At 49.5% G+C, this 112,669-nt stretch carries 112 protein-coding genes, 2 tRNA genes and 5 pseudogenes (1 of these 119 running past the window's edge); 67 read left to right on the plus strand and 52 right to left on the minus strand.

Annotation, left to right across the window (positions count from 1 at the left end):
• The first annotated feature begins 64 nt into the window (after positions 1–64).
• A complete protein-coding gene (locus tag HJG54_RS23415) occupies positions 65–1,828 on the plus strand; it encodes a ribonuclease J (protein ID WP_316431659.1) in 1,764 nt (587 codons plus the stop codon).
• Positions 1,829–2,357: 529 nt separating this feature from the next.
• A complete protein-coding gene (locus HJG54_RS23420) occupies positions 2,358–2,735 on the plus strand; it encodes a Mo-dependent nitrogenase C-terminal domain-containing protein (RefSeq protein WP_316431660.1) in 378 nt (125 codons plus the stop codon).
• Between the two features lie 36 nt (positions 2,736–2,771).
• Here the strand turns inward: HJG54_RS23420 and HJG54_RS23425 are convergent, their stop codons facing one another.
• The 3 genes from HJG54_RS23425 to HJG54_RS23435 all read right to left on the minus strand — a co-directional run bounded on the left by HJG54_RS23425 (position 2,772) and on the right by HJG54_RS23435 (position 4,812).
• On the minus strand, positions 2,772–3,074 hold the full coding sequence (locus HJG54_RS23425) for a TMEM14 family protein (protein ID WP_316431661.1): 303 nt from the start codon (positions 3,072–3,074) through the stop codon (positions 2,772–2,774).
• 147 nt (positions 3,075–3,221) lie between these two features.
• A complete protein-coding gene (locus HJG54_RS23430) occupies positions 3,222–3,890 on the minus strand; it encodes a Fe2+-dependent dioxygenase (protein WP_316431662.1) in 669 nt (222 codons plus the stop codon).
• 247 nt (positions 3,891–4,137) lie between these two features.
• Complete coding sequence (locus HJG54_RS23435) at positions 4,138–4,812, minus strand: hypothetical protein (protein WP_316431663.1); 675 nt, start codon at positions 4,810–4,812, stop codon at positions 4,138–4,140.
• Between the two features lie 251 nt (positions 4,813–5,063).
• Here HJG54_RS23435 and HJG54_RS23440 point away from each other — a divergent pair, with 251 nt between their 5' ends.
• Entirely contained in the window at positions 5,064–6,461 is a 1,398-nt protein-coding gene (locus HJG54_RS23440) for an ATP-binding protein (RefSeq protein ID WP_316431664.1), read from the plus strand.
• 16 nt (positions 6,462–6,477) lie between these two features.
• Here HJG54_RS23440 and HJG54_RS23445 read toward each other — a convergent pair whose 3' ends face one another.
• Positions 6,478–7,557, minus strand: a complete 1,080-nt coding sequence (locus HJG54_RS23445; RefSeq protein ID WP_420717282.1) for a Gfo/Idh/MocA family oxidoreductase — start codon at positions 7,555–7,557, stop codon at positions 6,478–6,480.
• A 372-nt stretch (positions 7,558–7,929) separates the two neighbouring features.
• On the opposite strand from HJG54_RS23445, the gene HJG54_RS23450 reads away from it, so the two are divergent.
• The 4 genes from HJG54_RS23450 to HJG54_RS23465 all read left to right on the plus strand — a co-directional run bounded on the left by HJG54_RS23450 (position 7,930) and on the right by HJG54_RS23465 (position 12,584).
• Positions 7,930–8,619, plus strand: coding sequence for a response regulator transcription factor (locus tag HJG54_RS23450; protein WP_316431665.1), 690 nt, complete (start codon positions 7,930–7,932; stop codon positions 8,617–8,619).
• A 206-nt stretch (positions 8,620–8,825) separates the two neighbouring features.
• Complete coding sequence (locus HJG54_RS23455) at positions 8,826–8,948, plus strand: hypothetical protein (protein WP_036000008.1); 123 nt, start codon at positions 8,826–8,828, stop codon at positions 8,946–8,948.
• Between the two features lie 166 nt (positions 8,949–9,114).
• On the plus strand, positions 9,115–10,773 hold the full coding sequence (locus HJG54_RS23460; protein WP_316431666.1) for an MBL fold metallo-hydrolase: 1,659 nt from the start codon (positions 9,115–9,117) through the stop codon (positions 10,771–10,773).
• A gap of 275 nt (positions 10,774–11,048) precedes the next feature.
• The gene (locus HJG54_RS23465) at positions 11,049–12,584 is read left to right on the plus strand and encodes a hypothetical protein (protein ID WP_316431667.1); all 1,536 of its coding nucleotides are present in this window, start codon (positions 11,049–11,051) and stop codon (positions 12,582–12,584) included.
• Between the two features lie 89 nt (positions 12,585–12,673).
• Here HJG54_RS23465 and HJG54_RS23470 read toward each other — a convergent pair whose 3' ends face one another.
• Positions 12,674–13,657 (minus strand): Ig-like domain-containing protein, encoded by a 984-nt coding sequence (locus tag HJG54_RS23470; protein WP_316431668.1) that lies wholly within the window; start codon positions 13,655–13,657, stop codon positions 12,674–12,676.
• Positions 13,658–14,601: 944 nt separating this feature from the next.
• Between HJG54_RS23470 and HJG54_RS23475 the strand changes: the two genes are divergently transcribed.
• The 4 genes from HJG54_RS23475 (at position 14,602) to cofG (ending at position 18,715) form a co-directional block, all read left to right on the plus strand.
• A complete protein-coding gene (locus tag HJG54_RS23475) occupies positions 14,602–15,513 on the plus strand; it encodes a glycine betaine ABC transporter substrate-binding protein (protein ID WP_316431669.1) in 912 nt (303 codons plus the stop codon).
• 58 nt (positions 15,514–15,571) lie between these two features.
• The gene (locus tag HJG54_RS23480; RefSeq protein ID WP_316431670.1) at positions 15,572–16,534 is read left to right on the plus strand and encodes an ABC transporter ATP-binding protein; all 963 of its coding nucleotides are present in this window, start codon (positions 15,572–15,574) and stop codon (positions 16,532–16,534) included.
• A 79-nt stretch (positions 16,535–16,613) separates the two neighbouring features.
• Complete coding sequence (locus HJG54_RS23485; protein WP_316431671.1) at positions 16,614–17,357, plus strand: DUF561 domain-containing protein; 744 nt, start codon at positions 16,614–16,616, stop codon at positions 17,355–17,357.
• A 368-nt stretch (positions 17,358–17,725) separates the two neighbouring features.
• Complete coding sequence (gene cofG / locus HJG54_RS23490; protein ID WP_316431672.1) at positions 17,726–18,715, plus strand: 7,8-didemethyl-8-hydroxy-5-deazariboflavin synthase subunit CofG; 990 nt, start codon at positions 17,726–17,728, stop codon at positions 18,713–18,715.
• Here the strand turns inward: cofG and cpdA are convergent.
• Positions 18,672–19,469, minus strand: coding sequence for a 3',5'-cyclic-AMP phosphodiesterase (gene cpdA, locus HJG54_RS23495; protein WP_316435665.1), 798 nt, complete (start codon positions 19,467–19,469; stop codon positions 18,672–18,674). The genes cofG and cpdA overlap by 44 nt on opposite strands.
• A gap of 572 nt (positions 19,470–20,041) precedes the next feature.
• On the opposite strand from cpdA, the gene HJG54_RS23500 reads away from it, so the two are divergent.
• A tRNA-Ser gene (locus HJG54_RS23500) sits at positions 20,042–20,128 on the plus strand.
• Positions 20,129–20,246: 118 nt separating this feature from the next.
• Here the strand turns inward: HJG54_RS23500 and purM are convergent.
• Together purM and HJG54_RS23510 are read right to left on the minus strand one after the other, a co-directional pair.
• Positions 20,247–21,275 carry a phosphoribosylformylglycinamidine cyclo-ligase gene (gene purM / locus HJG54_RS23505; RefSeq protein WP_316431673.1) on the minus strand — a complete coding sequence of 343 codons (1,029 nt, stop codon included), beginning with the start codon at positions 21,273–21,275 and terminating at the stop codon, positions 20,247–20,249.
• Positions 21,276–21,498: 223 nt separating this feature from the next.
• Positions 21,499–22,047: a DUF4168 domain-containing protein gene (locus tag HJG54_RS23510; protein ID WP_316431674.1), complete on the minus strand. Its 549-nt coding sequence runs from the start codon at positions 22,045–22,047 to the stop codon at positions 21,499–21,501.
• Positions 22,048–22,305: 258 nt separating this feature from the next.
• On the opposite strand from HJG54_RS23510, the gene HJG54_RS23515 reads away from it, so the two are divergent.
• Complete coding sequence (locus HJG54_RS23515) at positions 22,306–22,791, plus strand: hypothetical protein (RefSeq protein WP_316431675.1); 486 nt, start codon at positions 22,306–22,308, stop codon at positions 22,789–22,791.
• Between the two features lie 64 nt (positions 22,792–22,855).
• Entirely contained in the window at positions 22,856–26,383 is a 3,528-nt protein-coding gene (locus HJG54_RS23520; protein ID WP_316431676.1) for a DHH family phosphoesterase, read from the plus strand.
• On the opposite strand, the pseudogene HJG54_RS23525 reads toward HJG54_RS23520, so the two are convergent.
• From HJG54_RS23525 to HJG54_RS23545, 5 genes and pseudogenes are all read right to left on the minus strand, one after another.
• Positions 26,384–26,653, minus strand: a pseudogene (locus HJG54_RS23525) (Uma2 family endonuclease); the annotation flags it as partial.
• A gap of 32 nt (positions 26,654–26,685) precedes the next feature.
• On the minus strand, positions 26,686–27,021 hold the full coding sequence (locus tag HJG54_RS23530; protein WP_316431677.1) for a Uma2 family endonuclease: 336 nt from the start codon (positions 27,019–27,021) through the stop codon (positions 26,686–26,688).
• Between the two features lie 150 nt (positions 27,022–27,171).
• The gene (locus HJG54_RS23535) at positions 27,172–28,143 is read right to left on the minus strand and encodes an ABC transporter substrate-binding protein (RefSeq protein ID WP_316431678.1); all 972 of its coding nucleotides are present in this window, start codon (positions 28,141–28,143) and stop codon (positions 27,172–27,174) included.
• Between the two features lie 86 nt (positions 28,144–28,229).
• Positions 28,230–30,764, minus strand: coding sequence for a TonB-dependent siderophore receptor (locus HJG54_RS23540; RefSeq protein ID WP_316431679.1), 2,535 nt, complete (start codon positions 30,762–30,764; stop codon positions 28,230–28,232).
• Between the two features lie 116 nt (positions 30,765–30,880).
• Complete coding sequence (locus tag HJG54_RS23545; RefSeq protein WP_316431680.1) at positions 30,881–31,876, minus strand: helix-turn-helix transcriptional regulator; 996 nt, start codon at positions 31,874–31,876, stop codon at positions 30,881–30,883.
• Positions 31,877–32,239: 363 nt separating this feature from the next.
• Between HJG54_RS23545 and HJG54_RS23550 the strand changes: the two genes are divergently transcribed.
• Together HJG54_RS23550 and HJG54_RS23555 are read left to right on the plus strand one after the other, a co-directional pair.
• A complete protein-coding gene (locus tag HJG54_RS23550; protein WP_316431681.1) occupies positions 32,240–33,124 on the plus strand; it encodes a zinc metalloprotease HtpX in 885 nt (294 codons plus the stop codon).
• A gap of 91 nt (positions 33,125–33,215) precedes the next feature.
• Positions 33,216–33,449: a hypothetical protein gene (locus tag HJG54_RS23555; protein WP_316431682.1), complete on the plus strand. Its 234-nt coding sequence runs from the start codon at positions 33,216–33,218 to the stop codon at positions 33,447–33,449.
• A gap of 60 nt (positions 33,450–33,509) precedes the next feature.
• On the opposite strand, the gene HJG54_RS23560 is transcribed toward HJG54_RS23555, so the two are convergent.
• Complete coding sequence (locus HJG54_RS23560; protein ID WP_316429998.1) at positions 33,510–34,388, minus strand: IS982 family transposase; 879 nt, start codon at positions 34,386–34,388, stop codon at positions 33,510–33,512.
• 82 nt (positions 34,389–34,470) lie between these two features.
• Between HJG54_RS23560 and HJG54_RS23565 the strand changes: the two genes are divergently transcribed.
• Positions 34,471–35,034: an AraC family transcriptional regulator gene (locus tag HJG54_RS23565; RefSeq protein WP_316431683.1), complete on the plus strand. Its 564-nt coding sequence runs from the start codon at positions 34,471–34,473 to the stop codon at positions 35,032–35,034.
• A gap of 128 nt (positions 35,035–35,162) precedes the next feature.
• Here the strand turns inward: HJG54_RS23565 and HJG54_RS23570 are convergent, their stop codons facing one another.
• Positions 35,163–35,957: a peroxiredoxin-like family protein gene (locus HJG54_RS23570; protein WP_316431684.1), complete on the minus strand. Its 795-nt coding sequence runs from the start codon at positions 35,955–35,957 to the stop codon at positions 35,163–35,165.
• Between the two features lie 197 nt (positions 35,958–36,154).
• Here HJG54_RS23570 and HJG54_RS23575 point away from each other — a divergent pair, with 197 nt between their 5' ends.
• Both HJG54_RS23575 and HJG54_RS23580 read left to right on the plus strand, forming a co-directional pair.
• Positions 36,155–36,529, plus strand: coding sequence for a hypothetical protein (locus HJG54_RS23575; RefSeq protein WP_316431685.1), 375 nt, complete (start codon positions 36,155–36,157; stop codon positions 36,527–36,529).
• Positions 36,526–37,077, plus strand: coding sequence for a TetR/AcrR family transcriptional regulator (locus HJG54_RS23580; protein WP_316431686.1), 552 nt, complete (start codon positions 36,526–36,528; stop codon positions 37,075–37,077). Before HJG54_RS23575 ends, HJG54_RS23580 begins: the two co-directional genes overlap by 4 nt.
• 75 nt (positions 37,078–37,152) lie before the next feature.
• Here HJG54_RS23580 and HJG54_RS23585 read toward each other — a convergent pair whose 3' ends face one another.
• From HJG54_RS23585 to HJG54_RS23595, 3 genes are all read right to left on the minus strand, one after another.
• Positions 37,153–37,788, minus strand: a complete 636-nt coding sequence (locus HJG54_RS23585) for a DedA family protein (protein WP_316431687.1) — start codon at positions 37,786–37,788, stop codon at positions 37,153–37,155.
• A 188-nt stretch (positions 37,789–37,976) separates the two neighbouring features.
• Entirely contained in the window at positions 37,977–38,537 is a 561-nt protein-coding gene (locus HJG54_RS23590; RefSeq protein WP_316431688.1) for an Npun_F5560 family protein, read from the minus strand.
• Positions 38,534–39,532 carry an NAD(P)/FAD-dependent oxidoreductase gene (locus HJG54_RS23595; RefSeq protein ID WP_316431689.1) on the minus strand — a complete coding sequence of 333 codons (999 nt, stop codon included), beginning with the start codon at positions 39,530–39,532 and terminating at the stop codon, positions 38,534–38,536. The genes HJG54_RS23590 and HJG54_RS23595 overlap by 4 nt, the downstream gene beginning before the upstream one ends.
• Positions 39,533–39,657: 125 nt before the next feature.
• Between HJG54_RS23595 and HJG54_RS23600 the strand changes: the two genes are divergently transcribed.
• Positions 39,658–40,416 (plus strand): 2-phosphosulfolactate phosphatase, encoded by a 759-nt coding sequence (locus tag HJG54_RS23600; RefSeq protein WP_316431690.1) that lies wholly within the window; start codon positions 39,658–39,660, stop codon positions 40,414–40,416.
• A 27-nt stretch (positions 40,417–40,443) separates the two neighbouring features.
• Here HJG54_RS23600 and rpsF read toward each other — a convergent pair whose 3' ends face one another.
• The gene (gene rpsF / locus HJG54_RS23605) at positions 40,444–40,761 is read right to left on the minus strand and encodes a 30S ribosomal protein S6 (protein WP_316431691.1); all 318 of its coding nucleotides are present in this window, start codon (positions 40,759–40,761) and stop codon (positions 40,444–40,446) included.
• Positions 40,762–40,972: 211 nt separating this feature from the next.
• Between rpsF and HJG54_RS23610 the strand changes: the two genes are divergently transcribed.
• On the plus strand, positions 40,973–41,767 hold the full coding sequence (locus tag HJG54_RS23610) for a fumarylacetoacetate hydrolase family protein (RefSeq protein ID WP_316431692.1): 795 nt from the start codon (positions 40,973–40,975) through the stop codon (positions 41,765–41,767).
• Positions 41,768–41,826: 59 nt separating this feature from the next.
• Here the strand turns inward: HJG54_RS23610 and HJG54_RS23615 are convergent, their stop codons facing one another.
• The 4 genes from HJG54_RS23615 to HJG54_RS23630 form a co-directional block, all read right to left on the minus strand.
• Entirely contained in the window at positions 41,827–42,303 is a 477-nt protein-coding gene (locus HJG54_RS23615) for a Tic20 family protein (RefSeq protein ID WP_036000065.1), read from the minus strand.
• A gap of 267 nt (positions 42,304–42,570) precedes the next feature.
• Entirely contained in the window at positions 42,571–42,768 is a 198-nt protein-coding gene (locus HJG54_RS23620; protein ID WP_036000068.1) for a hypothetical protein, read from the minus strand.
• Positions 42,769–42,971: 203 nt separating this feature from the next.
• Entirely contained in the window at positions 42,972–43,310 is a 339-nt protein-coding gene (locus tag HJG54_RS23625; protein ID WP_316431693.1) for a four helix bundle protein, read from the minus strand.
• A 70-nt stretch (positions 43,311–43,380) separates the two neighbouring features.
• On the minus strand, positions 43,381–44,298 hold the full coding sequence (locus HJG54_RS23630; protein ID WP_316431694.1) for a branched-chain amino acid transaminase: 918 nt from the start codon (positions 44,296–44,298) through the stop codon (positions 43,381–43,383).
• Positions 44,299–44,502: 204 nt separating this feature from the next.
• Here HJG54_RS23630 and HJG54_RS23635 point away from each other — a divergent pair, with 204 nt between their 5' ends.
• Both HJG54_RS23635 and HJG54_RS23640 read left to right on the plus strand, forming a co-directional pair.
• The gene (locus HJG54_RS23635) at positions 44,503–46,263 is read left to right on the plus strand and encodes a SpoIIE family protein phosphatase (RefSeq protein ID WP_316431695.1); all 1,761 of its coding nucleotides are present in this window, start codon (positions 44,503–44,505) and stop codon (positions 46,261–46,263) included.
• A 4-nt stretch (positions 46,264–46,267) separates the two neighbouring features.
• A complete protein-coding gene (locus HJG54_RS23640) occupies positions 46,268–46,705 on the plus strand; it encodes an ATP-binding protein (RefSeq protein WP_036000082.1) in 438 nt (145 codons plus the stop codon).
• Between the two features lie 72 nt (positions 46,706–46,777).
• Here the strand turns inward: HJG54_RS23640 and HJG54_RS23645 are convergent, their stop codons facing one another.
• Positions 46,778–46,984, minus strand: coding sequence for a hypothetical protein (locus HJG54_RS23645; protein WP_316431696.1), 207 nt, complete (start codon positions 46,982–46,984; stop codon positions 46,778–46,780).
• 411 nt (positions 46,985–47,395) lie between these two features.
• Between HJG54_RS23645 and HJG54_RS23650 the strand changes: the two genes are divergently transcribed.
• Positions 47,396–48,106 carry a hypothetical protein gene (locus HJG54_RS23650; protein WP_316431697.1) on the plus strand — a complete coding sequence of 237 codons (711 nt, stop codon included), beginning with the start codon at positions 47,396–47,398 and terminating at the stop codon, positions 48,104–48,106.
• Positions 48,107–48,180: 74 nt separating this feature from the next.
• On the opposite strand, the gene HJG54_RS23655 is transcribed toward HJG54_RS23650, so the two are convergent.
• The 3 genes from HJG54_RS23655 to remA all read right to left on the minus strand — a co-directional run bounded on the left by HJG54_RS23655 (position 48,181) and on the right by remA (position 51,185).
• Positions 48,181–49,791 carry a peptide ligase PGM1-related protein gene (locus HJG54_RS23655; protein WP_316431698.1) on the minus strand — a complete coding sequence of 537 codons (1,611 nt, stop codon included), beginning with the start codon at positions 49,789–49,791 and terminating at the stop codon, positions 48,181–48,183.
• A gap of 410 nt (positions 49,792–50,201) precedes the next feature.
• Positions 50,202–50,786, minus strand: coding sequence for a guanylate kinase (gene gmk / locus HJG54_RS23660; RefSeq protein ID WP_051925036.1), 585 nt, complete (start codon positions 50,784–50,786; stop codon positions 50,202–50,204).
• A gap of 135 nt (positions 50,787–50,921) precedes the next feature.
• Positions 50,922–51,185 (minus strand): extracellular matrix/biofilm regulator RemA, encoded by a 264-nt coding sequence (gene remA, locus HJG54_RS23665; RefSeq protein WP_036000088.1) that lies wholly within the window; start codon positions 51,183–51,185, stop codon positions 50,922–50,924.
• Positions 51,186–51,324: 139 nt separating this feature from the next.
• Between remA and HJG54_RS23670 the strand changes: the two genes are divergently transcribed.
• From HJG54_RS23670 to HJG54_RS23680, 3 genes and pseudogenes are all read left to right on the plus strand, one after another.
• Positions 51,325–53,085, plus strand: coding sequence for an Rqc2 family fibronectin-binding protein (locus HJG54_RS23670; RefSeq protein ID WP_316431699.1), 1,761 nt, complete (start codon positions 51,325–51,327; stop codon positions 53,083–53,085).
• Between the two features lie 164 nt (positions 53,086–53,249).
• Positions 53,250–53,378, plus strand: a pseudogene (locus tag HJG54_RS23675) (IS481 family transposase); the annotation flags it as partial.
• A gap of 36 nt (positions 53,379–53,414) precedes the next feature.
• Positions 53,415–53,552, plus strand: a pseudogene (locus HJG54_RS23680) (IS110 family transposase); the annotation flags it as partial.
• A gap of 201 nt (positions 53,553–53,753) precedes the next feature.
• On the opposite strand, the gene HJG54_RS23685 reads toward HJG54_RS23680, so the two are convergent.
• From HJG54_RS23685 to HJG54_RS23695, 3 genes are all read right to left on the minus strand, one after another.
• Entirely contained in the window at positions 53,754–55,019 is a 1,266-nt protein-coding gene (locus HJG54_RS23685; protein WP_316431700.1) for a serine hydrolase domain-containing protein, read from the minus strand.
• A 181-nt stretch (positions 55,020–55,200) separates the two neighbouring features.
• Positions 55,201–55,539, minus strand: a complete 339-nt coding sequence (locus tag HJG54_RS23690) for a type II toxin-antitoxin system PemK/MazF family toxin (protein WP_316431701.1) — start codon at positions 55,537–55,539, stop codon at positions 55,201–55,203.
• A complete protein-coding gene (locus HJG54_RS23695) occupies positions 55,539–55,775 on the minus strand; it encodes a hypothetical protein (RefSeq protein WP_316431702.1) in 237 nt (78 codons plus the stop codon). The genes HJG54_RS23690 and HJG54_RS23695 overlap by 1 nt, the downstream gene beginning before the upstream one ends.
• A 262-nt stretch (positions 55,776–56,037) precedes the next feature.
• Between HJG54_RS23695 and HJG54_RS23700 the strand changes: the two genes are divergently transcribed.
• Positions 56,038–56,595 carry a transposase gene (locus HJG54_RS23700; RefSeq protein WP_316431703.1) on the plus strand — a complete coding sequence of 186 codons (558 nt, stop codon included), beginning with the start codon at positions 56,038–56,040 and terminating at the stop codon, positions 56,593–56,595.
• Positions 56,596–56,848: 253 nt separating this feature from the next.
• Here the strand turns inward: HJG54_RS23700 and HJG54_RS23705 are convergent, their stop codons facing one another.
• On the minus strand, positions 56,849–57,760 hold the full coding sequence (locus HJG54_RS23705) for a M14 family zinc carboxypeptidase (RefSeq protein WP_420717284.1): 912 nt from the start codon (positions 57,758–57,760) through the stop codon (positions 56,849–56,851).
• Positions 57,761–57,964: 204 nt separating this feature from the next.
• Here HJG54_RS23705 and HJG54_RS23710 point away from each other — a divergent pair, with 204 nt between their 5' ends.
• A complete protein-coding gene (locus tag HJG54_RS23710) occupies positions 57,965–59,023 on the plus strand; it encodes an IS110 family transposase (RefSeq protein WP_316431578.1) in 1,059 nt (352 codons plus the stop codon).
• Positions 59,024–59,741: 718 nt separating this feature from the next.
• On the opposite strand, the gene HJG54_RS23715 is transcribed toward HJG54_RS23710, so the two are convergent.
• Positions 59,742–59,963: a hypothetical protein gene (locus tag HJG54_RS23715; RefSeq protein ID WP_316431705.1), complete on the minus strand. Its 222-nt coding sequence runs from the start codon at positions 59,961–59,963 to the stop codon at positions 59,742–59,744.
• 838 nt (positions 59,964–60,801) lie between these two features.
• Between HJG54_RS23715 and HJG54_RS23720 the strand changes: the two genes are divergently transcribed.
• From HJG54_RS23720 to HJG54_RS23730, 3 genes are read left to right on the plus strand one after another with little or no spacing between them, the layout of a single operon-like run.
• Positions 60,802–61,029 (plus strand): phage integrase N-terminal SAM-like domain-containing protein, encoded by a 228-nt coding sequence (locus tag HJG54_RS23720; RefSeq protein ID WP_316431706.1) that lies wholly within the window; start codon positions 60,802–60,804, stop codon positions 61,027–61,029.
• Positions 61,026–61,391 (plus strand): tyrosine-type recombinase/integrase, encoded by a 366-nt coding sequence (locus HJG54_RS23725; protein ID WP_316431707.1) that lies wholly within the window; start codon positions 61,026–61,028, stop codon positions 61,389–61,391. The genes HJG54_RS23720 and HJG54_RS23725 overlap by 4 nt, the downstream gene beginning before the upstream one ends.
• 43 nt (positions 61,392–61,434) lie before the next feature.
• A complete protein-coding gene (locus tag HJG54_RS23730; RefSeq protein ID WP_316431708.1) occupies positions 61,435–62,613 on the plus strand; it encodes an IS3 family transposase in 1,179 nt (392 codons plus the stop codon).
• 207 nt (positions 62,614–62,820) lie between these two features.
• Here the strand turns inward: HJG54_RS23730 and HJG54_RS23735 are convergent, their stop codons facing one another.
• Both HJG54_RS23735 and HJG54_RS23740 read right to left on the minus strand, forming a co-directional pair.
• Entirely contained in the window at positions 62,821–63,447 is a 627-nt protein-coding gene (locus HJG54_RS23735) for an LptA/OstA family protein (protein WP_316431709.1), read from the minus strand.
• A 5-nt stretch (positions 63,448–63,452) separates the two neighbouring features.
• Positions 63,453–64,037, minus strand: a complete 585-nt coding sequence (locus tag HJG54_RS23740; protein ID WP_316431710.1) for an RNA polymerase sigma factor — start codon at positions 64,035–64,037, stop codon at positions 63,453–63,455.
• 294 nt (positions 64,038–64,331) lie between these two features.
• Here HJG54_RS23740 and HJG54_RS23745 point away from each other — a divergent pair, with 294 nt between their 5' ends.
• Both HJG54_RS23745 and HJG54_RS23750 read left to right on the plus strand, forming a co-directional pair.
• On the plus strand, positions 64,332–65,177 hold the full coding sequence (locus HJG54_RS23745) for an AraC family transcriptional regulator (protein ID WP_316431711.1): 846 nt from the start codon (positions 64,332–64,334) through the stop codon (positions 65,175–65,177).
• Between the two features lie 60 nt (positions 65,178–65,237).
• Complete coding sequence (locus HJG54_RS23750) at positions 65,238–66,113, plus strand: NmrA/HSCARG family protein (protein WP_316431712.1); 876 nt, start codon at positions 65,238–65,240, stop codon at positions 66,111–66,113.
• A 341-nt stretch (positions 66,114–66,454) separates the two neighbouring features.
• Here the strand turns inward: HJG54_RS23750 and HJG54_RS23755 are convergent, their stop codons facing one another.
• The 3 genes from HJG54_RS23755 to HJG54_RS23765 form a co-directional block, all read right to left on the minus strand.
• Positions 66,455–67,312 carry a transposase gene (locus tag HJG54_RS23755; protein ID WP_420717285.1) on the minus strand — a complete coding sequence of 286 codons (858 nt, stop codon included), beginning with the start codon at positions 67,310–67,312 and terminating at the stop codon, positions 66,455–66,457.
• A 78-nt stretch (positions 67,313–67,390) separates the two neighbouring features.
• Entirely contained in the window at positions 67,391–67,702 is a 312-nt protein-coding gene (locus HJG54_RS35535) for an IS110 family transposase (protein ID WP_420717286.1), read from the minus strand.
• Between the two features lie 615 nt (positions 67,703–68,317).
• The gene (locus tag HJG54_RS23765; RefSeq protein ID WP_316431575.1) at positions 68,318–69,382 is read right to left on the minus strand and encodes an IS110 family transposase; all 1,065 of its coding nucleotides are present in this window, start codon (positions 69,380–69,382) and stop codon (positions 68,318–68,320) included.
• A 299-nt stretch (positions 69,383–69,681) separates the two neighbouring features.
• Between HJG54_RS23765 and HJG54_RS23770 the strand changes: the two genes are divergently transcribed.
• The 3 genes from HJG54_RS23770 (at position 69,682) to vapC (ending at position 70,863) form a co-directional block, all read left to right on the plus strand.
• Complete coding sequence (locus tag HJG54_RS23770; protein ID WP_316431713.1) at positions 69,682–70,191, plus strand: DUF697 domain-containing protein; 510 nt, start codon at positions 69,682–69,684, stop codon at positions 70,189–70,191.
• 74 nt (positions 70,192–70,265) lie between these two features.
• On the plus strand, positions 70,266–70,478 hold the full coding sequence (locus HJG54_RS23775) for a type II toxin-antitoxin system VapB family antitoxin (protein WP_316431714.1): 213 nt from the start codon (positions 70,266–70,268) through the stop codon (positions 70,476–70,478).
• Entirely contained in the window at positions 70,465–70,863 is a 399-nt protein-coding gene (gene vapC, locus HJG54_RS23780) for a PIN domain nuclease (RefSeq protein ID WP_316431715.1), read from the plus strand. The genes HJG54_RS23775 and vapC overlap by 14 nt, the downstream gene beginning before the upstream one ends.
• A gap of 223 nt (positions 70,864–71,086) precedes the next feature.
• On the opposite strand, the gene HJG54_RS23785 is transcribed toward vapC, so the two are convergent.
• Positions 71,087–71,692: a TetR/AcrR family transcriptional regulator gene (locus HJG54_RS23785; protein WP_316431716.1), complete on the minus strand. Its 606-nt coding sequence runs from the start codon at positions 71,690–71,692 to the stop codon at positions 71,087–71,089.
• Between the two features lie 225 nt (positions 71,693–71,917).
• On the opposite strand from HJG54_RS23785, the gene HJG54_RS23790 reads away from it, so the two are divergent.
• The 8 genes and pseudogenes from HJG54_RS23790 (at position 71,918) to HJG54_RS23825 (ending at position 77,557) form a co-directional block, all read left to right on the plus strand.
• A complete protein-coding gene (locus HJG54_RS23790; protein WP_316431717.1) occupies positions 71,918–72,148 on the plus strand; it encodes a hypothetical protein in 231 nt (76 codons plus the stop codon).
• A 302-nt stretch (positions 72,149–72,450) separates the two neighbouring features.
• Positions 72,451–72,897, plus strand: coding sequence for a VOC family protein (locus HJG54_RS23795; protein ID WP_316431718.1), 447 nt, complete (start codon positions 72,451–72,453; stop codon positions 72,895–72,897).
• 86 nt (positions 72,898–72,983) lie between these two features.
• Positions 72,984–73,664: pseudogene (locus HJG54_RS23800) on the plus strand (alpha/beta fold hydrolase); the annotation flags it as partial.
• Between the two features lie 2 nt (positions 73,665–73,666).
• A complete protein-coding gene (locus HJG54_RS23805) occupies positions 73,667–74,548 on the plus strand; it encodes an aldo/keto reductase (protein ID WP_316431719.1) in 882 nt (293 codons plus the stop codon).
• 206 nt (positions 74,549–74,754) lie between these two features.
• Positions 74,755–75,708 carry a hypothetical protein gene (locus tag HJG54_RS23810; protein WP_316431720.1) on the plus strand — a complete coding sequence of 318 codons (954 nt, stop codon included), beginning with the start codon at positions 74,755–74,757 and terminating at the stop codon, positions 75,706–75,708.
• A 262-nt stretch (positions 75,709–75,970) separates the two neighbouring features.
• Positions 75,971–76,960, plus strand: coding sequence for a pentapeptide repeat-containing protein (locus HJG54_RS23815; protein ID WP_316431721.1), 990 nt, complete (start codon positions 75,971–75,973; stop codon positions 76,958–76,960).
• Positions 76,957–77,199, plus strand: a complete 243-nt coding sequence (locus HJG54_RS23820) for a DUF433 domain-containing protein (protein WP_316431722.1) — start codon at positions 76,957–76,959, stop codon at positions 77,197–77,199. The genes HJG54_RS23815 and HJG54_RS23820 overlap by 4 nt, the downstream gene beginning before the upstream one ends.
• Positions 77,183–77,557, plus strand: a complete 375-nt coding sequence (locus HJG54_RS23825) for a DUF5615 family PIN-like protein (RefSeq protein ID WP_316431723.1) — start codon at positions 77,183–77,185, stop codon at positions 77,555–77,557. Before HJG54_RS23820 ends, HJG54_RS23825 begins: the two co-directional genes overlap by 17 nt.
• A gap of 280 nt (positions 77,558–77,837) precedes the next feature.
• Here HJG54_RS23825 and HJG54_RS23830 read toward each other — a convergent pair whose 3' ends face one another.
• A complete protein-coding gene (locus HJG54_RS23830; RefSeq protein ID WP_316431724.1) occupies positions 77,838–78,737 on the minus strand; it encodes an IS110 family transposase in 900 nt (299 codons plus the stop codon).
• A gap of 349 nt (positions 78,738–79,086) precedes the next feature.
• Here HJG54_RS23830 and HJG54_RS23835 point away from each other — a divergent pair, with 349 nt between their 5' ends.
• The 3 genes from HJG54_RS23835 (at position 79,087) to HJG54_RS23845 (ending at position 80,357) form a co-directional block, all read left to right on the plus strand.
• Positions 79,087–79,344 (plus strand): hypothetical protein, encoded by a 258-nt coding sequence (locus tag HJG54_RS23835; RefSeq protein WP_316431725.1) that lies wholly within the window; start codon positions 79,087–79,089, stop codon positions 79,342–79,344.
• A 481-nt stretch (positions 79,345–79,825) separates the two neighbouring features.
• Entirely contained in the window at positions 79,826–80,050 is a 225-nt protein-coding gene (locus HJG54_RS23840) for a DUF433 domain-containing protein (protein ID WP_316431726.1), read from the plus strand.
• The gene (locus HJG54_RS23845; RefSeq protein WP_316431727.1) at positions 80,034–80,357 is read left to right on the plus strand and encodes a DUF5615 family PIN-like protein; all 324 of its coding nucleotides are present in this window, start codon (positions 80,034–80,036) and stop codon (positions 80,355–80,357) included. The genes HJG54_RS23840 and HJG54_RS23845 overlap by 17 nt, the downstream gene beginning before the upstream one ends.
• Before the next feature lie 294 nt (positions 80,358–80,651).
• Here the strand turns inward: HJG54_RS23845 and HJG54_RS23850 are convergent, their stop codons facing one another.
• From HJG54_RS23850 to HJG54_RS23860, 3 genes are all read right to left on the minus strand, one after another.
• Positions 80,652–81,509, minus strand: a complete 858-nt coding sequence (locus HJG54_RS23850; protein ID WP_420717285.1) for a transposase — start codon at positions 81,507–81,509, stop codon at positions 80,652–80,654.
• 78 nt (positions 81,510–81,587) lie between these two features.
• The gene (locus HJG54_RS35540; protein ID WP_420717286.1) at positions 81,588–81,899 is read right to left on the minus strand and encodes an IS110 family transposase; all 312 of its coding nucleotides are present in this window, start codon (positions 81,897–81,899) and stop codon (positions 81,588–81,590) included.
• Between the two features lie 740 nt (positions 81,900–82,639).
• The gene (locus tag HJG54_RS23860; RefSeq protein WP_316431728.1) at positions 82,640–83,719 is read right to left on the minus strand and encodes an IS110 family transposase; all 1,080 of its coding nucleotides are present in this window, start codon (positions 83,717–83,719) and stop codon (positions 82,640–82,642) included.
• Between the two features lie 144 nt (positions 83,720–83,863).
• Here HJG54_RS23860 and HJG54_RS23865 point away from each other — a divergent pair, with 144 nt between their 5' ends.
• The 4 genes from HJG54_RS23865 to HJG54_RS23880 all read left to right on the plus strand — a co-directional run bounded on the left by HJG54_RS23865 (position 83,864) and on the right by HJG54_RS23880 (position 85,915).
• On the plus strand, positions 83,864–84,349 hold the full coding sequence (locus tag HJG54_RS23865; protein WP_316430114.1) for a helix-turn-helix domain-containing protein: 486 nt from the start codon (positions 83,864–83,866) through the stop codon (positions 84,347–84,349).
• Positions 84,331–84,894: an IS630 family transposase gene (locus HJG54_RS23870; protein WP_316435628.1), complete on the plus strand. Its 564-nt coding sequence runs from the start codon at positions 84,331–84,333 to the stop codon at positions 84,892–84,894. Before HJG54_RS23865 ends, HJG54_RS23870 begins: the two co-directional genes overlap by 19 nt.
• A 65-nt stretch (positions 84,895–84,959) precedes the next feature.
• Complete coding sequence (locus HJG54_RS23875) at positions 84,960–85,589, plus strand: P-loop NTPase fold protein (protein ID WP_316431729.1); 630 nt, start codon at positions 84,960–84,962, stop codon at positions 85,587–85,589.
• Between the two features lie 68 nt (positions 85,590–85,657).
• Complete coding sequence (locus tag HJG54_RS23880) at positions 85,658–85,915, plus strand: hypothetical protein (RefSeq protein ID WP_316431730.1); 258 nt, start codon at positions 85,658–85,660, stop codon at positions 85,913–85,915.
• A gap of 366 nt (positions 85,916–86,281) precedes the next feature.
• On the opposite strand, the gene HJG54_RS23885 is transcribed toward HJG54_RS23880, so the two are convergent.
• Complete coding sequence (locus tag HJG54_RS23885; RefSeq protein WP_316431731.1) at positions 86,282–86,743, minus strand: LysR family transcriptional regulator; 462 nt, start codon at positions 86,741–86,743, stop codon at positions 86,282–86,284.
• Positions 86,744–86,867: 124 nt separating this feature from the next.
• Here HJG54_RS23885 and HJG54_RS23890 point away from each other — a divergent pair, with 124 nt between their 5' ends.
• The 4 genes from HJG54_RS23890 to HJG54_RS23905 all read left to right on the plus strand — a co-directional run bounded on the left by HJG54_RS23890 (position 86,868) and on the right by HJG54_RS23905 (position 90,706).
• A complete protein-coding gene (locus HJG54_RS23890) occupies positions 86,868–87,512 on the plus strand; it encodes a DsbA family oxidoreductase (RefSeq protein WP_316431732.1) in 645 nt (214 codons plus the stop codon).
• Between the two features lie 54 nt (positions 87,513–87,566).
• The gene (locus HJG54_RS23895) at positions 87,567–88,868 is read left to right on the plus strand and encodes an NAD(P)/FAD-dependent oxidoreductase (RefSeq protein WP_316431733.1); all 1,302 of its coding nucleotides are present in this window, start codon (positions 87,567–87,569) and stop codon (positions 88,866–88,868) included.
• The gene (locus HJG54_RS23900; RefSeq protein WP_316431734.1) at positions 88,865–90,046 is read left to right on the plus strand and encodes an FAD binding domain-containing protein; all 1,182 of its coding nucleotides are present in this window, start codon (positions 88,865–88,867) and stop codon (positions 90,044–90,046) included. Before HJG54_RS23895 ends, HJG54_RS23900 begins: the two co-directional genes overlap by 4 nt.
• 90 nt (positions 90,047–90,136) lie before the next feature.
• Positions 90,137–90,706 (plus strand): TMEM175 family protein, encoded by a 570-nt coding sequence (locus tag HJG54_RS23905; protein ID WP_316431735.1) that lies wholly within the window; start codon positions 90,137–90,139, stop codon positions 90,704–90,706.
• Between the two features lie 476 nt (positions 90,707–91,182).
• On the opposite strand, the gene HJG54_RS23910 is transcribed toward HJG54_RS23905, so the two are convergent.
• On the minus strand, positions 91,183–92,241 hold the full coding sequence (locus tag HJG54_RS23910) for an IS110 family transposase (protein ID WP_316431578.1): 1,059 nt from the start codon (positions 92,239–92,241) through the stop codon (positions 91,183–91,185).
• A gap of 167 nt (positions 92,242–92,408) precedes the next feature.
• Here HJG54_RS23910 and HJG54_RS23915 point away from each other — a divergent pair, with 167 nt between their 5' ends.
• From HJG54_RS23915 to HJG54_RS23935, 6 genes are all read left to right on the plus strand, one after another.
• Positions 92,409–92,960, plus strand: coding sequence for a histidine phosphatase family protein (locus HJG54_RS23915; protein WP_316431736.1), 552 nt, complete (start codon positions 92,409–92,411; stop codon positions 92,958–92,960).
• Positions 92,961–92,969: 9 nt separating this feature from the next.
• A complete protein-coding gene (locus HJG54_RS23920) occupies positions 92,970–93,236 on the plus strand; it encodes a hypothetical protein (RefSeq protein ID WP_316431737.1) in 267 nt (88 codons plus the stop codon).
• Between the two features lie 394 nt (positions 93,237–93,630).
• Complete coding sequence (locus HJG54_RS23925) at positions 93,631–93,816, plus strand: type II toxin-antitoxin system HicA family toxin (protein ID WP_316431738.1); 186 nt, start codon at positions 93,631–93,633, stop codon at positions 93,814–93,816.
• A 22-nt stretch (positions 93,817–93,838) separates the two neighbouring features.
• Complete coding sequence (locus tag HJG54_RS35545) at positions 93,839–94,066, plus strand: type II toxin-antitoxin system HicB family antitoxin (RefSeq protein ID WP_420717398.1); 228 nt, start codon at positions 93,839–93,841, stop codon at positions 94,064–94,066.
• Between the two features lie 250 nt (positions 94,067–94,316).
• Entirely contained in the window at positions 94,317–94,478 is a 162-nt protein-coding gene (locus tag HJG54_RS35550) for a hypothetical protein (protein WP_420717287.1), read from the plus strand.
• A 167-nt stretch (positions 94,479–94,645) separates the two neighbouring features.
• The gene (locus tag HJG54_RS23935) at positions 94,646–95,155 is read left to right on the plus strand and encodes a GNAT family N-acetyltransferase (RefSeq protein ID WP_316431740.1); all 510 of its coding nucleotides are present in this window, start codon (positions 94,646–94,648) and stop codon (positions 95,153–95,155) included.
• A gap of 446 nt (positions 95,156–95,601) precedes the next feature.
• On the opposite strand, the gene HJG54_RS23940 is transcribed toward HJG54_RS23935, so the two are convergent.
• Positions 95,602–95,674 (minus strand) — tRNA-Ala (locus HJG54_RS23940).
• A 15-nt stretch (positions 95,675–95,689) separates the two neighbouring features.
• Positions 95,690–96,622 carry an alpha/beta fold hydrolase gene (locus HJG54_RS23945; protein WP_316431741.1) on the minus strand — a complete coding sequence of 311 codons (933 nt, stop codon included), beginning with the start codon at positions 96,620–96,622 and terminating at the stop codon, positions 95,690–95,692.
• A gap of 1,184 nt (positions 96,623–97,806) precedes the next feature.
• On the opposite strand from HJG54_RS23945, the gene HJG54_RS23950 reads away from it, so the two are divergent.
• A complete protein-coding gene (locus tag HJG54_RS23950; RefSeq protein WP_051925321.1) occupies positions 97,807–98,385 on the plus strand; it encodes a hypothetical protein in 579 nt (192 codons plus the stop codon).
• Positions 98,386–98,720: 335 nt separating this feature from the next.
• Here the strand turns inward: HJG54_RS23950 and HJG54_RS23955 are convergent, their stop codons facing one another.
• Entirely contained in the window at positions 98,721–99,602 is an 882-nt protein-coding gene (locus tag HJG54_RS23955) for a Cof-type HAD-IIB family hydrolase (protein WP_316431742.1), read from the minus strand.
• An 88-nt stretch (positions 99,603–99,690) separates the two neighbouring features.
• Positions 99,691–100,245 (minus strand): universal stress protein, encoded by a 555-nt coding sequence (locus HJG54_RS23960; RefSeq protein ID WP_063834741.1) that lies wholly within the window; start codon positions 100,243–100,245, stop codon positions 99,691–99,693.
• Positions 100,246–100,443: 198 nt separating this feature from the next.
• Here HJG54_RS23960 and glmS point away from each other — a divergent pair, with 198 nt between their 5' ends.
• Positions 100,444–102,351, plus strand: coding sequence for a glutamine--fructose-6-phosphate transaminase (isomerizing) (glmS, locus tag HJG54_RS23965; RefSeq protein WP_316431743.1), 1,908 nt, complete (start codon positions 100,444–100,446; stop codon positions 102,349–102,351).
• A gap of 426 nt (positions 102,352–102,777) precedes the next feature.
• Here the strand turns inward: glmS and HJG54_RS23970 are convergent.
• Positions 102,778–102,864: pseudogene (locus HJG54_RS23970) on the minus strand (IS1 family transposase); the annotation flags it as partial.
• Positions 102,865–103,209: 345 nt separating this feature from the next.
• Between HJG54_RS23970 and HJG54_RS23975 the strand changes: the two are divergent.
• Together HJG54_RS23975 and HJG54_RS23980 are read left to right on the plus strand one after the other, a co-directional pair.
• Positions 103,210–104,394, plus strand: a complete 1,185-nt coding sequence (locus HJG54_RS23975; RefSeq protein ID WP_316431744.1) for a transaldolase — start codon at positions 103,210–103,212, stop codon at positions 104,392–104,394.
• Between the two features lie 210 nt (positions 104,395–104,604).
• On the plus strand, positions 104,605–108,666 hold the full coding sequence (locus tag HJG54_RS23980; protein WP_316431745.1) for a PAS domain-containing protein: 4,062 nt from the start codon (positions 104,605–104,607) through the stop codon (positions 108,664–108,666).
• Here the strand turns inward: HJG54_RS23980 and HJG54_RS23985 are convergent.
• From HJG54_RS23985 to HJG54_RS23995, 3 genes are all read right to left on the minus strand, one after another.
• Complete coding sequence (locus HJG54_RS23985) at positions 108,663–109,403, minus strand: NUDIX hydrolase (RefSeq protein WP_035999828.1); 741 nt, start codon at positions 109,401–109,403, stop codon at positions 108,663–108,665. The two genes, HJG54_RS23980 and HJG54_RS23985, sit on opposite strands and share 4 nt — an antisense overlap.
• Complete coding sequence (locus HJG54_RS23990; RefSeq protein ID WP_316431746.1) at positions 109,352–109,963, minus strand: nicotinate-nucleotide adenylyltransferase; 612 nt, start codon at positions 109,961–109,963, stop codon at positions 109,352–109,354. The genes HJG54_RS23985 and HJG54_RS23990 overlap by 52 nt, the downstream gene beginning before the upstream one ends.
• Positions 109,964–110,150: 187 nt before the next feature.
• Positions 110,151–111,506 carry a nicotinate phosphoribosyltransferase gene (locus tag HJG54_RS23995; protein WP_316431747.1) on the minus strand — a complete coding sequence of 452 codons (1,356 nt, stop codon included), beginning with the start codon at positions 111,504–111,506 and terminating at the stop codon, positions 110,151–110,153.
• Between the two features lie 716 nt (positions 111,507–112,222).
• Between HJG54_RS23995 and HJG54_RS24000 the strand changes: the two genes are divergently transcribed.
• Positions 112,223–112,669, plus strand: partial view of a caspase family protein gene (locus HJG54_RS24000; protein ID WP_316431748.1) — the beginning only. 1,290 nt of this gene lie beyond the right edge of the window; the window shows 447 of its 1,737 coding nt (coding positions 1–447); it begins with the start codon at positions 112,223–112,225; its stop codon lies off the right edge, out of view.

Here is a 112,669-nt window from a genome sequence, read left to right on the forward strand (position 1 = left end):
CGATTTTCTCAAAACCAGCTTAAACCTGTTAGACACCTTAGATACCGTTAAACCAAGGATAAACATGAGTCAAATCGATTCTGCTAATACTCTCAAAATTATTCCCCTCGGCGGACTCCATGAGATTGGCAAGAACACCTGCGTATTCGAGTACAACGACGAAATTGTGCTGCTGGATGCAGGGTTAGCATTTCCCACGGATGGCATGCACGGCATCAACATTGTGTTGCCCGACATGACCTATTTGCGCGAAAATCGCCACAAAATTCGCGGCATGATCGTCACCCACGGACATGAAGACCACATTGGCGGGATTCCGTTTCATCTCAAGCAGTTCGACATTCCCGTCATCTATGGCCCTCGATTAGCAATGGCGCTGTTGCAGGACAAACTCGAAGAAGCAGGCGTGGCCGACCGCACCAAGCTTCAGACAGTGACACCTCGAGAGATGGTGCGCGTCAGCCCGTCGTTTTTGGTGGAATATATTCGCAACACTCATTCAATTGCTGACAGCTTTTCAGTCGCCATCCACACGCCGGTCGGGGTGATCATTCACACAGGCGATTTCAAGTTTGACCATACGCCAGTAGACGGCGAGCGGTTCGACCTCCAGCGATTAGCTGAGCATGGCGAACAAGGCGTGCTTTGTCTGATCAGCGACTCCACCAACTCGGAAGTTCCCGGTTTCACACCCTCCGAGCGAGCCGTTTTCCCCAATCTGGATCGGGTGTTTGCCCAAGCCAGCGGCAGATTGATTGTCACGACCTTTGCCTCCTCGGTGCATCGGGTCAACATGATTTTGGAACTGGCGAAAAAGCATGGCCGAGTGGTGTCGGTGCTGGGTCGCTCAATGCTGAACGTGATTGCCCATGCTCGTCAGTTGGGCTACATCAAGTGCGAAGATGACCTATTTGTACCGCTGAACCTACTCAACAAAATTCCCGACGAAAACGTGCTGATTCTGACCACAGGGTCGCAAGGGGAGCCAATGGCCGCCCTAACCCGGATTGCGAATCAGGAGCATCGGCAGGTGCGGATTCGCGAGGGCGACACGGTTGTATTCTCCGCCAACCCAATTCCTGGCAACACCATCGCTGTGGTGAACACGATCGATAAGCTGATGATGCTGGGGGCTAAGGTGGTCTACGGACGCGAGAAGGGCATTCACGTATCTGGGCACGGCGCTCAGGAAGATCAGAAGCTGATGCTGGCCCTCACCCGTCCCAAATTTTTCTTGCCAGTGCATGGTGAGCATCGCATGCTAGTGAAGCATGCCGAAACGGCTCAAAGTATGGGCGTTCCAGCCGAAAATATGGTGATCATCAACAACGGCGATGTGGTAGGTCTGACAACCGATAGTATTCGGATCGTGGACAAAGTGCCGTCTGGAATTGAACTGGTTGATTCGTCGCGGGCTGGAGTGGTACATGAGCGCGTTCTGAAGGAACGGCAGCAGTTGGCCGAAGACGGCATTGTGACTGTAGCAGCGGCAATTGGCTGGGGCGGTGAATGGATTGCCAAACCGGAAGTGCATCTGCGTGGTGTGGTCACTGTGGTGGAGAAAGCTAGACTCACTCAGCTCGTGGTGCAAACCATTGAGTCGCTCGTGCGCGATCGCTGGGCCGACTACACCCAACCGATTGGCAATGTGATCGAAGTCGATTGGGAGCGCCTGCAAACTGATATTGAAATGGAACTGCGGCGTTTGCTGCGTCGTGAACTGCAAACGAATCCGACAGTGGTCTTTCTGCTGCAACCGCCCGTCGAGCCACCCGCTGCGGTCACCACTTCTCGACGGCAACGTTCAACTGCTAAAGTCGCGTCGTAACGGTTACGGTTATTCGTCATTCAGTTCAACGAATTCAATTTAGCAAGGTGAGTTATGGCTAAGCCTGACTCACTTTTTTGATCTTGCTTTATACTGCTTCTCCGTAACTTCTTTGAGGCCGGCTGAAATAGGAGCCAGATTTAGGTGATTCTACCTCCGTTCAACCTCTACAAATAGGGCACGCTATGACTTGAGGTCGAGCACTGTATCTAACCATCCCAATTCATGCAGGAGTAAGGTTTAGGGGGGCAAATCCCCGTTCTAAAGGCGGCATTCCACCCATTTTGCAGCCCTAATTGTCCGATTGGTTTTTAGAGAATTGAATAGGGAGAGCAATTCTTCCCAATCTTATGGAGTAGGAAGATCTGGCGCTTCCCATTCTTTATGAATAGATAGTTAGTAGAGAAATTTAATTCTTCCGAATCTTGTCGTTGAACCTCTGTAGAACCTAAATGGGAACTAGAGCATTCGTTAACCACAATGCGATTGCGCCACTCCCTTCCCACCCAATTGGAATCGAGGACATCTTATGACCACTTCCCACCCAAACTCTGAAAAATTAGCCTTAGTTAGCTGGGACTGGATCCAACCATCTGATCTAGCCATCCGGTCGAATCCCGCCTCAGATCATCGCACCAGCCAATCTACCTTTGACCCCTTCCTGCCGATTCGCAATTGGCTAGATGATATTCAAGTTGACAATTCCGAATTCGCGCATCGCATCTGTCGGTTAATTCCGGCTCAATGCCCCTTCGAGCGGACCGTGAAGCTGTTTGGCCGCACAGTGTTGCGCATTCCACCGCTCTGCAAGCTGAATCCGGTTTACGACCAAGTAGTCGCACTGCGCTTCCGGGCACTCTGCTATTTAGCCGATGTGTGTGGAGAAGATATTAGCCAGTACTGCTAATCGTTAAATTTGTAATCGTTAAATCAACCGAAGCGTCTAAACTGCCATTGCAACCAAGGCCAGAATACCAGCGATCACCATTAGCCCTGCGGGCATAAACTTCCGCGTTTTGGCAAAGCGAACGGCAAAGACAGCGATCAGGGCAATTGTCACCCCAATGGCTAAAGGCAATCCCCAACTCAAGTTTTGTTGATGGGCAAGACCGCTAATCATCAACAAAACACCGCTAATCACACCCGAAATTAAAGAGGTTTGGCTGTTGGCTTTGGTGTAACCCAAAATGCCGCCCACAAAAGCCAAAATGCCGTATGCAATTGCTGCTACCGTTACTAAATCCATGTTATCTCCTAAAGTAGATCAACATAATAATTTAAGGATCCGTAGTGCAAGCGAGACGCTTGCGCGGGCAAGATGCCCGCACTATATCTACCATTTAATTTGGTTGGCCTACTTAGAAATTAACTAGCAACCAAATTCAGAGACTAACTAGAGATCAACCCATTTACGCAGCAAGTTAGCATGGCTTTTGGAAATTAGATCAAATTCGGGGGTTTTGCCATATTTGTCAAAAATTGCCTGCCGTGCCGTATCGAGATCAAACAAAATTTCCCGCTCGTGAGCATCGCGCACTAAACTTTGAATCCAAGTGACGGCAACCAATCGGGTGCCGCGAGTCACCGGCTCAACCCGGTGCAGCGTAGAGGAAGGGTAGACGGCCATTGCACCCGCATCAAGCTTGATTTCTTCTTCACCTTGGGGAGTTTCCAGCACCAATTCACCGCCGTCGTAAGTATCGCTCGGGCTGAGAAATAAGGTAAGGGAGACATCCGAGCGCATAAGCGGATCTCCCATCAGCGCATTGTCTACATGGCTACCGTAAGACATACCTACCTGATAGCGGCTAAACAGCGGTGGTCGAATCAGCTTAGGCCGAACTGCCATTTGAAACAACGCATTGCGCTGCAAAGCCGACATCACCAAGTTTTTGACTTCTGACCCCACTGGAGCACTCGCATCCATCTGCGTGTTGTGCTTGACGAGACGGGCATGCCAGCCAGCAGTGATTTTGCCATCAACAAATTCTGCTGTTGCCAGTTTAGAGACAATGAGATTCAGTTCATCCGGCGTTAACACATTGGCGATACAGAGGAGCATTAGAAAAATCAACCTAAAATCAGCCCTAAAAATCAGCCTTACAAATCAACAGTTTAGGCATTCAAGATTCATTGAACCAGAAGAGCGCCACAAGAACAGCAACAGCGCTGCAATTGGCGGCATACCATCACAACGCTGTTTAGTTGAGCAACTATTAGCTAATTGCACTATTAGCTAATTGCACTCTAATGAATAGGCAGCTTGAGGATGCCAAGGACTACAGATCTTGAGTCGCTGCCCATTATCTTCACTGTCCACTGCCGCCATTGGTACCAGAAGAAGGAGTGGACGGCGTCGGAGACGTTGGAGACGTTGGAGATGTTGTGCTGGCACCGCCTTCACCACCTGCTTCAGGAAGAACTGGCGGAGTGCTGCCTTCGCCCCCCTCACCGCCTTCACCACCTTCGCTACCAGCATCGGGCAGTGGGGTAGTTGGAGTGGTTGGGGTAGTTGGTGAAATCGTGCTGCCACTGCCTTCACTGCCTGTACCACTACCGGGGAGCGGAGTAGCTGGAGTAGCTGGAGTGGTTGGGATAGTTGGAATAGTTGGGGTAGTTGGAGTGGTTGGAATAGTTGGAGTAGTTGGTGAAATCGTGCTGCCACTGCCCTCACCGCCTTCACCACCAGCTTCCGGGAGGACTGGCGGAGTGCTACCTTCCCCCCCCTCACCGCCTTCGCCCCCTGAGCTGGAAGGAGCAGCAGGCGTTGGAGTTGGTTCTGGGAGGACTGGCGGAGTACTGCCTTCACCTCCTTCGCCTCCTTCACCGCCTCCTTCACCGCCCTGAGCCAAGCGGGATTCGGCACTCGGAGCCTCTAGGTTTGAGCCGATTGAATCATTGCTGGCCGCCGCGAATGCTCCATAGCCTGCGGTGGTTAAAACATAAGCTCCGATGCCAATCCAAAGTTTCATTTTGGTCTTCATCACACACCCTCCATCAACACAAAATGAGAAGTCTACGTGCAAATTTATGTGCCCTGATAAACACATTGGGTCCGTGACGCATACCGCTTGGCCTGGTTCCCCGTTTTTTTGACTAGTTCTGATTGCCAATACTTATGAGAAGGCTTCGAACTTACTGCCAAAGATGGCAAGAACCGCAACGCTTGAAACTGTAAGCTAGCAGCAGCAGTAAACTTGAGCGATAGAGCAGTTCCATATCATGAGCTACCATCATGAGCCACAGTCACGAGCTACACAGTCACGAGCTACACAGTCACGAGCTACACAGTCACGAGCTACACAGTCACGAGCCTCACGTTGTCAGCCAGTTTATTAGTCAGTTCAATGGTTCGATTCGATTTTTGCAGCGCCAAGCCGTATCGTTATTGCTTTACCGGTCAGTGATGCAAGGAACCATTGCCCAAGCGTTTCTCTCTCTGCTGCAAACCTTGCGGCAACCGGAGGCTGACGATTTGGCAGTGCTGCCAGCCTATGGCCACTGGTTTGAGAGCTTAGCCATCGCCGGAGTAAGCTGGCAGGATTATCTGCTGCTGCAACTGTTGCGGGCCAATAATTGCTTTACGCGCAAAGTGCAGCACAGAGCGATTGATGCCCTTCCTGAAGCAATGATTGCAGCGGTGCAGCATGACCTACGAGCATTGCAGCAAATTTACACCTGGGATAGCAGGCAGATCAGTGAATGGGTTCAGGTCAAATCAGGGTTAGAAACGCCGCTAGTCGCCTGGAAGACTGACTTCTTGCATCCAGAGATCCAGTCCCTTTCGCAACACCCCCTTTGGTCCAAACTAGAGACCTCTGCCGATTGGGCCGCCCTACTGCCAGAGCTAGCCGAATTTTATCGCCAGTTTGGCACCGGATTGTTTGCGACCTACCGAGCGTTTCGCTGGCAGGGTAAATTAGTCGGAATTGTCCACCCCGATCCAATTCAGCTTGACGAACTCGTAGGCTACGATGCACCCAAGCAGCGATTGATCCAAAACACCGAGGCTTTGTTAGCCGGTTACCCTGCTTTGCATGTATTGCTGTACGGCAGTCGGGGCAGCGGCAAGTCTTCCTTGGTCAAGGCTTTGCTGTCGGCCTATAGCGGCCAAGGGCTGCGGCTGATCGAGGTGAGTAAAGCCGACCTGCGCGATTTGCCGACCATCGTCGATGCAGTGCGAGACGTGCCGCAGAAGTTTATTATTTTTGTCGATGATTTGTCCTTTGAAGAGGATGACGACGCCTACAAAGCCTTAAAAGTTGTTTTGGAAGGCAGTGTTACAGCCCGTCCGCAGAATCTAGTTGTCTATGCTACGTCTAACCGTCGCCATTTAATTCGAGAATTTTTTGCCGACCGGCCCCGCCCCAGCGATGCTGATGAAGTGCACGCTTGGGACACAATGCAGGAAAAGCTGTCCTTCAGCGATCGGTTTGGTTTAACCTTGACATTTGAGCCTGCCAACCAAGACACCTATCTCACCATCGTGCGACATCTAGCTGAGTGGTTTGGGATTGATCTAGACCCGCAGACGCTGGAATTCCGTGCCCTGCAATGGGCAACCCGACACAATGGCCGCTCAGGACGCACAGCTCGCCAGTTTATTGACTTTCTGCGGGCAGAACAGGCGTAGGTTTAGAACTTTCCCTTCAAATCACCATCGCTGAAGTATCGGGGTAAATTGCAGCCAGATCCGGCTGGTGCCATGCCTGTCCATCTAGCGCCATTTGTTCGATTAGGCTCGCTAATCGCAGGGCTTTTAGAGCCTGTTCTCCTCCGACTGAGGGCTGGTTTCCGCCGCGCACACAGGAGACAAAATGCTCAAGTTCGGCATGGAGCGGTTCGATGTTGCTGGTGTAGACCTTTTCAATCAAACTATCCTGGCGATAGAGCACCTGACCATAGTCCGTGAGGTAATTGGCGGTGGTTTGACGGTGAATCAGGATTTCGTTATTGAGAAAATCGGCTTCGGTGAGGGAGTTTTTACAATGGGCCGCAATTCGGCGAATTTTACGGTGCGTTACTTTGCTAGCCGTGAGAGTGGCCACAATGCCATTTGCAAACCCCAGCACAGCAGTCACGTAGTCTAGGTAACCGGAACCAGAGGCGCGGCTGCCACTAGCGGTTAGCTTCACGACCGGCGAGCTGGCTAGTTCCAAGAGCAGGTCAATGTCATGGATCATCAGATCCAGCACAACCGAGACATCGTTGGCGCGATCCGAGTAGGGACTCATCCGGTGAGCCTCCAGCGCTAGCATCTCCTCGGTTTTGAGTACCTTGTGCAGCTCTTGAAAGGCTGGATTAAACCGTTCGATGTGACCGACCTGGAGAATCCGATGGGATTCAGCCGCAGCATTGACCAAGGTTTCTGCCTCAGTGATGCTTGCTGCAATTGGCTTCTCGATCAGCACATGTTTACCCGACTGCAAACAGGCCATGCCAACGGCATAGTGCAACCGCGTAGGCACCGCAATACAGACCGCATCCACATAGGGCAGCAGATCCTGATAATGCTCAAAAAACTTGACTCGATATTTGCTAGCCGTGTCTAACCCACGCTCCACATTCACATCGGCAATCCCAACCAACTCTACATCCTTGAGGAGGCTGAGGACGCGCGTGTGATGCTGCCCCATGTTGCCCACGCCAATGACGCCAATCCGGATTGGCTCTAGATGATGGCGCTGTCCCGACCCATTTGGTTGTCCATTCGACGAGTTGATTTGCACTCCTGCTGTCTCCTACACCACCACAATAAAAAGCACACCACTCACAACCAACTAGATACTACCATTTAGTAATTTGTATAAAGAATTCTAAATTTTTGTTTGACCTCGGCTAGCTAAACGCTCTTATTTTCACGGTTGGGTCGATCTGGCTCCAAAACCAGTGTGTCAGTTCTTATCCCGTCCATTTAGCTGTAACTTAGCTGTAACCGCGAGATTAGGAGATTTGCTGCCGATGAATTGGCCGTTATGCTGAAAAACAGCTGTAAATTCAAACCCAGCAACCTTGTAACAGCTGATTACCCAGCTTTAGGTTTAGCAATCAAGCAACCAGAAGTTGAGCGACAATAGGGTAAGTAGGACTGATGAATTTCCATGCCCCTAACGATTCTTGTGGCTGACGATGATTTAGGCACACGCCTCTCCGTCAGTGACTACCTCACGATATTGGGCTATGCGGTGATTACGGCTGAAAATGGGCAAAAAGCTCTGGAAATGGTCGGCCAGTATCAACCGCATCTGATTGTGACGGACATTATGATGCCGTTACTGGATGGGTATGAGTTTATTCGGCAGGTACGCTGTCAGCCTGCATTTCGCTTGCTGCCAGTGATCTTCTTGACGGCTCGCACCAACACCGAAGAACGGATTCGGGGCTATCAATTGGGCTGCGATGCCTATTTGCCCAAACCATTTGAATTGGCAGAACTGGGTGCAGTTGTACGGAATTTGCTGGAGCGCTCGCAAATGATTGAATCCGAGTGGCGGCTGCGGCTGCGTTCGGTTGAGTCGGTTGGCCCTGAAACTCATGAAACTGAACCATTGACAACGTTTGAGAAAAAGATAGCGGCTATGGCGACGGTGACGCTAGAACTGACAACTCGTGAGCAGGAAGTGTTGGCAGTCTTAGTCGAATGCCTATCAAACGTGCAGATTGCCGATCGGCTCCACCTCAGCCCTCGCACGGTCGAAAAATATGTCAGCAGCCTTCTGCGCAAAACTCAGACCAATAACCGAGCCGAGCTAGTGCGCTTTGCGATTGAGCATCATCTAGTGAATTCATAGGTAAAGCTCGATATCGAAAGTTAGATCCAGCGATTTTTCTGCCGGATTCCCTTGCTAAATTCAGCCGAATTCTAAAGAATGTTAGTACACAAGCCAATTCGGTCGGTTTGTGGTTCAAAATCGAATTGAATTTGGACGATGGGACTGAACTTAGCCCACTCGCTTAACTAAAACTGAACACCCAATCTTAAAAATTTCTCGAAATCATGGATGTAAAACTGATTTTGTTGGCCCTAACTCCCGTTTTCATCATTGCTTGTTTGTTCTTTGGCACCCGTAACGGCTTCTACGATACGGATAACTATCATGGCAACGGCTCTGCCCACTAGAACTTGCTTTTAGAGTTTTTAGTTTCTAGAGTTTTTAGTTCTGAGTTCTCAGGTGCATTGGCCCGTTCTTGGGGCACTCGTTGGAGATGGCAATCATTTCACCCAACTCTTGAAACTTAACCCTCGAAACTCACCTCTGTTTGAGTTCTGTTAGAAATCCATTGTTGTGGTTGAACTTGAATGTTTGCCCTATGGTGTGGGCCATGCAGATGAGGGGATTTGTCTGCTTCTGCGCATGGGACCCCATCGGATTCTGCTAGATTGTGGCTTAGAAAATATTGCACCTCTCTTGGCTGAGCGGGATGCACCCTTGCCGGCTGATTTAGTCTTGTGTACCCATGCCCACCCAGATCACGCAAAGGGGCTGCTGTCGCTTCATTATGCCTTTCCTCAATTGCCAATTTATGCTAGCGAGGTTACGACCGAACTGTTGCCGCTCAACTGGCCCAAGGAAGTTAAAGTCCCTCAGTTTTGCCAAGCATTGCCCTGGCGTTCGCCGGTGGAATTTCGAGAGGGGCTTAGCGCTGAACTGATTCCGGCTGGTCACCTACCGGGGGCTGCGGCTCTGCTCCTGACCTACACCACCAAAAAACGCGCCTATACAGTGTTCTACACAGGTGATTTTCTGCTGTCCAACTCTCGATTGGTGGATGGACTGCCCCTGGAAGACCTGCGGGGTTTGAAACCCGATGTGCTGATTGTAGAAGGCAGCTATGGTACGGCTCGCTTCTCTCATCGCCGCCAGCAGGAAAATCTGTTAGCCGAGCGAATCTACCGCGCCATTGCTGAGGGGCAATCGGTGCTGCTACCCACGCCGACCCTGGGACTGGGTCAGGAACTGTTAATGCTGCTGCGCAGCCATCACCATTTCACCGGACGAGATTTGGATATCTGGGTAGATGGGACAGTTGCCTCGGGGTGTGACATCTACCTTTCGATGCTGTCCCATTTCCCTAGCGCGGTGCAGAATTTTGCTCGCCACCAGCCGTTATTTTGGGATGAACGAATTCGCCCCCGAGTCCGGCGGTTTATTAGTCTTGCACCGGCCGAAATTTCTAACCACTTGGGTCGTTCTGCCTCGATTGTGATTACGAACCAAGATGCGGACCTCAGCCAATACTGTTGTTCTGATGCTGCGTCGTGGCTTTTATTGCTACCGCAGCAGCCCGGACGATTAGGCTCTGTTGAACGAGCAGTGATGCAGATGCTAGAGTCTACGCCAGCGCTGCAAACCCAAATTCAGGCAGGACGCCTTACGGTTGAAAATTACCTGCTCAGCGATCACTGCGATGGCGCTGGCACAACCCAACTGATTCATAACCTGCGTCCGCAACATGTGGTGTTTATCCACGGCTCTTTGGCTTATTTGAATGACCTCACCAGCCTGGAGGAACTGCAAAATCGCTACCATTTGCATACCCCATCGCTGGGAGCACAGGTTGCCTTGCCAATTGGGGAGACCTTCCTTCAGCCCGCTGCTCCCGAAGCTCGCTATGAAGGCGAGATTATTGAAATGGATACGGCAGTACTGATTAGCTTGCCAGATGCGATTGTGACCGATCCACGCTGGCAGGAGATTGCAGATACGGGTCTAGTAGAAGCCCGCTGGCAAGGCGAAGAACTGGTGTTACGCGGCATTAGCCAACGCGAACTGCTGAGCCAAAGTGCCGAAACACCCCTGCCCACCAATGTAGAATGCTGCCAAAATTGTATTCACTGTCGGGGTCAACGCTGCTGGAATCAAGCCTCGCCGATGTTTGGGTTTAGAGTCAGCCTAGATGGCTACTGTCCAGTATTTGAGGGCATTCCCAACAGCGAAAACTAGGCGAACCTCCGCTTCTAAAGATGCAATGCCAAAGTTGGCAAAAAATTGGCAAAATTCATAAAGCTATTCACCTGATGCAGAGTACTATTCTGTAATTGATTTTCTAGATTAGATTTTTTGAATCTTCTGGATTGAACTAGGCTAATCAAATCCAATACTGTTGATCGTTTCCGTCTAACTAAGCGAACGCAAGTCAAGCAAATAATCCGATAATCGCGCAGGCCCAAACCTCAAAATTTTTCTAACTCCCCTGCTGTTCCTCCTCCTATCGATCTATGGCGAATCTGACTGCAACTCCCAAATCTCGATTTTTTCAGCCCTTAGACCGGACAGCAATTGTGCTGATCCTAATTTTGAGTTTGTTGATTGGTGGCTTGCTGCTGAAGGGAGATCGAACTGCGGCCAAAGTGCGTTCATTTAGTTGGCAGGACCGACAGGTTGGGGCAGAAGATACCGCCTTTATTCTGGCCTTCAACCGTCCGATGGATCACGAGAGCGTTGAGCAAAATCTTCAGATCAATCCACCGCTGCCAGGAAAAATTAGCTGGGCTGGACGCCGCATGGCCTATACGCTAACCGCACCGGCTCCCTACGGTAAATCCTTTGAGCTAACGCTAGATACAGCTAGAGATCGGTTTAGCCAGGCTGACGACCCCAGGACGCAAATGCAGGCCTTTAGCGGCCAATTTCGCACTCGCGACCGGGCTTTTGTCTATCTAGGCGTGAGTGGGGAAGAAGCTGGGCGGCTAATTCTAGCAAACCTGACTCGGCAGGAACAGCGAATTTTAACGCCCAAAAACCTGGTAGTGATGGATTTCCAGCCTTACCCAAACGGCGACCGCATTCTATTTTCTGCGACTGACCGCAGTAGTCAGACTAAGGGATTGCTCGATCAACAGCTCTATACAGTTACGACTGGGATTGAGGTGCAGGCACCGGCGGCCAATGGGTTTGGACTAGCACCAGACTCTACTCAGCCGATTGAGAACCGTCCTGCTGGCGAAATGACGCTCGTCTTGGACAGCAAAGAATACCAAAACCTGAAGTTTGATCTCTCACCCGATGGGCAAACCATTGCGATTCAGCGAGTTAAGCGCAACGATCCGGGAGATTATGGCCTATGGCTGCTCAAAACAGGAGCCAAGCCGGAAAAAGTGAATGCCGATCCGGGCGGTAATTTCTTGATTACACCCGATAGCCAGACTCTCGCCATGTCTCAGGGGCAGGGAATGGCCATCTTGCCGTTAGCGAAAGAAGCTCCAACGCTGGACTTTCTACCCAAATACGGCGTGGTACTAAATTTTGCCAAGGATGGCTCCGCCGCCGCTATGGTGAAGTTCAATGTCGATCCTACGAATCCCACCCGCTCGCTGTTTTTGGTGACTAACCAGGGTGTCGAGAAGGAAATCCTTAATACCGATGGCTCGATCCTGGAAGCCGCATTTGATCCCACCAAAACCAATCTCTACTGCCTTTACACCAAACGCTTGCCCGGTGATGTGTACGAAGAGGAACCCTACATTGCTGCAATTAATCTCAAAACCTATCAGGTGACTGATTTGCTGCAATTGCCAATTCAACGTGATATTCAGCTCAGCCTTGCTCCCGATGGCGTCGGGATTCTCTTCGACCAAGTCGTGACCGACGGCAGTAAAAATCCCAGCGGTGCTATTCGCAGCAGAGAGGGCAAAGCTATTACAAACGGTCAGCTCTGGCTTTTACCGCTGCTGCAAGATGACCAAGGTAAAGTAATTCCTGCCGATCCCCAACCGCTACAGTTAGCCGGACTCCGACCCCGCTGGCTACCGTAAAGGAGTGTAAGAAGTTAAGAAGTGTAAGAAGTGAGCACGAGCTGCTGTTCCTGAGACCGGGGCTAGGATGACTTGGGCTAAGAAACAGACTAATTGGGCTGAGCTATTGGAAAAGCAGCGGTAAGCCCATCGGCTCCCGCTCCCAATACCGGACTAGATTCGGTGGAGTTTCCGCTGCCGAACAGTCCTGCTACCAACGAAGCAACCTCAGGGATAGGATTTGTTATGATTTCCAGCTTAGATCCCCCAGTCTCAGGTGTTTGAGTTGCAGAAGCTGAGCCACCACCAGATCCGGATTGCAGCCCGCCTGTAAGCAAATCGTCGCCCTTGCCAGTAGCAGGACTAGTCCCAGTGCCTTTGTTTGAGCCGGTTAGGGTATCACTGCTCTGAGCAGTCGAAGCCTCATCAAGGCCGGTAATAGTCAGCGTCACCGTTGCTGTCGAAGAGCGCCCGCTCGCCCTCAGCGTGTATTGAAAACTAGTGGAGGCCGTTTGTCCAGCCGTTAGGGCCTGAAAGGCAGAACCGGGGTTGTAGGTAAAGCTGCCGTTGCCGTTGTTGGTCAATTTGCCCTGTAGACCATTGGTATTAACGCTGATCGTAGGTGAACCACTGAGCAAAAACGTGTCGTTCTTGCGGACGTTAAAGGTGATGGGAGCGTCTTCGGTGGTTGTAAATGTATCGGCTTTTGCTACTAAAACTGGAACTGGGGTAAAACTCAATGAGCCGATCCGGGCGCTTTCAAGCTGCGTCAGACGGAAGCGAGAGATCAACTGCCCGTCAAAGGCGACGGAGATATTGCTGATTGGATCAAAGGCAGAGACGCTCAAGGGCACAATACCGAGACTCTTGCCATTGACATCAAAGGCTTCTAGCTCAGCTTCTGCATATAGATCATCTCCATCTGAAGTGGAGGCAGAGTCCAGCATGTAGGAGATTTTAGAAGCTGCGCCTTGATTAAAGGACACAAAAATCGACTCTCCTTCATCAATGGTGGCATCGTCTACCCCCAAGCCCAAGAAGTCACTATCCTGATTAATCACAAGTTTGCGGTCTGGATCCGTCCTGATGGTCACGCCATTTCTTTGGAAGGATGGGGCCGAGGAAGGGGGTAATTGAGTGAAGTCAATGGTAGGCATAGAATAGACTTTGAGCGGTAGATTATTGAACGAGCTATCCAAGAATTCGGGCAAAAATTAAGCCATCAGCCAAATTACGCAGCCAAATGATAAATTTTTTGGGCCGCAACCCGTAAAATCCGGTCAGTAAAATCCGGTCAGTAAAATCCGGTCAGTGCAATCCACTATCAGCAATTCATTCCTTGTGATCCGGCAGAAATCAGGAACTCAAATCGCGGGGCTGGATCGCAAGCCAGGAAAGGAACACTAGCTAATGTGTCAGATGGCACAGCAAAACACAAGAGATTTCGGTAAAGACTGGACAAAGTTTTGCAAAATCTTTTCTACGGGGCCTTCTCTACAGGACCTTTTCTACGGGGCCTTCTACAGGAGCTTTGACCAGCGATTCAGGTTAATTGCGCCAGAAAGTGACAGTGCCATCTCTGATGGTTTTAGCAAAAACTACTATCAGCTAGAAACCAGCGAGAAGCGTGGTGCGACACCGATATCCAAGCCGGCTGAGCGCTAAATTCCACATAACTAAACCAACAGAGTTGATGTTCAACTTGACATCCAAAGAATGTCATTTTGATTGTCTTTATCCTATTCACTGGCAGTCAGCCTGATTCTGTTGTCCAAAGATCAGGGCTTTCAGCCTAGAATGAAGGCGAAAATAGCAAAGAAACAACGCGATCTTGCCTCTATCTCAGAGTTCGGTATTATGGTCAGCATGAGTGCTTGTGTACTCTCGTCCACGCTCAAGCTGATCTAGCCTCTGCCAGATGGGGTTTTATTCAAGCTGTTGTTTTGTTGAATTGATGCCACAAAATGATTGGGTTGGCCGTAGCTCGAATCGACCCAAACGCCAACTCTCATAGAATCTCTGGGATATGAATCTAGCCATGAAAAAATTGCATCGCTTATTGGTTTTGCCCCTGCTGGCTCTGTTGACTGCTGGAATTTTGATTGCCTGCGCTAGCAGTGGAGGGACGGGTAGTGCCAATGCTCCGATTAAAGTTGGCTCCAAAGACTTTACAGAGGCGTTCATTATCGGTGAGATGTATGCCTTGGCGTTAGAAAAAGCCGGATTCCAGGTAGAGCGCAAACTCAACTTGGGTGGAACTCCTGTAGCACAAGCGGCGTTGCAAAGTGGCGAAATTGACCTATACCCGGAGTATACTGGCACCGGGCTGCTGACGATTTTGAAAGAACCTGCTATCAGCGACCGGCAGCAGGTATTCGATAAGGTTTCGGCTGGTTACAAAGAAAAATACAGCCTGGTCTGGCTTGAACCGGCTCCGATGAACAATACCCAGGCTCTAGCCATGACCCAAGAAAAGGCCAACCAGTTCGATATTAAAACAATTTCCGATATGGCCGCCAAAGCGGGGGATTTAGTCATGGTAGGGCCACCAGAATTTGAAGTTCGAGAAGACGGGCTGCCCGGCATTAAAGCCAAGTACGGCAATTTTGAGCTGAAGGAGTACAAGGCCGTCGATCCAGGATTGCGCTATAAGGCGCTAACTGATGGCGAAGCTGATGTAACCGTTGCCTTTGGCACCGATGGTGAGATTGCCGCCTTCAAGCTTGTGGTCCTGGAAGATGATAAGCAGCTCTTCCCGCCTTATCAAGTTGCTCCGGTTGTGCGGCAGCAAACCCTAGAGGCCAATCCCAAGATTGCCGATGCCTTAAATGCAATTGCCCCCAAATTAACCGATGCTACGATGCAAAAACTCAACTATGAGGTGAGCGGCAACAAGCGAGAGCCAGCTGAGGTTGCCAAGGAATTTCTGACTCAAGAGGGGCTGATATAGACCCAAAGAAATTGCAGAGGGACAGATCATAGAGGGATAGGTCGTAGAGAGAGAACTTGTGAGCACAATTCGGTTTGACCAAGTTTCGCTTCAGTTTCCCGGTGCTGCTCGTCCGGCAGTTGATCGCTGTAGCTGTGAAATTGCCTCGGGCAAGCTAGTCGTTATTTTGGGTCCTTCTGGCTGTGGCAAAACCACGCTGCTGAAGATGGTGAACCGCCTCTACGAACCCACTGCCGGTCAGATCTCCATCGATGGTCAAGACATTCGCCAGCTGCAGGTGACCCGGTTGCGGCAGCAGATTGGCTATGTGATTCAGCAATCCGGTCTGTTCCCCCACATGACCGTAGCCCAAAACATTGCTGTGGTGCCTAAACTGTTGGGCTGGCCTCGTGCCAAAATTCAAGCGCGGATCGATGAATTGTTAACACTCGTGGAATTGTCGCCGCAGGAATACCGCAACCGCTACCCGGCCCAGCTCTCTGGGGGGCAACAGCAGCGGATTGGTTTAGCTAGAGCTTTGGCTGGTGATCCGCAAATCATGCTGATGGACGAGCCGTTTGGGGCGATTGATGCCATTACTCGCACCACTTTGCAAGACGAAATTCTGCGGCTGCAGCGGCAGCTCCAGAAAACAATTCTGTTTGTTTCCCACGATGTAGAAGAAGCCCTGCGGCTAGCAGATTATCTGCTGATCATGCAAAAGGGGCAAATTATCCAGTACGACACACCTTTTCACGTCCTCACCAAACCCGCTAGCGAATTTGTCTATAACCTGGTAGGCGCAGATGATATGGTGCGGCAACTCGGCCTGCTGCGGGTCGAAACGGCTATGATGGCTCTGCCTCCCGACTACAGCCAAAACGGCACCCCCACCGTTGATCGCAGTGAAAGCCTGCGCCATGCCCTATCATTGATTCTCAAGACCGGAGCCTCGAGGCTGACGGTCTTGGATAACGGTGCCCCCATCGGCGAACTCACGCTAGAGCATATTCGCGATTCGGCTAGCTTGGCGAGTGCGTAAATCAGCTTTGAACTTCACTCCCCCCATGTCAAAATGATTCAATTGACTTCGTTCACACTTTGGCGAGCATAGAACTATCATGACGATTCATCCCTCTCTTCATCGGGCTTTGGCGCAACGCAATGCGTTGAAGGTGATTAGCGGATTGACCAATTTTGATGCAGTGCGAGTTGCAGCAGTGGTGCGGGCTGCCGACCGGGGTGGTGCCACTTTTGTCGATATTGCTGCCGATCCAGACTTGGTACGCCTGAGCAAGCAGTTGACCCAGCTGCCGGTTTGTGTGTCTGCCGTAGAGCCACAGCAATTTGTGGCAGCAGCGGCGGCGGGTGCGGATTTAATTGAAATCGGGAACTTTGATGCCTTTTATGCCCAGGGCAAGCGGTTTGAAGCAGCAGAAGTTTTGGAACTCACCCGCCAGACGCGAGCACTGTTGCCCAACATCATGCTTTCGGTCACCGTGCCCCATATTCTCGAACTTGACCAGCAGGTCCAACTGGCAGAAGAGTTGGTACAGGCTGGAGCTGACCTGATCCAGACCGAAGGCGGTACCAGCAGCCAACCCACCCACGCTGGCACACTAGGACTGATTGAAAAAGCCGCACCCACCCTAGCCGCTGCCCACGCGATTTCGCGAGCTGTATCTGTGCCGGTTCTGTGTGCTTCTGGCCTATCAGATGTGACGGCTCCCATGGCAATTGCCGCCGGGGCCGCCGGGATTGGCGTTGGTTCTGCGATTAACCGACTCAACGATGAGCTGGCCATGGTGGCAGTGGTGCGCAGCTTGGTTGAAGCATTGGCTATCAGTGTGAAAACTGCACTGTAAGGTTAGCGCTGCTACTACATATCCCCCTAACCTCCTAGGGTTGGGCTACCGTGAACACACAACTCTAACCTGTGACCAATTGAGAGGTTACTGCCCCCTAAGTCCCCCACAGGTAGGGGACTTTGAACCCACTTGTTCTCCCGTTCCACCAGCACCGCCTGTGGTTTGTAGGACGACTCGCCTGTTTGATGGACAGAGATTCGAAAGTCCCTCATATATGGGGGACTTAGGGAGCGGCAAGGACGAGAACACCGACAGAATCAACTTGTGTGTATACTGTGGACACCTTAGCAACGTCGGGGGCACTAACCTGCTCGCGGTTCTGACTTGACGATTGAGGATTAGACCTCTTCTATAAGGGCAGATGCATGGACCGGATTGTCACCTACAGCCCTGCCTATACGATCGTTCCTACCTACGAGTGCTTCAATCGCTGCACCTACTGCAACTTTCGCGTGGAACCAGGCCAGGACACCTGGATGACGCTAGAACAGGCAGAAAGCATTTTGCGGCAAGTCCGGCAGCAGGGCGTGATCGAAATTTTGATGCTGAGCGGTGAGGTGCATCCGCAGCATCCGCGTCGGGCCGCTTGGTTTCAGCGAATTTATCACCTGTGCGCTCTGGCATTAGAGCTGGGCTGTTTGCCCCATACCAACGCTGGCATTCTCACCCGTGCCGAAATGGCGCAACTACGGCTAGTGAATGTATCGATGGGGCTGATGCTAGAGCAAATGACGCCGGCACTGCTGCAGACAGTACACCGCCACGCGCCTAGCAAAGTGCCTGCTCTGAGGCAGCAACAGCTAGAGTGGGCCGGTGAGTTGGGGATTCCCTTTACTACTGGGTTACTGCTTGGCATTGGCGAAACGGCAGTAGACCGGATTGAAACCCTCCAGACAATTGCTGCAATTCACCAACGCTGGGGCCACATTCAGGAAGTGATTTTGCAGCCCCACAGCCCCGGCAGTCAGCAATGCTGGCAGGGTGAGCTATTTGACGGCGAGCAACTCATTGAAACAGTGAGACTAGCTCGGCAAATTTTGCCTGCTACAATCACACTGCAAATTCCCCCTAACCTAATGACGGCTGAGCAGATTTTGGCTTGTTTGGCCGCAGGCGCAAGGGATTTGGGCGGCATTGGTCCCAGAGATGAGGTGAATCCCGACTATCCCCACCCCACCGACGCGGTGCTGAATCAAATCCTGCTCCAGCACGACTGGCACCTTCGACCACGGTTGCCCGTCTATCCCCAATACGACACCTGGCTGACACCAGAATTACAAGCGGCTGTAACCCAGTGGCGACACCAGTTGCTCAGTATCCCGTCGCCGCCAGATCGGGCAGGGGTTGATAGTTAACGCGCTTGACTGTCGTTGTGAATTCGCCGCCTGGATAGAGCGACAGCAGGCGAAAACCGGGCCGCTGATCGTCGATGGCGAAATTTGTTTGTTGGGGCTTGAATTGCACGCAGGTTGAAGGGCAACCCAAATACTGTACACCCGCCCGCGTAGCGGTAAACTCCTGATGGACATGGCCAAAGAGCACTAACTTAACCTGCTCATAGCGATCAAGCACGGCGAACAGCGCTTCTGGATGGCGGAGGCCAATTTGATCCATCCAGTTAGATCCAACCGGGCAGGGCGGGTGATGCAAGGCAATTAGCGTGGGCTGGACAGGGCATTGCTGCAGTTGCTGCTCTAACCAGTCGAGAGAAGCGGCTGACAGCTCACCGTAGACCTTGCCTGCGGCCATCGAGTTGAGCAGAATAAAGTTCCAACCGCCGCTCTGAAACACCTTGTCGGTGGCAATAAACGGTGCGATCAAGATTTGCGCCATCAGCGGTGGGTAGTCATGGTTTCCTGGTAGCCAGTAGGCCGGAATCTGAAGTGGCTCTAATAAATCACGTAGGCGTTCATAGGATTTGGCAGATTCGTCTTGAGACAGGTCGCCAGTCAGCAGCAGCAGATCGGGCTTGGGCTGGATTTGGCGAACTGAATCCAATACGGTTTTGAGCGAATCTGCTGTTGATAGGCCCAACAGTTCTCGATTGGGGTCGGCAAACAGATGAGTATCGGAAAGTTGAACGACCTGAAGGGGAGATAAAAGAGGCATATTCACCGGTGAATACTAAACATGAAGATTTTTTGAAGATGCGCTGATTCACGGCACTGGCAACTGCCACCTCAGTCCAGAATCTAGGAACCAAAATTCAGGGATTCGGCTCAAGTTGCTGCATTCATACTTCATTCAGTCTGGGCTTAACTCCGTTGGATGTACGACGGTCGGCGGTCTAGCGAGATCCGTTGCCCAAAGGGCAGGGAAGAACTGAGGGCTGGTTGGATGTAGAATCACCCCTGGTTGGGAGCAGTCGCTCTTCAATTCCCGTTACATGCGACCGCTTTTACACCATACTTGTTTCCTGATCCAGCAACAGGAATCCAACTCAAGCTTTAATGTGATCAAAATCACATTATTGATGTGCGTTTCGCCAGGTTAGTTGTGTGAATTATTGCGTGGTCTTGAATTATGTAATCGTAATCTAAGATTACATAACGTTAAGCTGGTGAAGGCAATGGCTCGCATCTTTGGGTAGATCATCGAGTCGCAGTTACCTCTTTGCGAACGCTGCTTTTTTTGCTATGATGGCAGACCTGTGGCAAAATAAGCCATAGCTCAAATCCCCTGGAGAGATGGCCGAGTGGTTGAAGGCGCAGCACTGGAAATGCTGTTTAGGGGTAACTCTAACGAGGGTTCGAATCCCTCTCTCTCCGTTCTTCGCCAGGCACTTACTTAAGCATCAGCTAACCTGACTTTCTGTGACGAAAAAGCACAAATCTGGATTATTGGCACCAGAGACCAAGCGCTGCACCAAATCAACAGATTAGCAAGCTACAATCCGCTAAACACCAGTTCACCCGCGCCGGCAATCACTTCACCGATGACATAGGCCGGCAGTTCTTGAGCGGTGAACCACTGAATGGTGGATTCAACCTGATTCGACGGCACCAACAGCACATAGCCAATGCCCATGTTGAAGGTATTAAACATTTCTAACGGCGCAACTGCACCGCGAGACGCCAGCCACTCAAAGACCGGCGGTATTTCCCAACGACCCACCTCAATCCGAATCGACTGATCTGCTGTCAAACAGCGCGGCAGATTCTCTGGTAGGCCACCACCCGTGATATGGGCCATCCCGTGAATTTTCAATCCCGCCCGAAGTGCTGACAGGACCGGCTTGACATAAATCTGCGTCGGCATCAGCAGTTCCTCAGCCAGAGTTCTGCCACCCAATTCATTGGGCCGATCCATCAACTGATGCCCAGTGAGTTCAATAATTTTGCGCACCAGGCTGTAGCCATTGCTGTGCAGCCCCGCACTCGCCAACCCGACCGCTACATCCCCTATCTGTACCGCTGAACCGTCCAAAATTTGGCTTTTTTCCACAATCCCGACACAAAAGCCCGCCAGGTCATATTCACCAGGTTGATAAAATCCAGGCATTTCTGCCGTTTCGCCCCCGACTAAGGCACAGCCTGCTAGACGACAGCCGCTCGAAATTCCGGCCACGACCTGCGTCAATTGCTCTGGCGCTAGTTTGCCGGTAGCTAAATAATCTAAGAAAAACAGCGGCTCCGCTCCACAGGTCAGCACATCGTTGACGCACATCGCCACCAGATCAATTCCGACCGTATCGTGCCGATTGGCCTGTTGCGCCAGCTTCAGTTTAGTACCAACGCCATCTGTACCCGAAACAAGGACAGGCTCTCGGTAACCCGTAGGCAGCTCGACAAAGCCACTGAACCCGCCCAGCTTGCCCAGTACCTCTGGACGGTAAGTGCTTTCTACCAAACTGCGAATTTGCTGAACGAAAGCCCGCCCCGCTTCTACATCTACCCCCGCTTGCCGATAGTCCATGACACGTCCTTTTTGCCGGTTTTGCCGAATCTGTAACCTGTTCTGTACCTGTTCTGTACCTGTTTGTCAGCTGTCTGTAAACTGCCAACGAGCCTTCAATTAAGCCTGATGCTGATTGAGCATCGCGGCTAAACAGGACGTATTGTACTGGGTATTGGACCACGGCAGCGGGCGGAGTAGGGCGATTAATTTTCTAGTCTTAACTATTCAGGCCCGCCCAGTCCTACTGTTGCTGCTCACTGCCGTTCAGCTCTTGCTGAATCCGTTCCCGCAGGCTAGCGTCCTGTTGGGCCAGGGTCAGAATTTGGGCAAACCGTTCGCGCGGGAGCTGCTCAGCCTGGAACACCTGGTCAAACCGTTGTCGTGTGCTTTGGCGCAATTCCTCGAGCTGGGTAGAAACGCGCTCAAACTGCTGCTGCTCCTCCTCGGATACTTCTGGAGTGGGCTGAGTCTGCGGGTTGCGCTGACTTTGCAAAATTTGACTGAACCGTTCGCCACTCAACTGTTCGGCCTCAAAAATTTCGCTCGCTTGTCGCTCCGCATCTTCCTGGATAGTGCGCAATTGCTTGATGGTGCTAGCAAACTTTTCCACCTCAGATTCACTCACTTCTCGATTGGCTGGGGCTGCCGGGGCTGAATCGGGTGCTGGCTCTGCCGGAGCTGAATCCGAGGGAGCCGGACTAGCGGGGGCTGAAGATTGGGCCTGCGCTGGGGAAGCCACCATCCACAAACCTGCACAAAGTGAACTGCCGACGAGAATTTGCTTAAACATGGAAGGTTTCTCCATCGTGACAACTGCCTCGCCAAATTTCTCAATCAAAAATTTCTTAATCAAGAATTTTTTCAGCGAAGCGTCTGGTTCAAAACCATTGATATAGTCTACTGAATTAGCCCCCTAATGAAACAAATCGAAAGGAAGGAATTCTCAATTGCCCAAAGAAAGATAATCTCTTAGTAAGCTTTATTCAGCCAAATGGGCATCCTCAGCCATATCTCGAATTCATTGGTATTGGTGAAAAATCAAGCAAGCATGAGACTATTTCTGCCTAAGCGCCTGCTTCCATTTCAGAACCTCGCCAACCGCCTCACTGCTACGACCTGCCTGTTTGGCTTGGGTGTAGCAGTCCCCGCAGTTGCGCTCCTAGTAACAATGGCTCCAGCGACTCTAGCGCAGCGGTGCACCATCAATTGCAGTTCACGACAAATTCAGTTCACCCCCGGCGAGCGCATCCGGATTTTGATTGTGAATCGCACCTCTAGTCTGGTGCAGGTCGAGCAAGTCTATGGCACCAATCCCATCGCCCTATTACCCAGCCAAGAAGTCGAAGTCGATCCCAACTTTGGCACCCGCCCCAACGCTTCCCTAATCATCTGGGACGAAACTCATCTGCCGCTCCGCGCTGTCCTATTTCGCCCCGAAATCAACACCCTGCGCGTCGAAATTCTTCCCGGCGGTCGTCCGCCCGGCGATCGGTCCGTCTACATCGAAAACGACGGTAAAGTCCGCATCTTCTAATCCCCTTCCCCATCTCCCCCCACTCCCCACCCCCTACTCCCCACTCCCCACTCCCCACCCTCCCGTGCCCGCCCTTCCCCGCTTCCCTGACCAACGCTGGCAGATTGCTCGTCCCCAACCGGAGCAAACCCATCAGCTATCGCAACTCTTCCAGCTTCATCCCCTGCTAGCACAGATCCTGCTAAACCGGGGCATCGATACACCAGAAGCGACCAAGATATTTTTGGATCCAGAATTGCAGTTGTTGCCTTCCCCACTGGATGAGTTCGAGGATTTGCCGATTGCTCTGGAACTGCTGCTGCGAGCGATTGCCGAACGTCAGTTCATTGCGATTTGCGGCGACTATGATGCAGACGGCATGACCAGTACAGCCCTGCTGCTGCGGGCACTGCGGTTTCTCGGTGCGATTGTGGACTATGCAATTCCTAGCCGGATGCAGGAAGGCTACGGGATTAATCGCCGCATTGTTGAAGAATTTCACGATGAAGGAGTCGGACTGATCCTGACGGTGGATAACGGCATTGCCGCCTATGACCCAATTGCCCGCGCCAGAGAGTTAGGCATGGCAATTATTGTCACCGACCACCACGATATCCCTCCCACGCTGCCGCCTGCCAACGCCATCTTGAACCCCAAACTGATTCGAGAAACCTCACCCTATCGGGGCATCGCTGGAGTTGGGGTGGCCTACATTCTGGCGGTCTGCTTGGCCCAGAGTCTGCAAAAAACGCAGGATTTGACAACGCCGTTGATCGAGCTATTCACCTTGGGCACGATTGCTGATTTGGCTCCGTTGACGGGAGTAAACCGCCGTTGGGTGAAACGAGGGCTAAAACTCTTGCCCAAATCGCGAATTGCCGGCGTGCAGGCTCTGATTCAGGTGGCTGGGTTGAGCAACGAAACCATCCTGAAGCCGGAAGCGATTGGATTTCGTCTCGGTCCCCGCATTAACGCGATTGGCCGCATCTCGGACCCGCAGATCGTGATTGAGCTACTCACCACCGACGAGGATGGCCGCGCTTTGGAACTGGCGATGAAATGCGAGCAGGTGAACCAGTTACGGCAGCGGCTGTGTGAGCTGATCGAGCAAGAGGCGATTGCCTGGTGTGAAGAAACTGGCTTTAATCCGCAGCAATCCCGCGTTCTGGTGATTGTGCAACCCGATTGGCATCACGGCGTGATTGGCATTGTCGCCTCCCGGTTAGTCGAGCGCTATGGTGTGCCTGTGTTTATTGGCACTTACGAAGAGGAGGCAGAAATCAGCGGGGAAGTGGGGGAAGTAGAAGCAGAGAAAAGCCCAGAACCCCTAGCAGCGAATCAGAGAGTTCAGGGACCATCCGCCCGCAAGATTCGCGGTTCGGCACGAGGTATTCCAGAGTTTGATGTGTTTGAGGCGCTTTGTTTCTGCGGTGATGTCTTACAAAAATTTGGCGGTCACAAAGCGGCGGGTGGCTTTACCTTGGCGGCAGAAAATCTGGATGCCTTCCGCACCCGACTGGAACAATTTGCCCACCAATCCCTGCGCCCCGATCAGCTCAAACCCTTGGTAAATGTCGATGTTGAGGCGAATTTCCGCGACTTGACGCTAGACCTCTATCACCAGCTCGATGTGCTGCATCCCTGCGGCATTGAAAACGCCGATCCGGTCTTCTGGACCGCGAATGTGCATATTGTTGAGCAGCGCACCGTTGGCCGCGATCAGGCACACCTGAAGCTGACCCTAGCCCAGATCGAAGACCCCAGCATCAGTTTGCGGGCCGTGGCGTGGCGCTGGGGCAGTTACTATCCATTACCGGATCGGGTGGATGTGGCCTATCGCCTACGGCTGAATGAATGGAATGGTGTGCGGTCTGTAGAACTAGAGCTAATCGGCATCCGTCCGACGGCAAATTCTGGAACCGCTGAACAACCGATAGCAAGACAGCAGTTCCAACCCAACGAACGTCCTACTGCGTCCCCAGTTGCCCAATTGCAAATCCCCCAGTCCCCATCTTCCCCTAGCCAACTTCAGGCCCAAATTTTTCAGTCGGTTTCTCGGCCATCCCTTTCGCGTTCTCAACCCCAAACCTTCCAGACACCCATTTCCCATGCCCCGATCCAGCCTTGGCCTGGTTTGTCTGCTGGATTGCCTATGTCTTCTCCGTCTGTATCTTCTCCGTCTGTGGCTTCGGTATCAAGCTCTGTATCATCTACACCACAAGGGTTGCGTCACTCTCTCAATTCTGCCAGCGGACTCGCAGAAACGATTGCAGATGAACTCGCCTGTTTTGAAGTAGCGTCTTTTTTTCGTGCGGGCCAATCCTCGCTGCATCAGATCGAGTTCTACTACGATAAATGCAAATATACCGGCGGCGTTTATCAAAATGGTACGGCTAGGGAACTGCGAATCCAGAATTTAGAAGGCCAACTGCTGATCATTCAGCCTGAACAGCGACGTGGATTTTGGGGATATGAAGGTAAGATTGCCGAAGCGATTGATGTTTCCCAACCCTATTATTTCAATTTGGTGCGTTCGGCCCTCATGGCGCTAGAACTGGCCGAAAAGAACCAGTTGATTCAGGAACAGGCTGAGCAATTGGCGACCAAAGAACAGCAGATTGCTCAACTCATGCAGCGGCTGAATCAATTGCAACAGGAATTGAATACTGCTCAAAGTATAATTCAGGATACAGAACAAGGCGAGAATTGCCATACGAATAAAGATGAAAATCAGAACGAATGTATAAAGAAACCAGTCGAAACAAAGTCTATAGAACAAGCAACTCAACTAGAAACAGCAGTAGAACAATGTGCAGAAACCGAAGCTGAAGTCACTGTTGATGCGCTAGAAGCTGGTATAGAAACCAACTCAACCGATCCGCTACAGGCTATTTTTGCTGACCTGTCAGCCACTTCGCTAGCTCCCCTACCAGCGCCGCCCACCGAGCTACCCGCCGACCCAAAACAAAGAGCCAAACTGAAGCTAGGCGAGGTCTGGAACCGACTGGATTCCCGCAGCCAAAAAGATCTGACCGCTGCCTACAAAAAGCTGGCCGCGTTGCAAACCGAATCTATCGCAGAAGATATTGCTGATGGCGAGAACCCTATCGATTACTCGGATGTCGGTTTGCGGCTCTGTTCTGTGATTGAACGCGAAGTGGTGCAGCCCTGCTTCAAAACGCTGCATCAATTTCTGTTGGAGCATGATGAACCTTGCGAAATCGGTGGCGTCACGTTGCGTGCCCGCAAAAAATACACCGTCGGCATGTTGCCCCCGCTGTTGGCGGCTGAATGGCAAACTTTTCAGGAAGATGCCCTGACTGGTCGCACTCGTCTAACCGCAGACAATCTCTATACCTCGGTTACTGCCAATTCTGTCGAACCCGCTGACCGTGACACAATTCAGATTTTTCTATCTCAATGGGAGCATCCCCTAGCAATTTGGCTCCAGTCCTCCAATGCTGCCTCTGCCATAGCCCAAATCGACCGCCTGCTCACCATTGCTGCCGATGCCGAAAATCTGCTTTACGAATGGCAGTTAGAACTATTGGAAACTCTGATTCTGGGCAATGCAACTCAACTCGGCATTTTGGATCAAATCTATAGTTCGTGACTAAGCGGAATGCTGATTAGGTTGGATCCCTCTCTGGTAATAGTTAAAAGCTCTTTGAGCAATTCTAAAAATTTGGTCTGCAGTCAGCACCAAGTTGGGGAATGTAGGTGAGACAATCTGGGTACTGCCTTGAAAAAGTCCTACCTCTACATAATGATTGTGCTTGAGTTGTAAAACCATAACAGTCTGCTCTTCTGGATTGATGATCCAATATTCTGGAATGTCGCGCATGGCATACTGATCGCGTTTGCGGTGATAGTCGCGTTCATGGTTTGCCTGACCGGGACTAACAACTTCGGCAACTAACTGGGGGGTGGCATGTCGAGAGTGATGGTCAGTCGGCGTTGAGTTAGGGGAAGATGCTCTTCTCTCAGAATGACTAGATCGGGAAAGCGGTTAGCCGGATCTCTGAGTTGCAGAACAGGCACCTGAATCTCGCATTTACCAGGGTGTACTAGCCTAGCAGGAAAGTTCTGAGCCACTAAAAGAAAGTACAAATAGTTAGCAATAGACAACTTCCATTCCGACTCTGGTGGCAATTCGATTAACTCTCCATCAATCAATTCATAGCGCCCCTCCAGCCCTTCATAGACCAGATAATCCTCAAAGCTTGCAAATCTCGGTCTTGACTGAACCATCTCTCTACCTCCTCGCAGGCAAAAGAACTCTGTTGCTGACGTGACTGGCATGTCCCTCCAAACTAACACGAGTACAATTCGTTACCTTAATAAGTACCTTCGCCAATTTCTCAAGCAGGAGATCTAAAAACCACCGGGCAGTTCGGTTCCTCAAGGCGTGTTGACCAGATACTTGTAGAGGTCATCAATCACAGCATCAGCAGCGAGGGGAGTTCGCCCTCTCCAAATTGTTGGATCGACATAATAGACTCGATTCTGTTGAACTGCTTTTAGGTTCTGCCAAAGTGGCTTCTGCTGAAGTATGTTTAGGTCACGCTTACCTGTATCCTCTCCATCATAAGCAACGACAAACATCACGTCCCCATCAGCCATGTCTAAGTTTTCTTCAGAAAAGCTGATCACTCCGGCTGAATTGTATCGTTGCGAAGGCGGGCGCTGAAGTCCTGCATCGCTTAGAATAGAACCAATGAATGAATTTTCTGTTTCGCTACTCATTCCTCCACAGCAGAAGTTGACAAAAGAAATTGTTTTATTCTGATAGCGATCGCCCAAGTTCCGCTTGAGTTGATCAATGCGTTGGTTATAGTGTTGCCAAACCTGTTGTCCAATTTCCTGCCTGTTCAACACCTCAGCCATAAAGTTGAAATACTGTTTCCAGTTATTCTGCTCAGTGATGCCATTCAACCAATCGTATAAGACGGTAGAAGCAATATTTGTTAATTGAGAGTAGATTGTTTCATGATTATGCTTCCAACCCATGATGAGGTCGGGTTGAAGTAGCATGATGCGTTCTAGGCTTGGTTGTGCAGTTCCTAAGGATGGAATGTCAACAGTCTTGTCCCTTAGATAAGCAGGGAATTGATGATTGTATTCAAGAACAGTTCCGATGGGTTGAATACCGAGCGCAATCGCATTTCCCAGTGTCGCTACATTTAACGCTACAAGCCGCTGGGGATGATGGGGAACGCAGGTTTCTCCCATTGCATGATGTATAACCCGACATTCTTCTAATAGTGGCTTTGAGCCTGTAATGACTTGATCAAGATTTCTGCCACAAGCCCAAATGGCTAAGCAAACTAATACACCTAAAAACAGTAAATAAACAAATCGGCGTAAAGACATTTTACTCCTGCTCAAGCAAGATAATTGAGAAGAGGATAGAGCGCTTTTTATCCCCGCTACATCTACCTTAAACTTGCCTCAACTCATTAAAACTGCCAAGAGATAGTTCCCTGTACGGTAAAGGGTTCGCCCAGAATTACACGATTCCTGTTTCCAGCCGATTCAAAATAGGCTACGTCAAAAATATTGCGAAAGTTTAGTGCAGCACGAAATCTATCTCGTTCATAAAAAATAGCAGCATCTGTTCGTAAATAACTAGGAATTTCAAATGAATTGTCTAAATCTCCTGGGCGATCGCCAACAAAAAAAAGTCCTAAACCAACGCCTAAGCCTCGAAAATCACCCTCTTGCAGTTGATAACTTGTCCATAGATTGAATGCATGTTGAGGCACATTACTGATGCGATTACCAACATCAAAGGTATTGTCTTCGGTGATACGAGCATCGGTATAAGCATAGCCGCCTATAACATTCCATCCAGGCAGAATTTCGCCAGCAAGATTGAATTCAATTCCTTGACTGCGTTGTTCACCTGTTTGAATAGAAAAATCTGGATTTTCTAAATCCGACGTTTCAACATTGCTGCGAGTCAAATCATAAAGCGCTAAGGTTGCCGCAAGCTGATTGTTCAAGTCTGCTTTTACGCCGATTTCATACTGAGTTCCTCGTTCTGGTCGAAATAAACTACCGTCAGCCGTTCGACCAACAACCGGCAGAAAAGAACGACTGTAGCTCGCATAGAGTGAAATTGCTGGAATCGGTTGATAGACAATCCCAACACGTGGGCTAAAGGCTTCATCCTGTTGAAAGGAGCTAGTCGATTCAAGAAAATCTTCTGACTCCTGAGCGACAATATCAAAACGCCCTCCTAACAGAAGCTTCAGGTTCTCAAGCAGAGTAATTTGATCTTGAATATAAATTCCTAGAAAATCCGTTGTGGTTAAATTGTCATAACGGGCAATCACTTCTCCCAGCGGCTGGCCGTAATCTGGATCAAATAAGTCGAGTGGTGCTGCGTTGCGGTTGAACCCTGACAATCCTGATTCTCGTCTGAATAAATTTACACCTGCGACAATCTCATGTTCAATTGGACCTGTATCAAATTGTCCTACGACATAAGTGTCTAGATTGTAAACTGTTTCTTCAAAGTGTGGAGCTTGAAAGCGGCGGTTGAGCGTCCGACCGTCAGGGTCTAAATCCAGACTAAATACAGCTTCTCTAGAAATATCCAAGTCTACAAATCGAAAGGCATTGCGAATTTTCCAATTATCGCTAAAGCGATGCTGCAAATCATAACTCAACGTCAACGCTCCATACTGTCCATTATCCGTGGGTTCACTCACATAGCGATCGCGTGGAATATTGCCATTTGGATTGGGCAGTATAGTTCCCACGGCGGGCAGCCCTAAATCAAAGGGTTGAGTGGCTTGAGCATAGTTAGCCTCGAACGTAATTCTGGTCTGATCGCTGATTTGCCAGGTTAATGTCGGAGCGAGCGAGTATCGTTGAGCATCGTAGAAGTCAAAAAAGCTTTCGGTGGTTTGAGCAGCTCCAGTAAAGCGATACAACACAGTCTGGCTATCATTCAATGGACCCGAAAAATCGACGGCACCCCGATAGAAGTTAAAGCTTCCTGCCGAAAGATCTAGAGAATAGAAAGGTTCACTCAGGGGCTGCTTGGTTACTAAGTTGACGATGCCTCCAGTAGCCCCTTGACCGTAAAGCACTGAGGCTGGACCTCTCAGTACTTCAACGCTTTCAATAGTTGAAGCCTCAAAAATAGGAGCAAAACCTGTGAGTGAGTTCAATCCATCGACTACGTAATTGGCATCAAAGCCGCGAATTAATGCATCTTCAACGAAGGTAAACCGGGGTGTCGTTCCTCCTCTTGCCACCCCTGGCGCATTCCTGAGTGCCTCACTTAAACGAGTGACTTGCTGCTCTTGAAGAACCTGTTGTGGCACGACTTGAATAGAAGCAGGAACATCGCGTAGGGGCGTATCGGTTCGGGTGCCGACACTGGCATTGGGCACGCGAAATCCGGTATCCTGCTCTCCGGTCACCACCACCTGAATTGCTTCTTCTTCTTCAGCCGTTGCTGTTCCTGTAGTGACTGCGAAGGCTAATCCCTCAGCTTCGCTGCTAATTTCTGCCACAGGTGGGGCATCGGTTCCGGTAATCGCAACCCGGACTCGGTTATCTGGCAGATTGGTGACGCTAATCAATGCAATTCCTGCAATTGGGTCCGCTTGAGAAAACGCTTCTGCGATGGTTGCGTTCGGGATATCGGCAATCAGTGCATTCCCCACTACGCGAGTTTCTGGCACCTCCAGCCTCCCATCTGCCGTTTCGAGCAGCACCTGCAATCCAGCTTCTGTCGCTTCAATTCGCACATCAGTTATTTGCCCCAATGAAGCTGAAATTTGGGCAATCCAGTCTTCAACCGTTGTGGCAGGTTGATCAAGATCTGAGAGGAGTGTAGCGTCTTCCCCATGCTCTTGCCCCCAAACCGGTCCAACCCAAGCATTAGCAATACAGGTCGATAAACTTACCAGTAGCCAAAACCGCACCTGAAACGGGAATTTCTGCCCAAACCATACCGCCAACCGTCGATTGCTCATGTCCACTCCCCATCGATTCACCAACAAATCCATCTCTTTTGAGAAAGATTCCTTACAAGCTGAACGTCAGTGTAGGAGAGTGTTTGTGGCTATATCTACCCTAAAAAACGCATCGATCACCGCGAAACAGTCATTCGGCCCAAAATGCACTCGCTGGGTGTAATCCCAAACTTGCGCTTAAAGGCTGCCGCGAAATGGGCTGGGTTAGAATACCCCACCAAAGTAGCAATCTCGACAACGGTACAATTGCCTTGCCGCAGTACCTGTTCTGCTAAGTTCATTCGCTGGTCGGTTAAATATCCCACGACGGTTTGACCAAACAACTGCCGAAACTGGCGCTGAAGGGTGCTGGCGCTGACTCCAACCTGTTGGGCTAGCTCGATCACTGAGGGAGGATGCTCCAAGTTGGCTAACAAAATATCTCTAGCATGGTAAATACGGTCGATTGTCGATAGTTTGAACGGTCTGTTTGACGGTTTCTGTTGATCTGCTTCAATTAAACTGAGATAGATGGCCAGCAGTTCAAACACTTTGCCTTGAAGATACAGTCGTTTTGCTGTGCCGTGATAGGGAGGATGCCAGAGTTGTTGAGCAATGGCTTGTATCTTCGCCGTTACGGTTGGATAGAATGCAACTTTCCAGTCCTCTCCCTTAACTAGCTGCTCTAGGGTGTCAGCACCATATTGCCCACCTGTAAAAAATGTATCTAGCAGTTCTGGTTCAATCTCGATATTGACGATCAGCGCGTGTTCTTCGCCTTGATACTTTTCAATATAAGCAGGCGAGATGCCACTACCAGAGAAATAGCTGCGCATTCCACCGAGGTTAGGGTGAACGCCATCAAAGTAAATAAACCCAGATAAAAAGATTGAAATTTGAATTGGATGGTTGTGAGCAGGTACTTTGATGATTAAATCCCGATTAAATTGACGCTGCCAAAAATTTAGCCACACTCCAGGTAACAATTCCATGCCTCGACAATAGCCTTGTCCTACCTCTGGCGGCACACCCATCAGTTCTTCAAAATCATCAAGGATCAGATGATCGGGGCAGGTTACAGGCGTCTGGCAGCACGATTCATCCCACTCGGATTGGGTAACGATGAGCGTCATAGCAGGCTATAAAAGGCTAATCAGAAATATACAGCGTTTTTCACTCATGTGAGGTACAGGGGGTGTGGGGGCTTCGCCCCACGCAGGGGCACTGCCCCTGCACCCCGTTTTTCGTACTTCACTAGCCTGAAAAAGGCTGTAGATCAGTTGCAACTGATTCTCAAGAATTCTACTACCATTCGGCGAAACGCCTCTACGCGAACTCTGGCTGATCAACCGGATTTGATATCACTTCTCCCTATCGACATAGTCGCCGCTCACCCAGTTGGTAGAGACTAGACGGCAGCAAAATTCGCTATGGTTCTGAACAATCAACGCAAAACCAGATGTAGGACTACAGGCAACAGTCCGTTGGAGCAAGTTATGTTTGGAGTAAATCAACTAAAAACGACCGCACTCTTAGGGTTACTGAGTGGCTTGATTGTATTAGTCAGCTATTACCTGATTGGCAACGAGCAGGGATTAATTCTGGGATTGGTTTTTTCGGCCTTTACGTCGATTGGCTCCTGGTATTTTTCGGACCAAGCCGCCCTGATGGCCTATCGCGCCCAGCCCTTGAGCCGCGAACAAGCGCCAGACCTGTATGACATGGTGGCTCGCCTCAGCCAACGGGCCGAGATTCCGATGCCCAAGGTGTTCATTGTGCCGACTAAATCACCCAACGCCTTTGCAACAGGCCGCGATCCAGACCATGCTGCTGTAGCAGTGACCGAAGGAATTATGGAGCTGCTCTCCTCCGAAGAACTGGAAGGGGTGCTGGCACATGAACTGACCCATGTGAAAAACCGCGACACCTTGACGCAGGCTGTGGCAGGTACACTAGCAGGTGCAATTACCTTTCTGGGTCGGATTCTCAGCTTTGGTGCATTGTACGGACCCGTTACCTACGATAATCGCCGTAATCCCAATCCGTTCGGGCTGTTGTTCCTGATCATTCTGGCACCGCTGTCGGCAGGTTTGATTCAGCTTGCAATTTCCCGTACCCGCGAATATGCTGCCGATCAGGGTTCAGCTGAGATTACCGGCAATCCGTTGGCTCTCGTGAATGCCTTGCGTAAGCTAGAGCAAGTCGGACGGCAGATTCCAATGAATGGCAATCCGGCCTTTTCACCGCTGCTGATCATCAACCCCATGTCGCTGGAAGGACTGCAAACCCTGTTTCTGACTCACCCTCGCACTGAAGATCGGATTCAGCGGCTAATGGAACTGGCTCAACAGCAGCAGACCACCACGACTGCCGTTGCTTAATCTAATGCTTAACTTCAATGCAGTTTGAATACCCTTCGGTCTGCCATCCTGTTGCCATATTATTAGAGGAGTATTTCTAAACCGACGACAGATGGCAGATCAACCTTCTGTTTTCCTCAAGCAGGAGTGGCAAGATATCGCAGTTGAGTATGGCTGGCTTGAAGAAGTGGGTGATTTCGAGTTTGCCATGCCGAAGCAGGCAATTAGTGTGGCTTTTCTTCCTCACGATCGCGTTACTTGGTCAGTGGACGGAACTATGCAGACTACAGCACTTCCAGCCGGGAGTGCATTTTTGTATGGCGATCGGGAATTTGTTTGGCATTAACGGGAGAAGGCTAGCGAGTACATTACGATTTACCTGCAACCTAAATAACGTGAGTTCGGGTTAAATAGGCTCAGGCAAAAAGGTATCAGGGATGAGGGATGGTTTCTTGGGCTGATGGCAGTAGGCAATTAATCCACAGACCAGATTGACCAAGCAGTTGACGGGTGAACGATGACGAGAATGCTCAATCTGAGAAATGTTCTTCAACTGGTCAATCACCGATTCAATAATGGCTCGTCGCCGTAGGAGCAGCTTATCTGCCAATGGCATCAAGCGGTTCTTCATATTCCGTTTGAGCTTGGTAATCAGTTGAATTCCCCAATCGTGCCACAGTTGCAGGGCGAGTTTCTGGGAGACATAGCCCCGGTCGCCAAACACTTTGCCGAAAAGCTGTTGCAGCAATTGGGGAACTGGCTGACGGTCATCGACATTGCCAGGGGTGAGGATCGCGTTGAGCAACTCTCCTTGCTCGTTCATCACCAGATGCAGCTTAAAGCCGAAGAACCAGTCCACCGACGTTTTGCCTCTAGCAGCTAGAGGCTTGAATACCTTGTGAGAGGCGATGCGGCGGTTATGGCAAACCTTGATACTGGTCGAATCCATAAAGCTGATGCCCGTACAGCGTCCGAAGCAGTGGCGCAAGTAGGCGCACAGGGGAATGAGGGTCGATGGCATCCACTCCACGAAGCGTTGGTAACTGACTAATCGAGGAAAGGCTTTGCGCCAGTAACGACAGACGAACTGGGTATAAAACCACTTGAAGTTGCGATAGGCCGACTGATGGAAGGCAATCAAGATTGTCATCATCTCGCTTAAGCTGCGGCTGCGGGAGCGGGAACGACGCTGTAGTCCTTCGCCCAATAAGTGCTGCTGCCAGCGCGGTTCAAACCATCGGCAAAAATCATCGACATGGCAAAAAAGGGCTTCTAAACTAAGCATAGGGTGGTCAGATGCGTTGAGAATTAGGTACTTTCAACTGTATCTGTTCCACCCTTCCTTATCCCGAACTCACGTTAAATATTTGCAGCAAATTGCGATCGAGCATGACCTAGGGACAGAAACCAAGCTGGCTCATCGAGTGATTTTTCCAGATCCAACTATTACCCAGATTGCTCACTTGCTCAAAGGGGAACTGCTGAATCAGGGGCTGGCCGGAACATTGTTTGCCGAGTCATTGAAAAATCTGCTGGCGGTTCATCTGTTGCGCCATTACTGCGAATCGCAACCCCGGTCAAAGAAACTGCTACTTCCCGGTAATTCGCTCGATGCTGTGAAGCTGAAACAGATTCAAGATTATATCGAAGACCATTTAGCAGACGAGATTGGTCTGGAAACGATGGCTACCCTTGTGCCGATGAGTCAGTTTCATTTTGCCCGTGCCTTCAAAGCCGCTGTTGGAGAAACACCGCATCGCTATCTGACGCAACGCCGGATTGAACGAGCCAAAGTATTGCTGACCGTGACCAAACTGGCGATTGCCGAAGTAGCCTACCGGGTCGGTTTCTCGAATCAAAGTCACTTTACCGCTCATTTCCGCAAAGCGACGGGAGTTACGCCGAGGGAGTATCGCTTGCAGTGTAGTTGAGTGAGGGGGTGAGGGGTAGGGGGTGAGGGGTGAGGGGTAGAGGGCTTCGACGCGAGCGCTCAGCCGAGCGGTGAGGAGTGAGGGGTGTAGTGCGGATGGGAATATCGGCTGCAAACTGTGGCAACTGGCTAGGACATTGTGATTATGTCTGCCTGAAGCTGGGAGAGAAACGATAGCGGATTGCTTTTGTCTGCCGCGAAGCCTAGGATGCCTTGATCGCGGTGTTCGTAAAGTAAATTCCCTTCTGCATCAAACAGAAAGGTGGCTCCTCGCTGAGTCAAGTAAGCCGGATCAGGCACATAGGTTTTCCAATGGCTCAGCACTTCTGCCATATTCCGCAGCCGTAGGGTAGCTAACTCAAATGGGCGCTGAAACCCACTGCCGCCAGCCCAGCGGAAAAACGAACCCTTCAAGGGAGGCAGCGGCGGTGCTTGGACGATTTCCTCATCGGCAATTAACTGAGGTGCTTGACGATCGCCCCGATAGCCGCGAATCACTTCTTGCAGAGTGCCAGGGCTACCAATGCCAGCGCACATCAGCATCAAATTCAGCCAAGCATTTTGACCCTTCGAGAGAATCGGAAGTTGAAAGGACAAGCCTGGGTATAGGTTGAGCTGTTGATGCAGCGCTGCGGTTGGATCAACGAACAGCCAATCTGCCGGAAACCCGGTGTAGGTGCAAAATTGTTCTCCTGAAGCACGGTCGCCAATCCCAATCGCCCGAACCGCTATTCCAGCCCTATACAGCCGCTCAGCTTCTCGTTGCAGCCACCAGGCATATTCCAAACTATCGAAGTCGCCCAATTGGGACCATAGCAGCATTAGTTGGCGAGGAGCCGTTTCACAGCCGCTCAGAATTGGGACAGTGGCTCCATCACTGATGCGTTGGCGTTGAGTTTGACTAAGCAGAGTGTATATCGTCATTGCATTCCAGAAGGTCTTGTCATTCCACCGCTATATTCTCCCACTCATACCACCCCGATCAAGCCACTCGAAGCCACGATAGCGCGATCCCACAACCTCCTTTAGCGCCTCAAGCAGATATTACTGCTGTTTTTAGAACGGCATACAATACCGTATGGTATGCTAGGTTTATTCCAGTACAATCAAGGAGAAAATAAATGAATAGGTTTCTTCTAGCCGCTGCTGTTATGTCCCTCATCACTTTTTTGGCTCACCTGTTTTTGGGAGGACATGACATTGTCAATCCACTGCTCAAAGTTTCAGAGCTTCAGGATATACCGAAACTCACAGCCTATTATGGCTGGCATATTGTGACGCTTCTACTGTTCGCAATGACCTGTGCGTATGCCTATGTTGCTTTCGTGCAACCTGATGTTCCACTGACAGTGATGCTTACCAGCATGGCTGCTGCCTGTGCGCTCCTCAGCATTGGATTGATTGTGACGCGCCAATTGCAACCGCTTGATTATCCCCAGTGGGCCTTATTCCTGCCAATTGCTTTGTTTGGAGTGCTAGGGTTGACCTCCGCATGAAAACAGGAGAACGATTCACTCGCGATGCTTGGTTCGAGATCGGCTTGCAGCTTCTAGCCACCGAGGGGGAGAAGGCGCTAACTATTGATCGCCTTTGTCAAACTGCCGAGCGCACCAAAGGCTCTTTCTATCACCACTTCAAAAGCCATGATGAGTTTGTAACGGCTCTGCTTGCGTACTGGCAATTCGAGTACACCAACCGCATCATCGCAAGAGTTGAGCAACTTGAAGATCTCAGCGATCGCCGGCGGGAGTTAGATCGCCTCGCGGCAAGTGTAGACAGTCGGCTCGAACGGGCAATTCGCAGATGGTCAGGTGTGGATGAACGAGTGCAGTTCATGCTGAAGCAGGTGGATGAGCAAAGAATCCAGTACCTAGCGAAATTAATTTGTGAGCTTGGACAACCTACAGAGGAAATGGCTTATGAACTAGCCGTGATTGAATATGCGGCTTTTGTAGGGCTTCAGCAGCTATTTCCAGAGGCTGAATCGCAGTGGATAGAACGACTTATTCATCGGGTTACTCAACTGATTTCCTCAGAGAAATAGACTGTTAACCCGGCGCAGTGAACGCAATACCGGTTCTTTATTTACGGCAAAGCCTATAACCATGGAAATCAGCAGCTATTCCAGTGGCTCCACCTGCTTCGCAACATTGCGGTGTTCTAGCCAATAGGTCAAGCCAAACCAGCCGATCAGCAATGCCAGCACCACAAAGGCCGACTGAGCCACCCAGGTCACGAGTTGTTCTAATGGCACGAGCTGACCGGCAAAATAAGCGGCACTCACTGTCGCTGAGGCCCAAAGGCCAGCCCCTAAGAGGTTACAGAGCAAAAAGTTGAAGTAGGGCATGCGGACTGTACCGGCCAGAGGGCCAGCAAAGATACGCAGCAAGGCCACAAACCGCCCTAGAATCACCGCTTTGGGCGCATTCTCGGCAAACCGATCGCGCACATCGATCAATTGCTCTTCTTTGAAGCGAAACAACCGACCAATCCGCGTCAGCAGCGGCCAACCGCCGTAGTAGCCAATCCAGTAGCCAAAGTTGTCACCAATCACGGCTCCGGCCATGGCGCTAGCCAGCACCCATTTGTAATCTAGCTCGCCACTACCAGCCAAAAAACCGGCGGTCAGGGTAATGGTTTCACCTGGAATGGGGATGCCTGTATTCTCCAGCAAGATCCCGCCAAACACTGCCCAATAGCCGTATTGATGTGCAATCTCCTGGATTAGTTCAAGGGATATCAGCTCAAGAGACATGCAATACAGCCTTTACAAATTGTGACAATCACTCATAATCTTGACGCAACTGGAGCAGGTGTGTCAATGCGCCAAAAGAGTTCTCTAGGGTAGGCTGCACCGTTCTCCTAACCTTCCTGATTCTTTTAATTTTTCCAACTAGTAGCTTGAGTGAAACCGAGCGGACATCTAACGATTAGCCGTTCTACCTAAGCATTACCGAGCGTTGGAATCGGATTCGAACTAGCCCCCAAGCGCGGGAAGCTCGGTAAATCAAGCTGATTGCTTTGCCGATTGCGCACCGCTAACCGATAGCTGACACTCTTCAACTCGGCATGAAGCTGGCGATTTTCGCGCTGAATCATTGCCACCTTTTCGCGCACGGTCTGCATCCGCTGCTCAAACTTTTCGTGATAGACGCGGGGTAGTTCCTGCACGACCTGTTCCAGCATCTTGGCCCGTTCGGTTAGCTCTAACATCGACTGCCGCATCTGCTGCATTTCCAGATCGCGTTCGGCAATCTGATCTTGATAAAACGTTACCTGCTCTTCCACGCCTTGAAGCTGGTCGCGCAACATCCGCAGCTCGGCCTGCTGACGTTCTGAAAGTTCCACAGAGGGAGCACTGCTGGCATTGCCTTTGACGAGACGAAACAGCTCCTGCGACAATTGTTGAACGAGTTGGTCGCGCATATTCAACTCTTCGCGCAGGTGGGCCACTTCGGCTTGCAGTTCGGGGAGGGTAGAAGGACGATCGGTTGGGGTTGTCACGGTACTGCTCCAATCAGGTTTTCTTGCCAACGGCGAGGGGCAGAGGCCCGTCGAATGTCTCGCCAAATTGCTGTAGCAGCTAATGTACCATCTGCAACCGCAATTGACACCTGATTCAACCCTTCTTTTAGATCGCCAATGGCAAAAAGGCGCGGGTGCGAGGTACGGCACATGCTATCCGTCACCAGATTGCCACCTTTCCACTCCAAGTCAAGCCCTTGTAAATATTCGTTATAGTAATGCGACCCCATCGCCACTAAGCCGGTCTCTAGGTCCACCTGGGAGTCATCGGTTAGCTGTACGCCGGTCATTTCATGGTCGTGGCCTAAGAATTGCTTAATTGGCGTTTCGACGAGAGGATAGCCATGCTCGCGCAGCTTTTGCCGCATTTCAGCTCCTACTTCTACCTGACCATTGGTGAAAACCGTGATGTAGGGCGTAAACCAGTTGAGCACAAAGGCGGTGTTGATCGCTCCCTCTGAGCCAACGAACAGACCGCAGCGCTTGTCTGCAATTTCGTAGCCATCACAGATCAGGCAAACATGCAGGTTGTACCCGGCATAGTCATAGACATTCTGCATGTCTTCTAGCTGAGGCAGACGGTCGATAATGCCGCTGGCGGCGATCACATACTTGGAACGAAATACAGGATAGAGGCTCTCCTGCCGACCCACTTTCACCTTGACGGCAAAGGTTTCTCCTTCGTCGCGCACTTCTTCCACAAAGCCGCGCAGGTAGTCAGCTCCCAGTTCCAGGATGTGATTCTGCCCTTGCTTGAGTAGATCTCGTCCCGGCGTATCGGGAGGCAATCCCAAGTAATTGCGCAAATCCTGCATCCAGAACGACCGACCTCGCCCTTTTTCAATCACCAGGCAAGAGAGCCGATAGCGCTGAAGATAGATCGCGGCAGACAGTCCCCCGGCACCTCCACCTACGATAATCACGTCATAGACATGGTCCAGGCGTTGATCCAGGTTTTGTTTTGAAAGTTTCATAGCCAGGAAGTTGAATCACTCAGGGTCTCTGTCTCTATCATTATGAGGCTGTTACCTGAATCTAGGCTGGAATTGCCTGAGTTTAAGCTGAAATCTCCAGATATCAGAAATAGATTGAACGCGCTATGCCATTCGACCAAGCTGAGTTTAAGATTCGCTGCGAATGGGGCGAGCAAGGTATTCGACAGCTAGCTCCAATTAGTGAAGTAGTGGTGATCGTAGATGTTCTGTCGTTTTCGACCTGTGTGGAGATTGCAACGAGTCGAGGGGCAAAGGTATTTCCCTATCGCTGGAAGGATGAATCAGCCCTCAAATACGCCCAATCCATACAAGCCGAACTAGCTAGCTTTGAGCGCCGAACCGATTCCCCTTCTTTGGCCCCCAGTTCCCTATTGAATCTCTCACCCCAGAGTCGGTTGGTGTTGCCATCGCCTAATGGAGCTAGCTTGAGCCTGCTGACTGGCAAAACCGTCACGATTGCCGGCTGCCTGCGAAACTGTCGAGCGGTAGCTAGCTGGCTAAGCTCCTGTGAAACCGTTGCAGTGATTCCGGCTGGCGAACGTTGGCCCGATAACAGCCTACGACCTGCACTCGAAGATTGGATTGGGGCAGGGGCAATTCTGAACTATCTTCAGGGCAGCTTGTCGCCGGAAGCAGAAGCCGCAGTTGCTAGTTTTCAGCACTACCAAGGTTCGGGCCACAGGCTACACCAGTGCAGTTCTGGCAAAGAATTAATCGCCAAAGGGTTCGCCCAGGATGTTGAGCTAGTGGCTGAGCTGAATGTCAGCGACTGTGTACCCGTTCTAACCAACGCAGCCTACTACATTAAAAACAAAGTCCCCCAAGCTATAGCCCTAACGGGCATACCAGAACGGGGGATTTAGGGAACCGGCCAGTCTGATCAACGCCGATTATTCTTCGTCGCGGGCGTCGTTAGTCGCTGGGATCTCTGGCTTAATGGTCAGGTAGCGAATCACCTCATCACTCAGGCGCATTGATCGCTCTAAGGCTGCAACTGCCGTTCCAGGGGCACTGTAGTTCATTTGCACATACACCCCTTCCCGGTGCCTTTGAATCTCATAAGCCAGCCGGCGCTTCCCGCGATGTTGGGTATCTAAGTCTTGAGCACCTTGATCGCGCAACAAGCCCTGATATTTTTCGATTGCCTGATCGGTTAATTCGTCGCCCAGATCAGGGCGCAGGATGTACATCGTTTCGTATTGAGGCATAACAAATTTCTCCTTATGGACATTCGGCCTCTGAAGTGCAATCCTCTTTCTGAGTGGCTCACAAAAAGCAATGAGAGCGTTGTCTCACTCACCCCCTTCGGTTCATCAACATCACCAATGACCAATGTCACCAATGATTAGTTTGCCAGTGGGGAGGTTGCAATTAGAGGCAAGGAATTACAATCATATACCAAGTCAAGCTCAATCAACTATGGCGCAGCGCTTTGTCCGCATCCAAACCTCATCAGGCCAGCTTCATTACGGCTTGCTCCAGCTCGACCGCTGTGTGCAGATTTTAGACGCTCCTCCTTGGCTGCAGGGGCAGCCCACCGAGCAAGAGCTGCTGGCCGATGAATATCAGCTTCTAGCCCCCTGTGCGCCTTCTAAAGTTGTGGCCGTCGGCAAGAACTACATGAAACATGCTGCCGAAATGGGGGGCGAAGTACCGAAGGAACCCCTGCTGTTTATTAAACCCTCCACAGCAGTGACTGCTCCAAATGCGCCGATCTACTATCCGTCTCAATCTCAGCGAGTAGACTACGAAGGAGAATTGGCTTTGGTGATTGGCGAACGCTGTGTAGACTGTACGCCTGAGCAAGCCCGCACCAAAATTTGGGGCTACACAATTGCCAATGACGTCACTGCCCGCGATTTGCAAAAGCAGGATGGTCAATGGACCCGCGCTAAAGGATTCGATTCGTTTTGTCCGCTAGGGCCGTGGGTGGTCCGAGAAGTGGGAATAGGGGCAACCCTCCAGACCTTTCTGAATGACGACCCGACTCCAGTCCAGTCCGCCTCGATTAGCGATATGGTGTTCTCGCCCGACTCTTTGGTTTCCTACATCAGTCAGGTGATGACGCTGTTGCCTGGAGATGTAGTGCTGACCGGTACACCCGAAGGCGTGGGTGCCCTGAAAATTGGCGATCGGGTGCGAGTTGAGATTGAGGGGATTGGCTCACTAGAAAATCCGGTAGCTGCCAGACCTACGCTTAGCCCAACCATTTGATACTCGCCATTGGCTGGTAGGGGGTAAGACTGGGCCACCCTACCACATGAACCTGACCTCTAGCGGACCTGCATGTAAACCGCATCAGAAATGGTAGGAATTTCAGCGTAGCGCCCTAGGGCAGACTGCACCACGGCGTAAACCACAGCAGCGACCGTCCCCAGGAAGATGACATTAAATAGCGTCTCTAGAATCAGACCGCCCTGCAGGACTGGTTGCAAAATGAAGCTCATCACCAAACTGCACAAGCTCAGCACAATCCCCAGCAAGATCGCCTGTAGGGTATTAAAACGAACGAAATGACTGATGTTGTCGTTCCGCACGACCAGCATAAACAGCAGGATAAAAATAATAAAGGCGGCGAAGGGAAAATTGTAGAGCGCCATCAGCGGTTGAAACGGAATCAAGATGGGCAACAGAGCCGGAAACTGTTGAAAAAAAGGAGCGGCAAACCTCAGCCCATCCAGTAGGGGAAGGAGATATACAAGGCAGGCAAACAGTCGGTCTTGGGGGGTAGTAGAACCACGCCAGGTCATTTTGTGCTCTCCAGAATGAAGTGTCTGTCTTCCAGGGTTTCAATAAGCCTAGGATAACGTAATCCTTAAACGCTGATCGGCCTGGAATTGTTGATGCACAGCTAAATTAATTTCTACAGGAATTCAATGTTCTATCCATAAAACCCTGGCGCAGCTCATGCCACTGTTGAGGCTGCTTTGCATTCCTGCTGCTTGGCTGATTGGGTCTGAGATGGCTGGTTCTGGGGTGACTGGTTCTGAGATAACCTTGTATAGTTCTGGTTTAGGCTACTCAATTTGAGCAATCCGAAATCCCATTTGGCACTCATACTGAACTGGCTGATCGTCAGCCATTCTCCGCAGGGCGCGGCCACAGCGCAGCTTCCCTTCTTGCCACCGGGGTTGACCGCTTTGATCCGCCATTAGGCAACTGTGACACACCTGCTCTGGGGCAAGCAATTGGTTTTCCATCAAGACCACTAACATAGGACACCTCTGGCGCTTTAGCCAATCCTACTAATCCCATTCTATGTCAGGGTTTTCAGACATCCCTCTGTGTTAGGCATAGCTTAATATAGCCTTGCTAAAGATGAAGTATCGGCGGTGGCAATTTGGTATGAAGTTGGAAACCGCTGTTTGAGCAAGCCTGACTCAACCGATTTGCTCAACAAACCAATTTACTCAACAACTTACTCAACAACCGAGTTGAGTAGCTCTATCAGCTCGGTCAACTGGTTCAGCTCATTAGAGACGTCCACATCGACTAAGTGGGATTCCTGAAGCAGCTTTAACCAGTAGCGCGTTTCACGGGCTTCCTTAGCTGCCATCATCATAGCTTGAGTGAAATCTTGATTGTGCTGCTTTCGATCGTGATTGGCGGCTTCCTCCACATTGACGCCAATGCCGGTACCGCTGCGGAGCAATTGACTCGATAAGATGAATTCCTGCCTTGCTTGCAGTTTTTTGTAGAGCCGAACCATACTGAGGGCAAACTCAAAGCTTTTTGTCTGGATTAGGGTTTCATCCATGCTTCCTCAGCAAAAATGCAGGGGGTGTCAGCGAGGCCAAATCCTACTTAACACCCAAACAAAGGAGATTCTACTGCACCAGCGAAATCGCGCATACCCAATCTTTGTAATCTGGGTCACGGTTTTCGGTAATGGCCGCCAGCTTATCCTTCAACTTGTGCGTAATCGGACGCTCTGACGATAGATTGTAGTTTTCGATCTTCCGCACCGGTGTAATTTTGGCTGCCGTACCGCTGAGAAACACTTCATCGGCAATAAACAGCTCCGACTTGTCTACCGGACGCTCCACTACCGGAATCCCCAGATCGCGCGCCAAAGTGAGAATACTGTCTCGTGTGATGCCTTCCAGAATGTCCTGTTCTGGACCAGGAGTAATCAACTGCCCGCGCCGCACCACAAAAATGTTCATTCCCGATGCTTCGCAGACTTTACCTTGAGCATTTAGCAAAATCGCTTCATCAAAGCCCGACTCGACCGCCTCAGTTTTTGCCAACGACGAAGTAATATAAGCTCCGCTAATTTTGCCGCGTAGGGGCAGGCTGCGGTCCTCTTGCCGGTGCCAGGAGCTAATCCGACAGCTCACGCCTTCTGGTGAAAGGTAATCGCCCAGCTCTAGCCCATAGACAAAGAAATCCTTTTCGATGTTGTGCAGTCGAGGCGCAATTCCCAGATCTGAAGTGTAGACGAACGGTCTGATATAGAAAGACGAGGTAGGCTGATTCTTCTTAACAAAGTCAACAATTACCTGATAAATTTTGTCGGCAGGTAAATCGAAGTGGAGAAACTTAGCGCTATCGCTGAGACGACGACAGTGGCGATCCAGCCGAAACAGCAAAATTTGGTTCGGATTTTGGGGATCGGGGATGCCACGCAACCCCCCAAACGCACCTGTCCCGTAGTGTAGGGCATGGGTGGCAATCGAGATCTTGGCCTGATCAAACGGAACAAACTGATTTTGAAAATACGCAATCGGTAAAAAGGTGTGCATCGTAGTCGGCCTCTATAAACAGACTTTATATAGATTAAGCTTAGCTGCCAGAATTTTTAGCATTCTACAGTTTAAGTAATTTAAGCAGCTAGGAGTTAAGTTAGCCTCCAATGCATTTAGGGTATTTTGGTTGAGGGCAGTGATGCAGACGCAATGTTGATTTAGTGAATCCTGGAATGTCTCCAGCAAAGCAAGGAGCAACGCATGGCGGAACCAGAGAGCAACCGGCTCAAATTGATGGTTGTGGATGATGAGGCAGACAATTTGGATCTGTTGTACCGCACGTTTCGGCGTGACTTTGACGTGCTTAAGGCAGACAGTGGGCCAAAGGCATTACAGCTCCTAGAGCAACATGGTGAAATGGCAGTGATTATTTCCGATCAGCGCATGCCGCGTATGAACGGCACTGAATTCCTTAGTCGCACGGTAGAGCGCTTTCCCGATACCCTGCGGATTCTGCTGACTGGCTACACCGATGTGGAAGATTTGGTGGGAGCCATCAATGCTGGCAAGGTGTTTAAGTACATCACCAAGCCCTGGAATCCCAAAGACTTGAGAACAATTGTCATGCAGGCTGCCGATACCTATCGAATCGTTAAGCAGCGGACCAATGAGCTGCACCGGGCGCTGCGGCGAGAATCGATTTTTAATGCGGTGACCACAGCAGTGCGAGAATCACTGGACTATCACAGCATGTTGCAGACCGTGGTCAGGACAATTGGGCAAACATTTGCGGCAGATGGTTGCCTGTTGCGTCCGGTTGAGCGCTTGAATGGTTCCCCCCAGTGTCAGTTCGCCTCCGAAGCGTTTACCTATGCCGCGACCAACACAGCTGATCCAACCGCTATCGATGCGCCTTTTCGCGAGTCAGCTCTAGATGATTCTAAGCCACTCGATCCGATAGGCTCATCCGCGGCGGCTCTCGGCGTTCCTGAACCAGATCTGGCGCTCTTAATGACGCTGACTCAAACTTGCCAGTCCCAACTGCTGTCGATTGTAGAGCCATCTCCCTACACCCAGTTAATTGTGCCCTTGATCTGTCAGCAGGAGCCTGTGGCCGTTTTGGTGCTGCACAAGCAAGGTTCAGCCGTTTGGGCCGAGGAAGAAATCCGGTTGATCGAGAGTGTGGCCGAGCAGGCAGCTTTAGCCATTTCTCAAGCCAAACTGTATCAGCGCATCCAAGCCCAAACCGAACAAATGCGGGCTGAATTGGCAGTTGCCCGTCAGATCCAAACCAATTTGCTGCGGCAGACCTTTCCCGATCTGGAAACGGTAAAAATTCAGGCGTATTGTTTCCCGGCTCGTGAAATCGGCGGAGATTTTTTTGAAATTTATGTGCATCCTCAGGGGGATATTTGGCTGGCAGTGGGGGATGTCTCCGGTAAGGGGGTTCCAGCCGCTTTGTTTATGGCCAGTGCAATTTCGCTGCTGCGGCGGGAATTGGCCCAGGAAATCTCTCCGGCTCCCAACATCGTGATGCAAAACTTGAATCACAGCCTCTCAGATAATTTGGTCAACAGCAATTGCTTTATTACTCTGATACTGGCCCGTTACACACCCACGACCAGAGACTTGGTTTACGCCAATGCTGGTCATATCTATCCGTTGGTATGGTCACAGCGGCAGCTAGAGAAGGAACGGCAAACGGTTGAAGTAGTCAGCGTTGAACCTACTTACCTGAAGACGCGAGGCGTGCCGTTAGGAATCTTACCCGTTTGGAAAGCGGCAGCGGGTCAACTCACGCTTCAGTCAGGCGATGTGCTATTGCTAACCAGCGATGGCATCACCGAGGCAGCTTTAGAGTCCTCTACGCAAGCCCGCACGATGCTGCATCAAGCTGGGCTTTGGCACTTGATTTCCCAGCAACGCGGCAGTTTAAACCTGAAGGATTTGCTCTCAGTGATTCAAATGAAAACCCAGGTGCAGGAAGACGACCAAACCATTCTTTCGTTGGAGGTTTTGTAAATTGATGCGAACTGAGCTACATGTTCCAAGCGATTTGCAATTTCTAACGGTGGTCGAAAACTGGCTGCTGGGTTCTCTTCAGGTGGCGCTACCTGACCAGGTTGATTGGTCGCGTCAGGCCAATCGCTTACGCTTAGCGCTGGTCGAGGCTTACTCTAATGTGGTGCGGCATGCTCATAAGGATCAGCCCAACTTGCCAGTGCTGATTCGTCTAGAACTGAAGGATCGGGATCTGTATCTGGAGATTTGGGACCACGGCCAAGGCTTTGATCTGTCTACCTACATGCCCCCGTCTCCAGATCAACAGCAAGAAGGAGGGTATGGTTGGCTGATTTTGCACCGTCTGATGGATAAAGTAGAGTATCGTCTGCAAGTCAACGGACGCAATTGCTTAATGCTGGAAACTCACCTGCCGCGAGAAGACGAAGCCGCTCTTGAGTAGCTTTTACCTTGAGTAGCTTTTACATAGCGCTTGAGCAGCCCTAACCGTAGCTAACGAACTAAAGGGAACGAACTAAAGGGGCAGCTTTTGCAGGTAGGCTAGTTCCCGTGATTCCTGTTTTACCAGCCCTTCCATGGCAGCCCGCTGAAGTTGCAAGAAAGCCGTTAGCTCTTCTGGAGTATTTTTGACTTGTAATAAGGACCGCAACTGATCTTCTGCCGCCAGACTCAGGTAGCCGGTTTTGAGCGCTTGGTCCACCAAGTCACTGATGCGCCCCATTTCTTTCCTCCTTAGCTAATTCAATATCCAAGCTTGTATAGCCCTGGGATTACTGCAGTAGACCGAAATCTCGGCCAAAAGTTCCGCGCCTTCAGGAGCAAAATTATGGGCAGTGAACAGGAACTGAACGAGGGATCTGCTACGTCTTCCAAGTTTTTAGAAACCCATCCGGACATTCTCCAAACACACGGAATGAAGGAAGTAAGCGTGATTTGGCCTGAAAGCCACTCTATGGGTGGGGATCAGCCGACCAGCAGCCAGAGATGCAGCCAAGGATGCTAACTCTACTCAGGGAATGGGGGCAGGTGCTGGTGTTTCTAATCGATAACGGATCGAGATGACGAATCGGACTCTCTACTGCTTCCTATCTCACTTCCCATCACAGTTGGAATCAAGGGCGGATTTAGTTCCATGGAAATCGTTTTACTTTTACTGCTGCTAGCGGCAGTCGCAATCTGGTATCGGTTCTGGTATGCCTCTTCCCGTCGGAAAACGCAGCAGCTCAAGAGTAGCGGCTTGGTGCGCGTAGATGAAGTGCACAAACGCTATCGCCATCTGCCATTGGGCAATTTGGGAATTCTACACAAAATCAAAGACGGACAGCGGGTGCAAGTGATTTTTCCTAGCCTAACCGCTGACGAAGACGTGGATTATATTTATTCATGGCATGATTTGCGAGTAGTTCGTCCGGTGCTAGAGCGACCTAAAGATGATGATGAAGCCTGGTTACGCGCTACAGGGATTGCGGCTTTGATTGAAGAGCGATTGCAGCTTGAGCCAGAGATTACCAAACTCAAAAAGTACCACCACAAGCTAGGTGAACTGCTGGATCTAGTAGATGAATCAGAGGAACACCTAGAGCAACAGGATACTCTTGCCGTCACCCATACTCAGGTTGGCTATCTCTTAGAGCAAGCCAAGCTCCTGGAGCAGCAATATGTTGATTTGATTAAAGTCACGCTGAGAGAGGCATTGATTCGCAGTGAACTGGAAGACTTTAACCCCGATCTACGGCCTGAAGAACGGCGAGACCTCAATAACCGCTATCAAGAAATTCGGGCAGAATATCAAGTCTGGAAGCGGGTAGCTCATACCTTTCCAGAGCTGCCGTCTGTGCTGTAGTGCGGTTGCCTATTTATGTTTGCCTATTGGTTTGCCTATTGGTTTGCCTATTGGTAAGTAGCGTCCGGCTTGGTTTACTTCAGGCCATTCCAGGTATTGCGAAACGTCGGTACAGGCAATGAGAAGTTGGAGGAAAGGTCGGCTTGGGTTTCGGAGTCAAGGGCAGCAATTACGCCGTTATAGATGGCTTCGGCTTCGGCAGGCGAGTTGCCGATACTTGTGAGGCCCAATTTACCAAACTCAGACAAACAGCCAATCAGATGAAACACGGTGCCCGTTTCGGTGGTGCTGTTGAAATGCAGATGGTGTTGGGCAATGATATCCATCAAATCGCTGGGGATCAGCCCCGTATAGGACTCTTTGTGCAGGTTGTCAGTGGCAATGTAGTATTTGGGACAGCCTTGCTGGTTATAGAACAGTCCGGTTGCCAAGTCATAGCGGCCATAGGTGAGCAGCTTCAGCGTCATAAACGGATGGGTGGTACCACCTTTGCGCAGGTTGATTTCGATTGCCTGCAAATCCCATTCGCCGTTGGGTTGACGCACTGCAATAAAATCGAGGCCAAATCGTTCCAGGGCACCTTTAGCGGCCAATCTGGCTCCGACTCGCCTGCCGTACTCCTGCAGCTGCAAGCGATAGGCATCGTCAGCAGGAAACTGGCAGCCCAAAAACACCTGACCGTCTGGCCCACCTAGAATTTGATCGTGCGTGGAGAGAATTTCAACCTCGCCGGTGGGCGTCACCCGTCCCTGAACGCTGGGTGAGCGCTTTTCTTCGCCTTCCACAAAGGCTTCTACGATGGCACCAAGCTGGGGAATCCGCTGGCTGAAGTGATGCCAGGTTTCTGTGGTGGACTGAAAGCTCATGCTCTCAAACCGCTGTTGGAGGGCTGCAATCCGGGTACTAGAAGCTGCCTGCTCCGGTGCTAGCTCCTGAAGCGGGCGCAAATCGAGCAGGGCATTACCGCCGCCTGAGAACCCCTCGTTCAGCTTGACGACAATTCGCTGGAGTTGGGGTTGACGTTCCCAGAGGTCTGAAGCGGCGGCAGCCAAATCCTCTACGGTCCACATCAGCTCGCTGCCATCCGGACAGGGAATGTCTGCTTCCGCAAAAATTTGCCGACTGCCGCTTTTGGTACCCCAGTAGAGCAAATCGGGATTGACGCCCAGTAGGGGGATACCGAGTTGAATCGCCAGCTCGCGTTCCAGCCCAGTGGAGTTGAAGCAGGTCATGTAGGCTCGGTCCTGACGGATGGCTTGCCGTAACCGCGCCATTAAACGAGGCCGCTCCAGAATTTTCTGCGTTAGCGGTTTGTGAGATGTATCGTAGGTACAGAGCAGCAGTAGCCGTTCGCGGGCATGGGAAAAGGGTACACCGGGCAGCAGTTGGAGATAATAGTCGATCACGCTGGGATGGATCGGCTGCGAGGTGACGTAAATCAATCGTGTGCGGGGGTTGCGCAGCCGAATCAGGGAAAACAGCAGCCGCTCTTCGTAGTAGTGAACGCCGGTAATTTTTTGCAGCTCTTGCTGGTCAAGGCTCAGGGACGGAATTACCAGAATGTCCCAGTCGCCTTGGTCGCTGTGTTCAATTGACTGCCAGCGATCGCGGAGATGGCCTTGAAGCTGCTGAAACTGCTCTAACTGTTCGGGATGAATTGTCGAAGCCGCCGTTAAACCCTGCATATCTCCAGCCCCACTCGATTTCAATGGGAAATACCTGATTCTAGTCGGTGAATTACCTTGCTTTCTGCCTATCTAGGGACATAATCTATCGCTGCATTCAGACTGATTCCATCCGGTCTAGATATGGCTACAGACATAGCTACAATCTTGCCTGATTGCGCTCCAGAAGCGGCTTTTCTATAGAATTTCTTTCTGCCTGCCGGGTCTTTGCCTACAGCTGCCCCCTCCGACTGCGGCAGCTTCTCCTAGTTCTCTCGCTTAACTCTCTGTGCTCCTGTGGTTGAGCTGGCCTGCTCAACCTGGAATTGATATCTTCTGCTTGATGCAGGAGTTGGGGCTGTATTACCTGCAAGGCGCAAACTAGTTCACCTGGTTATTCTGCGAAACAGCGGCCCCAATCTGATCGTTGGCTAAACGGCTACCGTTTCCGGCAGCGGTTCCTTGGGCGCAAACAGCACCGCCTCAATCTGATCCAGCGCCAGCTCCAGATCGTCGTTGATGACACGAATGTCAAATTCATTGGCTGCACCCACTTCGGTTTTGGCCCGCTCCAGCCGACGCACAATCGCTTCTTCAGACTCGGAAGCCCGGTGACGCAGGCGGTGCTCTAGCTCCATCATGGAAGGGGGCAGGATAAAGATGCCGAGCGCATCGGGAAAGGATTGGAAAATTTGCCGTGCCCCTTGTAGCTCGATTTCTAGCACCACCCATTTGCCCTGGCGAATTTGGTCTTCTACCGGCTGGCGCGGCGTGCCATAACAGTTGCCCGCAAACTCAGCCCATTCCAGCAGCTGGTGATTGGCTACCATTTGATCAAACTCGGCGCGAGACACAAAATAGTAGTCGCGTCCGTGAATTTCTCCCGGGCGGGGGGTGCGCGTGGTGACCGAAATTGATAAATAGAGTTCTGGATGCCGTCGTAACAGCATTCGCATCAGAGTGCCCTTACCCACACCACTGGGTCCCGTTAGTACAATCAGCTTGCCTCGTGCCATGCTTTCACCGTCCAAGCGACGCAAATTGTAGTTTATTTTACCTAAAACAGGAGACTTCCGTTTCTGAATGGTTATGCTGAAAGTTGCAGTTCAATGTGCTGAAAATGCAACCTCCAGCACGGTAGTTCGGTTAGCTTACCCGTCGCCCTGGGCGTCTTTGCTGATCACAAAGCGGTTGGCAACCGTTTCGGGTTGGATGGCCGATAAAACCACATGACCCGAATCGGTAATGATCACTGCTCGTGTTCGACGACCATAGGTAGCGTCGATCAGTTGACCACGATCGCGAGCATCGCTGATGATGCGCTTGATCGGAGCAGACTCCGGGCTAACGATTGCAATGACTCGGTTGGCGGAAACGATGTTGCCAAATCCGATGTTAATCAGCCTAATATCCATAAATAAACTGAAAATGAACTGATCTAGCCAAATCGGGAGCCTGTGAGAATTTATTTTTCAATAGTATCGACAAAATTTGTGGACTGCCGAGTAAAACGGCTGAATTTGCTGAATTTACTGTGAGGTTTGAGGCGTAACTATGCAACCTGTTGATTTCACCACGCTCACGGCTGCTTGCGCCGAACTGCGGACCGATTGGCTGCCTGCCCGCCTAGAGCAAGTCTATCAGCGCGACCGCTACACAATTGCCTTGGCCTTGCGCACCCTCGATCAGCGCGGTTGGTTGACCCTATCCTGGCATCCTCAAGCTGCCCGCCTGTGTATTGGCGATCCGCCGCCCCGCACTCCTGATACTTTTACCTTCAGCCAGCAATTGCGGCATCAGCTCAACGGTTTGGCTCTGGTAGCAATTGTGCCGATTGCCCCCTGGGAGCGGGTGGTTGATCTCCAGTTTGCTCAACGGCCGGGAGAAGCGGCCCTCTGGCATTTGTATATGGAAATCATGGGCAACTACAGCAATGTGATTTTAGCCAATCAGGACAATCAGATTGTTACCGCTGCCTATCAGGTGAGCAGCCAACAGTCCAGCCTGCGCCCAATCCAAACCGGACAGCCCTATGAGATGCCGCCCATCCTCACCAATGCGGTACCGTCCCTGGAAGAACCGCAGAGCCGCTGGCAAGAGCGCTTGAGCCTGATTCCCGGTCCGTTGAAGCGTAATCTGCTAAAAAATTACCGAGGTCTGAGTTCAGCGTTGGTGAATTCGATGGTGCAGGCGGCGGGCCTTGGTCCGGATCAATTAACCGAGAGTTTGAAGGCCGAGGATTGGCAGAGATTGTTTCAACGCTGGCACGAATGGCTACATGCTTTAGAGCGGGAACAATTTCAGCCGGGATGGTTGGGACAGGGCTACACGGTGATGAGCTGGAGCGATTGGCAGACTCAGCGACCCGATTGGAAGCCCGAAAAAAGCATTCATCCGATTCTCAACCGCTACTACACCGATCAGTTGAACCGACAGGAGTTTGGGCAACTCCGGCACCAAATCACTCAAAAGCTGAGCCATCACCTGAAAAAGCTAGCCGCCAAAGCTGCCGATTTCCAGTCCCGATTACAGCAGTCGGATCGGGCCGATCAGTATCGGGAACAGGCTGACTTGCTGATGGCCTACTTGCACGAGTGGCAGCCTGGAATGACCGAGATTATGCTGGCAGATTTCGTTACCGGCGATCCAATCCGGATTCCCCTAGAGCCAGAGAAAAACGCGGTTCAAAATGCCCAGGCTCTTTACAAACGCCACCAAAAGCTAAAGCGCTCGCGGGCCGCGATTGAACCGTTGCTGGCAGAGGTGCAGGCCGAAAGGGATTACCTGGAACAGGTGGACGTGGCGATTGCCCAACTGGATGAATATCGCACCCCAGCCGACTTGGCATCCCTGATCGAAATTCGGGACGAGCTAATCCAGCAGGGGTATCTAGAAGACCCCGATCAGCGCTATCGCAATAACTCGAATCCAGAAACTCAATATCTGCGCTATCGCAGCCCCAGCGGCTATGAGGTCTTGATTGGCCGCAACAATCGCCAAAATGACTTACTCACATTCCGCCTAGCCAGTGACTATGACCTCTGGTTTCACACCCAGGAAATTCCTGGCAGTCATGTGTTGCTGCGGCTAGAACCGGGCGCGGCGGCAGAAGAAGTCGATCTGCAATTCACGGCGGATTTAGCAGCTTACTACAGTCGAGCGCGGCAGAGCGATCAGGCTCCGGTGATCTATACCGAACCGAAGCAGGTGTTTAAGCCCAAAGGAGCCAAGCCCGGTATGGCGATCTACAAACAAGAGCGGGTGATCTGGGGCGAACCGCAGCGGGGCAAAAGCTACGAGTTGATCGAGGGATAGGTTAGGCTCAAAAAGGAATTGGGAAAACTCATATCTTGCACCTCGATATGTGAACAGTAAACCTTGAGAATAGAGTAGGGCTTGAAGACGTGACACTTCGAGCAATAACAGCAGCACTGTAAACTGTGTGATCTGTAGAGATGGTTTCATGCTTTAGTAGGGGGATGAACCACGAAGTTAAGCAACGTCTTGGCTGGATAAAATTCTATGAGCAATTAGGCGACGCAGATATTGTTTGCCGCAAGAGTGGCATCTCTAAACCGACGCTCAGAAAATGGTGGCGTCGCTACCAGCAATAGAGCATTGCAGGACTGAAAGTCAGGGCAAGATCAATTCGAGCCTTGGCATTTAAGTGGATTCGGATTCTGTTTCGTTGCTGGCAAGACCGGGTTCCGTACGATGAAGCCAAGTATCTGCTGGCATTGCAGCAGAAGGATTCACCGTTAGCACAACAAATTGTCTCATAAGCATGAACGTGATATTTGTCATCTTGTGAATTGTGATAACAAAGCAAAATGTGATTTAGGTTTTCGATTTTAGGAATACTGAAGCAATCAGAATAGGAATCGATAGATCGCTGTGTTCGTAATCAATCTACCAATATGGCAGAAGTGCATTTTCACAGTCTGACTTGACTTAGTGAAGCTCAGGGAATATGTTATGCTGCACTATTTCATCAACGCTCGAATTACGATCGCCAGTGCCCCTAACCCAATCCCAACAAGTGCTGGCACCAAACGGTTGCCCAAAATTCGCAACTTTGCATTCATCGGTAGCTTCCCTGTTTCCCAGTAAACCCAGTCATCTCCTAACTGGCTTGCTAACTCCAAGTTTCCTGAAATCAGGAGGACGATACCATTACCCGTAGCAGGATTGACCCGCACCGTATGCCCTAGCGCAGGCAAATTCCCTCCATCATGACCTACAGCATACTCATCAATACCATTAGCAACATACAAGGTATGCCCTAAACCCCAATCTTGATGTGCCCCTGGCTGAGGCTGCATCATTTGCTTTAAAGTTTCTTGCTTTAGAACTAGATTCGTTCGGCTATAAGCTTGAACAAAGCGAGCCATATCTTGAGGCGTTGCATAAAGGGATGCCGCTGCTGTAGCTGTATATCGACGGTGAGGACTCGGTTGAAGTTCTTCATCAAAGCTGGTTGCTAGCTCATCTATACGATCAGAAGCAGCGATCGCTTCCCAGTCAAAGCTTGATTTTTCCATGCCCAAAGGCTTCAAGATAGCCTTTTCCATATAGTCCGAAAAAGACTGTTGCGTAACTTCCTCAATTAATAATTGCAGGACTGTATAACCCCCACCAGAATATAGCCAGTTTTGTCCAGGCTCTCTAGCAACTGTGACACCACGAGATTTTCCTGATGTAGAATCCTTGGTCAAAGTCAGCGATTCTTCAAGGGATTGAATCGACTCACCTGGCAGAAAACCAGCATAGCCAAAAAGATCGTCTAATCCCCCTGTATGACTTAACAGATGCCTAATGGTTACCTTATCGCTATATTGACTTACTGGAAATTTCCAGCGTTTCAGGTACTGATTTGCAGGCTTATCTAAAGCAAGTGTTCCATCTTCTACGAGCTTCATAATTCCCCAGGCGGTCACCATCTTACTCACGGATGCCATCTGGTAGAGTGTCTGATCAATCTCGACGGGAGATTTTTTTTCGGCATTTGCAATTCCAAAAGGATGGGCTGCAACAATTTCACCATTTTGAATCAGAATAAGAGTCGCACTACCCAGTTTCGGCTTACCTGGTTGGCTCAGTTTTTGGATCAAATAGTTTTCGATGGTTACCAAATCCCCGCGCGGTACTGCTGGACGGGCGATCCAAAATACTTCAACAATGACAATCGCAATGACAGCCACAGCCCAAAGTACTATCCAGCCTATCGTCGTGAAGATCTTGATACTCATGCTTTTGAAGAAAATCTGGTAAAAAAAGGAGTGAGAGCGTTCACTTCAAGCGCAGTCCAAGGTTTAATATTTATCTCCCATCCAAGAGTGAGCGGCATAATGGTGCGCTTGAGCGGCGATGAGCAAGACCGAAACGAAGCAAGTGATATTTGCCGCTCCATCGACTTGTTAGCTGGCGTTGCTAGAGATGCAAAACCGTTCGTAACCCCTCATCTATTTCCTCCTGCAAATAGTCAGGTAGAGAACCAATGCGCTCAACCAAAAATGTTTTATCAATCGTAAAAATTTGAGAGACATTTACAACGGAATCTCTCGACAAACCCGATATCCCACGAGGTAAGAGTACATTGCCTGGTGCTTCCGCCAACTGAATATTTGAAGTGATAATGACGACGATAACCGTGCTAATTCGGCTCTGGGTAAAAGTATCATCTTGAATCACTAAGACGGGACGGCGATATCCCGGTTCTGAACCAATTGGATCGGGTAAGTTCGCCCACCAAATTTCTCCTCGATACATTACCAATCCTCGCGGGGCAAAGACATAAACTGCATCTTTGCTATCACCGGATCGAGATCAGAGGATTCTTTAGCGTAAACTTGGTTCAATTTGAGCAAGATTTGATCGCGGTTGTACTTTTTCAGATATGCTTGTAACGCCTTTGTATAAAGCTCACTGCGTGACAGTCCTAACTGCTGAGCGAGTATTTCCGCCTGTTCAAAAACTGAATCTGGAAGCGAAATTGCAGTTTTCATAATGGCACTAGCTTAAAGTTTTACTCTTCGGTTATACCTCAGTTATACCAGAACTGCAAGAACCAGCACACTTAGATAACGGCAGAGAGCCTTTCTGTACATCCCAAGTCGAACAACGGAGCCAGCTAACGGTGAAGTTGTGCGGCGATCAACCAAACCTAAACACTAGGCAAAAAGACTTTGCACGTCCGCTGCAACCGAATTATGGGGGGACAGGACTAAAGCAGAGGATGTAAACTCAGCCTCAGGACTGGGAGGCAGGGTGCTTGGGCAAATTGCTACTTCTGGGATTCCCTTAACCGAAGACCCAGCGATTGTTGAACCGATGCAATGGCTAGTGCAACCCTTGATTGGTCAGTTAAAACCATTGCTGTTGCGATTAACAGAAATTACGCTCAAGATTGATGCTTGTTTTACTGCCTTGCCCGATGCTGCATTGTTTGCTGCCCTAGCGGGGGCTGGAGAGCATTTGGCTCCTCGATTGCTTGCTGCCTTTGGTGAGGATCGATTGCGCTTTGACAATGCCCAGCAGATGATGTGTTACTTTGGCATTGCCCCTGTTAGAGAGAGTAGTGGCAAGAAGAATTGGGTGCCTTGGCGATGGAGTTGTCCGATCTTCTTGCGACAGACGTTTGTAGAGTGGGCGAACCAGAGCCGACATCATTGTGCTTGGGCACAAACCTATTATCGAATGCAGCGAGCGAAGGGCAATTCTCATCCGGCGGCAATGCGGTCGTTAGCATTCAAGTGGATACGGATTCTGTTTCGATGTTGGAAGAACCGAGAGGCGTATGATGAAGCGAAGTATGTTGCATTATAACGCAAGGGTTCGCCAATTGTGAAGTTGCTTGGAACAACTTGATGAATAGTTTAGCTTTTACTGAAAATACGGCAGGGAGAGATTAACAAAACAAAAAAGTGTATGAGAATAAGAACGAACAGTTGGCTCTGAAACATACAGTGATGCACAAGTTCAGAATCAACTACGTTCGTTGGTTTAAGTTTCAACAGCCAGTAACCTAACCGAAAAAGACTCAAAAACCTACTTGACTCCATCCTCCTCAGAGGCTATGTTATGCTGCCGCCGCAATATCAACAACCGACCAAATCCAGCTTTTCATAATGTACAGTTGAGTATCTAAATCGATTTCTTGAAATGAGTAACTTGTGTGTCCTGCCTGCTTGACATCTCGGTTGCACTGGTCAATTTCAGCGAGTGAAGCCTCAGTCAAAGCGGGACAAACTGCTAGAGGCATCTCTGAAGCTCCAACGTACTGAGGCTGAAATCGTTGGGTTACAAAAGCAAGTGAGCTACCAGGAGTAACACCATTCAGTTTTTCACGCTCAGAGATCTCTAGCTCGAAAAATCCTGGCGACAAAGCCTTTTGGGAAAGCCCTGTTGGGTCATGAGATAAAAGCAAAATCCAATTCGGTGTTGTAGCAGTAATCTGACTCGCAACTTGGTTCACCCAGCCTAAATTAGACTTACTACCCACATAGAAAAACAATCCTGGGCTAATACAGTGGGCAGAGTGGAGAGAGAAATAAGCGTCAATTCGATCAAAATGCTCAAGCCATTGGCGAATGGCTACACACTCAGGATAAGTATTTGTTGTGAAATGACCCTCCAAATCTCGCTGATGATTGAGATTAAGTAGAGCTTGCAAGGTCACGTTTGTGGGTAACTCATTGGCGTTTCGAGACACAAAATCTGGATCTGCCACAGGCACAATACAAAACCGCACAGGTGGAGGCGGATTCTCTGTCAGCGTTTGAAGAATAGATATTGCAGTGAGTGGAGCGATCACTTCAGCAGCATGAAATCCAGCTACGATCACAACTGTACGAGTTGCCTGTTTATCTCCAACGCTCACTGCATAAATCGATCGCCCCTCACCCGACACACCAATCTCCTCAACATCAGCCCCTAGAACTTTTGTTTGCCGAATCAATGTATCTAGCTGTTTCAAATCAACCCATTCCATGACAGCACTCGTGATCTTCTTTTCAAGGATAGCAAGAGAACCTGACTGACTTGGAATTGTGTTCAAACCAACCCTTTCTAAAATGCTGTCCTCACCGATAACTCAGGAGAATCTATGCAAGCCGTGAGAGGTAAGAAGAAACCTCCGATACCCTTGAGGATAGGACGTTTCACTTCCACTCAACGATAAACCTCGGAGGCTGATATGAAGATTCTCGCAATTGACCTGGGAAAATTCAAGAGCGTGGCTTGCTTGTTCGATACCGAAACCAACCAAGCCGAGTATGAGACGATCGCGATGCAGCAAGTTGCGCTTGAAGACTTGCTGCAACGGAAACAGCCGCAGAAGGTGGTGATTGAAACCTGTACCAACAGCAACTGGGTTCATGATATTTGCCAGGAACACGGCTACGAAGTTTTGGTAGCTAACCCGAATCAAGAAGCATGGCAATGGCGCAACGTGAAGCGCAAAACGGACAAAGATGATGCGCTCAAACTCGCTAAACTTGCTGCGCTTGAGCAAATTAGCCCAGTGTATGTTCCAGCCGCCCAAACCCGCCAGTACCGCCGCTTGGTGAAATACCGCAAAACTCTGGTTTGGCGAATGAACCAAATCAGGAACAGCATTCGGGCACTCTTGATGGCACAAGGGTTAACCCTGCCTGCTCGTGCCAGAGCCTGGACGCTGGAAGGGTTGGCAGAGTTGAGCAAACACCGCAAACCGTTAGCCGAGTGCCAGATTGACGAGTTATGGAAAGGCGAGCTGGATGTGGAATTGACGCTGCTCGATACGTTGGAAGAGCAACACGACCAAGTTGAGAAGCAACTCAATCAACTTGCCAAACAAGAAGAACGGGTTCAACTGTTGATGACAATTCCAGGAGTGGGACGACGAACCGCAGAAGTGATTGTGACCGCGTTGGATAAACCGGAGCGCTTTGCCAATGCTCGGCAAGTTTCTGCCTACGCAGGCTTAGTGCCTGACCAGCGACAATCGGGGCAAACGAATCGATTAGGAGCGATTACGCGCAGAGGGTCCAGGTTACTACGAGGAGCATTAGTCGAGGTAGCATGGATGCTGATTCGCTTCAACTCTTGGGCACGACAGACCTTCGAACGTATCTGTGGAGGGCAGAAAACTCGCAGGAAGACGGCGATTGTGGCGCTAGCTCGAAAGCTTTTGGTGAGATGTTGGGCAATGCTGAGAGACAAACAACCTTGGAACCCAGAGCTGATAAACAATCTAAGCATTAGCAACGCATGATGAGTGTTTGGTGATTGAGCGTTGGTGGAAAGAAACTGACTGGGTAAGAAGTTGATGATTGATGGGTTAGGTGAGATTTTTGAGTGCGTGAGCTTGCAGTTATGCTTAACTTACAAGAAGTTGACTAAGCGAATAAGCCACGCACTTTGCAAAGACTCTTGAGACAATGCAGTGATTACAGCTTCAAATGTGAAAATGTAAACAGCATTGACAATTCGGATAGTCGGTTAGAAACAACCTGACACAATTAATTGTGAACTTGAAATACATTGACTGTATTCATCTTGGTAAAAGATGAGAACTTAATGCTGTCAAAAAGTTGATATTTGATTAACGACCGAAAGCTAAAATCCTGTTGACAGGCTCACGGCTTCATAGTCGTATAACGGCTAAAGTGAGCGGCGGTAGATAACCCTGAAACGAAGCGCAAAGACTTAATACCGTCCGCTCCACTGTGTTGTTAGCTGGCTTATCACAACGAGCTAGTTCAAAAAACTTTCATATTCATCGTGATCACCGATCCAGATCCAGTAATAATCATCTCCCTTCTTTTAAAGCCAATGCTCGATACCCGCCACTGATGCGAGCAGACCAAAGGTGATTACCAACTTTTTTAAAGTGCAAGGATGGATGAAGTGAGTTTTCCTGCCAAAGTCGGTAAGCTTTCTGCGCTTGCTCTTGCATCTCAGGTGAAAGTTCAGCATAGGCTTTCCAAAATTCAGCCGTCGCGAAGGACTTCATCTAGATCCCTCACCTTATTAGTCGCTATATCTGCCTCTGCTTTAGCGATCAAGTTATCTAGTTTCCCTGCTGCAAAATCCGCTTCAATCTGTCTATCCCACATTTCATCGAGATATTCCTGAAGCCAGTTGGCCAGAGCGCGAATTTCGCTCTCTGGCAGTTGCTTAATAGCTGACTCAACTTCTAAGCGATTAGTCATACGACATCCATATTTGAAGATTAAGTCCATTTTATCGCCAATTATGGCTAGGGGGTGAGTGCTGTTGGAATTCCATTAGATGGTAGTTGCTTGGCTGCTTGCTCCAGCACTTCGGGGGATGGTGTTGAGTGGGACAACCAATCAAATCCAAAAACCGCAACTTGAGTCTTGGGAATATCCTGAACAGCAATAAATCCTGTTCTCGGAATACCTGTTTGTTCACTTTACAAGAATTGAAAGTGGCGGAAGATCATTGGCCAAACAGTAAGACTGGATCGGTTCAAGCATACGCCCTAGGGCATGTCGCGGAACTCCAATTAACTTTCCAACAATGTCATAGGTGAGAATTTGGCGGTTCCGAGCAACTAGAGCGAGAACAGCCCAAATTTGTGCAGCGCGTTCGTAGATTGTCATCTTGCGTATTCAGTATTTGTGGTTGCAGAAATTACTTTCGCAGTGTTGCCTATTTCAACTTGCCAGCTAACTACTTATTAGAATGATCTGTCTCCCTCCATTCAGTCTAACTACCTAAATGAGACATGTTAGACAGATCTCGATCGGGCTAATCATCTTGTACAAGACATTAGACTGAACTTTGTCTGCCTCAATTGCCCAAACAGCAAATTAGACAGAGATGAATCTGCTTATTGCCCCGCTTCGAGGCGTTAGACAGACGGTATTCTGCATAACACTCTTCTATGGGGTGTTAGATAGATGTTACTCTGCATAGTACTCTCATCTAAGGAAATTCGCCCGTCACCTTCAGCAAATCTGCATCATCAATACTGAGGCTCGAAAGGTATTATTTAGCACATATGAACCACTGCTCTTTGTGTTGATGATGAACGCTCGCCCAAAGCAGTTGTTGGATCAGGTTCGCGATGTCATTCGACTGAAGCACTATTCCTTTCGCACTGAGGAACGCTATCTTTATTGGATTCGCCGCTACATCCTCTTTCATCACAAGCGCTATCCCAAAGACATGGGCAGTGCAGCAATCGAAGCGTTCCTGACTCATTTAGCTGTTGAAGAACGGGTACCGCTTCTACCCAGAATCAAGCCTTGAGTGCGTTGCTGTTCCTCTATCGTCAAGTTCTGCACCAATCCCTAGACTCACCCATTGACGCGCTCCGAGCTAAACCATCACGATATCTACCAACAGTGCTAACCAGAGCTGAAGTTCAAGCCCTTTTCCAGCATCTCTCAGGTGTGTATCAAATTGTGATTAAACTTCTCTACGGCAGTGGCCTTCGCTTGAATGAAGGGTTGCAGTTGCGAATCAAAGATTTGGATTTTGCTCAACGTCAAATTGTGGTGCGGGATGTTAAAGGCAATGAAAGTCGAGTCACCATGCTACCGACTAGTTTAATTGAGTCCCTCACTCAACATCTTCAGCGAGTGAAGCAATGGCTGAGCTTCCCCCAATAAAGTGGACATTCTCAAAGAGTCGAAAACCAAGGAGAATAAGTCCATGAGTAACAAACCCCGTCGTCAATTCACCCCAGAACAAAAGGCTGAAGCAGTCCGGATCGTGCTTCAGTCCGATAAACCCATTAGCCAGATTGCCAAGGAGATGGGATTGACTGAGAGTACTCTGCGCAACTGGGTCAAACAAGCTCAAATCGACCAGGCAGCAGCCCCCAACGGTGCTTTAACCACCGAGGAACGTCAAGAGTTGAACCGTCTGCGTCGGGAGGTCAAACGTTTGCAGATGGAGCGAGAGTTCTTAAAAAAAGACGGCTGCCTTCTTTGCAGCAGAAAACAGCCCTATGAGCTAATCGAAGCAGAGAAGGCAAACTTCCCCGTTACCCTGATGTGTGAGGTACTTGAGGTGTCCAAAAGTGGCTATTACGCCTGGTGCAAGCGTCCACCCTCACCCAGAAACCAGGAGAATGAACACTTGTCCCAGCAGATTGCGACCATTCACCAAGAGAGCCGACAAACCTATGGCGCTCCCAGAATTCATGCCACACTCAGGGCAAGAGGCTTCCAGGTAGGTCGTCATCGAGTCGCGCGACTGATGAGTCACCTGGACATTAGCGTTCGTCCCAAACGTCGATTCAAGCTCACAACGGATTCCAATCATCCCTTTGCGATTGCCCCAAATGTCTTGGAGAGGAACTTTACGACAACAGAGCCGGATAAAGCATGGGTAGCAGATATAACCTATATTCCAACTCTTCAGGGTTGGCTGTATTTAGCGGTAATTATTGACCTGTTTTCGCGTCGAGTGGTGGGGTGGTCAATGGCAGAGCATATGCGGGTGGACTTGGTACTTGCAGCGCTGCAAGTCGCTTTGGGGCATCGAGTTCCTGCTACATCTGGACTGTTATTTCACTCTGACCGAGGCAGCCAATACGCCAGTGGTGAATACCGAGGGGCACTGCAAGCGGCAGGGATTTCTTGTAGTATGAGTCGAAAAGGCAATTGTTGGGATAATGCAGTGACTGAAAGCTTTTTCGGAACTCTCAAAACGGAGTTTATTCATGTTCAGAGCTTTGTCACCAGAGAGGTTGCAAAAACTTCAATTGTGGAATGGATTGAAGTGTTCTGCAATCGTCAACGTATTCATTCAACATTGAATTATCTTTCCCCTGTTCAGTTTGAACAACAGTCTTGGCTGTCACTACAGCACTCTAGAGCCGCTTAATCACACTGTCCACTTTTTCAGGGCAAGATCAGCAGAGGTTGTCTGCGGCGGGTGATTGGCAACGTTGGGCTGCTTTCAATTGGCTATAGATTCAGCATTAATAAATTGATTGTAAAGCGTCTGAAGCAGTTCCTATTCCAAAAGAAAAGATGAATCTCTCAGAGATGACGTGCATTACTCTGAGAGATTCGATGGAAGATGGGCTACTTACTCTTGAGTCAAACTGCACTGCCTCTGTTCAAGTGAGCAAGTTGCTCGTGTTCCTCGCAGATTCTCTCCCCTTTGGGAAATTTGAACGTTACCCAGCAGGGTCACTTGCTGTGCTGTTGGAACGTATTGAATTTCGTCAGCACTGCCTTGGATTTGAGCGTCTGGATACACAAAAGAAACATTGCCAATGGCTCTGACTTCTTGGGTGGTTTCGTTATACTCTTGAGCATCTGAAGTCACGGTGATTTGTCCAGACTCGATCGCCTGAGCAATCGTCTGGGCGTTTGCCCTAGAAGCAATGGTTGAATTGAAAAGTGCAGCCAGCCAGCGAGTCGCCCCTGATGATGTGAGGGTTGGAATCATCAAAGCTGCGGCGATCGCAATTGCAACACAGGCAACAAGAGAGGCACGACGATTCAGACGTGGAATGGCAAAATTCATGAGAGTAGTTTCTCTGTGTGCTGTTCGAGGTGAGTTGGATGGGTGAGCTTGCAGTAATTCAGTTTCGAGGTGAGCTTTGAAATCTGGAGCAGGTTCGATTGTCTGTGCGAAAGTAGTCAAACGAATCAGCAAATCGGTATCTGACTGTGAAAAATCATCCGGTTGATCAGGTCTAGAGTTCATTGGTTTTACTCACAGGCTGTTTCTAAATGTTTGCGAAGATCCTTCAGGGCACGACAAACTAGCATTTTGACCGCAGCCTCACTTTTGTCCATGACTTGTGCAACTTCAGCTACACTCAAGCCCCCAAAAACTTGCAGTGCGATTGCCTCTGCTCGATCAGCAGACAGGTGGCTCAGGGCTTGAGCAACTTGCTCCAAAGACAATTGCTGTGCAGCAAACTCTTCGGGTGCAATTGAGTCGTCTGCAACCTCATGTGCTTCCTCTAATGGCAAGATTGACCGTTGGCGGCGGAAGTAATCGACTGTCTTTCGGGAAGCCACTCCCATTAACCAAGCCGCGAACTTACCTCGTCCTTGAAAGCTCGCGATCGCTTCTTGGGCTGCCAAAAACGTCTGAGCAGTCAAATCTTGAGCATCATGGACGTTTCCAACTCGTGAAAGATGATAGCGATAGACTGCTTTGAGATTTCGTCGGTAGAGTTCTGCAAAAGCTTCTGACCTATATCGCGCTTCCTGAGCCAATTCTTCATCCGACTGCACTATGTCTGAAAGCCTTTGGCTGTGAGGCGGATAAGGTGAAAGAAAATTCATAGGTTCCTCAGATACAAGCTTCTATCGGTATGTCGTGGAAGACCACCATTTCGTAACACCCCAGAGGTGAAAAGTTTTTGCCTACAGCATCGCACTAGCAGTCCAACAAGTTGCTGCACCGGAATCTTCAACATTATCGGCTGAGATGCAAAGGTTGTCGGTATCCGGTGAGCTTGGTCGTTATACATACGCACTTAGCTGATAGCGATCGCCAAGAGCATAAACTTCTCAATGCCAGTAACCCCCCTCACATAGACAGTATAATTTTGTGTACAGCCCACAAAACTTTGTGCTATGGCAACACAAAACATAGCAAAGGCTTGGTTCTTCCAAGACATTTTGCTGGAAGAATATTGTTACGCGGTAGGTTCAGCGGAATCGCTACCAAAACACAGTCATGAAGAATACCAGGTGTATATTGACAGTGGTTTAGCACGAGAGTTCTACTTTCGCGGAATCCATTACTCAGTTCCAATAGGCAGCCTTGCTATTCTTCATCCTGGTGAAATGCACGCTGTACGCGACTTAGAAGATCGTCAAACTCCCACAATTCTGCGATTAATGTACCTTCCCTGCATACTTGTAAAAAAGGTCGCATCAGAGATTGTAGGGCACGTAACTTCTTTGCCATTTTGGTCAGATGTAATTTTTGATGATTCTCAGCTAATTCAACTCGCTCTGAAATGCCATTTTGCTTTGAGAAGTCAGGCTTCCAGACTAGAGCAAGACACAGCTTTACTTTCGTTTCTAAGTAGCCTGATTTTGCACGACACCAAGAATTTCTCTAGCTTAAAGCCCATAAAGAGAGAACATCAAGCGATCCAAAGGGTGAGGGATTTTTTGCAAGACAACTATGCTCAGAACGTCACGATCACTGATCTGTCCCAGATAGCGAATCTTAGCCCCTATCACCTCAATCGGGCTTTCTGTGCAGAAGTTGGAATTCCACCTCATCAGTATCAAACTCAAATACGAATTACCCATGCTAGCAGGCTTCTAACTCAAGGAATAGCCATTGCGGAGGTCGCCTCTGCAACTGGATTCACCGATCAAAGCCATCTGACGAGGCACTTCAAACGCTTGATGCAGGTTACGCCTGGTAGATATCGTCAGGAAACAGCAAAAACGTACAAGAACTAGTTCTTTAAGCTGTGATTACATCATGGTAGGTCATGTATTCACAGTTTGGAGATCCCTAATATGACAGATAGCATTGCTTACAAAGGAACGATTGTTGTTTCAGGAGCAACAGGCAAGCAAGGTGGAGCAACCGCTCGTCACCTCCTCAAGCGCAGGTTTCGAGTTCGAGCCATGACGCGCAACCTAGAACAACTAGCGGCTAAACAATTAGTGTCTCTTGGTGCTGAATTGGTACATGCCGATTTAGACGATAGAAATTCATTAGAACGCGCTATTGAAGGTGCTGATGGACTCTTTTCTGTCCAAAATTTTTGGAAAGTCGGCTACGAACATGAAATTGCTCAAGGCAAGTGTCTTGCAGACCTTGCGAAATCATTTGGAGTTAGGCATCTCATTTACACAAGCGTGGCAAGCTGTTATCGGAAGACAGGGATTCCTCATTGGGAAAGCAAGTGGCAAATTGAGCAGTATATTCGAGAACTTGGTCTGCCTTACACCATTTTGCGTCCAACTTCCTTCATGGACGATTGGGTCGATATGAAATCGGAAATTTTTGCAGGAATGTTTGCTCAACCTCTCGATCCACAGCGTTCATTACAGCAGATTGCTGTTGACGATATTGGGGCTTTTGCTGCGATTGCATTTGACAATCCTAAAGAATGGTTGGGACGAGAAATTGCACTTGCAGGAGACAACTCGTCAATGGAGGAGATTACTGCTGCTTTTAGTCGTGTGATAGGGCGAGAGGTTCAATATGTTCAAACCCCTTGGGACAAGTTTCAAGAGAAGTTCGGTGATGATATGACAACGATGTATCGTTGGTTCAACGAGAACGACATGGAAGCCGACATCAATTATCTCCGCTCTATTTATCCTTCGCTAACCACTTTTGAGCAGCATCTCGTACGTGGAGGATGGTCTACGGTTAAAGAATAGGAGCTTTATCATAGCAACTGAAAGATGTCAGAATTTAAACCGCATAACAATAAGCCCTGAGGAGGACGGGGTCAAGCATAAGTAGAAATAGAATTTTCTACTTATGCTGATAGTTTAGTTTTGACACCGTAAACTAATCAATTCCACAAGCAATCGTTTTACTGACTCAGAATTGATTTTTATTCTGGTTATAAGCACTCATTCTTTGATTCTCAGTCTGTTCCTATTTTTGGTTTTTAGATCCTCCCTATTATTGATATCCTCGCTTAACAGACATTGCAATTACAGCGCTAGATTCTGTACCAACGAGGACTTCTTCTTCTTTAGCACGAGAAGATACTTCACCTCATCATACGGTTCATCATCTTGCCAACAGCGAAACAAAATCCGAATCCACTTGAACGCGAGTGCCCGCATTGCCATCGGATGAGTCTTGCCTTTTTTGCGCTGTAATTTGTAGAAGGCATCTGCCCACAACGACTGTTGGCGGGACTGGTCTGCCCACTCAACGAATGTTTGTCGCAAAAAGTCGGGCAACTCCAACGCCAATGTACCCAGCACTTGTTGCCACTGCTTTCGGTCACAGGTGCAATTCCGCTGTAACGCAATAAATCTTGTGCTTGGGGGTATCGAGTTCGGTCTTCTCCAAATGCCACCAGTAAACGCGGAGCAAGATGTGGCCCTGCACCTGGCAAGTTGGCAAAGAACTCGGCATCGGGATGGTCTGCAAACAAGGCAGCAATTTTGTCATTGATCTCATTTAGCGTTTTGAGCAGCCCTTTTAACTGGTGGGTCAAAGCTTGTACCAACCATTGCGAGGGGACGACGATGGCAGCATCTTCAGTCAAAGGACTGCCGTGAGCGATCTGCTCAATTGGCCGTGCGATGGCACGGCGTCTGACAACTTTATGGCTAGTGAAAAACTCGGTTAATTGCTCTGGTGTGGCAGCTTGCGCTGCTTTGAGTGTAGGATAGTGTTCCACAAATAGGCAGAAGACTTGCGTATCTTTATCCTCGAACCAATCCAATACTTGAGGATAGTCGTTTTTGAGAGCGGCTGTGATCCGATTGGTTAAGCGAACTCTCTCACCCACAAGCATTCTCCGCACTTCCGTCCATTGCCGCAGTGCTCGAATCTGGCTGCTCTCTGGCTGCCACGCTTTGAGCTTCTCATCATGTTTGAGCAACAACTCAACCAAAATCTGAGCATCAATCGGGTCAGACTTAGCACGGCTGAGTTTGAAGGCTTTGCGTTCGCGTAGCGGCTGCTTTGCAGCTTAGTTGGCAACGGTGCGCGGATTGACCGGATACAACACCAGAAAATCGAACTGACACAGCACATAGATTAACGGTCCGCGCTTGAGTTCGGTAGCGATAGCAATGCGTCGTCCATTGAAGCGTTGCCGTAACCTTTCGACCCAAGCCTTAATGGCATTTGGGGTATGAGCAATCACACTCGGCTGCCAAGCTCCTGTAGCAGGGTCATACAAGCAGATATCATGCTTGCGATCTGCCCAATCGATACCAACGTAAGCAGCATAGTCTACCGATGCTATCGGTGAGGAAGATGGAGTCTCAATTGAGTTCATCGTGCTACCGTTGTGGTTTGAACCAGACTCGGACGCTATCGCACGGGCGAAAAGATTATGGAATGCGTCTGAACCACGTCATCCCTGAGCGTTCGTCAGATGTGGCGATAGAGTGCGAAATCGGTGCGAGGCGGTATTGTTATAGACCTCTAAGGTCAGCGGTTGGAAAGTCGTCACCGAGTTCTGTCCGAGTCTGCTTCCTGAGTTTATCGGACAAATCTTGTCCGTCTCCCCATAACCCAGTTGGAGCGGAAGTTGAAAGTCTTTTTGTCTGTCGTTCCAGTCAATCTGCGACCGCTCAACCGGAACGACTATGAAGCCGTGTCTATGTCAAGCGGGTTTTGGGATTTGTGCGTGAGGGAGTTCTGCAATTTAGCCGAACGAAACCAATCATCCAAGGTAATAGGATGAGGTTTAGTCTTTATAACAGCTTCCTCAAGATGCGACGGATTGAGTTCTAAACGACTATCCGAGGTGTCAATGCAGTTCGTATTTCTAGTTCTAGAGGTACAACTTGAGCATTGTCTCAATTATCTCTGCAAAATTACTTGTCTTATTCGTTAGATCAACAGTGTTTCATGTTAGTTCCCAGGTTCAAGTTCAAGCTGACAGGAGCTATGAGCTGGGTGATGTTGAGGCACTCAATAGAGGCGTGCTATCTTGCCAAGGTTGTTTGTGCCTCAACATCGCCCAGCAGCGCACTAAACGCTTTCGGGCTACGGCAATAATAGCGATTTTCTTACGAGTTTTCTGTCCGCCATAAATTCGCTGATAAATACTCTCTGCCCACGGGTTGTAACGCAGCATCACCCAGGCCACCTCAACGCATGCACTGCGCAGAATGCGGGAGCCTCGACAGGTAATTCTGCCCAAGCGATTGGTTTGACCTGATTGTCTTTGGTCGGGAACCAACCCTGCATATGCCGATACCTGACGGGCATTCTTGAAACGGTGAGGATTATCCAACGCTGCAACAATGACCTCTGCCGTTCTGCGTCCCACCCCCGGTATGGTTTGCAGAAGTTGCACCTGTTCATCTTGTCTCGCCACCTTTTCAAGCTGCTCATCGACTTGTTGTAATTGTTGCCAGAGGGCATCAAGGCTCTGCAACTCCAGGTCAAGTTCACCTCGCCAAAATTCATTCAGTTGACACTCTGCCAGAGGTTTGCGGTATTGACTTAAGGTTTCAATGCCTGCGGCAGTCCAAGCTTTATGTCCACTGGGAATGCTGATGCCCTGATGGTCAAACAACGCTCGAATGTGATTCTGAATGCGGTTGATACGATTGACCAGGGTTTTACGGTACTTCACTCCTAAGCGATATTGACGACGTTCTGCCACCGGACCATGAACCGCTGACACTTGCTCAAGGGCAGTGAGTTTCGCCAGTTTGAGCGCATCATCTTTATCGGTTTTGCGTTTGACATGTTTCCATCGCCACGCCTCGGCACTGGGATTGGCGACTAAGACCTGGTACCCCAAGCTTTGGCAAAAGTCATGTACCCAGCCTGTAATTGAACTGGTCTCTATTACGATTTGGTCAGGTTTGGTTTGATTCAATAGCTGCTCCAATGCCCACCGTTGAGTGGCGATTGTCTCGAACTCACTCTGGTTTGGGGTGGTGTTGAATAAGCAGGCAACGGAATTGTATTTACCCAGGTCAATTGCCAGAATCTTCATGCTATCCTCCGGGTGTGGGAAGGTGGTTTGAGTGGTTTCTTCTACTTTCCCACGGCTTACATAGATTCTTGAGCTGGCTCCGCAAACAGTCCTTCCACTCGTTCACAAAGTCACATCGTCAAGAAGCAAAGCGCCGCGCAGTGGGCAGGTTGAGACCGTAGTATGAGGGAGTCTGTGGTGTCGCAAAGCACCCAGAGTCCGGTAGGTGAGGACGGTAGTTTTGGGATAGGTTGGGAGTGGCAAAGTCAGAGTTAGCCAAGCCCGTTGGTGCGTGCTCCAGCTAACCTGTAGATTTGACCATGCAGGTTGTACCAGAAGGATTGAAAAGGGCTTTTACGGCAGCCCAAAAAGTAGATATTGAGCTAAAAAAAACACAATCCCACGCAATCGTCGCGGGAGCAGCGGCTAGTGCAGCAGGAATTGCAGCCGTACCAATTCCGTTTTCTGATGCAGTTGGTATTGTACCAATCCAAGTTGGTATGTTGGCTGGTATTTCAGCAACTTTTGGTTTGTCGATTGATAAAAGTTTTCTTAGCACCATAGTTGGAAGCATTATTGCTGGAGCAGGCGGAACGCTTGCAGGACGCTCTATTGTATCCAGTCTGCTCAAGATGATTCCCGGTGCGGGTTCTGTTGTTGGTGGAACAATTGCGGCAGCTACGGCAGCGGCAATTACAACTGCTTTTGGTGAAGCATATATCGCTGCATTGGATATGTTATTTGTTCAAAACAATGGTGAGCCGCCCACATCTGAAGAAGTTGCAGAGGCATTCAAAGCCAAGTATCTACAACTTGCTGGCGGTAGATGAGCTAGAGAAGTTTAGGTACAGGTTAAAATTTGAGGGGTATAGGCTCGACGTTTTTTCATCTATAGGTAAACCCTATGCAAGTTACCCTTAACCTTGACGAAGCCCTTATTAATGAAGCGCTCCAACTAACAAAGCTGACTACTCAGGAGGAGTTACTGAACTTAGCCCTAAGAGAGCTTGTAAGATCGCGTCGTAAGAAAAACCTTCTCGACCTAGCGGGGCAAATTCAGTTCGCCCCAGATTTTGATTACAAAGCATTGCGCGAAACTCGTCATGTTGCTGATTGATACCTCTGTTTGGATCAGCGTCTTTCGAGATGGTAGTGGTCAAGTTCGCCAACAGCTTGAAACCCTGATTGCTGACCGGGAAGTTCTACTAACTCGCTTTACTCAGCTTGAGTTGCTGCAAGGTAGCCTAAACGAGCAAGAGTGGGATCTCCTCTCTACTTACCTTGAAACGCAGAACTATGTTGAACTCACGCCTTCTTCGTGGCAAGAGGCTGCACGTATCTACTACGAGTTGCGTCGCCAAGGACTTACCGTTCGTAGCCCAATCGATTGCTGTATTGCTCAAGCAGCACTGGAAAACAATTTGCTTCTAATTCACAACGATCGTGACTTCGAGACGATTGCTCAAGTACGCTCTCTCCAGCACTTTCGTTTTCAGCCTTGAATCTTCTAATCCTGCTTGAATGTTATCTGTGGGTTAAGCCAGCTAACACTGCGTTGGTGCGGACGGTACAGAGATTATCGGTGGGTGTTCTATATAGCCTGCCGCCGCACAACTTCACCGTTGTGCCGCTCATATTTCGGGTTGTGACGGTGGTTGGCTACTTGTCGGAGTTCAAGACTTAATGGATGAAGTGAAGGGGCAAGGAGATCGTATCCTCTAAGTCTTAAACTGCAAGTCCCTTCATCACGACATCAACTAATTCATCAACAAAATCCTGGGTGAGTGGTGCATGTCTAAGCAGCAAACGGTAAAAGAGTGGGCTGTAGAGTGCATCGATCGCTACATCTACATCTACATCCGATCGTAGTTCTCCAAGTTCAACGCCTTTTTTGAATACCTCACTAGCAGCTTTACGACGCGGCATGAGCCAGTTTTCTCGAAATGCCTCAATCAATTCAGTATCTGTCTGTCCGCCACCAATTAACATGGCAATAATTTGCCCAGGCGGACTGAGAAGTACTTTGACTAATTGCTGCATTTGCAGACGAATGTCTTCTTTAACAGAACCGCTATCCGGGAACGTCAATTCTGGATTGATCGCTGCCAGAAATGCATCCATCACCAAATGAGCTTTGCTTGACCAGCGGCGGTAGATGGTAGGCTTCCCGACTTCAGCACGAGCCGCGATCGCCTCCATCGTCAAATCATTGAATCCGGCCTGATTCATCAATTCATAGGCAGCTTCTAAGATCCGCTGGTGAGCCTCATCCGATCGGGGACGACCCGGACTTCGAGCAGCGGAAACTTTTTTCTTGATCCCCCTTGACATACTCTGCATCCTCAAGATAGTTTAGTTACGTGACGTAACGATATTAAAGCAGAGTTTACCCCAATAATCAAGTTCAAGAGTATATGCCTCGCAAAGTTGAACTTTTGGATATTGGCTGCTAATTAATTAACGTTACGTCACGTAATTACCATTCTTTTAGAGAGGCACTGGATCGTGAGTTCATTTCATCTGAGCGGAAGTTATCCAAGACAAGGCAACTCTTCTATGCGTCCAAGCCAAAGAGCTACGCCACCCCGCTACAAAATATTTTTGTTGACCTGGCTTGCCATTTATCCCTTAATTACAGCGATTCTCTGGCTGTTTGGTTCGTTCCTTGCCTTGTTTCCGCTGCCCGTGCGAACTTTGATTTTGACTGGAGCGCTGGTCTATTTGATGACTTATATTGTCATGCCAAAGCTGACAAAGCTATTCCATCGTTGGCTCAATTCCAATTAATTAGGCTGATTGGACTATCGTTTACCAGATTTGTTCAAGGTTACGCTCCCAATCACCTAATGTCTAGAGGCACCTCATCATGCACACTACCAATTGCCCCCACGATTATTTCAGATCCGGAACCTGATTTGGCTCAAATCACTTGTCCTCAAAAACCACATTGGACTACACCGCCTCCAAGCACTCATTCAGCCCTCCAGAATGCCACTTTGGATAACGACATCTGGCAACAGCTTGCACTAATTCATAGTTGGACTGGCATCTGAAACGACATCATGCAAAACGTAAACAAGGAAAAAATCATGACGACTCAAAATTCTGCACCCTCATCTAGTCTGAGTTCTCTTCAAATTGACCATGTTGCGCTCAATGTTCCCAACTATGAAGAAACCCTGGCATGGTATCGAGATAAGTTGGATGCCACGATCGAGCGAGAATGGACAGTTGATGTCTTCCCCGATCTGAAATTGGCTTATTTGCAAGTCTATGGATTTCGGATCGAAATTCTCGGCAGTACTCAGTCACTTCCTGGAATGCCCGAAACTAAAGATTTTGGTGCAGGACTGCGCACAAGTGGCATTGGACATTTCTGTTTCCGTGTTGATGATGTGGATGCGGTACTGGCTGAACTTAATCGACGCGGTGTACCAGCCTTTGTTGAACTAGGTAGCTATCCCGATGCTGGAGTGCGACTCTGTTTTGTGAAAGACAACAATAGCAACTTGATTGAATTTGTCACCCCGTTGTAAATCGATCGACGACTTAGAAAGTTGGCAATTGCGTTCTTGTATCGTTTTGTGAGGTCGCCTTATGTTGAAGCTACGAATCGAGCGCCTCATGGTCGCATTGTGTTGAGGCTTTTTCGACGAACTATCGTGCGATCGCTTTAGACATGATTGGATTCGGCAAGTCAGATAAACCATTTCTACCTTACAAGGTTTCTACACTGGTCGATTTCCTGGATGGGTTCTTTGAAGAGCTAGAGATTGAAAAAGCGATTTTAGTGGGTAATTCTTTGGGCGGATGGGCTGCGGCTCTCTTTGAATTGACGCATCCTGAGAAAGTTGAAGCACTGGTTCTAATCGCAGCGGGCTACTTATTTAGTGATGGAGCCGATCCAAAGATTTTGACGACTAAAGCCAATCCTTCAACCCTTGGGGAGTTACGGAGTCTCCTGTCACTGGCATTTCATGACAAAGATCGCTTTCTGAGCGAGACAGCAATTAAGCGGATGTTTACAGCCCGTCTTACAAACAATATTGGCTATACCGTCGAGCAATTTATTCTCTCAATTGGGCGTAAAGAAGATGCATTAGATGGTCAGTTAGCGAATATCAAGGCTAAAACATTGGCGATCGCAGGAGAGAATGATGGCATTACGCCTGTTACTTTGAGTCAGCGCATTCACCAAGAAATCCCCCATTCCAAATTTAGTTTGTTCGATCGCTGTAATCATTCTCCTCAAGTGGAATGCCCTGAGCGTCTAATTCCTGCAATTTATGAATTTATTCAGTGACTATGAACTCCACATCACTTCCAACAATGTTTTTTATCGGCAATGATTTGAATGTCAATCGTCTTGGCTACGGTGCAATGCGCTTGACCGGACAGCCCGGAAACTTTGGTCGTTATGCTGATTGGGAAGCCGGAAAACAATTGCTCCGTCGTGCTATCGAGCTAGGGGTAAATTTTATCGATACGGCTGAATCTTATGGACCTGGCGACAATGAAGAACTGATTGCATCTGCACTTTATCCTTATCCAGACGATCTCGTCATTGCAACCAAAGGTGGTGTTCTCAAAACTGCACCTGATAGCATTCGTGCTGATGGCTCATCCAAAAGTCTACGACGTAGTTGTGAAGCTAGCTTACAACGCCTCAAAATCGATCAAATTGACCTCTATCAATTGCATCGCCCCGATCCAAACGTATCTTTTGCAGAGTCTATAGAGACGCTAGCGGAACTGCAACGAGAAGGCAAGATTCGCCACATTGGATTATCGAATGTGACGATCTCTCAAATTGAAGCGGCACGTCAGATTGCCAAGATTGCTTCAGTGCAAAATCGATTGAATCTAGCAGAACGTGCTGGAGAAGAAGTCCTTGATTTTTGCACCCAACACAATATTGCATTTATTCCATACGCGCCGCTTGGCGCACATCCACTCAAGCGTGGCGCACCGCTTGCCAATACTGAAGGAACTCTAACAGAGATTGCCGCCCATCATGATATGAAACCGAATCAAATTGCATTATCTTGGATGTTACATCGTGCATCTAATATCATTGTAATTCCAGGTACTACCACAATCTCACACCTTGAAGAAAATATTGCGGCTGCATCGATTGCACTCACAGCAGATGATATTAAACTGCTAAACGAAGCTCAGGCATTTTAGCCTTAAGTTTAGTCGCAATCGCGCGGCACAACAGCGTTGTTGTGCGGCTTGGGCTTTAGGTTTTGGTGGTAGTTGAAGCGACCTGCTGGTATTTAAGGAAAATCGATTGGGAGTGATTGTTTTTTGTAACCAGGCAAAGAAACAAAATTGAGGGGAGCGCAGTCAGAACTTCTACTTGCTCAACATCAAACTTTCTCGAAAGGCTAATGTGTCAATCTGCCAAGAAATATCGGTTCACTCTCCTAACGGTTTTAACCTTGTTAGTTTGCTGGCTGGTGTTCAAAGCAGACGTTGTTGCACAGCAAGTTGCCGATCCAAATTTTAATGCCAGTGTTGCCCATCCTGCTTACACGACTACAGCTCCACCCGTTCTCTTTGACGAGGCTCACCTAAATTTCCATACTACTCAAGGACGCTACAAACCCTTCGTAGATCTCATCTCTAATGATGGTTATCAGGTAGTTCCTAATCGACAAGCTTTTCAGGCTGAAACGCTAGCCGATTACGACATTCTTGTGATTGCCAATGCCTCAAGCCAGCAAGAGGGACAACCTGCTTTTCGCGAGGACGAGTGTAATGTGGTGAGAGCCTGGGTGAGTTCTGGTGGTTCATTGCTTTTGATCGCAGACCACAAACCGTTTGGAGCAGCGGCAGAAAATTTAGCTTCTCGGTTTGGCGTTGAGATGAGCAACAAATTCACGGTGGATTTGTCTCACTACGATCAAGCCTCTGGAGTACCTAGTTTCCTGCTGTTTAGTCGTGAAAATGGACTATTAGCCGAGCATCCAATTGTGCAAGGTCGGAACTCAGTAGAGCAGATCAATCAGATAAAGACTTTTACGGGGCAATCGTTATCCGTGCCATCTGAAGGACAAGCGTTGTTGCAGTTATCGGCTTCGGCGATCGATCTAGACGATCGACTCAGGAGCGCAGCAGATTTTCGAGCCGGACAAGGGATGTCTGTGGCTCATCGTGCTCAGGGTGTAGCCTTGCCGTTTGGACAAGGACGAGTCGTTATCCTTGGAGAAGCTGCGATGATATCCGCCCAATTGATTCAATCGAGTGACGGGACATTTCTAATGGGGATGAACCATCCAGGAATAGACAATCGACAATTTGCTCTTAACTTGATGCACTGGTTATCTAGATTGTTGAGCTAGATTGGGCTGGCTCCTTTGATTCCGCAGTGGAAGCGGCACAACGACCAAGATAAGCGGCGGCAGACAACCCTTGCATCACAACCAAAATCTCTCAACCGTCCGCTTCATCGACTTGTTAGACATCAAAAAGCAGACCCTTGCAGCAGTAGAGAAAGTTTTTCTAGGCAAAAATCGAGGCAATAATGTATTTGACTGGTTTTGAATTACATCGAGTAGTATAGCAGATAAAAAACGCAACCATCGAACCCTAAGTTCCCTGCTTTTGGAAGCTGTACATGAGGAATGGGGTGTTTGGCTAGCGATCGCCATCCTGTTATCAATTACATTTTTGTTCTCCGAGCAACTTGCTTCTTGGTTAGAGAAATCAGCATTCATTAAGGTTCTTGATTCCCTCGGTAAATTTGGTTTATTGGTTGCAATTATTGCCTTTCTAAGAGAAATACCAAAATGGGAAGAAAGAGCGGTAGAAGAAGCGAAGCGAAGACAGTTTGAATACTGGAAAGCGATCGATACAGCCAGAACTACAGAAAGAATGCGGGATGGAAGACTCTTTAGCGTTGCTTTGAGAATTGCCTTAGAAGGTTTGGCGAAAGAAAAAGATTTAGAAGGAAAGCCTATCAAAATAAGTACAGTTGCTGCTAATGGAGTCAATCTTGAAGGAATTGATCTAGAGGGTGCTTATCTGCATGTTTGTGGCTTTGGAATGGCAGAATTAAGCAGAGCGAATTTTCGCAAAACTATTCTTGTTGATGTTCGCTTTGATAGAGCAAGACTTTTTGGTGCTGACTTCCGCGAAGCTCAGTTTGAGAAGGAAGTTAGGTTTATGCATGCTCTGTACGATGAAGAAGCCGAAAAGCAGTTTCCCATCGGATTTGATCTCCAAGAAGCAGGAGCTTACAAGATTGCTCCAAGGGTTTCCCTTCAGAGAGCAATGCTGGAAAATGCATCATTGTGGGATGCAGAACTAGTAGAAGCTAATCTTCAGGGTGCGAATTTAGAGAATGCCATACTGGGTGGAAGTAACTTGCAAAGAACAAATCTCCAGAATGCTAACCTCAAAAGAGCCAGGGCTAGAGGTATAGATCTTCAGGGAGCAGATCTCAAGGATGCTAATCTCAAAGAGGCTAATATAGAAGGTGCTGATCTTCGAGGAGCAAAAAACATAACAATTGAGCAAATCAAAGCTGCAAGAAATTGGAAATATGCCATTTATGATGATGATTTTTGCAAAGAACTGGGATTACTCTCATGAAACTCGATCGCATCACTAGCAACCCAAACCGCATGAATGGACAGCCTTGTATTCGTAATCTTCGCCTTACCGTTCGTCGGGTCATTGAGTTATTAGCAACTTACCCTAACCGAGAAGAATTACGTCAAGAATTTCCCGAATTAGAAGATGAAGACATTCGGCAAGCCTTGATTTTCGCATCATCATACCTGGACGATCGCATCATTGAACTACCCAATCGCTATGAAACTGTTGCTTGATCAGGGATTGCCACTCTCTGCGGCAGCATTATTACGTGATGCAGGTATTGACACCATCCATGTTGGTGAAATTGGAATGTCTGAAGCCGAAGATGCAGAAATCATCCAAAGAGCCAGAGACGAGGGGCGTATTGTTGCTACACTTGATGCAGATTTTCATACATTGCTGGCACTTGATGAAGCAGTTTCTCCCTCAGTCATGCGCATTCGGATTGAAAGACTACGTGCCCAAGCATTGATGGATCTGTTACTGATGGTAATTGCTGAGTGTGAGGAAGAGTTAGAACAAGGATCAGCCGTTACGGTTGAGCCAAGCCGTATTCGTATTCGTCGTTTGCCGTTAGTGCCTGATGTCTAACAATATGCCCTGAGTCCGACGAAGTCAAGGATATTGACCCTAAATTCTATTTTTTGGCTCTTTTCCTTGTCTTCTTCAGATTCTCTTGTTCGTTCTTATATACAGAAAATCACAGCATAAATGTTTCAGGGTCGAGGTTAACTTTTGCTCAGTCCTGTTTTCACATAAACATCATTTTCTTAATTCTTCTTGTGTTGCTTTGATTCTTATTTCGTATCTTCTGTAAGTGCTAAACTCTGCACTAATGGTGAACCTTTTCGTTTCAATGTCATCAAATACTTCACCTCATCATACGCTTCCCTGTCTTACCAACAACGGAACACAATTCGGATCCACTTGAATGCCAGCGCTCGAATTGTTCCTTGATGCGTCTGGCAATGCTCGGCAGTAAAACCTGCAACTGGGCGATCAAGGCTGCGACCAACAGTTGCAGAGGCTCAACAATCCCTGCATCTTCGGTTAACACCACGCCTTGCTCAATCTGCTCCAGACGACGGTTGATGGTCTTGGCTTGCACTACATGATGCGTCCTGAAAAACTGCTCTAGTTCTGCTTTTGGAGCTGATTGTGCAGCTTGGAGACTCGGATAGCAACTCAAAAACTCACAAAACACCTGGGTATCTTTGTCCTCAAACCATTCCAACCCTTGAGGATAATATCCTTTGAGGGCAGCCGTGATGCGATTGGTCAAGCGCACCTTCTCTGCCACGAGCATCCGTCGATTCTCCACTAATTGCTGGAGCGATCGCAGTTTGGCACTGCTCGGTTTCCAGGCTTTGAGTTTGTCAATGTGCTTAAGCAACAACTCCACTAGAATTTGAGCATCGGTGGGGTCAGCTGTAGCACCAGAGGGAGCAAAGGCTTGACGATACTTGGCAACCGTTTGAGGATTAACTGGATAAATCACGAGAAACTCGTACTTGCACAACGCATAAATCAACGGTCCCCGTTTCTGCTCGGTACAAACGGCGATTGTCTCTCGATTGAATCGTTTCCTTAATCCTTCGACCCAGGCATCGATCGCTTCGGGTTGGGAGCCGATGACGGAAAACTCAAGCTGTTGGGGTGTTGGATCATAAAGGCAAATATCATGCTTTTGGTCAGCCCAATCAATGCCAATGTAAACTGTGTAAGGAGATGGGATGGTGTCCAGAACTGGCGAAGCAGCAGTTTTTTTCATACTTACCCCTTGAAGAGCAATGGGTTCAGATGAAGCTCGAATGCTCCCAACTTCAGGCGAAAGGATGATGGCAAGGTTTGCTAACGCCAAGCCCTGAGGATTCGTTAGTTGAAGCAGGGACAAGAGGGGAGTGCGTGCGATATTGTTATGGACATCGGATGTCATCCCGTTGCAAAGTCGTCACTCACCTCCTCCGAGTTCTAAAGTTGAGGGTACTCCTCAATTTCAGCCTCGTACCCCCATAAATCGTTGCACACTGACCGTTTCAAGTCTTCTCGTTGAGTCCGAGAGGTTACTAGCGGCGGGTGAACGGGGTCGGTAGACCGCTTCAAGAGGGAGTATTTAACGGATGAAGAAAATTAAGCTTATTGCAGTAGTTGTTTTGCTAGTCGTAGGATTGAGTTTTGCAAAGGTCGTGACTGATACGAGTCCGGCGGTTGCTCAGTCTTGGCGCGTAAAGGTTTGTAGTGCAGTTGTTCCTGGCAACTGGCGTGATTCCACAATGGCTCCTGATGATTGGTACATTGATGACTGTTATGGTTGGGCGCAATCAGTAGGTGGCACTGAGACACAGCTAGGTTGTTTTTTTGATGATGGTTATTCCTAGTCAGAAGTGAATCCAGGAAGACTTCCAAGCCCTAACTGTGGTTGGTGAATCTAGAGGCATCTGTCCTAAAATCAAGGGCTATTCTAACCGATGAAAAGAATAAAGTTGATTGCTGTAATGGTTTTGCTAGCTGTAGGGCTAAATCTGACAGTAAACTTAACCGATTCGCACGTAGCAGTTGCTCAAATAAGCGAGATACAGAAGGTTTGTAGTGCAATTGTTCCTGGCAACTGGCGTGACTCAACAATTGTGCCAGCCGTCTGGAGTGCTAATACCTGTCGCAGTTGGGCAAACTCAGTAGGTGCAACTGAAACAGGGTTTGGTTGTTTTTTTGATAATGGTTATTCTTGGGTGTCTCCAGGAGAGCGTTCAAGAAGAAACTGTGGCTGGTGATCTCTCTTCGAGTCATAATGTGGGGTAGTAGCCATCATTTCAATACTCAGAACTGTGGATAAAACTTCTCACTGTGGAGTAGAAGGTCATGAAACGAGATCAAGTCATTTCATGTGATCCAGAAATCATGAGTGGAACTCTGGTTTTTGCAGGAACACGTGTGCCAGTTAAGATTCTCATACAGCATCTTATAGCAGGGGACTCTTTAGATGATTTCCTGGACGACTTTCCTAGTGTTACCCGTGAGCAGGCAGTTGCGTTTCTAGAAATGGTTCTCAAAGAGGCAGAAAACAATAATGCGTGTGCTGCTTGATGAGAACTTGCCTAGAAAGCTAAAAAGACATTTTGATGAAGGTGTGGAGGCTCTCACCGTTGGGGATTGCGGTTGGACTGGCATAAAGAATGGAGAGTTGCTTCGTATTGCTCAAGCTGAATTTGATGTCTTCATAACGACTGACAAGGGAATCCCTTACGAGCAGAATTTATCTATATTCGCTATTGCAATCATCATACTTGAAGCCAAGAGCAACCGCTTTGAAGATTTATCAGTACTACTACCACGATTAAACGAGGTACTTAAATCCGTTCGGGTAGGTGAATTGATACGTGTAGCAGTCTAACAATAAGCCCTGAGGAGGACGGGGTCAAGCATAAGTAGAAATAGAATTTTCTACTTATGCTGATAGTTTAGTTTTGACACCGTAAACTAATCAATTCCACAAGCAATCGTTTTACTGACTCAGAATTGATTTTTATTCTGGTTATAAGCACTCATTCTTTGATTCTCAGTCTGTTCCTATTTTTGGTTTTTAGATCCTCCCTATTATTGATATCCTCGCTTAACAGACATTGCAATTACAGCGCTAGATTCTGTACCAACGAGGATTTCTTCTTCTTTAGCACGAGAAGATACTTCACCTCATCATACGGTTCATCATCTTGCCAACAGCGAAACAAAATCCGAATCCACTTGAACGCGAGTGCCCGCATTGCCATCGGATGAGTCTTGCCTTTTTTGCGCTGTAATTTGTAGAAGGCATTTGCCCACAACGACTGTTGGCGGGACTGGTCTGCCCACTCAACGAATGTTTGTCGCAAAAAGTCGGGCAACTCCAACGCCAATGTACCCAGCACTTGTTGCCACTGCTTTCGGTCACAGGTGCAATTCCGCTGTAACGCAATAAATCTTGTGCTTGGGGGTATCGAGTTCGGTCTTCTCCAAATGCCACCAGTAAACGCGGAGCAAGATGTGGCCCTGCACCTGGCAAGTTGGCAAAGAACTCGGCATCGGGATGGTCTGCAAACAAGGCAGCAATTTTGTCATTGATCTCATTTAGCGTTTTGAGCAGCCCTTTTAACTGGTGGGTCAAAGCTTGTACCAACCATTGCGAGGGGACGACGATGGCAGCATCTTCAGTCAAAGGACTGCCGTGAGCGATCTGCTCAATTGGCCGTGCGATGGCACGGCGTCTGACAACTTTATGGCTAGTGAAAAACTCGGTTAATTGCTCTGGTGTGGCAGCTTGCGCTGCTTTGAGTGTAGGATAGTGTTCCACAAATAGGCAGAAGACTTGCGTATCTTTATCCTCGAACCAATCCAATACTTGAGGATAGTCGTTTTTGAGAGCGGCTGTGATCCGATTGGTTAAGCGAACTCTCTCACCCACAAGCATTCTCCGCACTTCCGTCCATTGCCGCAGTGCTCGAATCTGGCTGCTCTCTGGCTGCCACGCTTTGAGCTTCTCATCATGTTTGAGCAACAACTCAACCAAAATCTGAGCATCAATCGGGTCAGACTTAGCACGGCTGAGTTTGAAGGCTTTGCGTTCGCGTAGCGGCTGCTTTGCAGCTTAGTTGGCAACGGTGCGCGGATTGACCGGATACAACACCAGAAAATCGAACTGACACAGCACATAGATTAACGGTCCGCGCTTGAGTTCGGTAGCGATAGCAATGCGTCGTCCATTGAAGCGTTGCCGTAACCTTTCGACCCAAGCCTTAATGGCATTTGGGGTATGAGCAATCACACTCGGCTGCCAAGCTCCTGTAGCAGGGTCATACAAGCAGATATCATGCTTGCGATCTGCCCAATCGATACCAACGTAAGCAGCATAGTCTACCGATGCTATCGGTGAGGAAGATGGAGTCTCAATTGAGTTCATCGTGCTACCGTTGTGGTTTGAACCAGACTCGGACGCTATCGCACGGGCGAAAAGATTATGGAATGCGTCTGAACCACGTCATCCCTGAGCGTTCGTCAGATGTGGCGATAGAGTGCGAAATCGGTGCGAGGCGGTATTGTTATAGACCTCTAAGGTCAGCGGTTGGAAAGTCGTCACCGAGTTCTGTCCGAGTCTGCTTCCTGAGTTTATCGGACAAATCTTGTCCGTCTCCCCATAATTCGGTTGCAGCGGACGTACAAAGTTTCTTCGTCTATCGCTAAAATTGCTTGGTCGCCGCTGAACCGAGCCGCTGAAGCCGTGTCCGTGTCAAGAGGGTTTGGGGCGTTTGCGGGTCGAGGGATGCCTAATTTAAGGCGAGCGAGATTAATCCTCTAGCTGGCTAGAGGCAGGACTAGAAGGAGTGAAAGTCATATCTGAAAATGAGGCAGATTGAGTTCTAAACGACTATCCGAGGTGTCAACGCTAATTGTATTTCTATTTCTAGATTTACAACTTTCACGTTGTCTCATTTATCTGTGCAAAGGTACCTGTCTTATTCGTTAGAGCAATCATGTTTCAGATTAGTTCGCGCTTCAAGATCAGGTAAAAAAACTCATTCCGTATCATTTCAAAGGGGCTGATTTACTCAACGACGCATAGATTGACCAATTAAATAAATGCTTAAGAGCTTGTCTTATTCGTTAGAGCAACAGTGTTTCAGGTTAGTTCCGCTTTCAAGATCAAGCTGGATTAGCGATTGAGCTGGGTGATGTTGTGGTGCTGGGGAAAACGGTATCATCTTGCCAAGGCTCCTTGCGCCGCAACATTGCCCAGCACCGCACCAAGAGTTTACGCGCAAGTGCAATTATCGCTGTTTTCTTGCGAGTTTTCTGTCCTCCACAAATTCGTTGATAGACTTGAACTGCCCAAGGATTGTAGCGGAGCATCGCCCAAGCTGCCTCCACCAGAGCACTTCTCAATAACTCCGAGCCGCGACGGGTGATTTTGCCCAGTCGGTTGGTTTGTCCCGATTGGCGTTGGTCAGGCACGAGTCCGACATAGGCAGAGACTTGCCGCACATTTTGGAACCGATGCGGGTCATCAATGATTGCAACAATCACTTCAGCTGTTCTGCGTCCTACCCCAGGAATCGTTTGTAACAATTTTACCGATTCATTCTGTCGGGCAATCTTTTCGAGGTGGTCATCCACGCTTTGCAAGTGTTGCCAGAGCCCATCCAGATTCTTTAATTCCAAGTCGAGTTCTCCTTTCCAAAGTTCGTTGAGTTCGCATTCGGCTAACGGTTTGGCATGTTTAGAGAGCGTTTCCACTCCGGCGATTGTCCAAGCTCGATGCCCACCCGGAATCGAGATACCTTGTTGGTCAAACAAAGAACGGATAGTGCTTTGCACCCGATTGATGCGATGGACTAACGTTTTACGGTATTTGACCAGGCTACGATATTGCCGCTGTTCCGCGTTCGGCACATGCACGGTAGAGATTTGCTCCAGTGCTACCAACTTTGCCAGTTTAAGGGCATCATCTTTGTCCGTTTTGCGTTTAACGTTTTTCCATCGCCAAGCTTCTGCACTCGGATTGACAACGACCACTTTGTAGCCGAGCCCGTCAATCAGATCATGAACCCAACCGCTAATGGAGCTGGTTTCAATCAGCACTTGATCCGGCTGAGTTTTGTTTAAGATCCATTCCAACGCCAAATGTTGAGTGGCTAGGGTCTCAAATTCGCTTTGATTGGTGGTGGTGTCAAACAGGCAGGTGACGCTGTTGAATTTTCCTAGGTCAATCGCTAGAATTTTCATCGACAAGCCTCCGGTAATTGCTTTGTAGAGGGTTTGAATTTCTTACCTCCAAGGTACCGGAGGTATCTTTTCTATAGGCATCCTAAATAGGATGTGAACAAATGGTAGGCTGAGGACGTGCCCCAAACTTTACCCCCTCAGCCGATGGAAACGCTCGAACAGTTCATTCAAAGTAACCCACCTCCGTTGGAACTCAAGCGTGCACTCGCTGTGCAGATGAGTCAAGGCGGTCACAGCTATCGGGAGATCCGTGACATTCTGCAAGTGTCGGTTGGCTTCATCACAGCTAGCCATCAACGCTACGAATGCTCAGGTGTGGAGGGACTGCGCTCCAACTATTGGGGCACCCAAGGCTATCTCGATTGTGAGCAGAAGCAAGCGTTGTTTCGGTGGCTCGACGGGCAGGATGCTTGGACACTCCAGGAGGTAATTGACCACATTGAGGATGAGTATGGGGTGGTCTACCAATCACTCCAGAGCTACTATGCCCTGCTCAGAGACGCTGGCTTCAGTTGGAAGAAGGCACAACCGGTTCACCCTGACAAGGATGAAACTCTGGTTCAGGAAAAAAAAGAGAACTTGAAGCGCTACTGGCAACGCATCAATCTGAGATCGCCGATGGACAATTAAGAGTTTTATTTCTCGACGAATGCCACCTGTTGTGGGGCGATATCAGTGGCTATGGGTGGAGCCGCCGCAAGCAACGGGTGGATGTGGAAGTCAAGTCTACCAAGCAACGACAGACCTACTATGGGGCATTGGATTATCTCACCAAGCAGTTTGTTGTCAAAGAGTACAGCGCAGGCAACGAAGAGAATACGGTTGCCTTCCTACAGTATCTCCAGTCTTTGTATGTTGAGAACACGCGCCTGGTGATTGTCTGGGATGGGGTGAGCTACCACCGCTCAAAGGTGGTGCAGGAATTTCTGGAGCAGACCAATGGAGGCTTACCGACTGAGGCGTGGAAGATTACCTGTATTCGCTTAGCCCCTAATGCACCTGAGCAGAATCCAGTTGAGGATGTTTGGTTACAAGCGAAGCAGTTTATTCGCAAGTATGCACGAATGTGTAGAAGATTTGGGTCGGTCAAGTTTCTGTTTCAATTGGTCACGCATTGTCAAACCTTTGCTTTCGCCAAGGCGTTTATGTACGGCTACTGTTCATCTCCTATCTAGGATGGCTGTATCCCTAACGGCTTGCATAGATTCTTTAGGCTTCCAAAACTGAAGGGTATGGTGTGATGACTAACAAACGATCGCCAAGTTTTGTGGTTGCTATAAGTGGAACCTCTGGATCAGGAAAAACTTCTCTGGTTCAAAAAGTAACCAGTTTGTTAGAAGATGCTGTATCTTTCTATTTCGACGACTACGCTTCCGTATCGAAATTTCCCTCGAATTTCTCCGAGTGGATTAGAGAGGGAGCCGATCCCAATCAATGGGAAACTCCACAACTCCTTAAAGACTTGCAGATGTTGCGGCATGGAGAAGCTATTTCTTTACCCGATGACAAAGGCACGATCGGGACAGCTAGATTTATTGTTATGGAGGAGCCATTTGGTAGAGAACGAGCCGGGATGAGTGAGTTGGTCGATTTTGTTGTGTGTATTGATCTGCCGCTAGAAGTTGCTTTAGCACGTCGATTGCTTCGAGATGCTGAATGGTGTCTCAGGGAGAAAAATTCAGAATACCTGGCAATCTATCTCAAAGAATACCTAACAGGGTATCTCAGTGGTGCTACCCGCGAAATGTATCTTGAAGTGAACGCAAGGGTTTTGAAGAATTGCGATTTGATTTTAGGTGGAGTAAAACCTTTAGATGAATTAGCAGATGAGGTTGTTGCTGCGATCAAAACAAAGCTAGGGGCAGCCTAACTTGTACTCTGAGCCTGCCAGGAAAATCAAATTTATAATGGAGAAGCGTATTCTCTGGAGCAAGCAATATGTCACTCAGCGAACTGTTGCCCACGGTCAATCAGTTATCTCATCAAGATAAGCTTCGACTGATCCACTTTCTCCTCTTAGCAGTTGCCAAGGAAGAAGGATGCAGCCTAGAACCAATAGTCGAAAATTCAGAGAAGATATTGCTTCAGCAACTCGCATCCACAGGGGCAGAGGTATGGTCGCCTCAAGCCGACAAAGCAGCAGTTCAAGCATTGTCAGATCTTCTAGAGACAGCAAAGGCAGCATCCAATGCTTGATGGGCAACGTTATTTATTCACAGAACGAACAGACAGTCTTGGGCGATCAGTGATCATGCCCTATTTACCTTTGACGCTCACCCTAAAGAATCGTTCTCTAGACGTGATGGCATTTTTGGATACGGGGGCAAGTGTCAACGTTCTTCCCTACGAAATTGGTCTGCAACTCGGTGCAGTCTGGGAGAATCAAACCGTTTCTATTCCACTGAGCGGAAATCTGGCACGAAGTGATTCACGAGGTTTGGTTGTGTCTGGTACAATCGCGCAATTCTCTCCCATTCTTCTTGCGTTTGCTTGGACTGAGATGAGAGACACACCTGTAATTCTTGGACACATGAACTTTTTTGCAGAGTTCAACGTGTGTTTTTATCGACACGAGTTAGCTTTTGAAGTTTGCCGAATCACCAGATCAAGATTTTCTTCAACCAGGTTTGCTAACCCGTCGCTCAAGCGCAGATCTAGCCTGACTTGGGGATACTGAGCCAGAAACTTACTCAGGAGTGGGGCAATATGGATTCGTCCAAATGCTACGGGCAGACTTGCCCGCAAAATTCCGCGAGGAACATCGCCCTGCTCAATCACAGAAAAATTTGCGGCTTCTACGTCTTGCAGAATCTGCACCGCTTTGTCGTAGTATTTATGTCCCTGAGGAGTTAGGGTAATGTTACGGGTAGAGCGATTGAGCAACTGCGTGTTTAACATTCCTTCTAGGGCGTTTACTTGTCGCGTGACCGAAGAAACTGCCAAGTCTAGCTGACGAGCGGCTTCCGAGAAGCCCCCCGCTTCAACGACTTTGACAAACGATCGCATTGCCGCTAGCTGATCCATCTTTCTTTTCGAGTTTTGCAAAAAACGCAAAAGTGTTTAGTGCTTTTGGCATATTAACATTCTTCTTGAATGCAATTAGAGTGGAACGGTGAGTTACCCAAGCACTGCTTGCCAGGAGGCAACCATGACATTGACGATTGCCATTACTTCAGATTTCATTTGTCCCTGGTGTTTAGTGGCAGAAACGCGATTGAATCGGGCAATTGAGCAGTTAAATTCATCGGTTGAAATTCAGAAAATCTGGTTTCCATTCGAGCTAAACCCGGATATGCCTGAAGCTGGGATGGATCGCAAAACTTATCGCAGCCAGAAGTTTGGCAGTTGGGAATATTCGCAGCAATTGGATGCGACCACAGTTCAAGCCACCCAAAACGATGGCATCGGATTTCGCTACGACTTGATGACCGTTACCCCAAACACGCTGAAAGCCCACCGATTAATGTGGTTTGCGGGACAACAAGGCAAAGCAACGGCAATGGCAGAACGGATTCTAAACGCTTATTTCACAGAAGGACAGAACATTGTCGAAGTTCAAGTCTTAGCGGATCTAGCGACGGGCGTGGGTCTAGATGCAGAAGCAGCGAAGACTTTTCTGTTATCGGATGCAGGAATTCAAGAGATCCGAGACTTGGAACAACAAGCGATCGCTCAAGGAATTCATGGTGTTCCTCATATCCGCATTGGTCAAGAAGTGATCTCTGGCGCTCAACCCGTTGAGGTTTTTCTCGCTGCCCTGCAAAATGCAGCGCATGAATTGACCACTGCTTGAACCAAAAGCGAATCCGATTTGCTGAATGACAACAATAACGACGAAAACACTATCATGACAAATGATTCAGGCTCATCGTCTAATTCTCACAGAGTCAAACTCTATGGACAGCCTAGTTCCGCTTCTGCTTACGAAATTCGAGATTTTCTCAACCGCAGCGTGGTTGAATTTGACTGGATTGAACTAACGAGTGACCAGGATTGCTCTCGCGAACTGAGTCTTTCAACATTGAGCGATATTCGCTTGCCTGTGGTTGAATTTCCAGATGGCACTCAACTCTTTGCCCCAACCATTCGAGAGATTGCTCAACGGCTCGGTTGGGTAACACAACCCAAATTCAAAGAATATGATTTGTCGATTTATGGTGCGGGTCCTGCTGGCTTAAGTGCAGCCGTATATGCCGCATCTGAAGGGCTACGCACCGTTCTGATTGAACGCCACGCTGTCGGTGGACAAGCAGGCACCAGTTCCTTGATCGAGAATTACATGGGATTTCCTGAAGGCATTAGTGGCGCTGACTTAGCGGAACGCGCCCGCCAGCAGGCAGTCAAATTTGGGATTGAACTGTTGCTATTGCGCGAGGGCATAAAATCAGAATTTCGGGACAATCGCATCTACACGGACATGGCAGATGGCAGCAAAATGATTGCCCGCGCCAACATCTGCGCTACGGGAATTGAGTACCGACGGCTCAATCTTCCCAATGAAGACCAGTTTCTCAACGTCGGATTGTTTTACGGTGCGGGTGCCAGTGAAGCCCCGTTGTGTGGTGGTGAACATGTCTTTATTGTGGGTGGGGGTAACTCGGCAGGTCAGGCTGCGATGTACCTGTCGCGCTATGCCGAAAAAGTCACCATGCTGATTCGCGGCGATACGCTAGCGGCGACCTTATCGCAGTACCTCGTTGAGCGTATTACTCAGAAAAGCAACATTGAAGTTCTCTTTCAGACTCAGGTGACTGGACTAGCAGGAGATACCTCGTTACAGCAAATAGAAGTAACCAATCATCGCGATTCTCGTTCCGAGAGGCTACGCCAACGAGCGGTACAGAAAATCGATACTCGACGGCTGTTTGTTTGCATTGGTGGTGCGCCAAATACTGAATGGGCAAAGGATACCAACATCATTCGGGATCAAGCAGGCTACTTGGTGACTGGTTCAGATTTGCTCAAACAGGGTCGCCTACCGGAATGCTGGACGCTCGATCGCGATCCATTTTTTCTAGAGACCAGTGTTCCTGGTTCCTTTGCAGCGGGAGATGTGCGGCATGGTTCTGTGAAGCGGGTGGCTTCATCCGTGGGTGAAGGCGCAATGGCGGTCACGTTTGTTCATAAGTATTTAGAGGAAATCGGATGAACGCTATCGATAAACGTGCCCTTGTAATTGGTGGGTCATTGGCTGGGCTGTTTGCCGGAACTCTGTTGCGATCGATGGGTTGGCAGGTAGATATTTACGAGCGATCGCCGCACAACCTTGACAGTCGCGGCGGCGGCATTGTGCTGCAACCGGATGTCGTAGAAGCGTTTCAACGAGCCGGAATAGCCTATGAAGATCCTCTAGGTGTGGTGGCGCACGAGCGATACTATCTGAAACGCGATGGCAGCATTGCTCAAGCCATGCCAATGCGTCAAACCTTAACCTCCTGGAACTTACTGTATGGCTCAATGCGGCGGCATTTTCCGGCTGACCATTACCATCAAGGCAAACATCTGACTGAGATTCAGCAAGATGGGTTAGCGGTGACTGCGATGTTTGCCGATGGCACTCACGAGACAGGCGATCTACTCGTAGGTGCGGATGGACCAACTTCAACCATTCGCCACTTGCTCTTGCCTGACTACACGCCCCAATATGCTGGATATGTTGCCTATCGCGGCTTAGTGAATGAATCGGAACTCGATCTTGCAACAGCAAAATTGTTGACCGAACGATTTGTATTTTATCAATTTTCAAATTCTCACATTCTGCAATATGTGATTCCAGGAGAGAACGAATCGTTGATTCCGGGGGAACGTCGCTTCAACTGGGTTTGGTATGTCAACTACAACCAAACAACCGAATTGCCGGACATCCTGACCGATAAAAACGGTCAGCAACGGGAGTATTCGATCGCCCCTGGAATGATCCATCCGACTGTGGAGCAAGCGATGCGATCATATGCTGATCGCGTCTTAGCGCCTCCATTTCAAAAATTAGTGGCAGCCACCCAAGAACCCTTTGTCCAAGCCATTTTAGATCTTGGCGTACCGCAAATGGCATTCGGTCACGCCAGTGTTGCGGAGCAACCTCGCATTGCCCTGATCGGCGACGCGGCTTTTATTCCCCGTCCCCATACGGCTGCTAGTACTGCTAAAGCGGCGGCTAACGCGATCGCTCTAGTCGATGCTTTGGTTGACTCCAATCACGATGTACCTAAAGCACTAGAGGCATGGGAAGGCGATCAGCTGGCGCTAGGAATGCGGCTCTGGAAATCGGGAGAGGCTTTGGGAGAGCGATCGCAATTTATGTACGGTAAAGGGCGAACGGAGGGATAACCGATGAAATCATTCATGAACCTGAATCGATTTGAAGCATTCAGTGATGGGGTATTCGCGTTCGCATAGCGTCGGCTTTGCCGAATCGCCATGACCTTGTTGGTGATTGAAATTAAAGTGCCAGATTTGTCTCAGGCAACGGCATCGACTGCAATTGATGCACTAATTCATGCTGTGCCGCATATTTTGAGCTACATCACGAGCTTTTTGGTCATTGGTGTTTTGTGGCTCAATCATCATGCTCTATTTCATTTGCTGAGGCGGGTCGATCGGATTGTCTTGACAATCAACTTAGTATTGCTCATGTGCATTGCTTTTATCCCTTTCCCAACGGCACTGATCGGTGAATACGGCAAGCTCCAACCCATTGTGATGTTCTATGGCTTAACCCTGTCGTTCACTGGCATTGTCTACAATGTCCTTTGGTTTTATGTCGTTCGGCAGTATCTCTGGGATTATCCTCAAGCCGAACGCCGTTTCATCTATCAAGCTTCTCTTTGGAGTATTGGTTATCCGATTTTTTACCTGATTGCTTCGCTGTTGTCATTGAGCAATACAACCTTAAGCACAGTTCTTTACATCCTCATCCCATTGTTTTATCTATTTCCCAGCGTCATCGATCGGCAATTGGGTAAACTACCCAGTAGTGAAGTCTCCTAAAATAATCTGCATCCCTACCGATAGATTAAGATACAATCCCGGATCACCTCTGTACAGGTTTAGCGACCGCGTCGCGGTCGAATAAAGAGTTATGCAGACTATGAAGCCGTGAGCCTGTCAACAGGATTTTAGCTTTCGGTCGTTAATCAAATATCAACTTTTTGACAGCATTAAGTTCTCATCTTTTACCAAGATGAATACAGTCAATGTATTTCAAGTTCACAATTAATTGTGTCAGGTTGTTTCTAACCGACTATCCGAATTGTCAATGCTGTTTACATTTTCACATTTGAAGCTGTAATCACTGCATTGTCTCAAGAGTCTTTGCAAAGTGCGTGGCTTATTCGCTTAGTCAACTTCTTGTAAGTTAAGCATAACTGCAAGCTCACGCACTCAAAAATCTCACCTAACCCATCAATCATCAACTTCTTACCCAGTCAGTTTCTTTCCACCAACGCTCAATCACCAAACACTCATCATGCGTTGCTAATGCTTAGATTGTTTATCAGCTCTGGGTTCCAAGGTTGTTTGTCTCTCAGCATTGCCCAACATCTCACCAAAAGCTTTCGAGCTAGCGCCACAATCGCCGTCTTCCTGCGAGTTTTCTGCCCTCCACAGATACGTTCGAAGGTCTGTCGTGCCCAAGAGTTGAAGCGAATCAGCATCCATGCTACCTCGACTAATGCTCCTCGTAGTAACCTGGACCCTCTGCGCGTAATCGCTCCTAATCGATTCGTTTGCCCCGATTGTCGCTGGTCAGGCACTAAGCCTGCGTAGGCAGAAACTTGCCGAGCATTGGCAAAGCGCTCCGGTTTATCCAACGCGGTCACAATCACTTCTGCGGTTCGTCGTCCCACTCCTGGAATTGTCATCAACAGTTGAACCCGTTCTTCTTGTTTGGCAAGTTGATTGAGTTGCTTCTCAACTTGGTCGTGTTGCTCTTCCAACGTATCGAGCAGCGTCAATTCCACATCCAGCTCGCCTTTCCATAACTCGTCAATCTGGCACTCGGCTAACGGTTTGCGGTGTTTGCTCAACTCTGCCAACCCTTCCAGCGTCCAGGCTCTGGCACGAGCAGGCAGGGTTAACCCTTGTGCCATCAAGAGTGCCCGAATGCTGTTCCTGATTTGGTTCATTCGCCAAACCAGAGTTTTGCGGTATTTCACCAAGCGGCGGTACTGGCGGGTTTGGGCGGCTGGAACATACACTGGGCTAATTTGCTCAAGCGCAGCAAGTTTAGCGAGTTTGAGCGCATCATCTTTGTCCGTTTTGCGCTTCACGTTGCGCCATTGCCATGCTTCTTGATTCGGGTTAGCTACCAAAACTTCGTAGCCGTGTTCCTGGCAAATATCATGAACCCAGTTGCTGTTGGTACAGGTTTCAATCACCACCTTCTGCGGCTGTTTCCGTTGCAGCAAGTCTTCAAGCGCAACTTGCTGCATCGCGATCGTCTCATACTCGGCTTGGTTGGTTTCGGTATCGAACAAGCAAGCCACGCTCTTGAATTTTCCCAGGTCAATTGCGAGAATCTTCATATCAGCCTCCGAGGTTTATCGTTGAGTGGAAGTGAAACGTCCTATCCTCAAGGGTATCGGAGGTTTCTTCTTACCTCTCACGGCTTGCATAGATTCTCTTCGCTTCTGGGTTGTGGCAGTCGATAAACGTTGTCTGTTAGTGTTCTAAGCTCAATAAGCGATCGCACATGGCTCAAGTGTTGTATCTCGTCAGGCATTGTCAGGCAACAGGACAAGAACCTGATGCACCGTTGACAGAACTAGGAAGGCAACAAGCGATCGCTTTAGCAGATTGGTTAGGTGAAGCGCAAATCAGTCGCATTATTGCAAGTCCATACATCAGAGCTTATCAATCGATTGTTCCTCTAGCTCAACGTCTTGGGCTGACCATTGAAGTAGACGATCGACTGGTTGAGCGAGTCTTGAGTTCAACTCCATTGAATGACTGGCGGGAAAAGCTGGCTGAGACATTTGTGGATCTCGATCTGAACTTCGCTGGAGGTGAATCGAGTCGTGTAGCAATGAGTCGTGGCATGGCAGTCGTTAATGAGGTCATGCAACAAGCCGGGAGTTCAACCGCAATTGTCACTCATGGCAATTTAATGACACTCATCTTAAAGTTTTTTAATGAGCAGATCGGTTATGCGGATTGGGTGAACTTACGGAATCCTGATGTGTATCAGGTTCAGATTGAAAATGGGTTGGTCAATATTGACCATTTCCACAACAGGCAGAATTAGGAAATCCTGATGCCAGATGGTTATGAGAAGATAGAGGAGTCGCTCATTTCCCACAATCCTATGACCACAGCAGATCTATTCCCAGCGCTAAGAGAGTTATCTCGTTCAGAAAAATTGAAAGTTATGCAATTTCTGATTGCGGAGCTAGCGAAAGAAGAAGAGCCAACCCTCCAAGCTGGAGCAACGTATTCCCTTTGGTCGCCTCTCAATTCTCATGAAGCAGCGCACAAACTCAGCCAACTCCTAGAATCGGATCAAGCGGCACGAAATGCATAATGCCCAGCGATTCAACTTTGTGGAAGGGTTTGACACCTTTGGTGTTCCCGATGCTTTGCCTCAGTTACCACTTTCTCTGACGTATCGATGTTCGGTGTCATGATGAAATTGAAGCGATATACAACGGCATATTTCTGAAAGCCAAATATGTGCTACCTACACCTCCAATTTCTAAAGCGGAGGTAGCCATCGTTTTTAATCCTCCATCAAATGTCAGACAGTCGCCGAATGGCAATTCTCTATGTTCAATTCGAGAGCGTACGACAATTAACATTTACGGTTCGATAGGTGATTGGTATTACACTGATATCTGTGGCACGATGGGTGTAATACCCTCCAGCCAAATCACTTTTCAGCCTAATTAGGCTTTTCATCGTAATATCGAATCCCATGAATGAAAGTTAGAGAAGTGATCAAGCTTTTGGAGGAAGATGGATGGTATCAAGTGCGGATGCGAGGGAGTCATAGACAGTTTCACCATCTCAGTAAACCGGGTACAGTAACAGTATCAGGTAAGTCAAGTGTTGATATTCCTCCTGGTACATTGAACAGTATTCTCAAGCAAGCTGGATTGAAGTGAAATGAGTCAGAAATTGCGATATATGGTTGTCCTTGAGAAAGGAGAGACAAGTTACGGTGCTTATGTCCCAGACTTGCCAGGTTGTGTAGCAGTTGGCGAAACACGCGAAGAGGCTCTGGAACTTGTCAAAGAGGCAGTTGAGTTTCATCTTGAAGGCTTACGTGAAAGAGGTGAATCAATTCCTGAACCTCGTTCTTCGGGTGAGTTGGTAGATGTTGTAGCGGTAGGTCAATCCGCTGGTTCAGCATGACTAACCCTACGGTTGCTGCCAGTGGTGCAACGATTAAGCCTGCCCATCGTCGGGTAGGAGCTATTTTTGTGGCTATCAATGGGGAGTAGGTCAGGAGGGGCGAGATTGCAGCTAATCCGATTAACCAACCTAACAGGTGTAGTCCATACCAAGCCATGCGGCGGTCGCGATAGCGTTGACCTGTCAAATCGCGATAGTGACTATCATTGGATTTTCCAAATGTTGCATCGAGCCAGCGCACTGCTGCCTGATGACTACTATCACTAAACAAAATGGTGATGTGTTCAACACCTGGAATGACTACCAGTTCTCGGCCCTGTCCTGCTGCCAGATTCGTGTTTTCTCCCCCCGCCTGTGCCAGCAGTCGTTGGGCATTGCTCACAAATCGCCCCTCTCCACTCCCTGCCTGTAGTTGCAGATTTCGGGGAGATTGAGGGGTTACGTTCGCCCCCGTTGGAGAAATGGCAACGGTTGCCGCAAAACGGTCAGGGACATTGCAGTCATCGGTGAGTGTCGGAAATTGCGTTATCTTGATTGATTTCAAATATTTGTAATCCATTGCTACTAGCAAGCTAATTTATGGACATTCGAGCTGAGCGGGCAGAAGATATCAGTGCAGTTCACAACGTCAATGTGGCAGCGTTCGAGCGAGAGAATGAAGCAGATTTAGTGGATCGGTTGCGAAGTGTTGCCTCTACAGTTTCCTTTGTTGCTGTAGAATTCGAGCAAATTGTTGGACACATTTTCTATAGCCCAGTTGAAATCGAGGGGAAATGTGCTGATAATTTATTCATTCTTGGGTTAGCACCACTAGCAGTGCTACCTGAGTATCAGCGACAAGGGATTGGAGCATCGCTAATTCAGCATAGTATAGAGGAGTGCGCTCGGTTGGGATGTAAAGCTGTTGTTGTGCTGGGTCATCCAGAATACTATCCAAAATTTGGGTTTGTTCCAGCCAAAGAGAAAGGGTTGAGGTGTGAGTATGCAGTGCCAGATGAGGCATTTATGGTGTTAGAGTTGGCAAGAGGTGGATTGAAGGGGTGCAGTGGAACCGTAAAATATCGGTCAGAGTTCAGAGAATTTGAGTAGCGATTGTCGTAGAACATAAGCCCTGAAGTGACAGAGGTCAAGAGGATTGCTAGAGGGCAAGTTGCGAGTCTGTCCAGAATTGTGTTCAATCGGATCTGTAAATGTTTCTGTGTCGCTTCGTGGCCTGACCCGACCGCGAATCAATTGCGGGCTAATGAAGCAAGTCCACTATAAGTGCACTTACTAGTGCACTGAACCTCGTGCTTCGTCTACTACTCTGCGAGAAGGCTGCGCCTACAGCAGATTTTCCTGATTAGCTCGCAATTGATTCGCAACTGGAGAAGTACGAAATCAAACGCTGGATTGACCATGGATTCATTCTCCTTGGTTTTCGACTCTTTGAGAATGTCCACTATTTTGAGACAAGCTCAGTTATTACCTATGACAAATAGTGTGTCACTGTACTACTGGTGTCTATTAGTTGACTGATGACATCAAAGGACAAATGGAGAGTAGGAGATTCGAACTCCTGGCCTTCGCGGTGCGATCGCGACGCGCTACCAACTGCGCTAACTCCCCGTAGCGTCAACTATTCTAGCACTGAGTCAGTCGAGCTAGAGCATCATAAATCAGGCCAGTGGTCACGGCAGGTAGCTCTAGCTGAGGCGTCAGGCCCACATCATCAAGCAGGGTAAAGATTTGAATTGCCCGTGGGTTGAGATCAACCAGCTGTTGACCGAGTTCGGCAGAGGTAAATTGTGCTTGTTTGCCCCACAGCACAGCAGTTGGAACTGTCAGTTGGGGAATGTAGGCTGCTAGATCAAAACAAAGGTCACCCCGGACAAAGGAGATAGCGCTGTAGTCAGCACCGGGCTGTTGGGCTGAGGCGAGGTAGGCATCCACCATTTCTTGCGAAACTCGATTGGCGCGAGCAAACTGTTTAGTTTCTAGAAAATTGCGGATCCCCAATTGCGTGGCGATCATCGTATCGTAGATCAGCCGATCGAGTACAGGTAGACTGACTAGTTGGGAGAAGAAATTGCGGTAAGGCCGACCGAAATCAGCCAATCCGGCTGGGGCTACCAGAAACATGGCCTTGACCAATTCCGGACGAGCAACGGCAATCCGCACCATCAGAGCAGCGGTGAGCGAAGAAGCCACCACCATTGTTGCCGTACCGCACACTTTCTCGATGAATTCAACGATTGTAGTGACATAATCCTGAATTTGGTAACTACGGGCCAAATGCTGCGAACGCCCCCAGCCGATTAGGTCTGGTGCTACCACTCGATACTCTGGCACAAAAGCTGGATAGACATGAGACCATTCATAGGCCGAAGAACCACCGCCAAAACCATGAAGAAATACCAGCGTTGGCCGATGATCCGATAGATCTGGACCAGGTGAGGGCAGGGGAGTTGCCTCGCCATTGGTTACTTTCGCACTGGCTGCTTTCGCAGTGTAATAGACCAACGTACCAAGGCTGGTTGAGATCGAAGATTGACAGAAGCCTGCTGGCTGGAGCATACGAAACGAGCGGGGGTTGATATAGAAGATACTGGCAGCAGCATGATCTGAGCGCTAGAATTACAGCCTGAAAAACAGCCTGTATAAAAACCTGGCTTGATACTACTGCACAGTTTATGGTTGTGGTCCAGGGTTTACCGAATTGCGTCGCGGTTTGAAGCCATGAGTGGGAGGTAATCACTCTGGGCTAATCACACTATAATCTCACTCCAGAATCTCACTCCAGAATCTCACTCCAGAATCTCACTCCAGCTGAATCATGCCTTGGTGAAGGCAGCGCAGATAGGTGGTGTTTAACATTACGATAAGAACTATAAGATTGCGGATACGCCATGATACAGCCAAAGCAGTGAAGCGGATCAATTTTGATAGCCATGAATTGACTGATCTATAGCCAGAACGTAGACACACTATAGCTTAGCCTGATGTATTGCCAAGCGGTAGTTTGTTAGCCCATCTGCAATCTATCGGCAACCGCGAGTTAAAAACTGTATTATTTTTGCACTCATGATTGCAAAGATGATGATAATGGCTACATGGGCGCATTTTAAATCTCTGCATAAACACGAAAGCCTGATTGAGCTCTGCATTGCTTGCAAGATTGGGTATAAACTGCAGCTTTCCGCCAGCGGATCTGCAAACCAGGTTAGGCTGTTGTGGAGTAGCTTTCCACCAACGATGGGGAAGTTGTCTTCGAGATAGGCAGAGTAGCTGAGTGGCTGGCTAGTACGATAGCTGAGCAATACAACAGCAAACCAGTAACCCAAACGGGTACCCTAAACCGGTAACAAAGTAAACCAATTTACCCTTCTCCTGGCTATAGAATGAATGCGCAATTAGTGCGCTTCTACCAGGGTTTCATTTTTTGAGCCACCCATCGATTGCTGCATTCAGTGAGCCGCGAAGTTTTCGCATGAGAAGCTGATAAAACTACTGACCTGCGGTCAGAAAAATCAGTTGAGCCAGTTCTGTCCTAGAGCTAGATTGGGCGAATCAGGGGCTTAACCTCTCTTTACATTTTTCCATAAATCCTCTCTGATCTTAAGGTTCGACTCATGTTGTTGACTCGGTCATCCTCCGTGTGCAGACGCGCACACTGCGGGGCACCTACAGAGTTTCGCTGAGAGCCAATTTATGGTCTACGTGTTCCCTTTGCTGACCCATGACATGAACTTGGGGGTTGTATGTCAAATTCCATCAGGGTTTCCGCTCACAATCCAGCTATTGAGCTAGCGGAGCCACCGTCCGCCGTCCGCGAATGCACACGATGCCAAGCACCTCCGTTCAACCAGTTTTCTCGACTGGATCTCAACACAGAGAGCGGTGACCTCACGGTTGCCTCGATCTGTGTCCGGTTGGATCTAGAAGATCTGACCTGTTTCTCCGTTGTTGAGCGGCAGTATGAATCGTGGGGAGTGTTGTTTCAAAATGCGATTGCGATTCGTCCGTCCAATCCGGCCTTCTCGCCCCAAGCGGGCTTGATGCTGCTGTTGGGTGCGCCGGAAAGTGGGTGCATCGAAGCCACATTTTTGCGGCCTGTGCAGTATGTCAGCAGTTTCATCATCAGCTCTCGCCGCACGGTGATGAGTGCCTTTAATCGACATAATCAACTAATTGGCCAAACCGAAAGCCAAGCTAATTCCCGCTGGGGACGCTGTCTGAATCAACGCCTCAGCCTTAGCGGCAGCAACATTCACAAAGTAACTCTCTGTAGCTTCAATGGCGAATTGACGATTGATGAATTTTGCTTCTGTGCGGCGTAGGAGGGAAGGGGGGCGAGGGAGCCAGGAGTTAGGAGTCAGGAGTGGGGGCTATATCATCTGGTAGTGGGGCATTGTTTTGGTAGGGGCGGCTCACTGTTTTCCGGAGACGCAAACTAGGCACAGTCTTTGCAAAGGGCGGTTGGAGAAGGCATTGACAGAAAAGGGCGTGTGAGGAGTGAATTGGAAACCAAGCGTTGCCTGAGACAGAGAGTGTCCAAGATGAAAATAATTCAGAATGGAGACAATCCGGGATAGAGTTGGTACCTGTAGCGTGCAATGAATTGCAAATTGTGAAGAATGAGGCGAGTAACACTAACGATAAAGTTAAACAATCATTACAGGATAAACTGCTCGATTGCCGCTGCTACTCCATGAACTTCTACGTCTGGAGCTGTCCAGTTGGCGCAAGCTTTAACGGCCTCTGGTGCATTTGCCATCGCTACTCCAACTCCGGCATACTGAATCATCTCCAGATCATTGAAGTTATCGCCAATCGCCATCACATTTTCGGGCTGGAGCTGCAACAGCTCTTCGGCTAGGTATTGAACAGCTGTGCCTTTGTTGACCTGAGGATGGGTGGCTTCAAAGAAAGTAGCAACCGATTTGGTGAAATATAGCTCGGCAGGGGTGTACTCTTGCCGCAGATTCGTTAGTAACGTGTCAATCATTTGCGGCTCGTCGCTCAAGGCTAGGACTTTAGTGGGTTCGGTTGCATCTGGAGTCAACATCTGGCGTAAATCGCCGACTGGAATTGGTTTGACGCCGGTACGTTCTCCATAGGCCACCGATTCGGGCGTGAGCTGCCGCACGTATAGCTGATCGTTAACATAGAAATGAACCGAGAGCTGGTCCCGCAGATTGGGCTGTTCAAAATAGTCCAAAAGCCGCAGGGCTAACGAGCGTGGCACGGTCAGATGGCGATAGATCTGTTCGGTTGTGGGGTGTTTGATTAGCCCTCCCTGATAGGCCAGCAGCGGCAGGGTAGAGTTCATATCGCGATGAAACCGTACCGCTGACTGAAACATCCGCCCAGTGGCAATTGCAACCTGTACGCCTCTGGCCTGGGCAGCAGCAATTGCCTGTTTAACGGGTGGCTGAATCTGATTCGATAGACCGACGGTAGTGCCATCTAGATCCAGCACGAGTAGTCGAATTTGGCCGGTAGCGACACTTGAGGGTGAACGAGTTGCAGCAGGTTGAACCGACGAATCCAGCATAGACCTCACCGATTTTTCTGACCCCAGGGTCAGTGAATTTGCTCATCGCTATCTTATCGGGATTGAGGCGAATTTGGGGCAGATGGCCTTACTGCTTCATCGCCAGGTTTGATGGCACCGCCGGCTTGACCTGCTTTTGCTGCGCCTCCTTTCCTTCTAGAGCAGACGGTTCAGCCTGGATCACCAGCACCGCACAAGGGGCATGGTGTAAAACATAGTTGCTGACACTACCCAGCAGCACTTCAGTGAGTCCTTTGCGTCCGCGACGACCCAGAATCAGTAAATCCGCATTCCAGTTCAGCGCCGCCTGACACAGCCCCTGCCCCGGTTCAATCACCCGATAGTCACATTCGGCTGTAACGCCTTTTTGAGCAGCCATCTCCCGATAGTGATGCAGCAGGAGGCGGCTGTGGTGGAGCTGTTCTTCAAACCGCACGTACTGACTTTGATAAGCCTGATTCACAAGCTGGGGAGAGATGCCCAATTCTCCGGCGAAAGGAGGTGCAGACACTAAATCTGCCGTCAAGCAGTGAAACAGCAAAAGCTGGGCTTGGTTAGTGGTGGCCAGATCCAACGCCTGCTCAAACACCGCCTGACTCAGGGGAGAATGGTCAATCGCCGCCAGAATTCTGTGAAATCCCATAGTTGCTCATGCCCCTACCTAAATAAATGCCCTGCGCATATGCGTCTTACCCAAAACCTAGCGCAACTGGCCAACAGATTCGCATTTTCGCAATAAGGCTTGATATTTAAACAGCATTTCGTCGGTAAAGTAGCAGCCACTTGTAACATCAGGCAATAAAATAGATGGATTCTGCGAGTCAATGGAGTGGTGTGAGCCATGTGTGGAATTGTTGGCTATATCGGAACCCAGGCTGCAAGCGGCATTCTGCTAGAAGGGCTGCGAAAATTGGAATATCGCGGCTATGATTCGGCTGGAATTGCCACGCTGTGGAACGGCGAAATTCATCGCGTCCGGGCCAAGGGTAAGCTGCAAAACCTCCAGGAAAAGCTAGAGGGATTGCATCTGCCAGCAACGGTCGGCATTGGTCATACCCGCTGGGCTACCCACGGCAGGCCAGAGGAACACAATGCCCATCCCCATACCGATGCATCGGAACGCATCGCCGTTGTTCAGAATGGCATCATCGAGAATTACCGAGAGCTACGCGAGCAACTGAAAGCCAAGGGCTATGTTTTCTATTCCGAAACCGACACCGAAGTCGTGCCAAACCTGATTGCCGACTGTTTGCAGCAGGTATTGGCAGAACCAGCCGCAACGAATGTATTGCCCAAATCGGCCTTTTTAGAAGCAGTCCGACGAGCCGTGAATGCCTTGGAAGGTGCATTTGCCCTAGCGATTGTCAGTGCCGACTACCCAGGCGAGCTAGTTACCGTGCGGCAGCAAGCTCCTCTATCGATTGGGTTTGGCCAAGGGGAGTATTTTTGCGCCTCGGATACTCCCGCCATGGTGGCCCATACCCGCACCGTCCTGACCCTGGAAAACGGTGAAATTGGCCGGTTAACGCCCACAGGAGTCGAGGTTTACAGCTTTGCTGGCGAACGGTTACGCAAAACCCCAAAAACGCTGAATTGGAACCCAATTCTGGTCGAAAAGCAGGGTTTCAAGCACTTCATGCTGAAGGAAATCTACGAGCAGCCGGGTGTGGTGCGGGCTTGCCTGGAAGCTTATCTAAACAGCGACTGGACAGCAGACTCATCTTGCTCTCCAATTAACTTGGGTTTAGCCGATGCGTTCTTTGCCGACATTGAGCAGATCCAAATTGTGGCTTGCGGGACGAGCTGGCACGCCGGGCTGGTGGGTAAGTATCTGCTGGAGCAGATAGCCGAAATTCCCACCCAGGTCCACTATGCTTCCGAGTTTCGTTATGCTCCTACACCGCTGACGCCCCACACTCTCACGATTGGCGTCACTCAATCCGGCGAAACTGCCGATACCCTGTCGGCCCTCGATATGGAAAAGCGCCGCAGAGCCGATATGGGCGGCAAGTTTCAACCCAAACTGCTGGGCATCACCAACCGCCTGGACAGCACGATTGCTCAGGTGGCCGACTATCTGCTCAACACCCATGCCGGGATCGAGATTGGAGTGGCTGCTACCAAAACCTTCACCGCTCAACTCGTCGCCTTCTATTGCCTAGCGCTGGATTTAGCCTACCGTCGTCGCACGCTGCCGTTAGAGCGCTTAGAGCAAATTGTGCTGGAGCTACGCCAGATTCCGGCCCAGGTGGAGTCGATTCTGGAGGTGCAGGAACGCTATGTCGAGCAGTTGGCCCACGAGTTTGAGGAGACGCAAGACTTTATCTTTATCGGTCGCGGCATCAACTTCCCAATTGCGTTGGAAGGAGCACTCAAGCTCAAGGAAATTAGCTACATCCACGCCGAAGGCTACCCAGCCGGCGAAATGAAGCATGGCCCGATTGCCCTATTGGATGCTAAGGTGCCCGTTGTGGCGATTGCCATGCCTGGTCTAGTGTTCGAGAAGGTACTCTCCAATGCCCAAGAGGCCAAAGCCCGCGATGCTAGATTAATTGGCGTCACCCCTATGGACGACCACGAGGCGCAGGAAGTGTTTGACGATCTGCTGCCGGTTCCGGAAGTAGAAGAGCTGCTTTCCCCGCTGCTGACCGTAATTCCGCTGCAGTTTTTGGCCTATCACATCGCGGCTCGCCGAGGTTTAGACGTGGATCAGCCACGCAACCTAGCGAAGAGCGTCACGGTTGAGTAATCTATTCGTTCACAATTTCACATTTCAAGAATGCGCTTAGTTTGATTTTTGTTTTACTGAGCGCATTTTTTTATGGATAGTTAGATTGTTCCTTTCGGTCTTTCATTACACTACGACAGCTGAGGGACGGTATGAGCGCGTTCTCAATTACCTCTACGTGCCTCGAAACAAATTTCATGAAGAGGCTGGCAGATACACGACTTCCGACTCCGAATGAATTCTCTGAGTCTGGGCAACGATGGTGTACCAGGCCAGAGATGATCGCCCGACAATTAAGCGACTCTCCTCGAATTCGCCTGGTAGATGCCAGTAGGGAGTTCACCGCTACCGAAGCAGAACTGCTGAACACAAGCTATGTCGAGCTTTGAAGAATCTTTTGTTCTAAGGTTTGTGGTCGTGCATCAGATTACTGTTGGGTAAGTCACCCACCACTAAGCGCGTTGTCACCTGCGGTTGCTCCCACCGTTTGCTGAACTTATTTTGTCGTCGGTGCCATCTTCCCGTCTGTTGCCGGAAATTAAGGTGGACTTGCCTCATTAGCCCGCGATTCATCTGCGGGCAAGTCAGGCAACGACGTGTACAAATACCCCTATTCGGAAGCTGGTCAATCTGAATGCAAGTGTTTGAGACAATGCAGAATCCCGAAATCTTTACAAAGAAGCAGGAGATGTTCGGAATCCAGCGATAGGATGGCACTGGGGCTGAGTGGATGCTGCCTTCTGATGCAGGCTCTGCTGGCCAAACCACAAACAGACTGAAAAACCAGATCGAAAATCGATTGATTTTGGATATTGCGATCAGCATTTGCTAGTCCAAAATCACGCTTCGCCGCCTAAGCAAACAACGAAGGATAAACCGATGGCTGAGAAGAATTTGTTAGAGCAACTGCGGGAGATGACGGTCGTTGTCGCGGATACGGGCGACATTCAGGCGATTCAAAAGTTTACCCCCCGCGATGCCACCACCAACCCCTCGCTGATTACTGCAGCGGCTCAGATGCCTGAGTATCAGGAAATTGTAGATGAAACGCTGAAACAGGCCCAGAAGGATGCGGGGTCGGGGGCTTCGGATCAGGAAATTGTGACGCTGGCCTTTGACCGGCTTGCGGTTGCCTTTGGCTTAAAGATTCTGGAAATCGTGCCGAAGCGGGTATCTACCGAAGTTGATGCTCGCCTCTCCTACGATACGGAAGCCACGCTCGAAAAGGCGCGGTCGTTGATCGCCCAGTACGAAGCGGCTGGCGTGTCTCGCGAGCGGATTTTGATCAAAATTGCCTCGACCTGGGAAGGCATCAAAGCGGCTGAAGTGCTGGAAAAAGAAGGCATTCACTGCAACTTGACGCTGCTGTTTGGTATCCATCAGGCAATTGCTTGCGCCGAGGCTGGCGTGACGCTAATTTCGCCCTTTGTAGGTCGGATTTTGGATTGGTACAAGAAAGAAACCGGCAAGGATTATATGGGGGCAGAAGATCCGGGTGTGCAGTCGGTGACGAGCATCTACAACTACTACAAGAAATTTGGCTACAAAACCGAGGTGATGGGAGCCAGCTTCCGCAACATTAGCGAAATTATCGAACTGGCGGGCTGCGATCTGCTGACGATTTCTCCGGCCCTGTTGGGTGAATTGCAGTCCACCACCGGCGAACTGATACGCAAGCTCGATCCAGACAAGGCAGCCTCAATGGACATTGAGAAAATCTCGATGGATAAAGCCACCTTTGACCAAATGCATGCCGCTGACCGGATGGCCTCGGAAAAGCTGGATGAGGGCATCAAAGGCTTCACCAAAGCATTGGAAACCTTAGAAACCTTCCTAGCGACTCGGTTGTCCCGCTTGGGTACCGGCGAAACCCTGAGTCAGGCGGCAGAAGGCATGTTTCACATCTATGACCTGGATGGCGATGGCTTCATTACCCGCGAAGAGTGGCTGGGCACCGACGCTGTGTTTGATGCGCTAGATGTCAACAAAGATGGCAAAATCACGCCAGAAGAGATGGGAGCTGGTTTAGGAGCCGTTTTGCGGCAGGTGGTGCAGGCGGTTTAATCGGGTAGCTCGTTTGCACTCAAGCGTTCAAGTTTGACCTTTGCTACATCTTGAGTCGGGGCATGGCTCCCCGGCTTTTTTGTTCAGGTATCTCTGAGTTTTTGTTGAAATAAGGCTGAATTCATCCCACAGTGAATAGTGACATTGGGGCGGTACATTAATGAAGATCCGCCTTTCCGCTGAATGGCCCCGCTAAAAGCCCTCGTGACTATGAAACTGCCGTTATTGATACCCTTCGCGTTCCGCCAAGCAGTTCCGCTGCGATGGGTTTTAGTAGTGCCATTTGCCCTACAGACCATTGCGGCTGTCAGTTTTGTCGGGTATTTGTCCTATCGTAGCGGGCAGCAGGCAGTAGCTAACCTGGCAAATCAGCTGATGCAAGAACAGGGAGAGCGGATTATCCAAAATCTGAACCACTATTTTCATGCTCCCAAAATTGTCACCCGAGACAATCAAGCCGCAATTCGGCTAGGAGCTTTAGATTGGCAAGATGCGGCCCAAATCGAAGCCTATTTTGTCAATCAGTTAAAGATTCACTCGGATGTCAGCGGGTTGATGATTGCGACCGAACGCAAAGAGTTTCTGGCTGTGGGTCGTCCGCATCCGGATCGGTTGGCGATTCGTCGGCGCAATTTGGTCACCGGAGCACTGGAGAGCTATGTGGCCGATCGACAGGGCCAGCGTCTTTATTGGCAAGATACCTTGCCAAACTTTGATCCGCATGCCACACCTGCTGTCAGTCCCTGGTATCCGGTTGCTAAACAAACTCAGAACGGACTTTGGCAACCCATCGTTTCCACAGTGCGGGGTACCGATCAACCCTTGCTGATGATGGCTTACTTTTTACCGTTTACTGACTCCCAAGACCAAGTGCAGGGCGTCCTGAGTGCCAGCATCTATTCGGAGCAAATAAGTACGGTTTTGCAACATCTTCAAATCGGCAAGATGGGCCAAGCCTTTATCATGGACGAACAGGGCTGGTTGATTGCTACTTCTACGGGTGAACTGCCGTTTCGCCAGGATCTCTCTACGGCGGAAAAAAAGACCCTAGCCCCCGCAGCCCTGCGCTTAGCTGCCCAAGATAGCGAAAATCCGCTGACGCGCGCCGCTGCTAATTGGAGCCTGAACCAGGGACTAGACCAGACGTTGAACCAGAGCAAGCGCCATAGCTATTCTGGGCAAGCAACCCTGTTTCGATGGCAAAATCAGTTGTATTTCGGGCAGGTGACATCGTTTCAGCTCGATTCTCAACACCAGTGGACTGTGGTGATGATCGTGCCCGAGGCCGACTTCATGGCCGAAATTCAGACCAATAGGCAGCGCACCATGTTGTTATGCGGTTTGGTCTTGGTCAGTTCAGTTGGGATTGGTATCTGGATCTCGCGCCGCCTTACCCGCTCGCTCGCTCAGCTTACCCAGGCGACTCAAACCTTTGCCGCTGGTTTAGAGCAGCCATTGCCATCCTCCCGGATTGTGGAAGTAGAGACCCTGGCTGCATCGTTTCATCAGATGATGCTGGAGTTTCGCAAAGCTAACCAGTTACGGCAAACCTATGAGCAGCGGTTAGAACAACAGGTAGCCGAACAAACGCAGGCATTACGAGCACGCGAAGCCCAACTTCAGCTGATCACTGATTCGATTTCCGGCTGCATTTCCTACATTGATGCTTCCTATCGCTATCGGTTTGTCAACCGCACCTACGAAGATTGGTTTAATTGCAAAAAAGCAGATATTTTGGGTAAAACCGTTGAGGACGTGATTGGTACATCGGCCTATCAACGAGTCCGGCAGTATGTAGAACGCGCCTTATCTGGAGAAACGGTCACCTACGAAGCGGAAATGCCCTATCAAGGCGACAAAATACGCCATATCTCTGCCGTGTTGGTGCCCGATCTAGATGAACAGCAGGCTGTTCAAGGCTATTATGCTCTGATTACAGACATTAGCGATCGCAAAGCGAGTGAAACGAAATTACTACAAGCTCAGCGCGTCGCCCATGTCGGCAGTTGGGAATTCGATTTAGCAACGCAAAAAATCACCTGGTCCGAAGAACTCTTCCGCATCTTTGGCCTCGACCCAACCCAGCCAGAACCAACCTATGCCGAGTATGTGCAACTGCTGCATCCCGATGAGCGTAGCTTGATGCAAACAATCATAGAACAGGCCATCAGCAATGGAACGCCCTATGAAATTGAACATCGCATCATTCGTCCGGACGGTTTGATTCGCGATCTGCTAGGGCGAGGAGAAGTGGTACGAGACAGCCACGGACAGGTAATTCAACTGTTTGGAACTGCAATGGATATTACAGAGCGCAAACAAGTTGAAGATGCGCTCCGACAAAGTGAAGAACGTTGGCAATTGGCCATTGAAGGTGGTAATGATGGCATTTGGGATCACAATTTGATTACCGATGAACATTTCTTGTCTCCTCGCTGTATGGAAATGTTGGGATACGATTACGAAGAGATTGATACCTTTGAAAAATGGTTTGGCTGCATTCACCCCGACGATCAACCGGTTTTGCAAACCGCATTCCAAAACTATCTGAATCGAGAAACTCCTGTGTATACGTCGGAGTACCGCATGCGCTGTAAGGATGGCAGTTACAAATGGCTCTTAGCCAGAGGCAAAGCCGTCTGGGATGAAACCGGCACTCCGATTCGAGCCATTGGCTCGCTCAGCGATATCACCCTGCGCCGACAGGCTGAAATGGAATTGCAACAGGCGAAAGAAGCCGCCGAAGCCGCCAACCAAGCCAAAAGCACCTTTCTTGCTAACATGAGCCATGAGCTGCGCACGCCGCTCAATGCCATTCTTGGCTTCAGTCAACTGCTGGCCAACCACCCGGCCCTGTCGAAAGCGCAACAAGAGCAAATTACAATCATCAACCGCAGTGGCGAACACCTGCTCAACCTGATCAATGACATCCTGGAAATGTCCAAGATCGAGGCCGGACGGTCAACCTTCAATCTGACCGGCTTCGATTTGCACGAGTTTCTCACGACGCTAGAGCAGATGTTTCGTCTGCGAGCCGAACAGAAAGGATTACAGATTCTCTGCCAGCTTGCCCCCAACCTGCCTCAATATGTCCAGACCGATGCTGGTAAGCTGCGCCAAATTCTGATTAACCTGCTCAGCAATGCGGTCAAGTTTACCCAGGATGGACAGATCACATTGCGGGTGGAGGTGGAGGGTGTGCCCGAGGCAAGTGGGTATGAAGCCAAGGAGAATGTTCAACCCTGTCTCGTTCTGCATTTTGAGGTCAGCGACACGGGACCTGGGATTGCTGCAAATGAGCTGGAAAGCCTATTTGAACCGTTTGTACAGTCAAAACTACAGAAGGCGCACCCGGACGGAACTGGCTTGGGATTGCCAATTAGCCGAGAGTTTGTCAGGTTGTTGGGGGGCGAACTGACAATTGCTAGCGAGCTGGAGCATGGTACTACCTTCTGGTTTAGCATTCCAGTGCTGCCCGCTGCCGCCGCCGTGGCACCGATACAACCCCTACAAGGGCGAGCCGTCGCTTTAGCCGCCAACCAGCCCTCCTACCGCATCCTGATTGCTGAGGACAACTGGGCCAACCGGCTCCTGCTGCTCAACCTCTTGCAGAGTTTCGGGTTTGAGGTTCAGGAAGCTACCAATGGTCAAGCCGCTCTCACCCTGTGGCAATCCTGGCAGCCTGATTTAATCTGGATGGATCTGCGGATGCCGATCATGGATGGGTATGAAGCAACTCGACGAATTCGAGCCATGGAAGCCGCCCGGACAGATCAGACCACCCCAAGCACCAAAATCATTGCCCTCACGGCGAGTGCGTTTACCGAAAATCGCGCCCAGGCTTTGGCGGTTGGCTGCGACGATTTTGTCCTCAAGCCGCTGCAAACTGAAATGATTTTAGAAAAATTGAGCGAACATCTAGGCGTGCAGTATATCTACGCAGAACCAGATCCAGGCCAGCCACCGCGAGAGCAGTCCATTTCCTCATCGCCCGTGCGGCCTACGCCTCACTCCCTGCAAATCATGCCGACTGAATGGATTGCCCAGCTCTACCAGGCCACAACTCAGCTCGATTCTGAAAAAATCCTGGCCCTACTTGCACAACTGCCAGCCGAGCAGGCCGCTTTAGCCGCAGCGCTCCGCCAAAAGGTAGATAATTTTGACTTTGAGCAGATCCTGCATTTGGCAGAACAAGCTCTGAAGGGCAAGCAAGGGAACGAGCAGGCAGACGAACAGAGGGATGAGCAAAGGGAGCATCTGGGAAGCGATTAAATGAATACCATTGGTTTGTCTTTATAGGGAGCAAATGCCTCAGCATCAAAGCGATAGAGGCTAGCAGGGCGTCCAGCGCCGCGAGACACCTTCACTCCTGTATCATGCAGGAAGCCCAGCTTCAGTAAGCGGGAGCGAAAATTTGAGTAATCGGAAAACTCGCCCAGAATAGTAGTGTAGAGCTGATACAGATCGCTCAAGGTAAATAGTTCCGGCAACACCTCAAATGCAACCGGACTGTACTCCAGCTTATTGCGCAGCCGCCGGTAGCCGTATTCCAAAATTTGATTGTGGTCAAACGCCAGCGGCGGCACCTGTTTCAGCGGATACCAGGCAATGCCGCTCACACCATCGGCAATCAGCTCGGCTTCGGCCAGCCGGACTAGAGCAAAGTAACTGACGGTCAAATAGCGAATCCCAAAGCTGTGGGTGGCTTCGCGTGGATCGCGGTTGGGGCCGCCAAAGGTGTAGAGCTGCTCTAAATAGAGGTTCTCTACCCGAATTTTTTCCGACAACACGCGATAGGCTGCATCTTCCAGGGATTCTCCTTGGCGCACTAGCGTTCCGGGCAAGCTCCACTGTCCCACAAACGGATCCTCATGCCGCATCACCAGCAAAACCAAGAGGCGATTCTGAGCGGTGTCTACGGAAAAAATCACGTTATCCACGCCGACCTTAAAGTCCGCTAGCTGCGCCGAGGCTGAGTCAGTAGATTTTCTGGGGGTGCGTCCTGGCATTCGTACAAATGCTCCCGATGAATATACGCTTCGATCGGAGGAGTGACAATTTCCGGATCGGCTTCTTCCCGATAGGCGGTTGAGGAAACGGCCGGTACCTCCAAACCAGCGATTGTTACCCTAGCTCCCATCTGCCGCAATGATGCCAGATCGGCTTCGGCAATAGCATACCCCGACCGTGGTACCACCAATAACTTCACCTGCTGTAACAACTCCTGCACCCGATGCCAACGCGGTAATTGCGCTACCAAATCCGAGCCGATGGTGAGGGTGAATTCAGCCTGGGGCCAGCGCTGCCTTGCTCGCTCTACTGTAATCAGCGCTCTGGGATGACTTAGTTCTGGCAACAGGTGCAGATTGTGGCGCGGTGGATCAATATCGTCGATCAGCAGTTGCAGCATCGCGGCCCGGTGCTCTAAGGGCGTTTGGTGCTGCTTAAATGGATTATCCGACGCCCAAACCGCCACCTGGTCAAAATGGTCCGCTAGCCAGACCAGAATAGCCTGATGGCCGGCGGTAGGTGGGTCAGCACTAGTTCCAAATAGGGCGATGGAGAGCATGAGGGTGGAGGTTAGTTTTGAGTTTTGAGTTTTGAGTTTTGAGTTTTGAGTTTTGAGTTTTGAGTTTTGAGTTTTGAGTTTTGAGTTTTGAGTTTTGAGTTTTGAGTTGATTGGTGGGGAGGGAGGATATTGCTGATGGGGAACTAAGCTGCGCGTGGGTGTGGCCTTTTGTAGCGTTTACTGAATGTCAACTCTTGGCAGAGCGTTTGGTTTGGTCGGTGAGGTGTCGCAGGGCGGCGGAAATTTGGGGGAGTGTGGTGGGGGCATGGTGGAGCTGGCGGATAGGAGGGGGAAGACTGGCGACGGCGGTGCGAGTGCGTTCGGCAATGACGGCAAGAGGTTCGGAGGGCTGGAGGCGCTGGCCCTGTTTGATGACGGGTTGCAAGAGTGGCTGCTCGTTAGGCTGGGGCGATTCGCTCATGAGTCCCAAACGGTCAGTCTGAAATTGACTGCCCTGCAAGCAACGAAAGATTTGCTTGCGTCCGGGATAGGTGATCTTGGCGCTGGATTCTTTCATGACTGGAATGTTGTCGATTTCAACCAGTTTATACACGCCATTCACTGGGCTGCCAGTCACCAGCTTGGTGCCCAGCCCATAGGCATCGATCTCAGCTCCTTCTGCCTGCAGGCGAGCAATTTCAAACTCATCCAGATCGCCACTGGCGACAATTGCCACTCCCGGCAGAAGTTGGCGAATCTGCTGCGACTGAGCCACGAGATCGCCTGAATCTAAGCGCACCGCATTCACCGTCATTTCACCCGCAGTCACCTGTTGGGCCAACCGTTGGGCGGCAGCAATCGAGTCGTAGGTGTCAATCAGCAGCGTTGCGGCAGGGAAATAGCGATGAAAGGCTCGAAATGCCTGATCTTCGTTGCCTTCGAGGGCGGCTAATGCCATCACTAGAGCATGGGCCATCGTGCCGCTCGGTTTTTGGCCTAGTTTGAGGGCAGCCAGCACATTCGAGGTCGCATCTAATCCAGCCGCTAGAGCCGCCCGTGCTGCCCAGAGAGAGGCTTGCGGACTAAAGGCCCGTCGAGTACCAAATTCCAACAGGGTAGCCTCGGCTCCGGCCACATCGCGTAGTCGAGCCGCTTTGGTGGCAATCAGCGTCTGGTAATTGATTGTATTCAGCAAATAGGTTTCCACAAGCTGTGCCTGCCACAGGGGAGCCTCCACCCGCAGCAGTGGCTCGTGGGCAAACACTACAGTTCCTTCTGGCACGGCCCACACATCGCCGCTGAAGCGTGCCGATGCCAACAATTCCCAGAACCGAGTAGGCGCATTGGCAAACAGGCCGGTTGCCTGCAAAGCCGCAATCTGGTCTGCACTGAAGCGCAACTGCTCCAAATAGTCCAACGCCTGCTCTAACCCCATTGCAACCAGATAACCAAACGAATCGGGCAATCGCCGCACAAACAACTCAAAACTGGCCCGCCGCTGATCGACGCCTTCACCGACGTAGCAAGCCGTCATGGTGAGCTGATACAGGTCAGTCAGCAAACTGTAGTCTTGGGGACAAAGCAACAGGGTTGGATCTTGCATAATCGGAAGACCAGCAGGGAATAGGGCAAGCAAGACCAGCGGCCGTCTCACCCACAAAGTTATTCAATTATAGTAAGAGTAACCAAAATTGCCTAGGTGTCTAAACGCAGATTTGCTGATTTTACGAATAAATTCGCTCATCCTTCAGATTTATACAGAGTCAGCGTCGGTCAGCTGAGTTTTTATAATATTGAAATCAACTAAAATCTTGCGCCCATGTCCACAAATTTCTTTGCAATTGCATAGATTGGTTTGACGAACCCTCCATTTACAATAGGGTGGACAGGATCAGGTGGCTATGATGTCGAGAGCGCAGGTTTTCATAGTTTGGATGGGATGTAGTCAAAATTGGGTTCAACTCTAAGAGGGTGTTTTAAAAGTCGCCAATGCAACTCGCACCGCCCCCTAAATCCCCCATTGATGGGGGACTTTGAACCAGCCCCCTACATCCCCCATTCTGTTGGTTGCCGCACTCGAAGCGCGAGGGGGGACTTTGAACCAGCCCCCTACATCCCCCACGAGTGGGGGACTTTGAACCAGACATACGGGATCGGAAGTCCCCCACTCGTGGGGGGTTGGGGGGCAAGGCAACCCGTTTGATCCGTTTCAAACATCTTCTAACTGTGAAATAAACCGTTCCAGCAGATGTTCATTGAAAGCGACATGCTTATAGCTGAACATGGAACTGGATATGGAAAAGAAGGGAGGCAGCCGTGGTGAACGATCGGTTTGAACAAGGTCATGCCTGTGTGATTGGCATCGGTGGAGATTTACCGAACACAGTTGGTGATGCGAAAGGGTTGGCAAAAATTCTCCAGGATCCAGAATGGTGTGCTTATCCAGAGCAACAGGTTCATGTGCTAACTGGTGAGGAAGCAACTCGAGCGCATATCATTGCCACCCTGGAACGATTAGCGAACACAACCAACGCTGAATCCACAGTGCTAATCTACTTTGCCGGACATGGGTATCAACTGACCAAGCCAATTAAGTCTTATTATTTACTGCCGCATGGATATGACCCAGAGGATTTATCGGAAACAGCAGTGAGCGGCAATGAGTTTACAGAACTTCTGCACGAGATTCCGGCACAACAACTATTGCTGGTGTTGGATTGCTGCCATGCAGGTGGGCTAAAGAATCTGCCTGGATTTCAAATTGTG

It is taken from the genome of Leptolyngbya sp. NK1-12 (assembly GCF_032598965.1).
Taxonomy (GTDB): domain Bacteria; phylum Cyanobacteriota; class Cyanobacteriia; order Elainellales; family Elainellaceae; genus Elainella.

Excerpts from the sequence above, each read along its gene's own strand:
- HJG54_RS23415 (WP_316431659.1), top strand. The coding sequence starts at position 65 with ATGAGTCAAATCGATTCTGCTAATACTCTCAAAATTATTCCCCTCGGC.
- HJG54_RS23420 (WP_316431660.1), top strand. The coding sequence starts at position 2,358 with ATGACCACTTCCCACCCAAACTCTGAAAAATTAGCCTTAGTTAGCTGG.
- HJG54_RS23425 (WP_316431661.1), bottom strand. The coding sequence starts at position 3,074 with ATGGATTTAGTAACGGTAGCAGCAATTGCATACGGCATTTTGGCTTTT.
- HJG54_RS23430 (WP_316431662.1), bottom strand. The coding sequence starts at position 3,890 with ATGCTCCTCTGTATCGCCAATGTGTTAACGCCGGATGAACTGAATCTC.
- HJG54_RS23435 (WP_316431663.1), bottom strand. The coding sequence starts at position 4,812 with ATGAAGACCAAAATGAAACTTTGGATTGGCATCGGAGCTTATGTTTTA.
- HJG54_RS23440 (WP_316431664.1), top strand. The coding sequence starts at position 5,064 with ATGAGCCACAGTCACGAGCTACACAGTCACGAGCTACACAGTCACGAG.
- HJG54_RS23450 (WP_316431665.1), top strand. The coding sequence starts at position 7,930 with ATGCCCCTAACGATTCTTGTGGCTGACGATGATTTAGGCACACGCCTC.
- HJG54_RS23455 (WP_036000008.1), top strand. The coding sequence starts at position 8,826 with ATGGATGTAAAACTGATTTTGTTGGCCCTAACTCCCGTTTTCATCATT.
- HJG54_RS23465 (WP_316431667.1), top strand. The coding sequence starts at position 11,049 with ATGGCGAATCTGACTGCAACTCCCAAATCTCGATTTTTTCAGCCCTTA.
- HJG54_RS23475 (WP_316431669.1), top strand. The coding sequence starts at position 14,602 with ATGAAAAAATTGCATCGCTTATTGGTTTTGCCCCTGCTGGCTCTGTTG.
- HJG54_RS23485 (WP_316431671.1), top strand. The coding sequence starts at position 16,614 with ATGACGATTCATCCCTCTCTTCATCGGGCTTTGGCGCAACGCAATGCG.
- cofG (WP_316431672.1), top strand. The coding sequence starts at position 17,726 with ATGGACCGGATTGTCACCTACAGCCCTGCCTATACGATCGTTCCTACC.
- cpdA (WP_316435665.1), bottom strand. The coding sequence starts at position 19,469 with ATGCCTCTTTTATCTCCCCTTCAGGTCGTTCAACTTTCCGATACTCAT.
- purM (WP_316431673.1), bottom strand. The coding sequence starts at position 21,275 with ATGGACTATCGGCAAGCGGGGGTAGATGTAGAAGCGGGGCGGGCTTTC.
- HJG54_RS23510 (WP_316431674.1), bottom strand. The coding sequence starts at position 22,047 with ATGTTTAAGCAAATTCTCGTCGGCAGTTCACTTTGTGCAGGTTTGTGG.
- HJG54_RS23515 (WP_316431675.1), top strand. The coding sequence starts at position 22,306 with ATGAGACTATTTCTGCCTAAGCGCCTGCTTCCATTTCAGAACCTCGCC.
- HJG54_RS23530 (WP_316431677.1), bottom strand. The coding sequence starts at position 27,021 with ATGGTTCAGTCAAGACCGAGATTTGCAAGCTTTGAGGATTATCTGGTC.
- HJG54_RS23535 (WP_316431678.1), bottom strand. The coding sequence starts at position 28,143 with ATGTCTTTACGCCGATTTGTTTATTTACTGTTTTTAGGTGTATTAGTT.
- HJG54_RS23540 (WP_316431679.1), bottom strand. The coding sequence starts at position 30,764 with ATGAGCAATCGACGGTTGGCGGTATGGTTTGGGCAGAAATTCCCGTTT.
- HJG54_RS23545 (WP_316431680.1), bottom strand. The coding sequence starts at position 31,876 with ATGACGCTCATCGTTACCCAATCCGAGTGGGATGAATCGTGCTGCCAG.
- HJG54_RS23550 (WP_316431681.1), top strand. The coding sequence starts at position 32,240 with ATGTTTGGAGTAAATCAACTAAAAACGACCGCACTCTTAGGGTTACTG.
- HJG54_RS23555 (WP_316431682.1), top strand. The coding sequence starts at position 33,216 with ATGGCAGATCAACCTTCTGTTTTCCTCAAGCAGGAGTGGCAAGATATC.
- HJG54_RS23560 (WP_316429998.1), bottom strand. The coding sequence starts at position 34,388 with ATGCTTAGTTTAGAAGCCCTTTTTTGCCATGTCGATGATTTTTGCCGA.
- HJG54_RS23570 (WP_316431684.1), bottom strand. The coding sequence starts at position 35,957 with ATGACGATATACACTCTGCTTAGTCAAACTCAACGCCAACGCATCAGT.
- HJG54_RS23575 (WP_316431685.1), top strand. The coding sequence starts at position 36,155 with ATGAATAGGTTTCTTCTAGCCGCTGCTGTTATGTCCCTCATCACTTTT.
- HJG54_RS23580 (WP_316431686.1), top strand. The coding sequence starts at position 36,526 with ATGAAAACAGGAGAACGATTCACTCGCGATGCTTGGTTCGAGATCGGC.
- HJG54_RS23585 (WP_316431687.1), bottom strand. The coding sequence starts at position 37,788 with ATGTCTCTTGAGCTGATATCCCTTGAACTAATCCAGGAGATTGCACAT.
- HJG54_RS23595 (WP_316431689.1), bottom strand. The coding sequence starts at position 39,532 with ATGAAACTTTCAAAACAAAACCTGGATCAACGCCTGGACCATGTCTAT.
- HJG54_RS23600 (WP_316431690.1), top strand. The coding sequence starts at position 39,658 with ATGCCATTCGACCAAGCTGAGTTTAAGATTCGCTGCGAATGGGGCGAG.
- rpsF (WP_316431691.1), bottom strand. The coding sequence starts at position 40,761 with ATGCCTCAATACGAAACGATGTACATCCTGCGCCCTGATCTGGGCGAC.
- HJG54_RS23610 (WP_316431692.1), top strand. The coding sequence starts at position 40,973 with ATGGCGCAGCGCTTTGTCCGCATCCAAACCTCATCAGGCCAGCTTCAT.
- HJG54_RS23615 (WP_036000065.1), bottom strand. The coding sequence starts at position 42,303 with ATGACCTGGCGTGGTTCTACTACCCCCCAAGACCGACTGTTTGCCTGC.
- HJG54_RS23620 (WP_036000068.1), bottom strand. The coding sequence starts at position 42,768 with ATGTTAGTGGTCTTGATGGAAAACCAATTGCTTGCCCCAGAGCAGGTG.
- HJG54_RS23625 (WP_316431693.1), bottom strand. The coding sequence starts at position 43,310 with ATGGATGAAACCCTAATCCAGACAAAAAGCTTTGAGTTTGCCCTCAGT.
- HJG54_RS23630 (WP_316431694.1), bottom strand. The coding sequence starts at position 44,298 with ATGCACACCTTTTTACCGATTGCGTATTTTCAAAATCAGTTTGTTCCG.
- HJG54_RS23635 (WP_316431695.1), top strand. The coding sequence starts at position 44,503 with ATGGCGGAACCAGAGAGCAACCGGCTCAAATTGATGGTTGTGGATGAT.
- HJG54_RS23640 (WP_036000082.1), top strand. The coding sequence starts at position 46,268 with ATGCGAACTGAGCTACATGTTCCAAGCGATTTGCAATTTCTAACGGTG.
- HJG54_RS23645 (WP_316431696.1), bottom strand. The coding sequence starts at position 46,984 with ATGGGGCGCATCAGTGACTTGGTGGACCAAGCGCTCAAAACCGGCTAC.
- HJG54_RS23650 (WP_316431697.1), top strand. The coding sequence starts at position 47,396 with ATGGAAATCGTTTTACTTTTACTGCTGCTAGCGGCAGTCGCAATCTGG.
- HJG54_RS23655 (WP_316431698.1), bottom strand. The coding sequence starts at position 49,791 with ATGCAGGGTTTAACGGCGGCTTCGACAATTCATCCCGAACAGTTAGAG.
- gmk (WP_051925036.1), bottom strand. The coding sequence starts at position 50,786 with ATGGCACGAGGCAAGCTGATTGTACTAACGGGACCCAGTGGTGTGGGT.
- remA (WP_036000088.1), bottom strand. The coding sequence starts at position 51,185 with ATGGATATTAGGCTGATTAACATCGGATTTGGCAACATCGTTTCCGCC.
- HJG54_RS23670 (WP_316431699.1), top strand. The coding sequence starts at position 51,325 with ATGCAACCTGTTGATTTCACCACGCTCACGGCTGCTTGCGCCGAACTG.
- HJG54_RS23685 (WP_316431700.1), bottom strand. The coding sequence starts at position 55,019 with ATGAGTATCAAGATCTTCACGACGATAGGCTGGATAGTACTTTGGGCT.
- HJG54_RS23690 (WP_316431701.1), bottom strand. The coding sequence starts at position 55,539 with ATGTATCGAGGAGAAATTTGGTGGGCGAACTTACCCGATCCAATTGGT.
- HJG54_RS23695 (WP_316431702.1), bottom strand. The coding sequence starts at position 55,775 with ATGAAAACTGCAATTTCGCTTCCAGATTCAGTTTTTGAACAGGCGGAA.
- HJG54_RS23705 (WP_420717284.1), bottom strand. The coding sequence starts at position 57,760 with ATGGAATGGGTTGATTTGAAACAGCTAGATACATTGATTCGGCAAACA.
- HJG54_RS23710 (WP_316431578.1), top strand. The coding sequence starts at position 57,965 with ATGAAGATTCTCGCAATTGACCTGGGAAAATTCAAGAGCGTGGCTTGC.
- HJG54_RS23715 (WP_316431705.1), bottom strand. The coding sequence starts at position 59,963 with ATGACTAATCGCTTAGAAGTTGAGTCAGCTATTAAGCAACTGCCAGAG.
- HJG54_RS23720 (WP_316431706.1), top strand. The coding sequence starts at position 60,802 with ATGATGAACGCTCGCCCAAAGCAGTTGTTGGATCAGGTTCGCGATGTC.
- HJG54_RS23730 (WP_316431708.1), top strand. The coding sequence starts at position 61,435 with ATGAGTAACAAACCCCGTCGTCAATTCACCCCAGAACAAAAGGCTGAA.
- HJG54_RS23735 (WP_316431709.1), bottom strand. The coding sequence starts at position 63,447 with ATGAACTCTAGACCTGATCAACCGGATGATTTTTCACAGTCAGATACC.
- HJG54_RS23740 (WP_316431710.1), bottom strand. The coding sequence starts at position 64,037 with ATGAATTTTCTTTCACCTTATCCGCCTCACAGCCAAAGGCTTTCAGAC.
- HJG54_RS23745 (WP_316431711.1), top strand. The coding sequence starts at position 64,332 with ATGGCAACACAAAACATAGCAAAGGCTTGGTTCTTCCAAGACATTTTG.
- HJG54_RS23750 (WP_316431712.1), top strand. The coding sequence starts at position 65,238 with ATGACAGATAGCATTGCTTACAAAGGAACGATTGTTGTTTCAGGAGCA.
- HJG54_RS35535 (WP_420717286.1), bottom strand. The coding sequence starts at position 67,702 with ATGAACTCAATTGAGACTCCATCTTCCTCACCGATAGCATCGGTAGAC.
- HJG54_RS23765 (WP_316431575.1), bottom strand. The coding sequence starts at position 69,382 with ATGAAGATTCTGGCAATTGACCTGGGTAAATACAATTCCGTTGCCTGC.
- HJG54_RS23770 (WP_316431713.1), top strand. The coding sequence starts at position 69,682 with ATGCAGGTTGTACCAGAAGGATTGAAAAGGGCTTTTACGGCAGCCCAA.
- HJG54_RS23775 (WP_316431714.1), top strand. The coding sequence starts at position 70,266 with ATGCAAGTTACCCTTAACCTTGACGAAGCCCTTATTAATGAAGCGCTC.
- vapC (WP_316431715.1), top strand. The coding sequence starts at position 70,465 with ATGTTGCTGATTGATACCTCTGTTTGGATCAGCGTCTTTCGAGATGGT.
- HJG54_RS23785 (WP_316431716.1), bottom strand. The coding sequence starts at position 71,692 with ATGTCAAGGGGGATCAAGAAAAAAGTTTCCGCTGCTCGAAGTCCGGGT.
- HJG54_RS23790 (WP_316431717.1), top strand. The coding sequence starts at position 71,918 with ATGCGTCCAAGCCAAAGAGCTACGCCACCCCGCTACAAAATATTTTTG.
- HJG54_RS23795 (WP_316431718.1), top strand. The coding sequence starts at position 72,451 with ATGACGACTCAAAATTCTGCACCCTCATCTAGTCTGAGTTCTCTTCAA.
- HJG54_RS23805 (WP_316431719.1), top strand. The coding sequence starts at position 73,667 with ATGAACTCCACATCACTTCCAACAATGTTTTTTATCGGCAATGATTTG.
- HJG54_RS23810 (WP_316431720.1), top strand. The coding sequence starts at position 74,755 with ATGTGTCAATCTGCCAAGAAATATCGGTTCACTCTCCTAACGGTTTTA.
- HJG54_RS23820 (WP_316431722.1), top strand. The coding sequence starts at position 76,957 with ATGAAACTCGATCGCATCACTAGCAACCCAAACCGCATGAATGGACAG.
- HJG54_RS23825 (WP_316431723.1), top strand. The coding sequence starts at position 77,183 with ATGAAACTGTTGCTTGATCAGGGATTGCCACTCTCTGCGGCAGCATTA.
- HJG54_RS23830 (WP_316431724.1), bottom strand. The coding sequence starts at position 78,737 with ATGAAAAAAACTGCTGCTTCGCCAGTTCTGGACACCATCCCATCTCCT.
- HJG54_RS23835 (WP_316431725.1), top strand. The coding sequence starts at position 79,087 with ATGAAGAAAATTAAGCTTATTGCAGTAGTTGTTTTGCTAGTCGTAGGA.
- HJG54_RS23840 (WP_316431726.1), top strand. The coding sequence starts at position 79,826 with ATGAAACGAGATCAAGTCATTTCATGTGATCCAGAAATCATGAGTGGA.
- HJG54_RS23845 (WP_316431727.1), top strand. The coding sequence starts at position 80,034 with ATGCGTGTGCTGCTTGATGAGAACTTGCCTAGAAAGCTAAAAAGACAT.
- HJG54_RS35540 (WP_420717286.1), bottom strand. The coding sequence starts at position 81,899 with ATGAACTCAATTGAGACTCCATCTTCCTCACCGATAGCATCGGTAGAC.
- HJG54_RS23860 (WP_316431728.1), bottom strand. The coding sequence starts at position 83,719 with ATGAAAATTCTAGCGATTGACCTAGGAAAATTCAACAGCGTCACCTGC.
- HJG54_RS23865 (WP_316430114.1), top strand. The coding sequence starts at position 83,864 with ATGGAAACGCTCGAACAGTTCATTCAAAGTAACCCACCTCCGTTGGAA.
- HJG54_RS23875 (WP_316431729.1), top strand. The coding sequence starts at position 84,960 with ATGACTAACAAACGATCGCCAAGTTTTGTGGTTGCTATAAGTGGAACC.
- HJG54_RS23880 (WP_316431730.1), top strand. The coding sequence starts at position 85,658 with ATGTCACTCAGCGAACTGTTGCCCACGGTCAATCAGTTATCTCATCAA.
- HJG54_RS23885 (WP_316431731.1), bottom strand. The coding sequence starts at position 86,743 with ATGGATCAGCTAGCGGCAATGCGATCGTTTGTCAAAGTCGTTGAAGCG.
- HJG54_RS23890 (WP_316431732.1), top strand. The coding sequence starts at position 86,868 with ATGACATTGACGATTGCCATTACTTCAGATTTCATTTGTCCCTGGTGT.
- HJG54_RS23895 (WP_316431733.1), top strand. The coding sequence starts at position 87,567 with ATGACAAATGATTCAGGCTCATCGTCTAATTCTCACAGAGTCAAACTC.
- HJG54_RS23900 (WP_316431734.1), top strand. The coding sequence starts at position 88,865 with ATGAACGCTATCGATAAACGTGCCCTTGTAATTGGTGGGTCATTGGCT.
- HJG54_RS23905 (WP_316431735.1), top strand. The coding sequence starts at position 90,137 with ATGACCTTGTTGGTGATTGAAATTAAAGTGCCAGATTTGTCTCAGGCA.
- HJG54_RS23910 (WP_316431578.1), bottom strand. The coding sequence starts at position 92,241 with ATGAAGATTCTCGCAATTGACCTGGGAAAATTCAAGAGCGTGGCTTGC.
- HJG54_RS23915 (WP_316431736.1), top strand. The coding sequence starts at position 92,409 with ATGGCTCAAGTGTTGTATCTCGTCAGGCATTGTCAGGCAACAGGACAA.
- HJG54_RS23920 (WP_316431737.1), top strand. The coding sequence starts at position 92,970 with ATGCCAGATGGTTATGAGAAGATAGAGGAGTCGCTCATTTCCCACAAT.
- HJG54_RS23925 (WP_316431738.1), top strand. The coding sequence starts at position 93,631 with ATGAAAGTTAGAGAAGTGATCAAGCTTTTGGAGGAAGATGGATGGTAT.
- HJG54_RS35545 (WP_420717398.1), top strand. The coding sequence starts at position 93,839 with ATGGTTGTCCTTGAGAAAGGAGAGACAAGTTACGGTGCTTATGTCCCA.
- HJG54_RS35550 (WP_420717287.1), top strand. The coding sequence starts at position 94,317 with ATGACTACTATCACTAAACAAAATGGTGATGTGTTCAACACCTGGAAT.
- HJG54_RS23935 (WP_316431740.1), top strand. The coding sequence starts at position 94,646 with ATGGACATTCGAGCTGAGCGGGCAGAAGATATCAGTGCAGTTCACAAC.
- HJG54_RS23945 (WP_316431741.1), bottom strand. The coding sequence starts at position 96,622 with ATGCTCCAGCCAGCAGGCTTCTGTCAATCTTCGATCTCAACCAGCCTT.
- HJG54_RS23950 (WP_051925321.1), top strand. The coding sequence starts at position 97,807 with ATGTCAAATTCCATCAGGGTTTCCGCTCACAATCCAGCTATTGAGCTA.
- HJG54_RS23955 (WP_316431742.1), bottom strand. The coding sequence starts at position 99,602 with ATGCTGGATTCGTCGGTTCAACCTGCTGCAACTCGTTCACCCTCAAGT.
- HJG54_RS23960 (WP_063834741.1), bottom strand. The coding sequence starts at position 100,245 with ATGGGATTTCACAGAATTCTGGCGGCGATTGACCATTCTCCCCTGAGT.
- glmS (WP_316431743.1), top strand. The coding sequence starts at position 100,444 with ATGTGTGGAATTGTTGGCTATATCGGAACCCAGGCTGCAAGCGGCATT.
- HJG54_RS23975 (WP_316431744.1), top strand. The coding sequence starts at position 103,210 with ATGGCTGAGAAGAATTTGTTAGAGCAACTGCGGGAGATGACGGTCGTT.
- HJG54_RS23980 (WP_316431745.1), top strand. The coding sequence starts at position 104,605 with ATGAAACTGCCGTTATTGATACCCTTCGCGTTCCGCCAAGCAGTTCCG.
- HJG54_RS23985 (WP_035999828.1), bottom strand. The coding sequence starts at position 109,403 with ATGCCAGGACGCACCCCCAGAAAATCTACTGACTCAGCCTCGGCGCAG.
- HJG54_RS23990 (WP_316431746.1), bottom strand. The coding sequence starts at position 109,963 with ATGCTCTCCATCGCCCTATTTGGAACTAGTGCTGACCCACCTACCGCC.
- HJG54_RS23995 (WP_316431747.1), bottom strand. The coding sequence starts at position 111,506 with ATGCAAGATCCAACCCTGTTGCTTTGTCCCCAAGACTACAGTTTGCTG.